The 115343-nt window shown below is 62.2% G+C and carries 89 protein-coding genes and 2 pseudogenes; 45 read left to right on the top strand and 46 right to left on the bottom strand.

Going from position 1 to position 115343, the window contains the following annotated elements; genetic code table 11:
* Positions 1-36: 36 nt before the first annotated feature.
* The 12 genes from BC1002_RS31175 to BC1002_RS31120 all read right to left on the bottom strand — a co-directional run bounded on the left by BC1002_RS31175 (position 37) and on the right by BC1002_RS31120 (position 16050).
* Entirely contained in the window at positions 37-1479 is a 1443-nt protein-coding gene (locus BC1002_RS31175; RefSeq protein WP_013093960.1) for an aldehyde dehydrogenase family protein, read from the bottom strand.
* Positions 1480-1518: 39 nt separating this feature from the next.
* Positions 1519-2706: a fumarylacetoacetate hydrolase family protein gene (locus tag BC1002_RS31170; RefSeq protein WP_013093959.1), complete on the bottom strand. Its 1188-nt coding sequence runs from the start codon at positions 2704-2706 to the stop codon at positions 1519-1521.
* Between the two features lie 82 nt (positions 2707-2788).
* Positions 2789-4573 (bottom strand): IlvD/Edd family dehydratase, encoded by a 1785-nt coding sequence (locus BC1002_RS31165; protein WP_013093958.1) that lies wholly within the window; start codon positions 4571-4573, stop codon positions 2789-2791.
* A gap of 42 nt (positions 4574-4615) precedes the next feature.
* Positions 4616-6022, bottom strand: a complete 1407-nt coding sequence (locus tag BC1002_RS31160) for an MFS transporter (protein WP_013093957.1) — start codon at positions 6020-6022, stop codon at positions 4616-4618.
* A gap of 224 nt (positions 6023-6246) precedes the next feature.
* A complete protein-coding gene (locus BC1002_RS31155) occupies positions 6247-7242 on the bottom strand; it encodes a LacI family DNA-binding transcriptional regulator (protein ID WP_041735704.1) in 996 nt (331 codons plus the stop codon).
* Positions 7243-7398: 156 nt separating this feature from the next.
* Positions 7399-8283 (bottom strand): SMP-30/gluconolactonase/LRE family protein, encoded by an 885-nt coding sequence (locus BC1002_RS31150; RefSeq protein WP_041735703.1) that lies wholly within the window; start codon positions 8281-8283, stop codon positions 7399-7401.
* Complete coding sequence (xylB, locus tag BC1002_RS31145) at positions 8280-9047, bottom strand: D-xylose 1-dehydrogenase (RefSeq protein WP_013093954.1); 768 nt, start codon at positions 9045-9047, stop codon at positions 8280-8282. Before xylB ends, BC1002_RS31150 begins: the two co-directional genes overlap by 4 nt.
* 65 nt (positions 9048-9112) lie before the next feature.
* Positions 9113-11518, bottom strand: a complete 2406-nt coding sequence (locus tag BC1002_RS31140; protein WP_013093953.1) for a glycoside hydrolase family 3 N-terminal domain-containing protein — start codon at positions 11516-11518, stop codon at positions 9113-9115.
* Positions 11519-11802: 284 nt separating this feature from the next.
* A complete protein-coding gene (locus tag BC1002_RS31135; RefSeq protein ID WP_013093952.1) occupies positions 11803-12933 on the bottom strand; it encodes an ABC transporter ATP-binding protein in 1131 nt (376 codons plus the stop codon).
* Positions 12934-13002: 69 nt separating this feature from the next.
* Positions 13003-13833 carry a carbohydrate ABC transporter permease gene (locus BC1002_RS31130; protein ID WP_013093951.1) on the bottom strand — a complete coding sequence of 277 codons (831 nt, stop codon included), beginning with the start codon at positions 13831-13833 and terminating at the stop codon, positions 13003-13005.
* Positions 13834-13836: 3 nt separating this feature from the next.
* On the bottom strand, positions 13837-14754 hold the full coding sequence (locus tag BC1002_RS31125) for a carbohydrate ABC transporter permease (RefSeq protein ID WP_026228331.1): 918 nt from the start codon (positions 14752-14754) through the stop codon (positions 13837-13839).
* 63 nt (positions 14755-14817) lie between these two features.
* On the bottom strand, positions 14818-16050 hold the full coding sequence (locus tag BC1002_RS31120) for an extracellular solute-binding protein (RefSeq protein ID WP_238538033.1): 1233 nt from the start codon (positions 16048-16050) through the stop codon (positions 14818-14820).
* A gap of 335 nt (positions 16051-16385) precedes the next feature.
* Between BC1002_RS31120 and BC1002_RS31115 the strand changes: the two genes are divergently transcribed.
* On the top strand, positions 16386-17435 hold the full coding sequence (locus BC1002_RS31115; RefSeq protein ID WP_013093948.1) for a LacI family DNA-binding transcriptional regulator: 1050 nt from the start codon (positions 16386-16388) through the stop codon (positions 17433-17435).
* On the opposite strand, the gene BC1002_RS31110 is transcribed toward BC1002_RS31115, so the two are convergent.
* The 8 genes from BC1002_RS31110 to BC1002_RS31070 all read right to left on the bottom strand — a co-directional run bounded on the left by BC1002_RS31110 (position 17414) and on the right by BC1002_RS31070 (position 25952).
* Complete coding sequence (locus tag BC1002_RS31110; protein WP_013093947.1) at positions 17414-17803, bottom strand: type II toxin-antitoxin system VapC family toxin; 390 nt, start codon at positions 17801-17803, stop codon at positions 17414-17416. The genes BC1002_RS31115 and BC1002_RS31110 overlap by 22 nt on opposite strands.
* Positions 17803-18033: a type II toxin-antitoxin system Phd/YefM family antitoxin gene (locus BC1002_RS31105; RefSeq protein WP_013093946.1), complete on the bottom strand. Its 231-nt coding sequence runs from the start codon at positions 18031-18033 to the stop codon at positions 17803-17805. The genes BC1002_RS31110 and BC1002_RS31105 overlap by 1 nt, the downstream gene beginning before the upstream one ends.
* A 760-nt stretch (positions 18034-18793) precedes the next feature.
* Positions 18794-19924, bottom strand: coding sequence for an ABC transporter ATP-binding protein (locus tag BC1002_RS31095; RefSeq protein ID WP_013093945.1), 1131 nt, complete (start codon positions 19922-19924; stop codon positions 18794-18796).
* A 112-nt stretch (positions 19925-20036) separates the two neighbouring features.
* On the bottom strand, positions 20037-21374 hold the full coding sequence (locus BC1002_RS31090; RefSeq protein ID WP_013093944.1) for a GH1 family beta-glucosidase: 1338 nt from the start codon (positions 21372-21374) through the stop codon (positions 20037-20039).
* Between the two features lie 58 nt (positions 21375-21432).
* Complete coding sequence (locus tag BC1002_RS31085; protein ID WP_013093943.1) at positions 21433-22263, bottom strand: carbohydrate ABC transporter permease; 831 nt, start codon at positions 22261-22263, stop codon at positions 21433-21435.
* The gene (locus BC1002_RS31080) at positions 22260-23294 is read right to left on the bottom strand and encodes a carbohydrate ABC transporter permease (protein ID WP_013093942.1); all 1035 of its coding nucleotides are present in this window, start codon (positions 23292-23294) and stop codon (positions 22260-22262) included. Before BC1002_RS31080 ends, BC1002_RS31085 begins: the two co-directional genes overlap by 4 nt.
* 129 nt (positions 23295-23423) lie before the next feature.
* Positions 23424-24671, bottom strand: a complete 1248-nt coding sequence (locus BC1002_RS31075; RefSeq protein ID WP_013093941.1) for an ABC transporter substrate-binding protein — start codon at positions 24669-24671, stop codon at positions 23424-23426.
* Positions 24672-24860: 189 nt separating this feature from the next.
* The gene (locus BC1002_RS31070) at positions 24861-25952 is read right to left on the bottom strand and encodes a LacI family DNA-binding transcriptional regulator (protein WP_013093940.1); all 1092 of its coding nucleotides are present in this window, start codon (positions 25950-25952) and stop codon (positions 24861-24863) included.
* Positions 25953-25973: 21 nt separating this feature from the next.
* On the opposite strand from BC1002_RS31070, the gene BC1002_RS38075 reads away from it, so the two are divergent.
* The gene (locus BC1002_RS38075) at positions 25974-26111 is read left to right on the top strand and encodes a hypothetical protein (protein WP_157874826.1); all 138 of its coding nucleotides are present in this window, start codon (positions 25974-25976) and stop codon (positions 26109-26111) included.
* A 41-nt stretch (positions 26112-26152) separates the two neighbouring features.
* Here the strand turns inward: BC1002_RS38075 and BC1002_RS31065 are convergent, their stop codons facing one another.
* Positions 26153-27307 (bottom strand): porin, encoded by a 1155-nt coding sequence (locus BC1002_RS31065; RefSeq protein ID WP_013093939.1) that lies wholly within the window; start codon positions 27305-27307, stop codon positions 26153-26155.
* An 841-nt stretch (positions 27308-28148) separates the two neighbouring features.
* Between BC1002_RS31065 and BC1002_RS31060 the strand changes: the two genes are divergently transcribed.
* Both BC1002_RS31060 and BC1002_RS31055 read left to right on the top strand, forming a co-directional pair.
* A complete protein-coding gene (locus BC1002_RS31060; RefSeq protein WP_013093938.1) occupies positions 28149-28457 on the top strand; it encodes a BON domain-containing protein in 309 nt (102 codons plus the stop codon).
* 364 nt (positions 28458-28821) lie between these two features.
* A complete protein-coding gene (locus BC1002_RS31055) occupies positions 28822-29982 on the top strand; it encodes an endo-1,4-beta-xylanase (protein ID WP_013093937.1) in 1161 nt (386 codons plus the stop codon).
* 40 nt (positions 29983-30022) lie between these two features.
* Here BC1002_RS31055 and BC1002_RS31050 read toward each other — a convergent pair whose 3' ends face one another.
* The 3 genes from BC1002_RS31050 to BC1002_RS31040 form a co-directional block, all read right to left on the bottom strand.
* Positions 30023-31588: an alpha/beta hydrolase gene (locus BC1002_RS31050; protein WP_013093936.1), complete on the bottom strand. Its 1566-nt coding sequence runs from the start codon at positions 31586-31588 to the stop codon at positions 30023-30025.
* A 385-nt stretch (positions 31589-31973) separates the two neighbouring features.
* Positions 31974-32189, bottom strand: a complete 216-nt coding sequence (locus tag BC1002_RS31045; protein WP_013093935.1) for a YMGG-like glycine zipper-containing protein — start codon at positions 32187-32189, stop codon at positions 31974-31976.
* An 11-nt stretch (positions 32190-32200) separates the two neighbouring features.
* Positions 32201-32578 (bottom strand): hypothetical protein, encoded by a 378-nt coding sequence (locus BC1002_RS31040; protein WP_013093934.1) that lies wholly within the window; start codon positions 32576-32578, stop codon positions 32201-32203.
* A gap of 383 nt (positions 32579-32961) precedes the next feature.
* Between BC1002_RS31040 and BC1002_RS31035 the strand changes: the two genes are divergently transcribed.
* The 3 genes from BC1002_RS31035 to BC1002_RS31025 all read left to right on the top strand — a co-directional run bounded on the left by BC1002_RS31035 (position 32962) and on the right by BC1002_RS31025 (position 35343).
* On the top strand, positions 32962-33312 hold the full coding sequence (locus BC1002_RS31035) for a hypothetical protein (protein ID WP_013093933.1): 351 nt from the start codon (positions 32962-32964) through the stop codon (positions 33310-33312).
* 166 nt (positions 33313-33478) lie between these two features.
* Positions 33479-34015: a helix-turn-helix transcriptional regulator gene (locus BC1002_RS31030; RefSeq protein ID WP_013093932.1), complete on the top strand. Its 537-nt coding sequence runs from the start codon at positions 33479-33481 to the stop codon at positions 34013-34015.
* 2 nt (positions 34016-34017) lie between these two features.
* Positions 34018-35343: a type II toxin-antitoxin system HipA family toxin gene (locus tag BC1002_RS31025; RefSeq protein WP_013093931.1), complete on the top strand. Its 1326-nt coding sequence runs from the start codon at positions 34018-34020 to the stop codon at positions 35341-35343.
* A 42-nt stretch (positions 35344-35385) separates the two neighbouring features.
* Here BC1002_RS31025 and BC1002_RS31020 read toward each other — a convergent pair whose 3' ends face one another.
* Positions 35386-36063, bottom strand: coding sequence for a FadR/GntR family transcriptional regulator (locus BC1002_RS31020; protein WP_013093930.1), 678 nt, complete (start codon positions 36061-36063; stop codon positions 35386-35388).
* Positions 36064-36285: 222 nt separating this feature from the next.
* On the opposite strand from BC1002_RS31020, the gene BC1002_RS31015 reads away from it, so the two are divergent.
* The 4 genes from BC1002_RS31015 (at position 36286) to BC1002_RS31000 (ending at position 41422) form a co-directional block, all read left to right on the top strand.
* On the top strand, positions 36286-38070 hold the full coding sequence (locus BC1002_RS31015) for a gamma-glutamyltransferase family protein (protein WP_013093929.1): 1785 nt from the start codon (positions 36286-36288) through the stop codon (positions 38068-38070).
* 69 nt (positions 38071-38139) lie between these two features.
* Complete coding sequence (locus tag BC1002_RS31010) at positions 38140-39567, top strand: MFS transporter (protein WP_013093928.1); 1428 nt, start codon at positions 38140-38142, stop codon at positions 39565-39567.
* 38 nt (positions 39568-39605) lie between these two features.
* Positions 39606-40169, top strand: a complete 564-nt coding sequence (locus BC1002_RS31005) for a GAF domain-containing protein (protein ID WP_013093927.1) — start codon at positions 39606-39608, stop codon at positions 40167-40169.
* Positions 40166-41422 (top strand): MFS transporter, encoded by a 1257-nt coding sequence (locus BC1002_RS31000; RefSeq protein WP_013093926.1) that lies wholly within the window; start codon positions 40166-40168, stop codon positions 41420-41422. Before BC1002_RS31005 ends, BC1002_RS31000 begins: the two co-directional genes overlap by 4 nt.
* A 100-nt stretch (positions 41423-41522) precedes the next feature.
* On the opposite strand, the gene BC1002_RS30995 is transcribed toward BC1002_RS31000, so the two are convergent.
* The 7 genes from BC1002_RS30995 to BC1002_RS30970 all read right to left on the bottom strand — a co-directional run bounded on the left by BC1002_RS30995 (position 41523) and on the right by BC1002_RS30970 (position 47881).
* The gene (locus BC1002_RS30995; RefSeq protein WP_238538032.1) at positions 41523-41921 is read right to left on the bottom strand and encodes an RcnB family protein; all 399 of its coding nucleotides are present in this window, start codon (positions 41919-41921) and stop codon (positions 41523-41525) included.
* 267 nt (positions 41922-42188) lie between these two features.
* Complete coding sequence (locus BC1002_RS30990) at positions 42189-43379, bottom strand: arginine deiminase (protein WP_375791823.1); 1191 nt, start codon at positions 43377-43379, stop codon at positions 42189-42191.
* Positions 43380-43498: 119 nt separating this feature from the next.
* The gene (locus BC1002_RS30985; RefSeq protein ID WP_013093923.1) at positions 43499-44920 is read right to left on the bottom strand and encodes a basic amino acid/polyamine antiporter; all 1422 of its coding nucleotides are present in this window, start codon (positions 44918-44920) and stop codon (positions 43499-43501) included.
* Positions 44921-45302: 382 nt separating this feature from the next.
* Positions 45303-46646 (bottom strand): ATP-binding protein, encoded by a 1344-nt coding sequence (locus BC1002_RS30980; protein ID WP_013093922.1) that lies wholly within the window; start codon positions 46644-46646, stop codon positions 45303-45305.
* Positions 46643-47383 (bottom strand): response regulator, encoded by a 741-nt coding sequence (locus BC1002_RS30975; RefSeq protein ID WP_013093921.1) that lies wholly within the window; start codon positions 47381-47383, stop codon positions 46643-46645. The genes BC1002_RS30980 and BC1002_RS30975 overlap by 4 nt, the downstream gene beginning before the upstream one ends.
* Before the next feature lie 7 nt (positions 47384-47390).
* On the bottom strand, positions 47391-47513 hold the full coding sequence (locus BC1002_RS39455; protein WP_013093920.1) for a hypothetical protein: 123 nt from the start codon (positions 47511-47513) through the stop codon (positions 47391-47393).
* The gene (locus tag BC1002_RS30970; RefSeq protein WP_013093919.1) at positions 47510-47881 is read right to left on the bottom strand and encodes a GFA family protein; all 372 of its coding nucleotides are present in this window, start codon (positions 47879-47881) and stop codon (positions 47510-47512) included. The genes BC1002_RS39455 and BC1002_RS30970 overlap by 4 nt, the downstream gene beginning before the upstream one ends.
* Before the next feature lie 555 nt (positions 47882-48436).
* On the opposite strand from BC1002_RS30970, the gene BC1002_RS30965 reads away from it, so the two are divergent.
* Positions 48437-49480, top strand: a complete 1044-nt coding sequence (locus tag BC1002_RS30965) for a patatin-like phospholipase family protein (RefSeq protein WP_013093918.1) — start codon at positions 48437-48439, stop codon at positions 49478-49480.
* A 2-nt stretch (positions 49481-49482) separates the two neighbouring features.
* Entirely contained in the window at positions 49483-50979 is a 1497-nt protein-coding gene (locus tag BC1002_RS30960) for a GntP family permease (RefSeq protein WP_013093917.1), read from the top strand.
* A gap of 125 nt (positions 50980-51104) precedes the next feature.
* Here the strand turns inward: BC1002_RS30960 and BC1002_RS30955 are convergent, their stop codons facing one another.
* Together BC1002_RS30955 and BC1002_RS38070 are read right to left on the bottom strand one after the other, a co-directional pair.
* Entirely contained in the window at positions 51105-52508 is a 1404-nt protein-coding gene (locus BC1002_RS30955) for a replication initiation protein (RefSeq protein ID WP_184141839.1), read from the bottom strand.
* A gap of 799 nt (positions 52509-53307) precedes the next feature.
* Positions 53308-53493, bottom strand: coding sequence for a hypothetical protein (locus BC1002_RS38070; protein ID WP_157874824.1), 186 nt, complete (start codon positions 53491-53493; stop codon positions 53308-53310).
* Positions 53494-53538: 45 nt separating this feature from the next.
* On the opposite strand from BC1002_RS38070, the gene BC1002_RS30950 reads away from it, so the two are divergent.
* Both BC1002_RS30950 and BC1002_RS30945 read left to right on the top strand, forming a co-directional pair.
* Complete coding sequence (locus BC1002_RS30950) at positions 53539-54750, top strand: ParA family protein (protein WP_013093915.1); 1212 nt, start codon at positions 53539-53541, stop codon at positions 54748-54750.
* The gene (locus BC1002_RS30945; RefSeq protein ID WP_013093914.1) at positions 54747-55721 is read left to right on the top strand and encodes a ParB/RepB/Spo0J family partition protein; all 975 of its coding nucleotides are present in this window, start codon (positions 54747-54749) and stop codon (positions 55719-55721) included. Before BC1002_RS30950 ends, BC1002_RS30945 begins: the two co-directional genes overlap by 4 nt.
* A gap of 2032 nt (positions 55722-57753) precedes the next feature.
* On the opposite strand, the gene BC1002_RS30940 is transcribed toward BC1002_RS30945, so the two are convergent.
* Both BC1002_RS30940 and BC1002_RS30935 read right to left on the bottom strand, forming a co-directional pair.
* On the bottom strand, positions 57754-58272 hold the full coding sequence (locus tag BC1002_RS30940; protein WP_041735689.1) for a hypothetical protein: 519 nt from the start codon (positions 58270-58272) through the stop codon (positions 57754-57756).
* Positions 58273-58794: 522 nt separating this feature from the next.
* Entirely contained in the window at positions 58795-59172 is a 378-nt protein-coding gene (locus BC1002_RS30935; protein ID WP_041735687.1) for a hypothetical protein, read from the bottom strand.
* 858 nt (positions 59173-60030) lie between these two features.
* Between BC1002_RS30935 and BC1002_RS30930 the strand changes: the two genes are divergently transcribed.
* The 22 genes and pseudogenes from BC1002_RS30930 to BC1002_RS30820 all read left to right on the top strand — a co-directional run bounded on the left by BC1002_RS30930 (position 60031) and on the right by BC1002_RS30820 (position 94163).
* Entirely contained in the window at positions 60031-61005 is a 975-nt protein-coding gene (locus BC1002_RS30930; RefSeq protein ID WP_041735962.1) for an efflux RND transporter periplasmic adaptor subunit, read from the top strand.
* The gene (locus BC1002_RS30925) at positions 61002-64061 is read left to right on the top strand and encodes an efflux RND transporter permease subunit (RefSeq protein WP_013093912.1); all 3060 of its coding nucleotides are present in this window, start codon (positions 61002-61004) and stop codon (positions 64059-64061) included. The genes BC1002_RS30930 and BC1002_RS30925 overlap by 4 nt, the downstream gene beginning before the upstream one ends.
* Positions 64058-65560, top strand: a complete 1503-nt coding sequence (locus BC1002_RS30920) for an efflux transporter outer membrane subunit (protein ID WP_013093911.1) — start codon at positions 64058-64060, stop codon at positions 65558-65560. The genes BC1002_RS30925 and BC1002_RS30920 overlap by 4 nt, the downstream gene beginning before the upstream one ends.
* A gap of 178 nt (positions 65561-65738) precedes the next feature.
* Positions 65739-67175: a basic amino acid/polyamine antiporter gene (locus BC1002_RS30915; protein WP_013093910.1), complete on the top strand. Its 1437-nt coding sequence runs from the start codon at positions 65739-65741 to the stop codon at positions 67173-67175.
* A gap of 68 nt (positions 67176-67243) precedes the next feature.
* Entirely contained in the window at positions 67244-68671 is a 1428-nt protein-coding gene (locus BC1002_RS30910; RefSeq protein WP_013093909.1) for a basic amino acid/polyamine antiporter, read from the top strand.
* Between the two features lie 685 nt (positions 68672-69356).
* On the top strand, positions 69357-70007 hold the full coding sequence (locus tag BC1002_RS30900; protein ID WP_013093907.1) for a response regulator: 651 nt from the start codon (positions 69357-69359) through the stop codon (positions 70005-70007).
* Between the two features lie 252 nt (positions 70008-70259).
* Entirely contained in the window at positions 70260-70808 is a 549-nt protein-coding gene (locus tag BC1002_RS30895; RefSeq protein ID WP_013093906.1) for a fimbrial protein, read from the top strand.
* Between the two features lie 90 nt (positions 70809-70898).
* The gene (locus BC1002_RS30890) at positions 70899-71672 is read left to right on the top strand and encodes a fimbria/pilus periplasmic chaperone (RefSeq protein ID WP_013093905.1); all 774 of its coding nucleotides are present in this window, start codon (positions 70899-70901) and stop codon (positions 71670-71672) included.
* Between the two features lie 261 nt (positions 71673-71933).
* Positions 71934-74525 (top strand): fimbria/pilus outer membrane usher protein, encoded by a 2592-nt coding sequence (locus tag BC1002_RS30885; RefSeq protein WP_193373062.1) that lies wholly within the window; start codon positions 71934-71936, stop codon positions 74523-74525.
* 13 nt (positions 74526-74538) lie between these two features.
* The gene (locus BC1002_RS30880; RefSeq protein ID WP_238538031.1) at positions 74539-75159 is read left to right on the top strand and encodes a fimbrial protein; all 621 of its coding nucleotides are present in this window, start codon (positions 74539-74541) and stop codon (positions 75157-75159) included.
* Positions 75160-75186: 27 nt separating this feature from the next.
* Positions 75187-75873, top strand: coding sequence for a DotU family type IV/VI secretion system protein (locus tag BC1002_RS30875; RefSeq protein WP_013093902.1), 687 nt, complete (start codon positions 75187-75189; stop codon positions 75871-75873).
* On the top strand, positions 75870-77549 hold the full coding sequence (locus BC1002_RS30870; RefSeq protein WP_013093901.1) for an OmpA family protein: 1680 nt from the start codon (positions 75870-75872) through the stop codon (positions 77547-77549). Before BC1002_RS30875 ends, BC1002_RS30870 begins: the two co-directional genes overlap by 4 nt.
* A gap of 208 nt (positions 77550-77757) precedes the next feature.
* Positions 77758-78292, top strand: a pseudogene (tssB, locus tag BC1002_RS30865) (type VI secretion system contractile sheath small subunit).
* 47 nt (positions 78293-78339) lie between these two features.
* Positions 78340-79842 carry a type VI secretion system contractile sheath large subunit gene (gene tssC, locus BC1002_RS30860; RefSeq protein ID WP_041735953.1) on the top strand — a complete coding sequence of 501 codons (1503 nt, stop codon included), beginning with the start codon at positions 78340-78342 and terminating at the stop codon, positions 79840-79842.
* A 110-nt stretch (positions 79843-79952) separates the two neighbouring features.
* Complete coding sequence (locus BC1002_RS30855; protein ID WP_013093899.1) at positions 79953-80435, top strand: Hcp family type VI secretion system effector; 483 nt, start codon at positions 79953-79955, stop codon at positions 80433-80435.
* A 141-nt stretch (positions 80436-80576) separates the two neighbouring features.
* Positions 80577-81122 carry a type VI secretion system lipoprotein TssJ gene (gene tssJ / locus BC1002_RS30850; protein WP_013093898.1) on the top strand — a complete coding sequence of 182 codons (546 nt, stop codon included), beginning with the start codon at positions 80577-80579 and terminating at the stop codon, positions 81120-81122.
* Between the two features lie 5 nt (positions 81123-81127).
* Positions 81128-82477, top strand: coding sequence for a type VI secretion system baseplate subunit TssK (tssK, locus tag BC1002_RS30845; RefSeq protein WP_013093897.1), 1350 nt, complete (start codon positions 81128-81130; stop codon positions 82475-82477).
* On the top strand, positions 82474-83808 hold the full coding sequence (gene tssL, locus BC1002_RS30840; protein ID WP_013093896.1) for a type VI secretion system protein TssL, long form: 1335 nt from the start codon (positions 82474-82476) through the stop codon (positions 83806-83808). Before tssK ends, tssL begins: the two co-directional genes overlap by 4 nt.
* Before the next feature lie 13 nt (positions 83809-83821).
* Complete coding sequence (gene tssM / locus BC1002_RS30835; protein ID WP_013093895.1) at positions 83822-87787, top strand: type VI secretion system membrane subunit TssM; 3966 nt, start codon at positions 83822-83824, stop codon at positions 87785-87787.
* A 33-nt stretch (positions 87788-87820) separates the two neighbouring features.
* A complete protein-coding gene (locus tag BC1002_RS30830; RefSeq protein WP_013093894.1) occupies positions 87821-90355 on the top strand; it encodes a type VI secretion system Vgr family protein in 2535 nt (844 codons plus the stop codon).
* Between the two features lie 90 nt (positions 90356-90445).
* Positions 90446-90712 (top strand): PAAR domain-containing protein, encoded by a 267-nt coding sequence (locus tag BC1002_RS30825; RefSeq protein ID WP_013093893.1) that lies wholly within the window; start codon positions 90446-90448, stop codon positions 90710-90712.
* A 16-nt stretch (positions 90713-90728) separates the two neighbouring features.
* The gene (locus tag BC1002_RS30820; RefSeq protein WP_013093892.1) at positions 90729-94163 is read left to right on the top strand and encodes an RHS repeat-associated core domain-containing protein; all 3435 of its coding nucleotides are present in this window, start codon (positions 90729-90731) and stop codon (positions 94161-94163) included.
* Here the strand turns inward: BC1002_RS30820 and BC1002_RS30815 are convergent.
* The 8 genes from BC1002_RS30815 to BC1002_RS30780 form a co-directional block, all read right to left on the bottom strand.
* Positions 94068-95471, bottom strand: a complete 1404-nt coding sequence (locus tag BC1002_RS30815) for a GlcNAc-transferase family protein (protein ID WP_013093891.1) — start codon at positions 95469-95471, stop codon at positions 94068-94070. The two genes, BC1002_RS30820 and BC1002_RS30815, sit on opposite strands and share 96 nt — an antisense overlap.
* A gap of 40 nt (positions 95472-95511) precedes the next feature.
* The gene (locus tag BC1002_RS30810; RefSeq protein ID WP_041735682.1) at positions 95512-96522 is read right to left on the bottom strand and encodes a fimbrial protein; all 1011 of its coding nucleotides are present in this window, start codon (positions 96520-96522) and stop codon (positions 95512-95514) included.
* A gap of 73 nt (positions 96523-96595) precedes the next feature.
* Entirely contained in the window at positions 96596-97666 is a 1071-nt protein-coding gene (locus BC1002_RS30805; protein WP_013093889.1) for a type VI secretion system protein TssA, read from the bottom strand.
* A complete protein-coding gene (gene tssG / locus BC1002_RS30800) occupies positions 97663-98730 on the bottom strand; it encodes a type VI secretion system baseplate subunit TssG (protein WP_013093888.1) in 1068 nt (355 codons plus the stop codon). The genes BC1002_RS30805 and tssG overlap by 4 nt, the downstream gene beginning before the upstream one ends.
* A gap of 2 nt (positions 98731-98732) precedes the next feature.
* On the bottom strand, positions 98733-100613 hold the full coding sequence (tssF, locus tag BC1002_RS30795) for a type VI secretion system baseplate subunit TssF (protein WP_013093887.1): 1881 nt from the start codon (positions 100611-100613) through the stop codon (positions 98733-98735).
* A 1-nt stretch (position 100614) separates the two neighbouring features.
* On the bottom strand, positions 100615-101133 hold the full coding sequence (gene tssE, locus BC1002_RS30790) for a type VI secretion system baseplate subunit TssE (RefSeq protein WP_013093886.1): 519 nt from the start codon (positions 101131-101133) through the stop codon (positions 100615-100617).
* A complete protein-coding gene (locus tag BC1002_RS30785) occupies positions 101130-101966 on the bottom strand; it encodes a type VI secretion system accessory protein TagJ (RefSeq protein ID WP_013093885.1) in 837 nt (278 codons plus the stop codon). Before BC1002_RS30785 ends, tssE begins: the two co-directional genes overlap by 4 nt.
* Positions 101935-102819 carry a TagK domain-containing protein gene (locus tag BC1002_RS30780; protein WP_238538030.1) on the bottom strand — a complete coding sequence of 295 codons (885 nt, stop codon included), beginning with the start codon at positions 102817-102819 and terminating at the stop codon, positions 101935-101937. Before BC1002_RS30780 ends, BC1002_RS30785 begins: the two co-directional genes overlap by 32 nt.
* Before the next feature lie 312 nt (positions 102820-103131).
* Here BC1002_RS30780 and tssH point away from each other — a divergent pair, with 312 nt between their 5' ends.
* The 3 genes from tssH to BC1002_RS30765 all read left to right on the top strand — a co-directional run bounded on the left by tssH (position 103132) and on the right by BC1002_RS30765 (position 107337).
* On the top strand, positions 103132-105819 hold the full coding sequence (gene tssH / locus BC1002_RS30775; protein WP_041735677.1) for a type VI secretion system ATPase TssH: 2688 nt from the start codon (positions 103132-103134) through the stop codon (positions 105817-105819).
* Positions 105820-106282: 463 nt separating this feature from the next.
* Positions 106283-106666 (top strand): PLDc N-terminal domain-containing protein, encoded by a 384-nt coding sequence (locus BC1002_RS30770; RefSeq protein WP_013093882.1) that lies wholly within the window; start codon positions 106283-106285, stop codon positions 106664-106666.
* 116 nt (positions 106667-106782) lie between these two features.
* Positions 106783-107337 carry a hypothetical protein gene (locus BC1002_RS30765; RefSeq protein ID WP_013093881.1) on the top strand — a complete coding sequence of 185 codons (555 nt, stop codon included), beginning with the start codon at positions 106783-106785 and terminating at the stop codon, positions 107335-107337.
* 8 nt (positions 107338-107345) lie between these two features.
* Here the strand turns inward: BC1002_RS30765 and BC1002_RS30760 are convergent, their stop codons facing one another.
* Positions 107346-108932 (bottom strand): phospholipase D family protein, encoded by a 1587-nt coding sequence (locus tag BC1002_RS30760; protein ID WP_013093880.1) that lies wholly within the window; start codon positions 108930-108932, stop codon positions 107346-107348.
* Positions 108933-109237: 305 nt separating this feature from the next.
* Here BC1002_RS30760 and BC1002_RS30755 point away from each other — a divergent pair, with 305 nt between their 5' ends.
* Positions 109238-110026 carry a hypothetical protein gene (locus tag BC1002_RS30755; RefSeq protein WP_013093879.1) on the top strand — a complete coding sequence of 263 codons (789 nt, stop codon included), beginning with the start codon at positions 109238-109240 and terminating at the stop codon, positions 110024-110026.
* 39 nt (positions 110027-110065) lie between these two features.
* Here the strand turns inward: BC1002_RS30755 and BC1002_RS30750 are convergent, their stop codons facing one another.
* Entirely contained in the window at positions 110066-111343 is a 1278-nt protein-coding gene (locus tag BC1002_RS30750) for a hypothetical protein (RefSeq protein WP_013093878.1), read from the bottom strand.
* A gap of 457 nt (positions 111344-111800) precedes the next feature.
* Between BC1002_RS30750 and BC1002_RS30745 the strand changes: the two genes are divergently transcribed.
* The 4 genes and pseudogenes from BC1002_RS30745 (at position 111801) to BC1002_RS39870 (ending at position 115092) form a co-directional block, all read left to right on the top strand.
* Positions 111801-112874 carry an AI-2E family transporter gene (locus BC1002_RS30745; protein WP_013093877.1) on the top strand — a complete coding sequence of 358 codons (1074 nt, stop codon included), beginning with the start codon at positions 111801-111803 and terminating at the stop codon, positions 112872-112874.
* A gap of 8 nt (positions 112875-112882) precedes the next feature.
* Entirely contained in the window at positions 112883-113038 is a 156-nt protein-coding gene (locus BC1002_RS38065) for a hypothetical protein (protein ID WP_157874822.1), read from the top strand.
* Between the two features lie 9 nt (positions 113039-113047).
* Complete coding sequence (locus BC1002_RS30740) at positions 113048-113581, top strand: helix-turn-helix domain-containing protein (protein WP_013093876.1); 534 nt, start codon at positions 113048-113050, stop codon at positions 113579-113581.
* Positions 113582-113725: 144 nt separating this feature from the next.
* Positions 113726-115092, top strand: a pseudogene (locus BC1002_RS39870) (MFS transporter).
* The last annotated feature ends 251 nt before the right edge of the window (positions 115093-115343 follow it).

Raw genomic sequence — 115343 nt, 5'->3', positions numbered from 1 at the left:
GCCAGTTCCGTTTTGGGGAGCCCGGCTAGTGTCGCGTCAGACCGCGCCCGGGTTGATATACGCGGTCTTCACCGACGTGTAGAACTCGCGGGCGTAGGCGCCCTGCTCGCGCGGACCGTAGCTCGATCCCTTCCTGCCACCGAACGGCACGTGATAATCGACTCCAGCCGTCGCGGTGTTGACCATCACCATGCCCGCCTGCACATGGCGGCGGAAATGACTCGCGTACTTCAGCGACGTCGTGCAGATGCCGGCCGACAGACCGAACTCGGTGTCGTTAGCGACCGCGAGCGCTTCCTGGTAGTCCTTGACCTTGATTACCGACGCGACCGGCCCGAACACCTCTTCGCGGTTGATGCGCATCGCCGAGGTCGTCTCCGTGACCAGCGCAGGCGCGAGGAAGTTGCCCGGCGTCACGCCTTGGACGCGCTCGCCGCCGAACACCGTGCCGCCCTCTTCGCGCGCGATGGCCAGATAGCGCTCGTCCTGCTCGAGCTGTTTGTCGTCGACGACCGGGCCGATCTGCGTGCCGTCCGCGAGCGCATCGCCGACCTTCAGCGCACGCATACGCGCCTTCATGCCGTCGATGAAGCGGTCATAGATCCCTGCGGTCACGATCAGCCGGCTCGATGCCGTGCAACGCTGACCCGTCGAGTAGAACGCGCCGTTGATGCAGGCTTCGATCGCGACGTCGAGATCGGCGTCGTCGAGCACGACCATCGGGTTCTTGCCGCCCATTTCGAGCTGGAATTTCTTGCCCGACTCGAAGCACTTCGCGCCGATCGCGCGGCCCGTCGAGACGGAACCGGTAAAGCTGATCGCATCCACATGCGGCGACGACACCAGCGCCTCGCCGACCACCGAGCCGCGGCCCATCACGAGGTTGATCACGCCCGCCGGCGCACCTGCCTCGGCGATGATCTTGACCAGCTCCCACGTACTGCCCGGCACCAGATCGGCCGGCTTGATGACGACCGTGTTGCCGTACGCGAGCGCCGGCGCGATCTTCCACGCCGGAATCGCGATCGGAAAATTCCACGGCGTAATCAGGCCGACCACGCCGACCGGTTCGCGCGTCATTTCGACCGTCATGCCCGGCCGCACCGACGGCACGATTTCACCGCCGACGCGCAGCGCTTCGCCGGCGAAGAACTTGAAGATCTGGCCGGCACGGCCGACTTCGCCGATCGCCTCGGGCAGCGTCTTGCCTTCTTCACGCGCGAGCAGCTTGCCGAGTTCCGCCTTGCGCGCGAGGATCGCGCTGCCCGCCTGGTCGAGCACGTCGAAGCGCTGCTGCGGCGTGGACAGCGACCACGTCGCGAAGGCCTTGCGCGCGGCGCTGATCGCGCGATGCGTCTGCTCCGCGTCCGCTTGCGCGAATTCACCGATCACGTCGTCCAGATTCGACGGGTTGACGTTGCGCGACACGCTCGCGCCGTCGACCCACTGTCCGTCGATGTAGTTTGCAAATTGACTCATGTCCTGATTCTCCTTTCGAAAGTTGCAGCGACAATCCGGTTACTCAGCAACCAGAAGGCCACGAGCCGCGAGGTTGCGATACAGCGCGCGCACGCCGAACGTCCACGGTTCGATTTCGGTGGACAGGCGCACCGTGTTGGTCAGCGCGCCGAGCTGCGGCGTCGAAATCGTCACACGGTCACCGAGGTGGTGCGTGAAACCGGCGCCGGGCGCGTCGCGGTCCTTGATCGGCGAGAACATCGTGCCGAGGAACAGCATGAAGCCGTCCGGATACTGATGGTGGCGGCCGCAGGTCTGCGCGACGAGGTCGGCCGGATCGCGGCTGATCTCGCTCATGTGGCTCACGCCGTCGAGCACGAAGTCGTCGTCGGAGCCTTCGACGCGCAGCGACACGCTCGCGCTGCGCACCGAGTCGAGCGAGAACGTGTCGTCGAACAGCCGCACGAACGGGCCGATCGCGCACGAGCCGTTGTTGTCCTTGCACTTGCCGAGCAGCAGCGCCGAGCGGCCTTCGATGTCGCGCAGGTTCACGTCGTTGCCGAGCGTCGCGCCGACGATGTTGCCGCGGCTATTCACGGCGAGCACGATCTCCGGCTCCGGGTTGTTCCACACCGACGCGGCGAGCAGACCGACGTCCGCGCCGAAGCCGACCGCCGACATCGGCTGCGATTTCGAAAACACTTCAGCGTCCGGGCCAATGCCGACTTCCATGTATTGCGACCACGCATCGCGCCGTTCGAGCTCGGCCTTCAGCTTCATCGCGGCCTCCGAGCCCGGCTTGATCTTCGACAGATCGGTGCCGATCGTCGAGGCGATCGTCTCGCGCACTTCCTTCGCCTTCGCCGGATCGCCGCCGGCCTGCTCCTCGATCACGCGCTCGATCAGGCTCACCGCGAACGTGACGCCGCAGGCCTTGATCGCCTGCACGTCGCACGGCGCGAGCAGGCGCACGGCGGGGGCGCTCGCGCCCGGCAGGTTTGCGTCGATCAGTTGCGCGACCGGCCCGAGCGGCACGCCCGGCGCGCTGCGCGCAAATTGCGCGGCATCGTCGCGTTCAAATAGATCGGCAGTGGTCGGCACGGTCGCGGTGATGTCGAACACCTCGCCGCCGCGCACGACGACCACGCACGGTCCTTCATGCTGCTCGGTCTTGCGCCACACGCGGCCGATCAGCAGCGCGTCGTTCAGATCGCCGGGAAGAAAGCTGGAGGAGGAAGTTGCGGACATGGGATGGGCTCTTTCGGATAAGTGGAGAAACGGGCAAGGCCGGGCGTCGCGTTGTGCGAAGCCCGGCCTTGTCACCTGCAGGTCAATGCGAATGCCGTGGATTGCCGCGCTCGGCAATCACCTTCAGATAAAGCGTCGCCGGTTCCAGACAGCCGCCGGTCGAAAGCTGGCCGACCGTCTTGCGGTACAGCTCCTGCCACGGCGTTTGCGCGGGCGGAATCTCGAACTGCACGGTTTCGCGGCGTCGCGCGAGTTCGGCTTCGTCGACCAGCACGTTGACACTGCGCGAATTCAGATCGACGCGGATGCGGTCATTCGTGCGCAACAGCGCGAGGCCGCCACCCACGGCCGCTTCCGGCGACATGTTCAGAATCGACGGGCTCGCGGACGTGCCGCTCTGGCGGCCGTCACCCAGTGTAGGCAGCGAAGTGATGCCCTGGCGCACAAGCGCCGCCGGCGGCGCCATGTTGACGACCTCGGCGCTGCCCGGATAGCCGACCGTGCCCGTGCCGCGAATCACGAGAATGCAATGCTCGTCGATTTCGAGCGCCGGATCGTTGATGCGCGCGTGATAGTCCTCGGGGCCGTCGAACACGATCGCACGTGCTTCGAAGGTGTTTTCCGCACCTGGCTCGCTCAGATAGGTCTTGCGGAACGCCTCGCCCACCACCGACATCTTCATGATCGCGCTGTCGAAGAAGTTGCCCGACAGCACCATGAAGCCCGCGCCGTGCTTCAGCGGATCGTCGGTCGTCTTGATCACCTCGCGATCCGGCGCCGGCGCGGCGGCCGCGATTTCGCCCATCGTGCGACCGGACACCGTCAGACATTCCTCGTGCACGAGGCCGGCTTTCGCGAGCTCGTGCATCACGGCCGGCACGCCGCCCGCGCGATGGAAGCTCTCGCCGAGATACTCGCCCGCGGGCATGCAGTTGACGATCAGCGGCACCTGCTCGCCGACGCGCTGCCAGTCGTCGAGGCTCAGCTCGACGCCCATGTGCCGCGCGATCGCGATCAGATGCGGCGGGCAGTTGGTCGATGCGCCGAGCGCCGATGCGACGACGATCGCGTTTTCGAACGCTTCTTTCGTCATGATCTTCGACGGCCGCACGTCGTCGCGCACGAGGTCGACGATGCGCTTGCCGGTCGCGTAGGCCATCTGGCCGCGCTCGCGGTAAGCGGCCGGAATGCTGGCGCAGCCGGGCAGCGACATGCCGAGCGCTTCGGCGAGGCTGTTCATCGACAGCGCGGTGCCCATCGTGTTGCAGTGACCGATCGACGGCGACGATGCGGTGGTCAACTCCATGAAGCCTTCGTAGTCGATCTCGCCGGCCGCGAGCAGATTGCGCGCATGCCAGATCACGGTGCCCGAGCCGACGCGCTTGCCGTCGTGCCAACCGTCGAGCATCGGGCCACCGGACAGCACGATCGCCGGCATGTCGACGGTGGCCGCGGCCATCAGGCACGCGGGCGTGGTCTTGTCGCAGCCGGTGGTCAGCACGACGCCGTCGAGCGGAAAGCCGTGCAGGATTTCGACGAGCCCCAGATACGCGAGGTTACGGTCGAGCGCGGCGGTCGGCCGGCGGCTCTGCTCGGCGAGCGGATGCACCGGAAACTCCATCGGAATGCCACCCGCGTCGCGAATGCCTGCTTTCGTGCGCGCGGCGAGCTCGATGTGATGCCGGTTGCACGGCGCGAGATCGCTGCCCGTCTGCGCGATGCCGATGATCGGCCGGCCCGACTGCAGCTCTTCGCGCGTCAGACCGTAGTTCATGAAACGCTCGACGTACAGTGCCGTCATATCCGCATGCGAGGGATCGTCGAACCATTCCTGGCTGCGCAGCCGGCGCGGGGTGGATGCTGACATGATGCGTGTCTCTCTGTCTGGGTGAGGGTTGCTTATCCGTGCTTACGCGTGCTCTGCGTGTTTCTGCGCTCGCGCCGTCTCGCGGCCCGGCGCGCTGTCTTCATTCGGCTTGGCCCGCGTCAACATCGAGCGCGGCACGAGCAGGATCAGCACGCAGCTGACCAGCAGACACGCACCGAGTGCGTAGGTGCCGTTGTTGATGTCGCCGGTCAGATTTTTGGCCACGGCGGTGATCATCGAACCGGTAAAGCCGGACAGATTGCCGATCGCGTTGATCATCGCGATGCCGGCCGCCGCGGCGGCGCCCGACAGCAACTGCCCCGGGAACGTCCAGTAAATCGGCATCAACGCGAGGATGCCGGCGGTGGCGATCGTCAGAAACGTGATCGCCCACACCACATGATGCGCCAAAGCCGCGCTCATGATCAGACCGACTCCGCCGATCAGCGCCGGAATCGCCGCATGCAGGCGCCGCTCGCCGGTCTTCTTCGAATGCGCGGCGTTCGCGAGCGTCGCGATGATCGCCACGCCATACGGAATCGCGGTCAACAGACCGATATGCAGCGGGTCCTGCACGCCGGTCGCCTTGATGATCGACGGCAGCCAGAACGCGAGGCCGTAGAAGCCGGTATTGAACGTGAGCAAGATTGCGACCAGCAGCCAGACGCGCGGATCGCGCACCGCCGAGCCGAAGCGCGCGGTCTTGTGCGCGCTTTCGCGCTGCAGATTCGCCGCGAGGAGGCTCTTTTCCTGCGGCGTGAGCCAGCGAGCGCGCTCAATGCGGTCGTCGAGCGAAAAGTACACGACGAACGCGGTCAGCAGCGACGGCACGCCCTCGATCAGCAGCATCCATTGCCAGCCCTGATAGCCGAGCAGGCCCGCCGTATGTTCCATCAGCCAGCCCGACACGACGCCGCCGAGCATCAGACTGACCGGCATCGCGATCAGAAAGCCCGACATCACGCGGCTTTGGCGCTGCGCGGGAAACCAGAAGTTCAGGTACAGAATCACGCCGGGGAAGAAGCCGGCCTCGCAGAGCCCGAGCAGGAAACGCAGGATGTAGAACATCGTCGCGGTTTCGACGTGCGCGATGCGCGCGAGCGGCGCGACGAACGCGAGCGCCATCGACACGAGGCCCCATGTGAACATGATCCGCGCGATCCAGAAGCGCGCGCCGTAGCGATGCAGGAACACGTTGCTGGGCACTTCGAAGATGAAATATCCCCAGAAGAACACGCTCGCGCCGATCGCATACATCGTGTCGGACAGGCCGAGGTCGTCGAGCATCTGCAGCTTCGCGAAGCCGACGTTCACGCGATCCAGATACGCCACCACATAGCACAGCAACAGCACCGGCAGCAGCCGGCGCACGACCTTGCGATAGGTCCTTTCCTCGAACTCGTCGACGCGCGCGGCGGGCGCGGTGACGGCGGACGGTACAGCGCTCATTCGTTTCTCCATCAGCTTGTTTTTGCAGGGAAATGCCGATGCTTCGCGGCTCCAGCGATTCGAGCCGGCGAGACTCGCCGTCAAGTTACCGGTAACATTTCTGGCTGTGGATGTTACGCCCGGCTTACCGTCCGGACAACCAAGGGATATCCCTGATCTGCTTAATTACGGGTAGTTCGGGGAATTCGAGGGGTTCGCTGTTTGCGAATTCGAGGACGCGCCCTCTACGCGCTATCGCGGGCTATTACCGTAAAATCGATCTTCACCGCTTTCCTGCGATGCACCTCGCCGGTTTCGCGATCGGCGAGCGCCGCGAGCAGCGTTTCGCCAGCGCGCAAGCCGATACCGTACGCGTCGACCGATACCGTCGTGATGCTCGGCTGGCAGCACCACGACACCTCGAAATTGCCGAAGCCGGCAACCGCGATGTCGCCCGGCACCGACAGCCCGCGCCGATGACACTCCATGATCGCGCCGAACGCCGACATGTCGCTCACGCACATCACGGCTTCGGTATCGGGCCACGTGTCGAGCAACGCGCTGATCGCCGGCGCACCGTGGCTCATCGTGATAGGCGAATCGCCGAGCCGGATCACGCGCGGCTCGCCGAGGCCCAGCGCCTTGACTTCCGCGACGTAGCCGCGCATCCGGTCGTGCCCGCGCCGGTCGCGCTCGCTGGCGCCCGCGATAAAGCCGATCCGCCGATAACCGCGCTCGTGCAGATGCCGGACCATCGCGCGCGCCGCCGCCGAGTTCGAAAAGCCGACGACCGTATCGATCGGATCGCTGGGCAGATCCCACATTTCGACGACCGGAATGCCTGCGCGCTTCAGCAGCATGCGCGTCGCCTCGGTGTGCCGGCCGCCCGTCAATGCGACGCAGCGCGGCTGGTGGCGCAGCATCGAGCGCACCAGCAGTTCTTCCTGCTCCAGCAGGTAGTCCGTATCGCCAAGCAGCAGTTGCAAACCGTGCGGATTCAGTGCGGCATTCAGGCCGCGCACGGTGTCGGAGAAGTTCGAGCTCGACAGCGACGGCACCAGCACCGCGACGAACTCCGAGCGTCCCGACGACAGCGCCCCCGCCGCCGCATCCGCGACGTAGCCGAGTTCGTCGATGACCTTCTGCACGCGTTCGCGGGTCGCCTGCGACACGTTGCGGCCCGCGAGCACGCGCGACACGGTCATCTTCGAGACGCCCGCACGTTCGGCAACATCGGACATGCGGGGCGGGACTGGCGGCCTGGACGTCATGATAGGAATCGGGGCGAATGCGCGAAAGTCATGGAACGCACATGATAGCGGGCCGCTCCTTGCGGAGCGACCAGGCAACGTCAGGGTTGCGTTTTGCGGCTTGTCCTGTCGCTGTGTTTTTGTCGTTTACCGCTCGAAGCCCACGGTGCAGCGTGCCTGAGCCTGCCCCGTCACCGGCGCGCGGAACGAGAACAGCCCGCCCGCCTGCGGCTGATGCTGCCGCTCGACGGCAGTCAGCCCCTTCCATGCGGTCGACACATAGACGGTTTGCAGATCGTCGCCGCCGAACGCGAGCTTCGTCACGTTCGCGCAAGGCAGCGGCACCTGATCGACCAGTTCGCCCGCCGGCGAGTAGCGCTCGATCCGCCAGCCGCCGAACAGCGCGATCCACACGAAGCCGTCGGCATCGACCGCCATGCCGTCGGGATGGCCGTCGCCCGAGATCGCGGCGAAGATGCGCTTGCCCGACAGCGTGCCGTCCGCGGCGACGTCGAACGCATAGACCACGCGCCGCATCGTGTCGTTGTGATACAGCGTGCGGCCGTCCGGGCTCATCGCCGGGCCGTTCGTGATCACGTAGTCGTCGTCCTGCGCGACGGCCGCGCCTTGCTCGTTCACACGATACAGCGAGCCGCTCGGCGCCTCTTCCGCATCGTCCATCGAGCCGAACCACAGGCGACCCCGGGCATCGACGAAACCGTCGTTCAGGCGGTTGCCCGGCAGATGCGGTTCGACGTCGACGAGCTTGCGGAACTCTCCGCTCGCCGGATCGAAGCGATGCAGGCCGCCTGGCAGCCCGCATACGAACGTGCCGTTAGCGAACGGCGCCAGAAAACCGGGCTGGTCGGGCGCCTGCCACGTCCGCTGCTCGCCGGTCGCGACGGACAGCCGATGAATCCGGCGCCCCTTGATATCGACGAAATACACGGCGTTTTCTGCGGCCTGCCACAGCGGTCCTTCGGCCAGCTCGGCGCCGACCGCCCATACGCACACAGGTACCGGCATGCTCATTCTCCGTACCACCCTGCGTCGACGAAGTAATCACGGCCGGAGCAGCGCGACGCGTCGTCGGACGCGAGGAACAGCGCCATGCGCGCGACGTGCTCGGGCTCGATGCGCAATTGCAGACACTGACTCGCGACCACCTTCGCTTCGCTCTCCGCCGACTGCCACAATTGCATCTGCCGCGGTGTCTTCACCGCACCCGGGATAATGCAGTTCACGCGGATGCCCGCGTTGCCGAGATCGCGCGCGAGACCGCGCGTGAGCCCTTCGATGCCGGCCTTGGCCGTCATATAGATCGCGAGGTTCGGCAGCGCGACGTGCCACGACACCGAGCCCAGATTCAGGATCACGCCGCGCCCCGCGCGACGCATGCCGTTCGCGGCGGCCTGCGCACAGAAGAACTGGTGGCGCAGATTCACGGCGATACGGTCGTCCCAGTAGCTCGCGGTCAACTCGCCGATTTCGTGCCGGTCGTCGTTGCCGGCGTTGTTGACGAGCACGTCGATCGGGCCCGCCGCTTCGACGATGGCCGCGAACGTGGTTTCGATCGCGTCGACATTTTTCAGGTCGCAACGGCGGAACAGCGGCGGATGCTTCGCGTGGCGAAGCGTTTCCTGCAGCGCGAGCGAATCGTGTTCGGCGACGTCGAGGAAGAACACGCGCGCGCCTTGCTGCGCGAAAGCCTCGACGATCGCGGCGCCGATCCCGCTGCCGCCGCCGGTTACGACGATGGTTTTGTCCGCCAGGCTTGGATAGGTTGCGTACGACATCAGATTTTCCACTTGTAACGAGTAGGACCACACACAGGGCGGCACTCGCCGCCCCGACCCGCCGCTTAGGCCACGATCTCGACTTCGCTCAGCATGCGCCAGTTGCGTTCGAGCGTTCTCGTCGCGGCGCCCGCGACCGCGACCGTGCCGCTCAGATGAATATCGCGGCTCGAGCTGCCGACCAGCAGATCGAAGTCACCGGGCTCGACGATACGCTCGCCGCGCGCGTCGGTGAAGTTCAGCATGTCGACCGGCAGCTTGACGCGCACTCGCGCCGATGCACCAGCCGCGAGCGGCACGCGCGCGAACGCTTTCAGCTCGCGCACCGGCCGCGCGACCGACGCGTGACGGTCACGCACGTAGATCTGCACGATCTCGGTGCCGTCGCGCGCGCCGATGTTGTCGAGCGTGAAGCTCAGCTCGATCGTACCGTCTTCGATCGGCACTTCGCTGTGCGCGAGCGCGAGATCGCCGTAACGGAACTGCGTATAGCCGAGACCGAAACCGAACGGATAGCGGCAACCGAAATGGTATGCAATTGGCGTTCCGGCGCTTTTCAGACGATGGTTATACACGTACGGCACGGCGCCCGCACTCTTCGGCACCGACAGCGGCAGACGGCCGCTGAAATCGGCGCGGCCCACCAGCAGATCGGCCAGCGCTTCGGCGCCGCGCTCGCCCGGCGCAAACGCCATGATCTGCGCGGCGATGCGCTCTTCGAGGCCGCCGAGATTGTACGGGCGGCCGCCCGTCATCACGACGACCGTCGGCGTGCCGCTGTCGACCACCGCCTGCAGCAACGCCTGCTGCACGCCCGGCAGGTCGAGGCTGTCCGTATCGGACCCTTCGCCGACCGTGCCGGACTGGAACAGACCCGCCAGATCGCCGACGAACACCAGCGCGACGCCCGCTTGCCGCGCGGCCTCGACCGCGGCGGCGATGCCGTCGGTATCCTTGCTGATCAGCTCGTCGCAATGCGCGTCGCCGGTCAGATCGAGCGACACGTCGCCCGGGAACACCGGCGCGCCGGCGCGGCGTTCCTTGATGATGTCGCAACCCTGCGCGTGAATCACCCGCTCGTTGCCGAGCAACGCGCGCAGCGAACGCAGCGGCGTCGCGATCGAAGCAGTGGACTGCTCGCCGCTGTTGATCAGATGCACCGGGAAGCTGTAGCCGGCCAGCAGCGCGAGCGGATCGTCGGCGGTCGGGCCGATCACCGCGATTTTGTCGGCGCCGTTCGCGTCGAGCGGCAGCACGTCGCCTTGATTGCGCAGCAGCACCGCCGATTCGAGCGCGACCTGATACGCGGTATCGCCCGCGGCCGCGCTCTTCACGTCGACGCGTTCCGGATCGACGTACGGATTCTCGAACAGGCCGAGCTGGAATTTCACGCGCAGCACGCGCGAGACGGCGGTGTCGATCGTCGCTTCGGTGATCTCGTTGCGCTCCAGCGCTTCCTTCAGATGCACCGCGCACTCATGGCCCGGCAACTCGACGTCGAGGCCGGAGTTGAATGCGAGGGCCGCGGCCGACGCGCTGTCGCGCGCCACCGCATGGTGGCTGTAAAGCAGGTCCACGCCCGCGTAATCCGCGACGACGAGACCGTCGAAGCCCCACTTCTCGCGCAGCGTGTCGTGCAGCAGTGCGCGATCGCCATGACAGGGCACGCCGTCGACGTCGTGATACGCCGGCATCACCGAGCCCGCGTTCGCGAGCTTCACGGCCATTTCGAACGGCAGCATGAACACGTCGTTGAGTTCACGGGGACCGACATGCACCGGCGCATGATTGCGGCCGCCTTCGCTCGCCGAATGACCGACGAAATGCTTGAGCGTCGCGAGCAGATCGCGCTGTTCGCCTTGCAGGCCCTTCACGTAGTGGCATGCGAGCACGCCGACCAGATACGGGTCTTCGCCGAGCGTCTCCTCGGTGCGGCCCCAGCGCGGATCGCGCGACACGTCGAGCACCGGCGCGAGCCCCTGGTGACAGCCGATCGAACGCGCCTGTTCGCCGATGATCGTGCCCACTTCGCCGACCAGCCGCGGATTCCACGTCGCCGCATAGTTCAACGGCGACGGGAACAGCGTCGCGTCCTTGATCATCAGGCCGACGAGGCACTCCTCGTGCGCCATCACCGGAATGCCGAGGCGCGTGTCTTCGACCATCTTGCGCTGCAGCTCGTTGAGCGCGCGCACGCCTTCCTTCGGATCGACCGTATGCGTGCCGAGCGGACGCGTGATCTGGCCGAGGCCATACTGCAAGATCTCATCGACGGTGATCTGGTTGGCACTCTGCGCGAAATCGATGCTACGCGCCTTGTGATTGCCATCGGCCGACAGCTTCAGCCACGCGGCATGAAGCTGCGCGATCTTTTCGTCGAGTGTCATGCGCGCGAGCAGATCGGCCACGCGCTCTTCCACGGCTGCGGCGGCATTGCGGTAGAGCGGCACCTCACTTTGGCGAAGCAACATCGAAAACTCCTTTTATTTATCCTGGTGTACGAAGCGCATTGAGCGCCGACAAATTCGTTGTTCCTGACAAGCGTGCGGCAGGGCGTTGCTCCGGGCCGGATGCCGTCCCGTTAAATTTCAGATACCTTTCTGCGCTTCGCAGTCCTGCTGATCGATCGAACGCAGCCGCAACTCGAGATTCGCCGTGTTCGATCGACTGCGGGTCGTTCGGTGCGTCTAGCGACGCGGTGCAGTGAAACCGCGCTTGCCTGCGTCGTGCAAGCAACGCGATCGCAGCAAGTGGATCAGTGCAGACGCGGCAGCGCGAAATCCTTGTCGTCGAACACGTGGCATGCGTGCGGTGCGAACGCCAGCTCGACGCGTTCGTCGTGATCGACGCCACCGTCGCCGGGCAGTTTGGCGATCAACGTGTTGCCCTCGCGCACGCCGCCGTCCACGTGCACGTAGCTGTGCTCGCCCATCCGTTCGACCAGACGCACGGCGCAGCGGATCGTCTGCACGCCGGGCTGCGCCGACGGCAGCGCAAGGTGCTCCGGCCGGATGCCGAGCGTGACCTGCGAACCGACGCGCTGCCTGCGGCCGTCGACCTCGGCGCGCACGCGCTCGCCCGTGGTCAGCTCGACCTGAATGCCCTTTTCGTCGACCGCGAGGACCGTGGCCGGCATGAAGTTCATCTTCGGCGAACCGATGAAGCCCGCGACGAAGCGGCTCTTCGGCCGGTGATACAGATCGAGCGGTGCGCCGATCTGCGCGATGCTGCCGTGTTTTTCCATGTCCGCGCCGGCGTGCAGCAGCACGATCTTGTCAGCGAGCGCCATCGCTTCGATCTGGTCGTGCGTGACGTACACCGCGCTCGCGCGGTTGAACTCGCGATGCAAACGGGCGATTTCGGTACGCGTCTGCACGCGCAGCGCGGCGTCGAGGTTCGACAGCGGCTCGTCGAACAGGAACACGCCCGGCTCGCGAACGATCGCGCGGCCGATCGCCACGCGCTGGCGCTGGCCGCCTGACAGCGCAGCGGGGCGGCGTTCGAGATAGCTGTCGAGTTGCAGTGCTGCAGCGGCGCTGCGCACCTTCTTGTCGATGATCGCCTTATCGACTTTCGCCTGGCGCAGACCGAATGCCATGTTCTCGTACACGCTCATATGCGGATAGAGCGCGTAGTTCTGGAACACCATTGCGACCTGGCGCTTCGCGGGTTCGACGTTGTTCATCAGTTCACCGTCGATGCGCAGTTCGCCGTCGGTGATCGATTCGAGACCGGCGATCATGCGCAGCAGCGTGGACTTGCCGCAGCCCGACGGTCCGAGGAACACGCAGAATTCATCCTTGCCGACTTCGAGGTTGGCGTCGCGGATCACCGAGTTACCGCTCGTATAGGATTTCTGTACGTTAGTGAGAGAGATGCTTGCCATGTCGTTTTTGCGAAGTTCGGTGTGCGGGCCATTCCAGCCCACACGATTCGAGGTGGTGTGCGATGCGGATCAGCCCTTGAGCGAGCCAGCCATCATCCCCTTGATCACGCGCTCCTGACCGAACGCGTAGGCAACGATCAGCGGCAACGAGGTGAGCACGAGAACGGACAGCATCGAAGGAATGTTCGACGCGTATTGCCCCATGAAGTCCCAAATCGCGAGCGGCAGCGTGCGGTGCTCGGCCGTCGACGTCAGCATGTACGCGAAGATGAACTCGTTCCACAGACCAATGCCGTTGAAGATCGTCACAGTAGCGAGCCCGGGTGCCGAAAGCGGGAAGAAAATCCGCCAGAAGATGCGGAACGGACTGCAGCCGTCGAGCTGCGCCGCTTCTTCGAGCTCGCGCGGAATCTGGCGCATGAACTCGGTCAGGATGAAGATCGATACCGGCAGACTGAGCGCCACATACGGGCCGAGCAGCGCGAACGCGGTGTCGTAGAGACCGAGGTTGCGCGTGAGCAGATAGATCGGCACGAGCGTCGCATGCAGAGGCACGATCATGCCGGCGACCACCAGACCGAACAGCGTCTTGTTCAGCGAGAAGCGCAAGCGCGCAAACACGTAGGCCGCCATCGCGCTGATGACGACGATCAGCAGCACCGACACGCCCACCGTGAACACACTGTTACGCAAATAAGTGAAGAACGGCCCGTGCAGCACAGCCGCGTAATTGCCCCAATACAGGTGACTCGGCGGCGCCCACACGGACGTCGCGAAGGTCTCTTCCTGGCTCTTGAAGCTCGACGCGAGCATGAAGAGAAACGGAATCGTCGTGACGGCCAGCCAGATCAGTGCCAGCAGAGGAATCCCCACGCGGGGGAAGCGTAGTTTCTTGTTCATGGTTCAGACCTCGGTTGCATAACGGCGGGTGAAGTACATCGACACCGCCGCCACCGTGATGACGATAAGGAACATCGCCGAGCCGATGGTGCTGCCGTAGCCGAGTTGGAACGAACTAAACACCGTGCGATACATGTAGGTGGCCATCACCTCGGACGAGCCTTCGGGGCCGCCACCGGTCATGACGAAGACGAGATCGAAGTAACGCAGCGAGCCGAGCACCGAAAGCAGCACAGCGGTACGCACCGTGCCTTGCAGGTGCGGCAGCTTGATGCGCCAGAAAATGGTCCACTCGGATGCGCCGTCTAACAACGCTGCCTCGTTGACCTCGGCGGGCATCGACGAGAGTCCGGCGAGGAACAGAATCATGTAGAAGGGCGCGTTCTGCCAGATGATCACGGCAATCGTCGCACCCAGCGAAAAATGCGGGTCGCCCAGCCAGTCTTTCGCGAGGCCATCAAGCCCGAATGCCTGCAGCGCGACGTTGACCGGACCAAAATTCGGATCGTAGATTTGCTTGAACAGCACGCCGATCGCCACGCTCGACATCAATAGAGGAAGGAAATACAGAACCTTCAGCAAGCGCGAGCCACGGCCGGCCTTTTCCAGCAGCACGGCAAGCGCGAGCGCGATCGGAAGCTGGATGACGATCGACGCGACGGCAAGAATCACGTTGTTCCGCAGCGATTGCCAGAACACCGTGTCGTGCGCGAGCCGCTCCCAGTTCGCGAGCCCGATATAACGGGCAGTGTTGCCGAGGCCGTTCCAGTCGAGCAGCGACAGCCGCAGGCTGGAGACGAGCGGATAAAGCAGGAACACGGCCAGCAGCAGCAGCGACGGTGCAAGAAACACAACCGTGACGAGCGTTTGCGATGAGAACCTCAGCCGGCGTTCGGGAGTAGCGGAAAGTGCAATATTCACGGGCTTGTATGCCGACCGGCACCTCGCGGTGCCAGTCGGACTTTTCTTTAAGACTGGAGAAGATCAACCGCCCTTCTTCGAAGCGGCTTCCATTTGCTGCGCAGCAGCTTCAGGCGTCAGCGACAGGCCGAACAGTGCCTGCGTCGTGTCCTTGTGCATTTCACCGAGAGCCGGCGGCAGTGCCTGGTCGTACCAGAGCTGCACGCTCGGAGCCGCGGCGAGCAGTTTCTGCAGACGCTGCGTGAACGGATCGTCGATCTTGACGTTATTGACCGGCGGAAGCTTGTGGTCATCCGACGCGCGAGCCTGCATCGCCTGTTCGTCGGTCAATGCCTGGATCAACTTGAACGCTGCGTCCGGCGTCTTGCACTCGGCCGAGATGCTGAGGAAGCCATCGCCGACCGTGCCGATCAGGTCGCGCGGATCGCCCTTGCCACCCGGCACGCTCGGGAACGGGAAGAAGTCGAGATCCTTCGAGAACGCCGGATTCTCGTTGGCGATCGTCGAAGCTTCCCAGGCGCCCATCAGCTCCATGGCAGCCTTGCCCGTGTACAGCAGACGGCGCGAAGCGCCCGAGTCGTAATCAAGACCGTTGATGCCCGGTGCGAACGCGCCAGCTTTCACGAGTTCCTGAATGCGCTTGCCGGCTTCGACGAACGCCGGATCTTCGAAGCCCTTGCCCTTGCCTGCGATCGCGTCCTTCACGACTTGCGGACCACCGATACGGTCGACGAGGTACATGTAGTACATCGAGCCGGTCCACTTGTTTTTGTTCGCGAGCGAGAACGCTGCAACGTTGTGCTGCTTCAGCACGTCGACGACGTGCATCAGTTCATCCCACGTCTTCGGCGGCGTGATGCCGTACTTCTTGAAGACTTCCTTGTTGTAGAAGATCACCGCGGCCGCTGCGTTTTCGGCAGCAACGCCGTAGGTCTTGCCGTCGAACGTCGTGACATCCCACGACGATTGCATGAAGCGGCTGCGATACGCCGGATCCTTGGTCAGGTACGGCGTCAGGTCGGCGATCTGGCCGGACTTCACGTATTCATGCAGGCCGCCGCCACCCCAGTTCTCGAACACGCACGGCGGCTGGTTCGCACCGAAAGCGACCTTCAGCTTCGTCTTGTACGCTTCGTTCAGGACGTGCGAATTCTCGACCTTGTAGCCCGGAACCGCCTTTTCGAATCGATCCGCGGCATCGCGAATGATCTTGCTCGACGACGCATTGGTCTGCTGGTCCCATACCGTGATCGTCTTGGAGTCCGCCGCTACGGCGTTCGAAACAACTGCAGACAACGAAAACAGCAGCGCCGTCGCGCCGATAATGGACCGCGCTTTAAACAAAGCCGGGTACGCCATTGTGTGTCCCCTCTTCTGGATTTTTAAGAAACCGCCGAAACGTTAACGTTAGCCCTAACGTTAGTGAATGTTAGGTCGATGCGAGAAGTAAGGCTATGCGGGATTTTACCTGGTCTGGCCAGGGCTGCGACGCAACACCTGTATAAGATTGATTGATTGTGAGAAAGCGGAAATATAAAGGGTTCTGCTAGAATAGCCACTACATAAACGGTATCGCTAACGCGATTAGCGAGTCGACCCATCCAATGACCTCTCGCACACCTCCGACCCGCATGGCAAGACAAACCCCCACGCTCGAGCATGTCGCCAAGCTGGCCGGGGTGTCCCAGATGACCGCATCGCGCGCTCTGAACGGCCGTCCCGGCGTGTCGCGCGAAACTCGCGACGAAGTATTGAGAATCGCGTCGGACATCGGTTACGTCGTCAACCGCACCGCGCAGAAACTGTCGGGTGGCCGCAATGGCATCATCGGCATCATCACGCCGACGCTCGACACGCAATTCTCCAGCGAACTGATTCTCGGCGCGGGCCGCGCGGCCCGTGGCGCGGGTTGCGAGATGCTGGTCTACACGGTGTTCGACGAAGATCGTCATACGCATCACGACCTGCTCGGGCTGATCCAGCAATTCTCCGACGGTATCCTCGCCATTCTTCCGCGCGAGTCGCTGTGCCTCGAGGCGCTCGCCACCGCGAAGGTGCCGGTCGTCGTCGTCGATCAGCGCGGCACGCTGACAGGCTTCCCGTCGGTGTCGGTCGACAACTACGGCGGCGCATGTCTCGCGGTCGAACACCTGGCGGAGCTGGGTCACAAGCGCATCGCATTTCTGGCCGGTGACGAAACGATCGAAGGTGTGCGCGACCGGCAACGCGGCTATCACGACACGCTGGCTCGCCTCGGCCTGCCGCGCGAAGACGCGCTGGTCGCCGCGGGCGACCTGTCGCAAATGATGGCGTTCGACGTCACGTTCGACCTGTTGAACCTCGCCGAGCCGCCCACCGCGATCTTCACGGCCAACGACCAGAGCGCGTTCGGTGTGATCGCCGCAATTCGCGAAGCCGGCCTGCGCGTGCCGGACGACATCTCGGTGATCGGTTTCGACGACATCCCAATGTCCGAGCAGTTTCACCCGGCTCTCACCACGATCCGTCAACCTTTCCAGCAAATGGCGCGCTCGGCGGTCAACACGCTGCTCGCGCAAATCGCCGGGATCGACGCCGCTTCGCAGCGCATCACGCTGCCGGCGGAACTGGTGGTGCGCGATTCCACCGGCCCAGTCCGCACCAAGCAGCGCCGCGGCCGTCACCAGATCGTTTCGACGTAAGTCGACGCGCGCACCTTCGCATCCGAAGTCACGAGCGCGCCGCCATGCGTGCGCGCGGTCGCGACGATCAGGCGTTGATGCAAGCTGAGCGAAGGCGGCAACGTGGCCGCGCGAAACGCGATCTCGGTGTCGACCGGAATCATCCGCACACCGTCTAGCGACAGAAACGTCGACATCCAGCTGCGCGCGTCCATCGACAGCCCGAGACTGCCGACCTTCACGAACTCCGCGATTTCGAACGCGCTGATCGCCGAGATCAGGATCTCGCCGCCGGCGAGCTCCCGATCGATCGCATCGTGCGCTGCCCGGCTCAGCGCTTTCTGCCTGCCGAGCCAGCACACGAGCGCAAGCGTGTCGAGCGTGATCATTACTCTTCCTGGTCGGCTGTGACCGGTTGCAACGCGTGCTTCAGATTGAAATGCGTAATCGACGCGCGCAGCAGCTCGAGCGGATTCTCCTGCTTGCTGCGATACGGCCGGATTTCGATGGTGGGTTGCCCGCGGTCGGTGACGACCACGGTTTCGCCCAATGCCTCGACCTGGCGGAACAGCTCGCAGGCCCGGGACTTGAAGATGGCTTTAGATACTCGCTTTTCCATGACGCTCTCCACCCAGCAAAATTCCAACGGTTATTTTTTGTGTCGGGCCGCGCGCCCGCATGCGAACGACCGCGATGCGTGGCCCGACATTCTTTATCAACCTTGCTCTCAGGCACTACTTCCCAACCTACTGCCAGGAGCTCCCTCGAACTCCCGTCCAACTCGCGGCGACGATTGCCGGAACCGCGACACAACTCGCACCGGTAGGCGCGTCTCGGGTTTCAATGTTTTGCTTCGCGTTTGAGCTCTTCGAATAGATGCAAACATCTTGAACGTTACCCCTAACGTTAGCGGATGTTAATGGCCCCCACTCGCCGCCGCCATGCGGAGTTAACCTAGGCCCCAAACTACTATCCGAACCGTCCGATCCAACCCTCGAAGCCAAGCCCAGCAAGGGGAAGCTCCCTGCAAGGCATCGACAGCAAAACGTAATATTTAATGCGAGCCAGCTAACGTCGTTCGAGCTTGCGTCACTTTTCGTCGTCCGATGCTGGGGGCCTCGATGAAGGCTCCGCATCGAAATGTACGATCCACGAATGCAGCGATTCGCGCGGCTTCTTCAACCTGCCTCGCTGCTGCGGCCCTCGTGCGATAGCCGATTGCCCGCGGTCCGCGGCAGCCGCCGTTTCACCAGGCGTCTGAGCATACCGCTGCCCGGACGGGCCGCTAGCCGCGGCCTCGCCATCGTCCTTCACTACATTTTTCTCCATCGCGCTATCCGCCATCGGTGTGCTGGTGCCCGCTCGTCGGCATCGGCCTGTCAAACAACGGCGCCGACGTCTTCGCCGACCTCGGGTCGCGCGAGGCTCACCGCGGCGCCGTTCGCATCGAACAGCGTGACCGACGACGACGCCACCTTGATCCCTACGCGCGCGCCGACCGAATGCTGCGCGTCCTTCTTGTCGAGCTTCAGCGTGATCGCGTGCGCCATGCCATCGAGTCGCGCGTGCAGCAGCGATACGTCGCCGAGATGCTCGACCAGTTCGACACGCGCGGCGAGACCTTCGTCGAGCGAGCCGACGCCCAGGTGCTCGGCACGCACCCCGAGCGTCAGTTCGCCGTTCAGCGACTGCGACGACCGGCCGGGCAGCACGATGCGCTGGCTCGCGCCGGCGAGCGCCACGACGGTTTCCGTATTGCTTTGCGACACCAGCGTCGCGGCCAGCATGTTCATCTGCGGCGAGCCGATGAAGCCGCCGACGAAGCGGTTCGCCGGTCGCTCATACAACTCGAGCGGCGCGCCGGTCTGCTCGATGTGGCCTTTGTTGAACACGACGATCTGCTGGCCGAGCGTCATCGCCTCGACCTGATCGTGCGTGACGTAGATCATCGTCGTGCCGAGTTCGCGATGCAGCTTCGCGAGTTCGATACGCATCTGTACGCGCAGCGCCGCGTCGAGATTCGACAGCGGTTCGTCGAACAGGAACACGCGCGGCTTGCGCACGATCGCCCGTCCGATCGCGACGCGCTGGCGCTGGCCGCCCGACAGTGCTTTGGGTTTGCGCTCCAGCAGATGCGTGATCTGCAGGATCTCGGCGGCACGGCCCACCGCCTCGCGCACTTCATTTTTCGACTTTCCCGACAGCTTCAGCGAAAAGCCCATGTTTTCCGCGACCGTCATGTGCGGGTAGAGGGCGTAGCTCTGAAACACCATCGAGATGCCGCGGTCCGTCGGCTGCAGATCGTTGACACGTACGCCGTCGATCAGAATGTCGCCGCCGGTTACCGACTCGAGCCCCGCGATCATGCGCAGCATCGTCGACTTGCCGCAGCCCGACGGTCCCACGAAAACCGTGAACTGGCCGTCCGGGATGTGCAGATCGATGCCCTGAATCACCTGCGGTCCTTCGCCATACGTCTTCGAGACTTTGCGCAATACGAGTTCGCCCATTTGATGCCTCCTCCTCAGTCCTTGTACTTGCAGACCCCGCGTGACGCTATCCCACTGCCCCACTACTGTCGCGCCACGCGAGGTTCGGTGCGCCCGCCGCCGGGCGTGCGCGTCAGCGCACGGCCGCGACGCCGGCGTGTTGTGCGATCACGTCGCGATACCACAACGCGCTGTCCTTCAGCGTGCGCTCCTGGCTCGCATAGTCGACGTAGACCATGCCGAAGCGCTTGTCGTAGCCCGACGCCCATTCGAAGTTGTCCATCAGGCTCCATGCGAAATAGCCGGCCACGTCGACGCCCTGTTTCACCGCGTCCGACAACGCTGCCAGATGCAGGTCGTAGAAGCGCACGCGCTCGGCGTCATGAACGCGGCCGTTAGCCAGCACGTCCTTCGCCGCGCAGCCGTTCTCGGTGATGTAGATCGGCGGCAGTTTGTAGTCGGCGTTGATGCGGGTCAGCAATTCGGTCAGGCCTTGCGGATAGACTTCCCAATCCATATCGGTAAAGCCGAGCACGCCCGGCGGCCGCTTCTCGCCCGATGCGCTCGCGAAGATGCGCGTGTAGTAGTTGATGCCGAGGAAGTCCATCGGCGTGCCGATCACGTCGAAATCGCCGCTCAAGATCGCCTCTTGCGGCCCGTTTGCGCCATACCATTCCAGCGCCTCGGCCGGATACTCGCCCTTGAACAGCGGGTCCATGTACCAGCGCACGAATTTCGCGTATTCGAGCGACGCGGCGGCCTGGTCTTCAGGCGAATCCGTTGCGCCGTGCGCCGGCGACTGGTTCAGCACGATGCCGAGCGGCGCCTTCACGCCATCGGCGCGCAGTGCCTGCAACGCGAGACCGTGCGACAGCAGCAGATGGTGCGCGACGTGCGCGGCTTTCTTCAGATCGGCGTTGCCCGGCGCGAAATAGCCGGTTGCGTTGCCGAGCCATGCGGTGCACCACGGCTCGTTGTGCGTCGCGATCGATGCAACGCGATCGCCGAGCACGCTGCCGATCTTGCGCGCGTAGTCCGCGAAGCGATAGGCGGTGTCGCGGCTTTCCCAGCCGTTTTGCGTATGCTGCAGCGACAACGGCAGGTCCCAGTGATACAGCGTCGCGAACGGCTGGATATCGCGCTCGAGCAAGCCGTCGACGAGACGATCGTAAAACGCGAGACCCTTGTCGTTGAATGCGCCGCGGCCGGTCGGCTGCACGCGCGGCCACGCGATCGAAAAGCGGTAAGCATTGACGCCTAGTTCAGCCAGCAGATCGAGGTCTTCCTCGAGGAGGTGATAGTGATCGCACGCGACATCGCCGTTCTCGCCGTTCACGACCTTGCCCGGCACCTTGCAGAACGCATCCCAGATCGACGGGCCACGGCCGTCCTCATGCGCTGCGCCTTCGATCTGGTAGGAACTGGTGGCCACGCCCCAGACGAAGTCTTCGTTGAATCGATACGTCGACATAAATGTTGTTATCCCGAATGGTCATGCCCGCCAGGGCGTGAAGATGAAAGGAAAAATCTCAGGCCTTGACCGCGCCGGTCGTCAGACCGTCGATCAAACGCCGCGAGGTGAACGCGAACAGCACCAGCAACGGCAGCACCGCGACTGCGGAGCCCGCCATCACCGCGCCCCAATCCGAATTGGTCGGGCTTTGCAGAATGCGCAGCGCGAGCGGCAGCGTGTACATCGAAGGCGAACGCAGCACGACGAGCGCCGACAGAAAGTTGTTCCATGCCTGAATGAAGCTGATCAGCCCGAGCGTGCCCAGCGCCGGCCCCAACAGAGGCATCACGATGCTCCAGTAGATGCGGAATTCACCGCAGCCGTCGATGCGCGCCGCCTCGATCAGCTCGGACGGAATCGCCGACGCGACGTACTGGCGCATCAGGAACACGCCGAGCGCGGCGGCCGCGCCTGGCACGTACAGCGCGCGCGGCTGATCGATCCAGCCGAGCAGGTTCATCGTCATGAAGGTCGGAATCATGCTGAGGAACGGGGGCACCAGCATCGCGGTCAGCGCGATCGCGAACAGCGTCTTCTTGAAGCGGAACTCGTACATCGCGAACGCGTAGCCGGCCATCGACGTGACCAGCAGTGTCAGCACGGTTTGCATCGCGGCCGTATAGAAGCTCCAGCCGAGATTGCGCCAGAACGGAATGTGCCGCATCAGCGAGGCCATGTTGTCGAGAAACGCACTGCCGAACCACAGCGGGGGCGGCATCGAGAAAATCTCGGAGCTCGTGTGCGTCGCGAACACGAACATGAAGTAGAACGGCGAGAACATCAGCAGCCCGCCGGCCACCACGATCGCATAGCCGACATAGCGGCCCTTGTTGTTCGACGATTTCATCGCTGGTTCTCCTCGTTCATGCCGCTGCGGTGAAAGATCCGCGTGTTCAACCACATCAACGCACCGATCGAAATGAACAGCAGCCATGCGATCGAACTCGCGGTGCCGAAATCGCCGTCGTGGAATGCGGTGCGATACATATAGACGGCCGTCGTCAGGCCGGACTGGCTGGTACCCATGCCTTCGTTCGGCAGCAGAATGAACGGCTCTTCGAACAGTTGCAGCCCACCGATGATCGATAGCGTGACGGCGAAGAAAATCATCGGCTTGATCAGCGGAATCGTGATGCGGGTGAACTGTTGCCAGCCATTCGCGCCGTCGATGCGCGCGGCCTCGTACAGGTCCTTCGGAATGGTTTGCAGCGCCGACAGATACAGCACCGTGTTCCAGCCGACATAGCGCCAGAAGATCACCACCGACACCGCCGGCTTGACGTTCTTCGGGTTATACAGCCACTCGATCGGATGGGCGGGGACGATCCAGTGCAGGCCGGGCAGCTTGCCGAGCTCGGCGATCGCGAGGTTGATCATGCCGAAGTCGGTCGAATACAGCGACGAGAAGATCAGCGCGATCGCGACGCTCGACGTGATGAACGGCAGGAAGTACAGGCCGACCATCAGGTTGCGCCAGCGGCGAAACGCGGTTTGCAGAAAGAACGCCAGCGGCAGCGCCACCAGATGCTGCGGCACGCCGGACATGATCGCCATCGACGCGGTGTTGTACAGCGACTTCCAGTACCACGGGTCGGTCAGCGTGAACGTGAAGTTCGACAGACCCACCCACTTCATGCTCGCGAGCCCTGCCGTCGCGTCCCAGCTCTGGAACGACAGGTACAGCGAAAACAGCAGCGGGAACGCCATGAACAGCGCGAACAACAGGAAAAACGGGGCGAGAAACAGGTAGGGTGCGACCTTCACCGGATCGAGCCGCGAAGTTTTGCGCGGCGCGGCGAACGGCGTGGGCGAGCTCAGCACATCGCTCACGCGTGCATCGCGGGCGACCTCTTCGGTCGTGGGCAGCGGAGTGTTCATCAATAGTTCCGTCCAGTCGGGCGTGGGTTGGGTCGATGCCCGGCCACGCTGTTTGCAGCAGAGTTGCAACGCACTGCGACACGCTTCGGCCGCGGCATGCAGCGTGCCGCGACCTGGCATCAATACCGCTTAACGGCGGACCCGATGGGCGATCTGGTCCTGCGCTTCCTGCAGCGCGGTATGCACGTCCGCGCCGTCGTCGACGACCTTGTCGAGTGCCGAATGCACCGCCTCTTCAGCGACCTGGTCGTACTTGCTGCGCTGGATCGCCGGAATGTGCGATGCCGCATCACGCCAGATCAGACGTGCCTTCTCGTCGCCGAGGAATGACACCGGCTCGGCGAAGAACGAATCGGTCTGCGCGGAGAGCAGCGACGGGAAGGCGTCGATCGAACGGAACGAGGCGAGCTGCGTTTCCTTGCGGGTCGTCAGGAACTTGATGAATTCCCACGACATCGGCTTTTGCGTCGCTTTCACCGGAATCGACCAGAACGTGCCGCCGAACGATGCGTATGCGTTATTCGGCAGATTGGCCGCGCGCCACAGACCCTTCGTGTCCGGTGCGATCCACGACGACAGGTGGCCACCGAGCCATGCGCCCATCATCTGCGTCGCGACGGTGCCGCGCTTGAAGCTTTCGGCCCATTCGTTCGACCACGGCGTGATCTTCGCGTCGAGACCGAGGTCGCGCGCTTTCTTCGCGAGTTCGAACGCCTTCACGAAACGCGGCGACGTGACGATCGGATTGCCGGCCTTGTCGAAGTACACGCCGTCGCCTTCCTTCAGGTCGGCGCGAATGTAGATGTCTTCGATATCGCGCGACGATGCCATCAGGTATGCACCGGTCGCCTTCTTGATCTTCACGCCGGCCGCCAGATACGAGTCCCACGACTTCGTCAGATCGGCTTCGGTGACGCCTGCCTTGTCGAGGATGTCCTTGCGATAGAACAGCGTGCCCGGACCGATGTCGGCCGGCATGCCGACGATCGCGCCGTCCTGCGTGGTCGCCTGCGCGAACGTGTAGTTGATGAACTGGCTCTTGTACTGGCCCGCGCTATACGGCGCCTTCGACAGATCTTCGAGACCGCCGCCCGCCGCAAAGCGGCCGATGAAGCCGACCTCGACCGCCATCACGTCGGGCAGATTCGAGCTCGTCGCGAGCGCGGTGGTCATTGCGTTGTGGTGATCGGCGATCTGGAGCGACGACACCTTGACGTCGACGTCCGGATGCAGCTTCTTCCACGCCGGCAGAGCGTCTTTGATTTCCTGATCCAGCTTCGGAAAGACCGCGACCGTCAACGTGGTATTGGCATGCGCGCCGACTGCGGCCAGGCTGAGCAGAACGGCGGCGGCAGAGCCTGAAAAGCGGAATTTCATTACTCGTCTCCTAAAGAACCCTGTTTGAACTGCATTTGATGAATACCCGGTTGCTGCGACCTACTTCCCCTGTTGTCTTTGTTGCTGCTTTGCTTGGTGCTGCCTTGCTTGGTGCTGAATGTGTTGCTGAATCTCTGCTTGACTGCCGATGCCTGAAAGCGCTTTCACGTCGAGGCGAAAAAAAAGCCGCTACGTACACGTATCCTCACGCTTTACCGGCGGCGTGATCCGTCGCGTGGTTTCACGCGTCACGAGCGTGAGCGGAATCGGGCTGAGCGCGATCGACTGCTTGCGGATCATCTGCACGATGCCCTGCGCGGCGAGTCGGCCGATTTCGTAAGTCGGCTGGCGAACCGTCGTCAGAGGCGGCGTCATGTACGACGAAGTCGGCAGGTCGTCGAAGCCGACCAGCGAGACGTCGTCCGGCACCCGCACGCCGCGGCGGAACATCGCGAGGCGCGCGCCGTACGCGGTCTGATCGTTTGCGCAGAACACCGCGCTGAACGACGGATGGCGCGCCATCAGCCGCTCCATCGCGGCGACGCCGCCCGTTTCGAGGTAATCGCCCTGCTCGACGAGGTCGGCATCGAAGCCGATGCCCGCTTCCTCGAGCGCGGTCCGGTAGCCGACGAGGCGCTCGATCGCATCCTCGTGACTGGCCGGCCCGGCGATGAAGGCGATCTCGCGATGGCCTTGCTCGATCAGATGGTGGGTCGCGTCGCGAGCGCCCTGCATGTTGTCGATCGGCAGGCCCGCGAGCGTCGCGCTGTTCCGCACCGAGCGGCCCAATACGAGCATCGGTGCGTGCCGCGAGTAGTCGGTCAACGTCGACTCATCGAGTTGCGCGTGCAGCAGGATGATTCCATCGACGCGCCGCGCGATGAACTGTTCGAGGCGCGCCTTTTCGTCGGCGATGTTCCAGCGGCTGCTCACGAAGATCGGCGTAAAGCCCGGCTCGGACAGCGACTCTTCGATGCCGCGCAGCCATTCTGCGTAAAACGGGCTCGACACCGCTTGCGTCAGTACGCCGATCGTTTCGGTCCGGCCGCTCGCGAGACTGCGCGCGAGCACGTTCGGCCGATAGTTGAAACGCGCGATCGCCTCCTCAACCGCCTGCTGCTTGGCGGGAAGCACGCGCGCAGAACCGTTCAGGATCCGCGATACGGTGCTCGGGGAAACACCGGCCGCGCGCGCGATGGCCTCGAGCGTCACGTTGGGCGCGAGGGGTACGTTGGGTACCTTTGGCGCGCCGGGGTTGTCGTTTGAGCCGTCGTGGGTCATGAGTTCTGCCTGAATCCTGTGATGAAAGCGCTTTCAGATATGAAGAAACGCAGTCCGTCCGATGATGAAATCGAAAAAAAAGAAAAAGCAGCCGATGCGACGAGGGTGGAGGAGGCGTCGCACCGGCCTCTCTATGAAAGAGAAATAAACAGTCCTTGAAACAAAGAGATCGCTACGATTGCCGGTCAGGCAACTTCAACTCAGAACGAATGCATGATCCCGGCGAAGACGCCAGTCTGGCTGTGACCATAGTTCGGGTTGCTGTTCGACGACGTGCCCGTCACCGGATTGAAGTTGTTGTTGCCGTACGGCCCGTTGCCGAGGTTCAGGTTCGACGTCGAGCTGTTGTGCACATAGCCGGCTTCCGTGTACAGGAACGTGCGCTTCGACAGCGCGTACGTACCGGCGAGCGTGAACAGCGTCGCGTTGCCGTTGCCGTTGTTCGCGTTCGCGTGGTAGACCGCGGCCGTCAACAGCGTGGGCGCCGTGACCTGCCATGCGGCGCCGAACCATTCGTGGTTCACACTGGTCGGCGCGCTCACGCCGAGCGGCTGCGACGCATCGGTCACACCGACGCTCGCGTTGGTCGCGTCAGGCGCGCTCAGATGCTGATAGCCCGCGTACAGCTTGACCGGACCGATCACGTAACTACCGCCGACGAGAATGTCGCGCGAAGCGGAGTACACGTTGTTGAACGAGCCGTTGGCGCCGCGCACTTCGTCGTAGATCACCCGGAAGTCGCCCGAGCCCCACGTGTAGACGCCCTCAACCGCGTTCGTACGACCCTGGCCGGTCGGCACGCCCGCCGCGTTGACCGGCGCCGAGTTCCAGCTCGTGTTGTTGGTCAGCGAATACTGGCCCTTCAGCACGAGGCCGCCGAACAGCACCGGCGAGTTGTACTCCGCGCCGTTGCTTGTGCTCGTCCAGTTACGGCCGCGCACCAGGGTCGAGATCGCGTAGCGCTGCATCACCTGCGGGTCGGTGCCCCAGCTGTCTTGCGCCAGTTCGCCGGCGCCGAGGTTACCGATCTTGAACAGACCCCAGCTGTCGTTCGTAAAGCCCACCGTTGCGTGGCGGCCGAACAGATTGCCCGCCGATGCACCAGTCATCGTATTGAGTTGACCCTCCAACTGGAAGATCGTCTTCGTGCCGCCGCCGAGATCTTCGGAGCCGATGAGGCCGAACCACGAGCAACCCCAGTCGCCGCTTTGAGCTGACCACGCGTGACCGCCCGGAAGGCCGGTTTCAAACTGGATGCCGTTGTCGATACGGCCGTACAGGGTGACGCTGCTCTGCGCATGAGCCACCGTCGTCGCGGCTGCCATCACAGCCACAGCAATAAGCTTCTTCTTCATTTAGATATCCTATATATATTTTGGCGTCTCCAAGCCGCACAGGACGCACGCGTTCTCACACGTTTCCCCTCTTGCCGAAATGTTCGCTTCGTATTCGCATCACATTTCGAGGCGATTATAGGGACGACCTCGCCCCGCGCATCGAACTAACCGCTCAGGGAAAACGCTGTTATCGATAACAGTTGCGCGCCGCCCAATCCCGCAGTAGCACCCTGCTTTGTGACCATTACGTGATGGTCACAAGCGTCGGAAATCCGTTTGGGTTCACGAACCGAAACAATGCGCAAATGCGCCTCGCACGTCGCTCAGCGCTCGCTTAACAAGGAAAATGAAATCAAATGCAAGAAAAATTTCGCGTCTGTTGTTGCGAAGATGCAACGACCCCGCTCGCCTGCATTGCCGGTTGGGCTTGACGAACCCGCGTCGGAGCAGTCAGCAGCGGCGGACATTACCGACTATCATCAATGCATACGATGCCGGGCAACGAGCCGGGCTCAGCCGCATAGCCGGCTGAGTGCGGGATTGTCAGCGCATCTGTCTGGCTCTCGCGCTCCATCACGAACGCTCCAACCAGCCCTATCCCTCGGCTCTCGCTGTTCCCCGCCACGCCGCACCTGCGACGTCCCGCTCGAACACGCTGCCCTTGCGAACTTTTCTGCGGGCGACGGCTTGACCGCCGAACGCCCCGACTGGCCAAACCTCGACGCACAACCGCGTTAACCGCGACAAAGCAATGAAAGAGGATTTTGTCCAATGCACTTCCGTGGCCTCGCATTGAGTCCGACCGGAAGATTTGCCGGGTGAATTTGCCGGCACACCTTGGCATTAATAAGGAGGTATCGTGAAAACAACCCTTGTTTCTACGCTCGCGTTGCTCATTTCAGGCGCAATCGCGCCGATGGCCCATGCTCAGGATTCGCAAGCCACCGACCAACAACTCGCCCATAGCGTGCGGGTCGCGGAGGCACGCAGCGGCGTCGGGATGTCGCATGTGTTCGTCTTTGCCCACTCTGGCCAGATCATGCTGCTCGGATTTGTGCCCGAGCGGGACCATGTCGCGCGTGCCGAACGGGCTGCGATGTCGGTACCCGGTGTCACCTCGGTGGACAACCGACTCTCGCCCGACGCCGGCTCGTTGAACGGGCATTGAAATCGAACTGAATCCACGCGCGGACGACGATCGAAGTAGACCCGCGCGTTGAAGGGATTCGGTTTTCCTGATCCGCCAGTTGAGATTGAGTGACTGGCGCCCTGTTTCGCACGGTCAGCCGCGCGGCCGGTCTGTGCAGCCACTACCTGAAAGCGCTTTCATCCCGCGCCGGCTCACAACCGTCGACTCGGCGCTGATTCGTCCTCCGCCATCTCGTTGGTATGTCGGGTGAATCCCTCATAGCGGGGCTCACGGCCGCTGCTTAACATCACGATTGTTACCGATAACGTTACAAGTAGTTAGAAAGACATCCGAACCGGAATTTCCTCACAGGAGACCAGGAGTGCGTCCTTTAAGGACCTCGATGCGCATGCTCCGCGCAGCGGCCATTTGTACACTCGCATGGACCGCGGGCTGCACGCTCAGCCAGGCGGCTGCCGCTCATGACGGCCCGCCGCTCGCCGCGGCGCCCGCTGAAGCGCTGCCGCCACTGCGCAGTGTGATGGCCGCGCACTTCAAGGTCGGCGCGGCGATCGAACCCGATTCGATCGACAGTCCCGCCGACGCGACGCTGATCGCCGCTCAGTTCTCGAGCCTCACCGCGGAGAACAAGATGAAGCCGGGCACGATCGGCGTCGCAGAAGGCAAGTACAACTTCGAGCCGGCCGACAAGATCATCGCGTTCGCTCAAGCGCACGGCATTGCAGTGCGCGGCCATACGCTCGTGTGGCACTTCAAGGCCGGCGACTGGACTGAGGCGCCGGCCTGGTTCTTCGCCGGTGATCCGAAAGATCCGCACTATCACGACATCGTCGCGAAGCGGCTCAATCGATATGTAACCGACGTCGTCACACACTTCCGAGGCAAGGTCTATGCGTGGGACGTGGTCAACGAGGTGATTAGCGACGATCCGCGTCAGGTGTATCGCGAAGACAGTCCGTGGTATCGAGCGCTCGGCAAGGACTACATTGCGATCGCTTTCCGCGCGGCGCACGCGGCGGACCCGGACGTGAAGCTCTATATCAACGAGTACAACACCGACGATCCGCGCAAGCGCGCAAAGCTGCTTGCGGTGATCCGCGATTTGCGCGCGCAGGGCGTGCCGATCGACGGTGTCGGGCATCAGATGCACATCAGCGTGAACTGGCCGCCACTGCCGAACGTCAGGCAGGCATTCGACGACGTCGCCGCGCTAGGCCTCGAAAACCAGGTGACCGAGCTCGACGTGAGCCTATATACCGATCCGGGAGAATGCTGGAGCAATCCACATGCATGTCTGCCGGACCTCGGCCATCCGGTTCCGAACGACATCATGCGCGCGCAGGCGGAGCGTTACCGCGCGGTGTTCGCTCTGTTCGAGCAGGAGCCGAGCATCAGGGCGGTGACGTTCTGGGGCTACTCGGACAAGCACACGTGGTTGACGTCGACGCCCGTGCCGCGCAACAACCTGCCGCTGCCGTTCGATGCGAACCTGAACCCGAAAGCGGCGCTGTGGACGATCGTCGATTCGTCGTATCAGCCGTAACGTCGATCTTCGTGCGGAAAAGCAGTTGGCGGTCCGCACCTCAAGGCTCGTCCGAGCCGAGTTCCCCGAGCGCGTTCAGGTCCGCCGCGAAATCGTCGACCGGACCGCCCGCCGTTTCATGCGTGCGCGGCGGTGACTTGACCACCGGCGGCGGCATCTTGCCGATGCCTTCATCGATCCGCTCCAGCAGATACGGGAAGAACGGATTCGACGCGATGCGAAACATCGAATCGAGCGTCAGAATCAGCGTGCCGCGTTCGCCGCGCGGCGCGAGCGTGCCGAGGTTCTCGTTGAAGTTCTCCGAATCGTCCGGCGCGATGCCATACAGCGCGTCGGTGATCGGGAAAGGAATCGCGACGTGCGACAACGAGAAAATATCCTGCGGATAGTCGATGCCCAGCGGCTTGATGCGCGTTTGCACTTCACCCGCGTAAACGCTGCGCTCGACGGTATGCGCCGAATCTGACGACACGTTGGCGATCACGGTCGTGCGATAGTTCTGCGGACCGATCCGCAGCAGTCGCGAGAGCGCCGTGTACGACGCGTTGCGTAGAAAGGACCTGAAGCGCACGCTGCGGTTCACGTCGAACAGCACGACTTCGCTGCCGTTCTCAGGCAGCTTGTCGTAGAGCAACGACATCACCGCAGGCGTGCTGACCGTGAAATCCGTCACCGACTGGAACGTCAGAATCGGCGGCAACGAATCGAGGCGGTTCTCGCGCTCGAGCCGCGCAATCTGTTCCTGAATCACGCTCGTGAGGAGATAGGACTGCCGCGCGCCATTCACAGGAAACGAGTTGTACTTGAACGGGTTGAACTCGGGCACGATGCCGAGCCACGCGGCGCGCGCGAAGGCCGGCAGCACCGCGGGCAATCCGGCGAGACCGGCAAAGCGCGCGTAGCGTGTGACGCCGATCATCGGCGAGATCAGGACGACGCGCGTCGGACGCGCGAGCGCGGGATTTTCGATCGCGTCGAGCGCATATTGCAGTGCGAGCGCGCCGCCGTTCGAAAACCCCACCAGCTCGATCGGCTTGTCCGGCCCCACGCGACGTCGCGCTTCGCGTGCCGCGAGCCGCGTGGCCGCGGTCCAGTCCTTCCAGTGCACGTCGGTGAGCCCCGCCGGCACCGTGCCATGCCCCGGCAAGCGGATGCCGATCGCGACGAAACCGCGATCGCGATATCGACGCGCGATATGCCGCATGCTGTACGGCGCATCCGTCATGCCGTGGAGCAGCACGACCGCGCCGACCGGTGGTCCCGATGGTTCGAGAATGTACGAGCGATTCCAGTTTTCGGCGAAATGCCACGGAAAAATCGGCGAGCCCTCGAAATAACGGTTCGCCGGAATGCGCTCGGACGGCCGGATCTTATCGACGACATTAACGCGCACGTCCTCGAAAATCCGATTTTCCGCCTTGATGTACGCGTTCCAGTCGGCGGTGTTCATTTCCTCGACGGTCATTTCGCGCGGCACATAGGTGTGCCATACCGACAGCTCCGGCCCGCGCTGCGAATACCATGCGCGTAGCCCGAACGCGAGCACCGCCAGCAGCACCAGAACCCATGCACTTATCTTTATTACCTTCAGCGACGTGCGCAGCATTCGTGTTCTCTTGATGAGATGAAGGTTGCACCGCGCGCAGGCTGCTCTCTGCGTGGTGTGCGCATGCCGTCATCGCGACGGCTTCCGGTGTGGATATCCTAAGGGCTTTTAATCACCGGTTCAAACTTTGTCGTCCGGCGCGACGCGACGCGGCATCGACGAAGGGCGTGTATGACCGGATGATTGGCATGGCATGCTGGAGAGGCAAGATATGCCAGACGCGAATGATTGCAGGAACAGTCCTTCAGCGACGCTTCCGAGGTCGCTTCGCCCGGTGCCTATGGGCTGCCCATCGAGGCCAAATCGTCGGGGCGTGCGCTTCAATAACGAATAGCCGGGACGCGACCCACGTCGCGCCCCGGCCTTGCCTGCTCGCTGGCAACGACTAACGGCCGCGGATATTGCCGGCCACGCCGCCCGCCGCGCCGCCGATGATCGCGCCCGTCCACGCGTCGCCGCCGGAGATCGCCGCGATGCCCGCACCGGCGCCCGCGCCGAGTGCCGCACCGCCTACCGTTCCCTGCGTCCGCGGGCTCATGTCCGTGCAACCGATCATCGCAGCCAGCGCGCCAATACTGACGATCCACCCAAGTCGTTTCATGATCGTTCTCCTTACGGATTTTTCTTGAGGCCGGGCACGACCATCTGGAACCAGAGGGTCTCGATCACCGGGTGCTGGATCATCGTGGGATTGGCCGCGTAGTAGCTGTCGAGGCCTTGACGCACGCTGTCGAGCGTCTGGCCTTGCATTCCCTTGCCGAAGCGCTGCGCGATGTCATTGCTGTTCGCAGTGTTGCCCGCATAGGCACGCTCGATGTCGATCACGTTCGAGATACCGACCAGATACGCCTTCTTCTGCTCATCGGTCGACTGCATCCATTGCTGGCCCGTGACGATTGGAATGTTCTCCGCACGCGCGACGTTGCCGATCATTGCCAGCGACAGAAAAATCACAGATAACAGCGTTCGCCATTGTGGTTTGCTTACCATCACATACTCCAGGGAAGATATGTTCTCCAGCGGCCCGCCGGCGACCGCATCCGGCGGTGTCGATCGCGCTATTTGGAAGAATGGTCTGTGTGTCTCGTCGATTCTCCTTTCAGGTTCACCGGTCGGCGTGGGTCGCCGGTTTAGGTTCTATTAGCGTTGAGTCGTATCAGCGAATAGACACCTTGATGGTAGAAAATCTCGTGGCGGGTTGGAGTGATTTTCATACATGCTGTGTGCGCGCAACGATTCGAATGGTGTTGGCATCGCCGCGTAACACACGCTATAGAGTCTACAGCCTTTTCTGTAATTTCCAAGCCAATTTCCGCTCGAGGGACGCCCCGTGAAATTTGTGTCAAATTTCATTCGACGAGCGAAAGGGTGTGATGCAATGCGCGTCAACACTGATCGGTTATCCTGCGCTCGATTGGGCGCTGGTGCTATTGCTGACGATTTTTATCGACAGCTATTCAGTGTTCTATCCACGCTATCCGAACGCGGTTGCTTCTGGCTTAATGTTCGGCTTCCTGATTAGGTCATTAATTGAAAACAATGTGAATCTGTCGATTTACGTTCGAGACGCTTCTTCTGGCATTGCATTCGTTTTTTTATTGATGCGTTTGACCATCATCTTTATCTCACACCGTCGTCTGCCGGCCAACGGGCTCCGGTCGATCACACCTTGCCTGCGGTGGACTGGCTGCGCAGCAGCGAAGGGGTTGGCGGTGCGCGGTTGACCGTTAGTTGCGTGATGACTCGGGGCGAATGGAGAGCGTTTCAAATAAGTCCATGCTCGACATTAACAGTCTTTAGCTTGTATTTGCTAAATACAGGGTATAGACTGTATCCACAATTTACAGGTTTTGGCCTGTTACGCCGTCGCAGCCGAACCGGAGATCGACCGTGGACTACGCCATCAAGACACTGAGCCAACTCAGACCGATCCTGCAGGGCTTCAGGAAGGCCGCCGGACTCACTCAAACCGCGATGGCCGCGCATCTCGGTGTCACCCAACAGACCTACGCGCAACTCGAAGCTAATCCGGCGGCCGTCAGTGTCGAACGGCTCTTCAGGGTATTGCGGATCTTGCAGGTCGATCTGAAGCTCACGCAGAGCGGATCGACGCAAAGCGTGGCCATGGAAGCCGCCCCGCCCGCACCGCACCGCTCGCCCTCCCGCCGCGCCGGGAGCGCAGCGCCGGCCGCCGGAGCGCCAGTCGCGACAAAAGGCAACGCCAAACGCGCCACGCGCGCGCAAGCTCCGGCGCAGCGCGCGGCGGCGACATCGCCCGGCGAGGCCAACGACCGCGCCGCAGCCCAGGTATCGGCCACCGGGGCCAAACCGGCTAAATCCGCCGGCACCGCCCAAAAGCCCAAAGCGCTCACACCCGCCAAGGCAACCAAAACGGCCAGCGCCAGCAAGAAACGGGAGGACTGGTAAGCATGGCGCGCAGCACATCGAACCGCCTGAACCTTTGGATGAACGGCCTGCGGGTCGGCGCCTGGGAAACGACCCGCGGCGGCGAACGTCTGACCTATGCCGACGAATGGATCGATGATCCGCAAGGACGCCCGCTATCGCTGTCGCTGCCGTTCACACCGGGCAATCAGCCGTATCGCGGCCAGATCGTCGCCGACTATTTCGACAACCTGTTGCCCGACAGCGAACCGATCCGACGCCGCATCGCCGCGCGCTACCGGACCGGCAGCACCGCGCCGTTTGCGTTGCTCACCACGCTCGGGCGCGACTGCGTCGGCGCCTTGCAACTGCTGCCGCCGGACGAAGAGCCGAGCGATCTGACGAGCATCCACGGCCGCGAACTCAGCGACAGCAACATCGCCGCGCTGCTGCGCGGCACGACGTCGGCGGCGCCGCTCGGGCAGCACGATGCGCTAGAGGACCTGCGTCTGTCGATCGCGGGCGCGCAGGAAAAAACCGCGCTGCTCCGTCATCGCAACCGCTGGCTGCTGCCCGAAGGCAGCACGCCGACCACGCACATCTTCAAGCTGCCGCTCGGTCTCGTCGGCAACATGCGCGCCGATATGCGCACGTCGGTGGAAAACGAATGGCTGTGCTCGCAGATCGTCGCGGCCTATGGGCTCCCCGTCGCGCGTTGCGAAATCGCGCGATTCGACGAGCAGAAGGTATTGATCGTCGAGCGCTTCGATCGCCGTTTGTCGAGCGACGCCACGTGGATCGTGCGTCTGCCGCAAGAGGACATGTGCCAGGCCACTGGCACGTCGGCGCTGCACAAGTACGAGTCCGACGGCGGCCCGGGCATCGAGGCGATCATGGAGATACTCGCGGGGTCCGCCCGTGCAACGACCGACCGCCGCAACTTCTTCGCGACGCAGCTGGTTTTCTGGCTGCTCGCCGCGACCGATGGCCACGCGAAGAACTTCAGCATTGCGCATCTGCCCGGCAATCGCTACGAATCCACACCCCTTTACGACGTGCTGTCCGCGCATCCGATCATCGGCAGCGGTGCGGGACGCCTCGCGGCGCAAAAAGTGAAGCTGGCGATGGCGGTTCGCGGCAAGAACGTCCACTACCTGCTCAACCAGATCCAGCGCCGGCATTGGGTGGCAGAAGGACAGCGCGTGGGTTTCTCCTCCTCCGATGTCGATACGCTGATCGATCAATTGACCGCGCAAACGGAGACGGTGATCGACGCCGTGTCGTCGCAACTGCCCGCCGACTTTCCGCTGGACGTGGCCGATGCGGTCTTCGACGGCATGCGCCGGTTGAACCGGAAGCTTGCCCTGTAAAGCTCCGCCGCTACCTGATTGAGGCGCGGCACCACGGCAACCTCACGCGCGCCGCGCCGCCGCTGCATCGGTCTTCGCCGACGCACGCCACTGCACGCTCAGCAGATGCTCGCGCATGCATTGCGCGGCCGCGTCCGCATCGCGCGCTTTCAGCGCATTGACGACCGCCTGATGCTGTTGTGCGAAAAACAGCCGCGTCTCCTGCGCGGACGTTTTCTCGCGAACCTCAGGCTTCACCCGCATACCGTTGATCACCTCCATCAAAGCGATCAACGCGGGATTACGCGTGGCATGTCCGATCAGCAAATGAAAGCGATGATCCCATTGCTGCCACTCTTCGTCGTTTTTCGCAGCGGCATTTTTGCGTGCGCACTTCTCCAGCTCCTGCAGGTCGTCGCCACTCGCTTTCGTAGCGGCCAGCGCGGCCAGCGCCGGCTCGAACAGCAGCCGCATTTCGGCGATATCCGCGGGACTGGTGCCCACGCGCAAGCCGCGCAGCGTCGGCGCAAACTTCAGCGGCCGCGCGCCCAAATAGGTGCCGCGGCCGACGCCGCGCCACACCCGCCCCGACGCCTCGAGTGAAGCCAGCGCCGCGCGCAACTCGCGGCGGCTCACGTCCAGTTCTTCGGCGAGCTTTCGTTCGGGCGGCAGCACGTCACCGTCCTTCAACTGATGGTCGGCGATGTATTCGAGCAGCGCATCCAGTATCGGTTTTTCCATGTCGCCCACTGAACCAAGTTGTATTGGTTTCAACGATACCAGAATAGCGCCGACTTGACACGAGAGCATCCGGCGATTTTTGATTCGCTATACTGCATCGCATGTTTGATGGTTAACACCGGGTGCAACCCGGCTTCGTTAGACTTACGCTTTCATTTTCCACGGTCGAACCATTACGTATTGGTTCGTCGATTCGGACCCGTCGTCGCAAAGGAGCCACGCATGTCGTTTACAACCCGTCCAGAACTGATCGGCACGTTCGGCATGGTGGCCTCGACGCACTGGCTCGCGAGCGCATCGGCGATGGCGGTCCTCGAAAAAGGCGGCAATGCGTTCGACGCCGCCGCTGCCGCCGGCTTCGTGCTGCAGATCGTCGAGCCGCATCTGAACGGTCCGGGTGGCGAGCTGCCGGTGGTGTTCTACAGCGCGCGCGAAGAACGCGTGCGCGTGCTGTGCGGACAGGGCGTGACGCCCGCGCGCATGACGATCGAACGGATGCGCAAGATGGGGCTCGACGTGGTACCGGGCACGGGCCTGCTGCCCGCAGTCGTGCCGGGCGCGTTCGGCGCATGGATGGCGCTGCTGCGCGACTATGGCCAACTGCCGCTGGAAGACGTGCTGAGCTATGCGATCGGTTACGCGGAAAACGGCTATCCGGTGCTGCCGCGCATGGCATCGTCGATTCTCGCGATTCAGGACTTCTTCCGCACCGAATGGACGACCTCGGCCGAGCAATGGCTGCGCAACGGCGAGGCGCCGATGCCGAACCAGTTGTTCGCGAATCCCGCGATCGCCGAGACCTACAAGCGCATCCTGCGCGAGGCGAACACGCGCAGCGATCGCGCCGAGCAGTGCGAACGCGCGCGCGATGCCTTCTATCGCGGCTTCGTCGCCGACGCGATCGACCAGTACTTCCGTTCGACCGCCGTGCTCGACACCTCGGGCCTGCGCAACAGCGGCCTGCTCGATGCTGGCGATCTCGCGCGCTGGGAGCCGACCTACGAAGACCCGGTGTCGTACGACTACGCGGGCATGCGCGTGCACAAAACCGGCCCATGGGGCCAGGGCCCGATGTTTCTGCAACAGCTCGCGCTGCTGAAGGGCTTCGACCTCGGCGCGATGGACCCCCTTGGGCCCGATTTCGTACACACGGTGATCGAGTGCTCGAAGCTCGCGTTCGCCGATCGCGAAGTGTTCTACGGCGACCCGGCATTTTCCCATGTGCCGATGGACATGCTGCTCAGCGACGCATACAACGACGAGCGGCGCCGCCTCATCGATCCGCGCCGCGCGTCGTTCGAATTCCGCCCCGGGGTGCTCGGCGACAGCGAGCAACGCGCCGCGCGCATCGTCGCGAATGCCGGGCGCGAGCAGGCCGGCGGCTTCGGCCAGGGTGAACCGACCTTCGCGCCGCTGCCCGAATTGCGCGGCGATACCGTGCATCTAGACGTGGTCGACCGCTGGGGCAACATGGTGTCGGCTACGCCGTCGGGCGGCTGGCTGCAGGCGTCGCCAGCGGTGCCGGGTCTCGGCTTCAACGTGACCACGCGCGCGCAGATGTTCTGGATGGAAGAAGGCCTGCCTTCGTCACTCGGCCCGGGCCGCCGCCCGCGCACCACGCTGTCGCCGACGCTCGTCACGCGCGACGGCAAGCCGTACGCCGCTTTCGGCACGCCGGGCGGCGACCAGCAGGATCAGTGGTCGCTGCAGCTGTTTCTCAAGCACGTGCATGGCGGCATGAACTTCCAGGCCGCCGCCGATGCGCCGTCGTTCCAGACCGCGCACTTCCCCGGCTCGTTCTATCCGCGCGCGATGCAGCTCGGCAAGATGTCCGCGGAGTCGCGCTTTCCGGACAGCACGCTCGCCGAACTGCGCGCCCGCGGCCACGATCTCATCGTCGCGGAGCCGTGGGCGCTCGGCCGGGTCTGCGCGGTCGCGATCCGCAACGGTTTGATGCGAGGCGCGGCCACGCCGCGTCAGATGCAGGCTTACGCGATCGGCCGATAAGCGGCCCGAAGCAGCCATCAGCGCAGAATGCGCGGCCTCGCCGCGCCATTTCCTCCAGGAGAAGTTGCCGTGTCCGCCGTCGCCGCCCGTCTTGAAAGACTTCCCATATCGAGCTTTCACCGCAGACTGCTGCTGATCGGCGGGCTCGGGTACATGTTCGACGGACTCGATTCGTCGTCGCTCGCGTTCCTGCTGCCGGTCGTCAGCAAGCTGTGGCAATTGACGAGCGCGCAGACCGGGCTGGTCGCGAGCAGCACTTATATCGGCTACTTTTTCGGCGCATTCCTGTCGGGTGTGCTCGCCGACGTGATCGGCCGGCGCCGCATCATGATGAGCGCGCTCGCCATCTATTGCGTCGCGTCGCTCGCGAGCGCAACCGCGCAAGACTGGCACACGTTCTTCGCATTGCGCGTCGTCGCGGGCTTCGGTTCGGGCGCGGAGACCGTCGTGATCGCACCGTTCCTCGCCGAGTTCGTGCCGCGCCGTTATCGCGGCATGTTCTGCGGCGCGCTGGTCGGCTTCATGTCGTTCGGCTATCTGACCTCGTCGATTCTCGGCTTCGCGGTAGTGCGCAATTTCGCCGACGGCTGGCGCTATCTGGCGGTAATCACGTCGCTGCCCGTCGTGATGCTGCTGTGGTGGCGCCGGACGCTACCCGAATCGCCGCGCTGGCTCGAAAGCCAGGGTCGTGCGGACGAGGCGAACGGCATCGTCGGTCGCATCGAAGCGGCGTTCGTCGAGCGCGGCATTGCGCTTGCTCCCGCGACCGCTAGCAACGCACTTCACGCGATGCCCACTCCGGCCTCAGCGCCGGGACGCGCCAACGCATGGCGCAACGTGGTCGCGCTGTGGTCGAAGCGACTCGCACGGACGACCGCGGTCAGCTGGCTGATGTGGTTCTCGGTCGCGTTCGCGTACTACTCGTTCTTCTCGTGGATCCCGAGTCTGCTCGTCAAGGAAGGACTGACGATGACGAAGAGCTTCGGCTATTCGATCGCGATCTATGGCGCGCAGATTCCCGGCTACTTCTCGGCCGCGTGGCTCAACGAGAAGATCGGCCGTAAGGCGGTGGTCGCTTCCTACATGCTGCTCGGCGGCATCGCGGCGATCACGCTCGCTTTTTCTCACACCGGCATACAGATCATGACCGCAGGCATCGCGCTGTCGTTCTTCATGAACGGCGCATTCGCCGGCGTCTACGCTTACACGCCGGAAGTGTTTCCGACCGCGGTGCGCACGACGGGCACGGGCTCGTCGTCATCGTTCGGCCGCATCGGCTCGGTCAGCGCGCCGATCCTCGTCGGCCTCGTTTATCCGCTGTTCGGCTTCCTCGGTGTGTTCGCGATGACCACGACGGTTCTGGTGATCGGCGCATGCGTGGTGTTCTTCCTCGGCATCGAAACGCGCAACCGCTCGCTCGAAGATATCGAAGCGAGCGAACTCGAACCGGCACGCGACACGCGAGGCCAACTGAACTCCAGCGGCATGCACGGCTGAACGCACTGCGACTCTTCACACTTCCCGATCCGAACGCGATGCAAACGATGCAAGACAACCTGACCGACCCCGCACCGCACGATGCGCAGATGCTGGAAATCGCGGACCTCGAACGTCTCGCGCTGGCGATGCGCTTGAAAGACCAACCGCTCGAGCTGTTCCGCGCGGTTCACGCGGTGGCGGCAAAGGCGATAGGCCTGAGCCTGATCACGATCATGTCCTACGATGCGCGGCGTCACGAGGTCGAACGGGTCTACACGAACATGCCGGACGTCTACCCACTGGGCGGCCGCAAAAAGAAGCAAGGCACCCCGTGGGCGCGACAGATACTCAAGGATCTGAAGCCGTTTCGCGCTGCCACGTCGCAAGGCATTCGCGAGGCCTTCGACGATCATGCGGTGATGACAGGGATGGGTCTCGGTTCGATCCTGAACATTCCGATCGCCTATGACGGCGTGTGCATCGGTACGATGAACCTGACGCACGAGGAAGGCTGGTACACCAGCCGTCATGAAAGTATCGGCCTGCTGATCGGCGCCTTCCTTGCCCCCGCTCTGCTCAGGCAGAGTACGCAATCCCCCGCTTGCGCCGCCCGTCCATGAAAACACCATCCGATCTGCAACACTATCAAGCCGCGACCCGACCGGCGGTCTCGCAAGGCCGCTGGGTGCTGGTCTTCGTGCTCGGCTACCTCGCGCTGATCGCCGATGGCGCCGACGTAATGATGTACGGCCTGACGCTGTCGCGCATCAAGGACGACTTCGGGCTGACCAACGTCGAAGCCGGCGCGCTCGGTAGTCTGACCTTGCTCGGCATGGCGATCGGCGGCATTGCCGGCGGTTGGGCGAGCGATCGTCTGGGCCGCGTGCGCGTCGTCGCGTGGGCGCTCGCGCTGTTCTCGCTCGGCGCGGGAATGCTCGGGTTCACGCACAGCTTCGTCGAATTCGCGGCGGTGCGCTTTATCAGTTCGCTCGGCATTGGCTGCATGGTGCTGGTCACTACACTGGTGGCCGAATACGTGCCGACCGAGCGGCGCTCGCTGGTACTCGGCATGCTGCAAACCGGCATTTCGGCCGGCTATATCGTCGTCATCGCACTCAGCAACTGGATTCTGCCGCAGTACGGCTGGCGCACGCTGTACTACGTGTCGGCCGTGCCGGTGCTGCTCGCATTCGCGATCAAGTTCGCGGTTCCCGAACCGGCGGCATGGCTCGCGAGCCGCGCCGCCGACCGCGCGAGCAAGACGCGACTCGTCGACAATCGCTACGCGCAGATTTTCGGTGACCGCCAGGCACGCACGATGTTCATCCTGTGGACCTTCGCATCGATCTTCGTGCTGTCAGGCTTTTACGGCCTTAACAACTGGCTGCCGACGTACCTCGAAAAAGAACTGCACATCAAGTTCAGCTCGCTGACCGGCTATATGATCGGCACGTACGTGGTCGCCTTCATCGGTAAGATCTTTGCAGGCTGGCTCGGTGATCGCTGGAGCCGGCGCGGCGTGTACGTGCTCGGCTGCATCGGTGCGGCGCTGTTTCTGCCTGTGATCATTTTCTGGCACACGCGCGACAACATTTCCACGCTGATGCTTTTCTTCGGCTTTCTGTATGGCGTGCCGCTCGGCACGATCGGCACGTTCATGTCGGAAAGCTTCGCGACGTCGGTGCGCGGCACCGCAGTGGGCGGTTCGTATAATCTCGGGCGCTTCTGTTCGGGGGCGGCGCCGATCGTCATTGGTTTTATCGCGACGCAATTCTCGATCGGACTCGGCTTTCTCGTGGTCGGCGCGGTGTTCTTTTTGAGCGGCGTGACTGCATTGTTCGTTCCTGATCGGCTATACGATACGCAGCATTAAATCTATAGCGTCCACGTCGGGATCGTCTCTTGTCAAAGAATTGCCCAGGGTCCGGCGCTAAAGCTCAGTCACCGGATAACCTGGGCACCACGATGAAGCATTACTCGTTACCGGCGACGATGTTGGAAATAGTCCAATTGTTCGTCGATACGAGCACATAATCGCCATTGACGCCTAGCCATTTATGCCCGCGCGGCGGCGCATTGAGTCCGTGTCCGCGCCAGTCGTCCATCATGAAATTGTAATTACGGTATTCAGCCGGCACACGTTGGCCTTTATGCCAGTCACGATGCGGAATCGACGGCATCACCTGCTGTCGGCCCGTACCGGCCATCTGGCCGCCCTCGTCCTGCGGCGGCGGTCCAGCCGCGATCGCGAACGCCGACACACCGGCAAACGACAAGGCGACGAGTTGCGCAACAAAGCGATTATTCATGTTCGAACCTCCGTGCGGTGGAAGAAAGCTCCGGGCATTCACGTGATGAACGTGAAAAGTCATCGTCCAGCTACTCGCAGATTCATTAACTCGAACTTCATTGCAGCGATCGCTGGTCTATCGAATGTAATCTTTGCAAATCGCGAGATGTCAAATTCGATATTTCAGGCCTGACTCTAAGTCGTTAAAAAGTATAGTAAAAGGAAGTTCGACTTCAAGCCGGACCGCTTGGCGGCAGCAAAGGCGAGCGTGGCGCTGTCGCCCGCTCGCCACTTCAGCGAGCGGGACGGCACGTCACCAATCACCCGTCAAATTGATCCGCCTGGCTGATCAATAGTCGACCGCATCGCGGATAATCGGGCAGGTCATGCAGTGACCGCCGCCACGTCCACGGCCCAGCTCCGCACCGACGATCGTAATCACCTCGATGCCCTGCTTACGCAACAGCGTGTTCGTGTACGTGTTGCGGTCGTATGCATAGACAACGCCCGGCGACGCGCACACGAGGTTCGCACCGCTATCCCACTGCGTGCGCTCGCGCTGATAGTCGCTACCGCCCGCTTCGACCACGCGTAGCTGCTTGAGGCCGAGCGCCTCGGCGACGACATCGGTGAACGGCTTGTTTTCCGCGTGCAATTCGACGCCGCTCGGATGGCTGCTCGGCCGATAAGAATAGGTGCGCGTCTTTGCCATGAAGTCCGGGGCCACCAGCACGCAATCTCGATCGGCGAACGTGAACACGGTATCGAGGTGCATCGCCGCGCGAATCTTCGGCATCGCCGCGACGATCACGCGCTCGGCCGCGCCTTTCTGGAACAGCGTTGCCGCCAGTTGACTGATGGCCTGCCGCGAGGTGCGCTCGCTCATGCCGATCAGCACGACGCCCTTGCCGATCGGCATCACGTCGCCGCCTTCCAGCGTGGCAAGACCGTGATCCTGGGTCGGGTCGCCCCACCAGACATTGACCTTGCCCGCGAAGTCGGGGTGGAACCTGTAGATCGCCGTGGTCAGGATCGTCTCTTCGTGGCGGGCCGGCCAGTACAGCGCATTCAGCGTGACGCCGCCATAGATCCAGCAGGTCGTGTCGCGCGTGTACAGTGTGTTCGGCAACGGCGGCAGCAGATATTCGGTGCCGCCCGCCGCTTCCTTCGCGACCTCCAGCGCCTTGCCGCCGTGCGCTTCCGGGAAGTCGTGCGTCGATAAGCCGCCAATCAGCGTTTCGGCCAGCTTGCGATTGTCGAGCCCTTCCAGATAGCTTCTCAATTCATCGATAAAGCCGAGGCCAACCTGATTCGGCACCACCTGGTTGTCGAGAATCCACTTCTTGCCCTCTTGCACCGCGACCGTTTCGGCGAGCAGATTGTGCATCTCCACCACTTCGACGCCACGGTCGCGCATCTTCGTGACGAAGTCGAAGTGGTCGCGCTTCGCGTTCTCGACCCACAGCACGTCGTCGAACAGCAGTTCATCGCAATTGCTCGGGGTAAGACGCTGATGCGCGAGCCCCGGTGCGCAGACCATCACTTTGCGCAGCTGCCCGACTTCCGAGTAGACACCCAAACCACCCGCTTTCGCGTCCGTGTTCGCCATGATGACCTCCTGAATATCAGTGGTGACCCGCTCTGTTCAATCTGATGTCGTTAGATTGTGATCCTTCCGGTTACGAGGGCGTAGACGCCGATGATCGCGCCAATGACGATGACGGTAAAGATGAACCAGTCGGAAGTGATGAAAACGTTCTTGCTCTGCTCTCGTCGTGCCCAAAAGTAAAGCGCTGTGCCGGGCGCGTACAGCACTGCGGCAAGCAGAATGAATTTCAGGCCGCCCGCAAAGATCATGAATGCGGTATAGATCACGGCGATTGCGGCCATGATCAGGTCGCGCCGGCGCTCGTCGGCGCGCAGGTCGTAACCGTCGCCGCGATTCGCGTTCATGCATCCGAACACCGCGACGAGCAGGTACGGAATCAACGACATCGCGCTCGTCAGATTCAACATCAACGCGAATGCATCGCGCGAGAAGTACGTGCTGATGACGAGCAGCTGCACCACGATGTTGGTCAACCACAATGCATTAGCCGGCGTCTTGTTGACGTTTTCCTTGCCGAAGATCGCAGGCATGTCTTCGGTCCTCGCCGCCGAGAACAACACTTCGGCGCAGATCAACGACCAGGCCAGATAAGCGCCAAGCACCGAAATCAGCAGACCTATGCTGACGAAAACGGCACCCCAGTGACCGACCACCGCTTCGAGCACCGCAGACATCGACGGCTGCCGCATCGCCGCAATGTCCACGCGCTCGAGCACCGCATAAGGCAGCATCGTCACGAGCACCATCAGTGACGTTACGACGACGAATCCGAGTATCGTCGAATGCCCGACGTCCGAGCGCTTCTTTGCATAACGGGAATAAACGCTCGCCCCTTCGATACCGATGAACACGAACACCGTGACCAGCATGGTGGCCCGGACCTGCTCGAAGATATTGCCTTCGAGACCGCCGCCGTAAAGGTTGGCCTGGAACAGGTCCATTCGAAAGCCGAACAACAGGATCAGGATGAACACCAGAATCGGGATGATCTTGGCGACCGTGACGATACCGTTGATGAAGGCCGCCTGCTGCACGCCCTTCAGGATCATGTAATGAAATAGCCAGATGCCGATCGATGCAACGACGATCGCGACGACCGTATTACCGTCGCCAAATACGGGAAAGAATGCGCCGAGTGTCGACTTGATCAGCACCCAGTAAGAAACATTGCCGATACAACTGCTGATCCAGTAGCCAAATGCGGAGAGAAAGCCCGGGTAGTCGCCAAAGCCCGCTTTCGCATACGCAAACACGCCGGCGTCCAGTTCGGGCTTTCGTTCGGCCAGCGTCTGAAATACGCGCGCCAGCATAAACATGCCCGTGCCCGCAATCAGCCACGCAATCAGGGCGCCCAACGGACCCGTGGCATCGGCAAAGGTACGCGGTAGGGAAAATATTCCGGCTCCGACCATGCCGCCCACGACCATTCCGGTGAGTTGCATTTTTGACAGCTTCTGTGGAGTGGACGCCATTCCGATTCCTTTTTAGTTACCTTTTTAACAAGGATCTGTAATCAGATTCGAACGAAACGTGTCTCTCGGCCAATCTTGCTGTTGATCAGCCGCGTTACTCTGCAACCACCACACGAAAAGAATGGTCTGTCCGTTGACGTTTGTCAATTTATCGCCGCGAGCATCGATAAGTCGCATTCACTGTCGATGATTTAACAATGATGCGACGTATCGCATCATCAACGCGGTTTTCTCAAAATGATGGGGAATCGCTGAAGCGAGCTGAAAATATGGTCGCTCAGAACTACTGATATGCAGCTGAGCGACAGCTCGAAATGACGCGCGAAAGTCATCGATGGTCCAAGCCTGATGACGATTTCGCAGTGGCGGGCTTGGGGTCCAACTATGACTCGCGCAACTTCCTCAACGTCAGCCGCGCTTCGAGACCGCCGCCAACGCGGTTGTGCAGCGTGAGCGTCGCGTCCATCGCGAGCGCGAGTTGCCGCGCGATCGCGAGCCCCAGCCCCGTGCCGCCCGTTTGACGATTGCGCGACCCTTCGAGTCGCACGAACGGCTCGAACACCGTCTCCAGCGACTCGGCGGGAATGCCGGGACCGCGATCGAGCACCGACACGGTAGCCTCGCCATCGTGCAACGCGCCGATATCGATCTGCGCGGCGCCGGCGTACCTCAGTGCGTTATCGACCAGATTGCCGACGATGCGCTTCAACGCCTGCGGACGCATCGTCAGCGACTGGCCGAACTGGCCTTGCAGCGACACTTGCTGACCGGCGTCGACGTAATCGCAGACGAGGCTATCGAACAGCGCGTCGGGATCGATGCGTCGCGGCACCTCGGTCGTGCCATGCATCGTGCGCGCGTACGTGACCCCTTCCTTGACCAGCGCCTCCATTTCCTGCAGATCCTGGCGCAGCTTCGCGGCCTCACTGTCGTCGTCCAGCGTGTCGACGCGCAGGCGCATGCGCGTGATCGGGGTTTGCAAGTCGTGCGAAATCGCCGCGAGAATCTGCATGCGCTCGGTCATGTACGTGGCGATCCGATCCTGCATCGCGTTGAACGCGCGCGCGGCGCGCGCCACTTCGGACGGACCGGCTTCAGGCAGGCGCTCGGCCTTCAGGTCGGGGCCAAGCGTGTCGGCCGCGACTGCGAGTTGATTGAGCGGGCGCGTCGCGAGCCGCACCGCCAGCCAGCAGCAAGCGGCGAGCACGAGCAGCTGCAGCGTCAGCACGAGCGGCAGCCAGCGCGACAACGGCGCGCCGGGCATCGGCCGCAGGTCGATGGTGAGCGGCGTGCCGTCGCTCAGTTTCAGGTGCACCTGCAGACGCTCATGATCGCCGGGCACCGCGTTGACGGTCAGCGGGTAACGCGTGCCGATGCCGTCGCCGATCGATTGCGCGACGCGCGCCGACAGGCTCGCGTCGACCGGAGTGCCGGACACCCCCGGGCCGAGCACGAACTCATAGCTGCGCCGCGCGAGCCGCGGCAGCCACTGGGCGCGCTCGTCGGGCGGCAGATGATCGAGCAGCGCGACCGAGCTCGCCACTTCGCGCTCGATGTAGCCCATCATGATGCCGGTCATCGTCTGGTCGCGCTCGGTCATCGTGAGCCAGAACGACAGCGCTTGCGCGAGCGCGAGTCCAATGAACAGAATCACCGCGAGCCGCGCGAACAGCGTGCGCGGCCAATGCGGCCAGCGCAGCAACGACGGTGAGGCAGAAGCGTTCATTGCGGATCTCCGATCGCAGTCACGACCGCCGAAAACACATAGCCCTCGCTGCGCAGCGTCTTGATGTAGCGCGGCTCGCGTGCGCCGTCGCGCAGGCGTTGCCGCAGGCGGCTCACCATCAGATCGATCGAGCGGTCGAACGGATCGGCCTGGCGTCCTTGGGTCAGGTTCAGCAGCTGGTCGCGCGTGAGCACGCGCTGCGGGTGATCGAGAAACACGCGCAACAGACGATACTCCGCGCCGCTCAGCGCCACTTCGGTGCCGTCCGCGTCGAGCAGATGGCGTGCGGTCGTGTCGAGTCGCCAGTCGCCGAAGCACAGCATCGGCGCCGACTCCGTCACCTCCATACCGGGCGGCAGCATGCGCGCGCGGCGCAGCACCGAGCGGATTCGCGCGAGCAGCTCGCGCGCGGCGAACGGTTTGGTCAGGTAATCGTCGGCGCCCATTTCGAGGCCGACGATCCGGTCCGCTTCCTCGCTGCGGGCCGTCAGCATCAGGATCGGCACCGCGCGGAACTTGCCCGCGCGCAACTCACGGCAAAGCACGAGGCCGTCTTCGCCGGGCAGCATCAGGTCGAGCACGATCAGGTCGGGCGCGCCGTTCTCGAGCGTCGCGCGCATCTGGCGGCCATTGGCCGCGAGCGAGACGCGCACGCCGTTTTTCTCGAGGTATCCCGCGAGCAGTTCGCGGATACCGCGATCGTCATCGACGATCAGTACGTGGTCGGAGGTTTCCATTGACGGATTATCTGCCGCGGCGTTTGAGTTGCACGCCTCTCGATTGGATCAATGAACACTGCAACGGATGCGCGAGTTCGGCCGCGAAACCACCCGCGATGAACACGGCGATGGCAAACAGGCGTTTCATGCGTCCTCCAGCACGGAAAGACTCGCGCCGTCGGCCACGCTGGCTTCGAGCGCATAAGGATCGACCCCGTCCAGGCAGCCAATATTGACGCGCCATTGCTGCGGATCCTTGCGCGTCTGATGAAAAGGATAGATGCCGCAATGCTTGCAGAAGTAGTGTTTCGCGACCTTCGTGTTGAACTGGTACAGCGTGAGCGAATCCTCGCCGCTCAGAATCGTCAGTTGACTGGCGGGAAAGAGCGGAGTCATCAGCGCGCCCTTGCGGCGGCACAGGCTGCAGTTGCAGCGCCCGGCCGGAGCGATTTCGGTGCGAACTTCGAACTTGACGGCCCCGCAGTGACACGACCCTTGCAGCAATTCGGCGCTCATGGTGATCTCCGTGATTTGACGATGCCTGCTTTATAGCCTGGTTCATCAGTCGAATTATGTCGTAATGTATCCGGCCGCCGAGACGATACATTACATTGCAATAAGCCGTGGCAATTATCGCGAGGCGAAACAGCGAAGATTAAGCGCGCGAATTGGCATTTAAGCGGCACGCGCAAAACGGATAACGCGGGTTGCTACATTGCTGCCGCATCGTCATGCTCCCCGTGCAAAGATACTCCGCTTATCCATGATTAGGTGAGCAGCACGGCGCGCCAGCCTGCCTCCTTACACGCTGTTTTTGACCTCGGCATGACCAACCGGTATTCCATGTCCCGCTTGACTGGCAGGCATTGCCGAGCACAATCGCGCGGAGCCTTGAATGCGCTTGACTTTTAATCACTAGCCACTTCCAATACCGATGGTGCAGTGCGATGCTTCACTTCTGAAACACGCCTCACATCATTCGGTAATTCAAAGCATTGGCCAGCTGTTCATTCGTCCGCCGTGCATGCGGCGTCAGCTCGAACTGGAGCACTCCTCATCACGGGAGTCGTCTTGGCTGCAAGAAAAAACCAACCCGCTCGCCGCGAACCCGCCCTTATCGATCTCGCATTGCAGGGTGGCGGTTCACACGGTGCTTTTACATGGGGCGTCCTCGACCGTTTGCTCGAAGAGTCGTGGCTGCAGATCGAAGGGATATCGGGTACGTCGGCTGGCGCGATGAACGCCGCGGTGCTGGTGAGCGGCTATCAGGTGGGCGGCGCGGCCGGCGCGCGCGCCGCGCTCGAAGCGTTCTGGCGACGAGTATTCGAAGCATCGGTGTACAGCCCGTTTCGCCGCAGCCCGTTCGACGTGTTGATGGGCCGCTGGACGCTCGACTACTCGCCACTCTTCATCGCGATGGACCTCGCGGCGCGCGTGTTTTCTCCATACGACCTGAACCCGCGCGGCGTACACCCGCTGGCGAAGATTCTGCAGGACTCGATCGATTTCGCGCATCTGCGCGACGCGCCGATCAAGCTGTTCATCACCGCCACCCGCGTGCGCACGGGCCAGGCGCGTGTGTTTCGCAACGGCGATCTGACGCCTGACGTGCTACTGGCCTCCGGCTGCCTGCCCACTCTGTTCCAGGCCGTGCAGATCGACGGTGAAGACTACTGGGACGGCGGCTACGCCGGGAATCCGACCATCACGCCGCTGGTGCGCGAATGCACGTCGAGCGATACGCTGCTGGTCCAGGTCAATCCCGTCGTGCGGGATCAAACACCGCGCACCGCGCGCGACATCATCAGCCGCCTGAACGAAGTCGCCTTCAACGCGCCGCTGCTGAAAGAGCTGCGCATGATCGCGCTGCTGCGCCGCGCGGCGGACGCCGGCAGCGACGAAGGCCGCCATTGGGCGGAGATGCGCATCCATCGGATCTCGAGCGAGCTGATGACCGAACTCGGCTACTCGTCGAAGCTGAACGCCGAGTGGAGCTTTCTGACGATGCTGCGCGACGAAGGCCGGCGCGCCGCGGACGCGTTCCTCTCCGGGCACGCCGATTCGATCGGGGTGCGCTCGTCGCTGGATCTCGACGCGTTGCTCGACGGAGTCTGACCATGGAAGTCATCACGCTGTCCCCGCTCGCGATTGGTCTCGGACTCTTTGGGATGCTCGCGAGTCTCGCGCTGCTGATTGCCCTCGCATACCGCGGCTGGACCGTGCTGTTGCTCGCGCCGTTCGCCGCGATGCTGGCCGCCGCGATTTCGGGCGAACCGATTCTCGCGCACTGGACCCAGACCTTCATGCTCAGCGCCGCGCGCTTTCTCGCGCAGTTCTTTCCGTTGTTCCTGCTCGGCGCGCTGTTCGGCAAGCTGATGGAAGACAGCGGCTCCGTGAAGGCGATCGCCAGATACATGACGGAGAAGCTTGGCGCGCATCGGGCGATTCTCGCCGTCGTGATCGGTGGCGCACTCGTCACCTATGGCGGCGTCAGCCTCTTCGTCGCGTTCTTCGTGCTCGCGCCGATGGCCTCGGCCCTGTTCCAGGCCGCCAATATCCCGCGGCGTCTGATGCCGGCCGCGATCGCGCTCGGCACGCAGACGTTCACGATGTCCGCGCTGCCCGGCACACCGGCCATCCAGAACGCGATCCCAATGCCCTTCTTTGGTACGACGCCGTTTGCGGCGCCAGGGCTCGGCATCGTCGCGAGTATCGTGATGGTGGCGTTCGGGCTGTGGTGGTTGTCGTTGCAGCAATCGCGCGCGAAGGCGGCCAACGAGGGATTCGACGGACTCAACGCGGCGGTGAAATCCACCACGGCGCCGGCGAGCGACAACCTCGTGCGCGAACGCGCGAGCGTCTCCCAGAGTTTCGATCCGGAGGAAGCGAAGCGCGGGCACGTCAGCGAGGATCTGCCGTCGTTCGGCGTCGCGCTCGCGCCGCTCGTGCTCGTCGTGCTGACGAACTTTGTGATGAACGTGATCGTGCTGCCACGCATCGACGCGGACTATCTGGCCGAGGTCCGTTGGGGCGAGACGTCGCTTTCGGCTGTCGCCGGTGTGTGGGGCGTGTGCGTGGCGCTCGTCGTCGCGATCGTGGTGCTCGTGCTGCTCAATCGGCGGCGCCTGCCGGCGCTGCGCGAGACGATCGACGCGGGCGCGAATGCATCGGTCCTACCGGTGCTCAACGTGGGCAGTCTGGTCGGCTATGGCGCGGTGATTGCCGCGCTGCCCGCGTTCGCACTCGTTCGCGAATGGGTGCTCGGCGTCGGCGGTGGTCCGCTCGTATCGCTGGCGGTCGCCACGAACCTGCTCGCGGGGTTGACCGGCTCGGCTTCAGGCGGTCTGACGATCGCGCTCGACGCGCTCGGCGGCACCTATCTGCAACTGGCCGCACAACATGGCATCGACCCGGCGCTGTTGCATCGGGTCGCCGTGATGTCCTCCGGGACACTAGACAGCCTGCCGCATAACGGCGCGGTCGTCACGCTGCTCGCCGTGTGCGGCTCGAACCATCGCGAGAGCTATCGCGACATCGTGATGGTCGCGATTCTCGGCGCGTTGCTCGCGCTGGTGGTCGTGATCGTGCTGGGCTCGCTGCTCGGTACGTTCTAAAGGTTTTCTGCGTTCTGAAGCATCAAGGGGTCTTGCGTCGACGTTGCTGTTCGTCAGTGCAAGACCCCTTTCTCGTTGCTGCTCGGCCGAGTTTGGACTGCTGTCCAGCCGACTGCCGGCTCACTTCACGCGGCCGCGCGCGCCGCATTCATCCGGCCGAACACGAACTGCCCCAGATACCACACCAGCTCCGTATTCGCGAGGATCGCATCTTCGGTGACCGTCGACGGTTCGAGCTTCATCCGGCGCAGCATCAGCTTGCCTTCGCGCGATGTTGTCCACGCATGCATCAGCTCCTTGCGCGTCTTCGCATCGGAGGCGCTGAAATGGTCGCGGCCCTTGCGCGAATCCTCGTTCATGCGCGCGCGCACTTCTTCTTCGCGCGTCGCGATACTGTTCGCCACGGTCTTTCTCGTTTCGGTCTTGACCGCCTGTTCCTGTGCTTCGTCGGCGAGCAGTTTGGCTTGCACGTCGACCATCGTGCGCTCGGCGTCGGAGATCTTCCAGTTGTCGCGTAGCGCGCGCATCAGATAGCCCGCTGGACTCTTCTTGACCTGGCCGCGCTTGATTCTGAAGCGCGTGTACTCGACGGCCTGCTGAATGCGTTCGTCGGTCCAGAGTTCGCGGTTCTCCGAAATCTCGCTGAATTGCTTGGTCGACAGCCCGAATTCGTCGGTGAGAATCTTGTACAGATGGCTCGCGTCGGCGAGGCTCGCGAGTACCGCGTCGGCTGTGTCCTTGCGCTTGAGCAGGAAGCGGATGCGGTCGATTTTCTTCGACGTCGTGGATGCAGTGCGCGTCTCGTAGGACATCTCGACGTCCGACACTTCGTTGATCTCGCGCACCGCCGGCTCGAGCCAATCGCGCTTGAAGTATTTGAAGATGGCGGCGTTCGCGCCCATCTTGCCGGGCCAGTTGCGCATTTCCTCGAGCTGGATCCAGTCGGTACGTCCCGCGGGCACGTTGGGCAAAACCTTGTCGTAGATCGCGCGCGCGAGACTGCGCGTGAACGCGGTGGAGATGCGCAAGCTTAGCCAGTGCGATTTCTGCGGATCGCGGATATGCGGCACGAGCCGTGGATGGACGTCGAAACGCATACGTCCGCGATGAAAGCCGACCATGCCGATCAGCTGAACCTGCACCCACAGGTCGTCTTCATTGGGATCGCGGTCCGCGGGCGTATTCGTCACGCGGACTTTCGCGTTCTGAGCTTCGTCGGCGATCGTGCGCAAATGCTTCAGGTTGCGGCTGTCGTAACGCATCAGCCACTTGAAGTAGTTGAGTTCGACGTCGTACTGATCGCGTTGCTCGGGTTCCTGCGCGACGATGAAGTACGCGGCATCGAGAAAACGCCGCGCCGGCAGTCCCATGTTGACGATTTCGGTGAAGAAATCGTTGCGCTGATAACCGATCTCGCGATTGGCCTCGTTGATGCGCAATCCCTGATCGAACATGTCTTCGAACAGCGCGAGCGCCATCTGGCGTGATGTCGCTTTCGACTTGCCCTCTTCCGGATTGTCCGTAGCCATGTTCTTCATCCACTTTTTAGCTCCCGGGACTGTAAGCATGCAGTGGTGAGCTGTCAACACACAGAACCTCACCATCAGCACGGCCTCGGAGGTGGCCATTTCGTGGTCCATTCCGCGATTCGACACACAGAACCTCACCATCTACACAAGCAACCTCACCTTGCTAGACGGGCTTCCGCGCGGCGAAGCCTCATGGGACGGCCCATCCGGCCTTCATTTCCTGCAGATGCACAACGCACCTCACCTCTGAGATTCGACGCATAGTCAAACACATGGAACCGCACCTTGGTGGGGAATTGGTCTCACCTTGCTGCACAACCAACCGCACCTCTGGGCACAGCGAACCTCACCTTGGACACAACACACCTCACCTTTCGGGACTTAAGTGTTTGAATAAATTGAATATCGTTTGGTTGTGTGTGTTTGTTGGTTTGTTCTCGATTTAAAAAAAAACCTACCAACTGGACTCTCATAAAGTAAATGGACGCGAGGATTGCGCAATGCAGCATGGTGAGGTTGATTGTGCGATACCTGATCCGTGATCGGGACGCGTGCATGGCGAAGGTGAGGTTGGTTGTGCTTTCTGGATGATCTGCGGGCGTTGGTGATTTGTGTCGCTCGGACTGACCGTCCGTCGCGGGCGGAAATCAGCGGTGGTAGGTGAGGTTGATTGTGCAGTTACGCTCCAAGAGGGGGTAACGCTCGCCGGAAGGTGGCGGAAACTTGATAATGGTGAGGTCCGTTGTGCTGGAGCTCGCCGCATTGGGCTTCGCTGAAATGAGAAAGTGCACAAATAACCTCACCCCGTGCTTAAGTTTTGGGCAACTGTGCCGGCTCCGCCCACCGTGTTGCGAATGAAGGTGAGGTCATTTGTGCCTTCGAGTGTGCGGTGTTTCCAGGCGCGCCAGCGAAAACGGTGTAAAAATAGAAAAACTTTCAGAAAAACCACATAAAAACAGTAATTTAAAAAGCTATTTTCAAGCATTTCCTGTATTCTGAGGTTTCCGGAATTTTATGGATAAACCTCAGAATGGTCAGAACGAGCCAACTTCCTGCCGTAGACCGAACCGTTCACTTTGAGCAGATCAGTGAGTTCGCAGAAAAGGTCACCATTTTCACTAATGAGCTGCGTGACACGATTCTGGCTCCGCGTCCTCGAAAAACGGCTCCCGTTTTCAAGACCGGCGAGATTGCGGAGATGTGCAACGTCTCTCACTCCCAGGTGCAGTATCTCGCGACAAAAGGCGACGGAGAACTGCCTTCGGGCACCGCCGCCGGCACGGGCCGTACCCGGACCTTCACGCTGGAGGAAGCACGAATCTGGGTGCAGAAGATTTCCGACATCTACCAAACACCACTGGTCACGCGCCTGAAGGAACCAGACGGGAAGATCATTATCACTGCGCAGCTCAAAGGTGGCTCCGCAAAGACGACGACGACGATGTGCCTCGCCCAAGGGCTGTCGTTGCGGGGCCGCAAGGTGTTGGTGGTCGATCTCGATCCGCAGGCGTCGCTTTCGGAACTGTGCGGACTGTACGCGGAAAAGGACGTGACGCCTGAAGATACGGTATTGCCGTACGTCTACGATCAGGACATTGAAGGCGGCCTCGAGGGGCGGATCCAGTCGACGTACTGGGATGGAATCGATGTGATTCCTGCGCACACGGAATTGATCGGGGCGGAGTTCCATCTGCCGGCGATGCAAAAGATTCGTCCGGGTTTTCGTTTCTGGACCGTGCTTCGTCAAGGGCTCGAGCCGCTGCGCAAGAAGTACGACTACATTCTCATGGATACGTCGCCGTCGCTTTCATACCTCAACCTGAACGCGCTGATGGCAGCGGATGCCATGGTGATGCCGATGGTGCCGGAGAACCTGGATTTCATCAGCTCGCTGTCGTTCTGGCGGCTCTTCTCGGACGTGTCCAAAAGCTTCATCAAATTCGAGAAAGAAAAGAAATACGACTTTGTGTCGCTGGTGTTATCGCGGGTCGATTATGGGCGGAACTCTTCGGCGCCCATCGTGCGCGCATGGGCGCAAAGCGCGTACGAAAACTGGCTGCATTCGATTGAGGTGCCGGCGAGCTCGGTGATGAGCACCGGGGCGTTGGCGTTCTCGACCGTCTTCGACATTAGCAGCAATCACAGCGCGGCAAAGTCGCTGCAACGCGTGCGGCAGCCTCTCGTCGATTACTGTCGCTGGATCGACGAGATCTATTCGGAAAAGTGGAGGAACGCGCAATGAGCAATATGCGAGAACAGTTGCTGGCCAAGACGTCCGGCATTCGCAAAACTTCGTCGATCAACGAGGACGAGGTGAAGCGCAGCAACCGCACGCAAACGGCGCCCGGCCTCGCCGGTGCGCTGGCCGTTGCGCAGCTTCGCGTGCAGGAATTGGAATCGACCGGCGTCGCATCGCAATTGTCGGTCGCGGGCATCTTGCCGAACCCGTGGCAGCCACGCCGTGTGTTCAACGAAGCAAAGTTGGCCGAGCTTGCGGAGTCGATCCGGGAAGTTGGGTTGATGCAGCCGATCGTGGTCCGTCGTGTCGCGGACGACTATCAGATCGTCGCCGGCGAACGGCGCTGGCGTGCGCACAAGATGTTGGGGATGGACACGATCAAAGCAGTGGTCGCGGATTGCTCTGACTCGGATATGGCCGTGCTGGCGATGGTCGAAAACATCAGCCGTGACGACCTTGCCGACTATGAAATCGGCGTTGCGATCCGTCGGTCAGAAGCGGAGTTTCCGAATCGCAAGCGGCTGGCAGAGGCGATGGGATTGTCGCGGGCGGGTCTGTATCAATTCCTTTCGTTCGATAATCTGCCGGACTTCATTAAGAAAGATCTCGATATTCAGCCGCGACTATTGGGCGGGACTGCGGCGCAAGCAATTGGCGCGGCGATCAAGAAGCACGGCGAGGATGGGGTTAAAGCAGCTCGCGAAATTTGGCCGCTGTTGGTGAGAGGCGAAATGGATCAAGGGAAGGTCGCGGCAGCAATCACCGCCTTGGCGACCCGACAGACGACGTCGGCCGGTACTGGCGGACGCAGCATCGAAAAGTTTTTCGCGGGACGAGAGCACGCTGGAAGCATCACGAAGGATGTCAGCAACTTCACGATCAAGATCAAGACCGGCGTGATTACCGAGGCGCAAGAAGTTCAGATACGTCAGCTGATCGGCCAAATGTTCCAATCGCAGCCGAAAACGAGCTGATTTGACCTTTGGTTTGTAGTGTGGAAAGGCCCGCCAAGCGCGGGCTTTTTTTCGGCCAGCTCAAATGGGGGGGCTGAGAGAGTGTCTAGAGTCTAGACACTCTCCAGGAGGCACCTCAGCGTTCGTCCGCGTGTCTAGACTCTAGACACTCTTGTCGGCAAAAGCCGACTCCAATATAAAAGCACCGTGACGGTGAGTACGAGCATTCCTTGCGCCTTATCCGGTCGCGGGGACTTTCGCGTAGTAAGTGCATTCGCAAAGAAAGCTTGCCGGTGCTTCGGGGCCTTTGCCCGACATAGTCGAGCCCCCCACTGGCTTGGAATTTGTGAACCTGTCTGTAAGCTGGCTTCTGCCCACTTGCTGACGGGTCATATCGTCAGGGCGCAGCCCAACGTGTTCGATGGTCACCTGACGGCGGGAATGGTAGGTTCCCTCCCTTTGAAAGAGAATGCTCTCCGACAGCCATCCACGGTGATTCTCAACCCTTTATCACAAACGGGCGACTCATCCTCGTACCATCGCTTGGCCCTTCGATGGCCCGCTCCTGCGACGAGAAAAATTGGTGCGCTAGATATCGAGGCACTGCGCACCAAATGCCTGCCACGCGCTTGCACGCAGCCGCGTTGAAACATCCCGGGATGCTCTGAACCGGTTTTCCATAAAGCCCCGAGTTCAGGGTGACGCTGACGGTCGCAGCACTTTGTGAAAATCGCCAACGTCTCTCACGGCCGATCCAATGTTCGGGAGCACCTAGGCCACAGACGCGCGCGGTGCTCAGGCCAACGCGTATGGACCCCAGTCAGCCGCTCTTCTGCCGGGAAATCCGTCCCGTACGATCACCGACAAATCCGGATCTGGTGGACGGAAGCGCGAAGGACGGCTGTGAATCTGGTTTGTCTCAGCGCACAGAACGAATAATTCAAGCTGTGTCGGGAGCCAGCCAATACTCGAGTGTCGCGTTAAGGGATGCCAAACCTGCTAGTGCGATCCTTCTCGGCCGATGCCGAACGAGCTGCCGCAAGCGGTGTACGCCTCTCCTTTCGATCGTCGCAAGCCTGCCCCCCCGAATCACATCCCGTTGCAGATCCAGACAGTCGGCCGACGGCCAGAAAGTCAACCCGGACCGCCTGCCGCCGCTGCGTAATCGGCGGTACGCGCGTTAAGCAATCCCACAACGTCGGCAGTAAGAAGCCACTCTCGGACAATTAACCGGGGGCGGCAGGTCGTCCGATCGACTTGCCCACATCACGACATACGCGGCTCCACGACCCGAACCGATCTTCCCGTTCTGGTCCCGTAAGTCGCGCTACTGGTTGAGCCTGCGCCAGCCGCTGCGGTCGCGCGAAATTGACAACGCTGCTCCCGGCGCATCGGAAATCAACCCGCTGGACGATCGTTCGCAGTATCGGCGAGGGCAAATGCGCAAATCGTCGTCAACGTGAAGAGTCGTCGTCCGGCTCACTCTTCTCACATCGATGAGCGAGACAATTGCGCCCCGCAAGCTCCACAAACGCAGCGCCACCGTCCATCACTGAGCGCGACGCCAACTCCAGCTTCCATGAGTCGACCACGAGCAAAATCCCATAACATACGGGGCGCGGAACGCGAGGCCGACTATTACGAACTAAATATCGAAAAACGAGCGAGTATTAGCCAATCCGAGCGCGAACCCGCGATTCTTCGGCCGATCTCGCCAATTGGCCCCTCGTGAAACATTGGTAAATGTCTTTCGCATATCATAACTTATTGTTTTAAAACAGATTTTTCAATTCAACGAGCCATTGTTTCACGCGAATCAGCCTAATTGGTGCACGATACCCCGTCACTCCGACCAAGTGGGGATCGCGCGCAAGATTGCACTCACGCCTTCTAGCATTCGTAACATTTAATACGTAATTTGTAGCGAATAAATTCCCAGGGGTTGCCGCTGACTGCCACGCCCACGGCCGTCGTGAAAGGACGCCTGGCCGCTCCGCCGTCACTTCCCAAACCCGGCCTCCGGCGTCTCCCGCACACTGCGCCCGGCAACAAATCACCTTCTCCGACAGCGCGCCCGCGAGAGGCGCGCTGCGATAAGGGACGACGCCATCGTGGAATCTTCGAGCGGCCCTCTTTCGCGGCGCCACGCAATGATCAAATGGAAGCGAACCTGACGGCTGATCGGCAACTGCGACGTCGCGCGAATCACCGTATCGGCTTCGCGCAGCGGCTCGATGCTGTTCGGGTGGAACGTCTGACCTTCCAGTCCGACGTTCGTCCCCGTTCCCATCACTTCCGCGATTTCGTTTTGTAGGGCGAGCGGCACACGCACGAGGTTGGCCGTCCAGCGCGACAGCCGGTTGGTCGCGAACGGTGTGCCTTGGTGGGGTGCCGCGATCAATATGGCGTGCTCCACTTGCCGCATCGGTGTGAAGTTCAGTAGCCGATTGAGCCGCTCGTCCTCACGATCGATGTCGGTCCCTTCGGGCACGCAGTTGTCTTTCAACGTCTCCCGAAGCGCGTCGCGGAAAGTCGACAAAGCACCATCCGATGCGACGCCGGCGTCGCGCATCGCCGTGAATATCACTGGCGACGTTGACCCACGCCTCGGGGCCGCTCGCGAGGCCATGCAACATCAGAATGATCCGTCGACTGGGATCGAAAGGTTCGAAGGGTTGCATCATGTAGATGCCCGGCGCATCGATACGGCGTGCGCAACGATTGCTCGGCGAAACCCGAGCGCGCGAGCCAGATGCCATCGCCCGCGCTGAAGGGTGCCGAAAGTGGCACAGCCCGCCCCGTGTCGCTCGACACTGTCTTCGCGATACGGATCGTAGACGGACAGCACGACATCATGTGAGGCAAGCACCTACTCGAGCGCGCCCTGGCTGAACCAGATCAACGTCGTGACGTTCGGCGACGGCATCTCACTGAAATAGCGCGATGCCGACCTCGGCCGTCCTGCGGCCCGTGACGAGACACCGGTATCGGTCTCGGCGTTGCTACTCTTTCGTCATCGGCATCGCCGCCCGCATCGGCGTCGTCTTCAGCCGGCGGCACCTTCATCATCGCAACGAGTTCGGCGCCCAAATCATCACGTCGATAAATGCCACGTATCCCGGCGAACGACAGCCGCGACGCCGGAATGACTTCGCGCGGTTCGCGCCGCCTTCGGGTAGCCGGACAGATCGAATTGCGCATCGCTCCATTCACTCGCGTTGGCTGGCGTGTTCGTGATGGTCTTCCGCAACGACAGTTCGGCGAGGCTCGACAATCGCCAGTCGGTATCGATTCCGCCGGCGGTCGAGATCGGATTGATGCAATCGAGCGGCTCGCGTTGGCAGGTGTTTCCATCGGTTGCCGCGATTTGCAGCGTGTCTGGCGTCGCGGCGCTCAGACGGCCGGTCGACAGAATATCGCCGTGGCGCATCGCGATGTACTCCCCGGGGCCTTGCGAGTTGACGGTCATCATCGCGCAGCGGGACAGAAGACTGCTGACGACCAGATGGAGTGCTGCGCACCGCGATATCCGCGATGCGAGCGAGCATGTCATGACGCGTCGCGCCGGTCGGACTCTACGCCCGGCAAGTCGCTGGTGCGACCAATGCCATTCGCCATGGTGCGCATTGGCTCCAATGAGAATGAATCCCGATTTAACAAACACGGCTGCTCCATCGGCAAAGACAGAATAGCCATGCTTATATTTCGACAACAGAAGTTGAAGCAACCATGGGACCAAGTCTGGGTGCCCGCAGTAAGTTGCGAATCGATTGACGGCAAACGCATTGATCGGCCATGATGCCTGTGACGAACTGTGAGCGGGGACAATGATGCGCGCATGACACGGGCAGACCACTACTGAACTGCGCAAAGTCATGAATGGCGGACTTGTCAATTTCCTTAGTCTTTCTTCGGCGTGGTGAAGCAGGTTGGCGGTTAGACAGGATGCCCGATAAACGGAGCCTGAATGACGACGCATGACATTGCCGGTCCGACAGACGCGATGCCGCTGTTCCCCGGCCGTGGAAGTCGCAGCGAATGCACTCATCGGTCCACTGCTATGGACCCCTATGAATTCATGAGCAACCTGTAGAGCACCGTATCCGCCGGCCCGCGAGCTACGTTGCCATCGGGTGAACGACACGGGTTGCGCCAGCAGTCAGCCGAGGACATCATGAACGCAAACCGCTCCGATGCACCGCGCCCTCGCCGAACAGCCAGCGTCCTGTTGACCGGTGTATTGTCATGCGCGTTGACCTGTGCGCTCGCCGTTTCACAGTCGGGCTGCCAACGGCAGACCGAAACACAGACTGGCGATACGAGGCCAGCCGTGCAGCTCACCAGGGTCGAACCGGCCGACGCCTTCGTCATTCGCATTTTTACCGGGCGAGTCGAGCAGACCAGCATCTCGCCGCTCGCCTTCGAAGTATCGGGCCGCGTCGTGCAGATCGCGGTGCTCGAAGGCGCATCCGTGAAACGCGGGCAGGTGATCGCGCGTATCGATGAAGAACCCTACAAGCTGCAACTGCAACGCGCGAACGCGCAGTATCAGCAGCTGAGCGACAACCTGAAGCGCCAGGCGGTGCTGCGCAAGGACGGGATTCTGTCGCAGGCTGCCTATGAGCAGCTGTCGGCTGCCACGGATGCCGCACGCGCGGCACGCGACATGGCGAGCCGCGACCTGCGCAATACCCGGCTCGTCGCGCCATTCGACGGCCGGATCGCTCGCCGCAACATCGAAATCCAGCAGGTCGTGCAGGCTGGCGCACCCGCGTTCAATCTGGAAAACGTCGGCCGTGTCGATGTCGGCGTCGATCTGCCTCAGAGCATTGCCGAACGGCTGTTCGTCGATAAGACGCTGAGAGCCGAGGCGTGGCTGCCCGAACGGCCGCAGAACCGCTTCGCGCTAGTGTTCCGCGAACGGACCACGCAGACCTCGCCGACTTCGGCCGCCTACCGGCTCGTGTTCTCCATCGAAGGACCGCAAAGCGCCATGCTGTTACCCGGCATGGCATTGCGCGTACAGATGTCCGACACGGCCCGGCAAGTCGCGCAAAGCGACAACCTCGGCTACTTCGCGATTCCGATCGCGGCGGTGTCGATCGGCGCGGACGGTCAGCGCAGTCTGTGGCGCTACGATGCGGCCTCCGGCCGTGTGCATGCGGTGCCGGTCAGCGTGCGCGAAATTCGCAATGACGACGTGGTCGTCGCGGGTGCGGTCGCGGAGGGCGACCGCGTGGTGGCCGGCGGCTCGCAGTTCATGAAAGAGGGAATGGCGGTCCGCCCAATGGATGCACCTCAATGAATCTCGCGCGCCCCCTGATCGAAAAGCCGCTGATCGCGTGGGTTCTGGCGCTGATCTCGCTGTTGGGCGGCCTTTTTGCGTACTACAACATCGGGCGGCTCGAAGACCCGAAGTTCACGATCAAGACCGCGGTCGTCGTGACGCTGTATTTGGGCGCGAGTGCGCACGAGGTCGAGCAGGAGGTGACGGACCGGCTCGAAAGCGCGATCCAGCAGATGCCGCAGGTCGAGAAGCTGACCTCGCGTTCAATGCCTGGCTACTCTGAAATCCGCGTCCAGATTCGCGACCAGTACACGTCGGCGCAATTGCCGCAAGTGTGGGACGAATTGCGCAATTCTGTGTCGGATGCACAGGTCCGGCTGCCACCGGGGGCTGGGCCGACACTCGTGCTCGACCGTTTCGGCGACGTCTACGGGATGTTCTACGCGCTGACCGGCGCGGGATACACGCAGGCGCAACTCTATGCGTACGCGCGCGAACTGCGCCGCCAACTGCTGACGCTCGACGACGTGTCCGACATCGTGATCGCCGGTCAGCAGCAGGAGGAGATCTCGGTCGACGTCGACCAGTCGAAACTGATCGCCAACAATCTTTCCACCGACGATCTCGCGCAGACGCTGTTCCTGCAGAACGAGGTTCGGCCCGCGGGCCGCGAACGCGTCGGCGACTTGTCGTTGCGGATCGCGCCGACCGGCTCGCTCGATTCGCTGCAGGCCATCCGATCGCTGCCCGTCAACAATACGCCCGGCACGCTGCTGCTCGGCGATATCGCTCGCGTGAGCCATGGCTATGCGACGATTCCGAACCATGTCATTCACTACAACGCCCAGCCCGCGATCACGATCGGTATCAGCGCGCGACCGCGCGTCAACGTGGTCAGAGTCGGCGAGAGGATCAAGGCGAAGCTCGCCGTACTCGAGCGCGACCGCCCGATCGGTATCAAGCTGTACTCGCTTTACGATCAGCCGCAGGTCGTCGACGAGAGCGTGCGCGGTTTTATCTTCGACGTGTTCCTGTCCGTGTCGATCGTCGGCGTTGCGCTCGGCATCGGGCTTGGCTGGCGCGCGGGGGTCGTGCTCGGTATCGAGCTGTTCCTGTCGATTCTCGGCACGCTGCTCGTCATGTACGCGGCTGGGATCGAGCTTCAGCGGATATCGCTCGGCGCGCTGATCATCGTGATGGGCATGCTGACCGACAACAGCATCGTGGTGGTCGAGGGCATGCTCGTGAGGGTGCAGCGAGGCAAGTCGCATCTCGAGGCGGCGACAGAGATCCTCAAACAAAGCCAATGGATTTTGCTCGCGTCGACCATCGTGGGGATTCTGGCTTTTTCGGGAATCGGCCTGTCACCGGATGCGGTCGGCGAATTCTGCGCGTCCCTGTTCGCCGTCGCTGCGATTTCGCTGCTATTTAGCTGGGTAATCGCCATTGCGCTGACACCGCTGTTCGGCACCTATCTTTTCAAGCCCGCGGACATCATCGATGAAGACCCGTTCAAGGCGAAGCTATACAGGCGTTATGGCGAGTTGTTGTCATGGGTCACCCGACGGCGCGTGCTGGTGGTCATCGGCCTCGTTGCGCTGACGGTGCTGGCGGGCTGGGCGTTCCGTTTCGTCGAGCAGAGCTTCTTCCCGGCGTCGACGACGCCGATCTTCTATGTCGATATGCGTTTGCCGCGCGGCGCCGACATTCGCGCGGTCGTCGAAAAGAGTCGCGAAGTCGAGAAGGTGCTGCTCGAGCATGCGGACGTCACCAACGTGCAGACGTATATCGGTTCGGGCGCGACGCGCTTCTTCCTTGTCTACGATCCGGAGACGCGCGATCCGTCGTACGCGCAGTTCATCGTCGGCGCGAAGGATCAGCGCCTGATCGACGTCATGCTTCCGAACATCGAAGCAGATCTGAAGAAGCGCTTCCCAGAGCAGCACTGGACGGTGACGCGGCCGAACTTCGGGCCCGGCGGAGGCGCGGCGATTCAGGCGCGCTTCTCCGGTCCCGATCCGGCCGTGCTGCGTCGCTTGTCGCAGGAAGCGCAGGACGTGCTGAAGGCCGACGGCCGTATCATCGCGATCCGCGACGACTGGGAGAACCCGATCAGCATCGTGCGGCCGGATTTCGACGAGTCGCGCGCGCGCTCGCTCGGTGTGACGCGCCGGCAGGTCACCGACACCATGGCTTATGCAACCGAAGGCCTGCGCGCGGGCATCTATCGGGAGCGCGATCAATTGCTGCCGATCGTGCTGCGCTCGCCCGACTACACACGCGGCGTCGCGGGCCTGCAGGACCTGCAGGTGTTCAGCGCGGGTCTGCGCCGTTACGTGCCGCTCGGCGACGTGGTCAACGGCTTCACGGTCGGGACCGAGGAAGGTCAGATCGCGCGCGAGGACCGGATTCGCACGATCACGGTATCGGCGAACCCTATCTATGGGCAGAACAGCGTCGACGCCTTCAACCGCATACGCTCGGGCATCGAGAACATCAAGCTGCCTTCGGGTTACCGCTTCGAATGGGGCGGCGAGCACGAATCGTCGACGCGCGCGCAGCAGAGCCTGTTCCGACAACTGCCGCTCGGCTTCATCGCGATGGCATTGCTGGTGCTGATGATGTTCGGGCGCCTGAAGCCCGCGCTCGTCGTGCTGCTCGTCGTGCCGATGTCGATCTGCGGCGTGACGCTCGGACTGCTGCTGTTTCGTGGCGCGTTCGGTTTCATGGCATTGCTCGGTCTATTGAGCCTGATCGGCATGCTGATCAAGAACGGCGTCGTGCTCGTCGAAGAAATGGATGCGCAAATCGCCGCCGGCGTGCCGCGTATGCAGGCGGTGACGCACGGCGCGATGAGCCGTCTGCGTCCGGTAATGCTGTCGGCCGGTACGACGGCGCTCGGTATGGCGCCCCTGTTGTGGGACCCGTTCTTCAAGGACATGGCGATTACGATCATGTCGGGCCTTGCTTTCGCCACCATACTGACGATGGTCGCCGTGCCGGCGCTGTACTCGATGCTGTTTGCGATCAAGCGGGCGGAATGGGAGCCGGGCCGACACCCGGAAGCAAAATGATCCGCGCGCGCCCTTGTCTTCTCGCCATCGCGGCGCTGCTGCTCGAAGCAGGTTGTTCGGGTTCGTTGCAACTGGAAAAGCCCGCCGCGTTTCCGCCGCAGTATTCGGAGGCGCAACAGGGCGCGGCGACACCGATGTCCGCGCAGGATCTCGCGGCATGGTGGACCCAGTACAACGATCCGACGCTGAACAAACTGATCGAAGTCGCGCTCGCGCACAACTTCGACATCGCTACCGCTTATGCACGCGTCGATCAGGTGCAGGCCGGGATCCGGCTGGCTCGCTCGCAACTGTTGCCGTCGGTCGGTGCGAGCGTCAGCGGCGCTAAGTTCCACGGCGGCGAGACTCAGCTCGAGTTCGCGCAGTTCCTCGGCATCACCAATACCGATGCGCAGTTCTGGCGAGTCGGGTTGCAGGCGCAATGGGAGATCGATCTGTTCGGCCAGGGACGCTCGCGGCTCTCGGCGGCACGTGAGCAGGTACGCGCGGCCGCGGGCGATGCGCAGGCGGTGCGCCTGAGCGTGGTGTCGGGTGTCGCGAATCTGTATGTCACGTATCGCGGGCTGCTGCGTCAGCGCACGATCCTGCTGCAGAGCCGCGCAATCGCGGACGACTTCGTCGACATTGCCGAAAAGAGCTTTACCGCGGGCCTCGTGATGAGTACGGACATCGAAGCGGCGCGCGCTGGCCGCGCCCAGGTCGATGCGCGTATGCAGGACCTGGAGAACGGCATCGCACAGGCGCGGTTGAATTTGCAAAATCTTTGCGGCGTGCAGCCAGCGGACTTCGCCGGAGTCCTGGATGAAAGCGACACGCTGATGACCGCACTGCCGCACATCGAGCCCGGCCAACCCGTCGATCTGCTGATGCGGCGCCCGGATCTGATCGCGGCGCAGGCGCGCGTGAATGCGGCGGTCAGACAGTCGGATGTCGCGCGGCTCAACTACTGGCCGACCATATCGCTAAGCGGCATGCTAGCGCGCAATGGGTGGGAGTTCGCGGGTCAAAACCTCGGGGCCAGCACGTTCTGGCTATTCGGCGCGGCGATGGCGATGCCGCTGATCGACTTCGGCGCGCGGCGCTCGCAGGTGGAGTCGTCGGATGCGCAGGCGCAGCAGGCGATGTTCAATTACGAAAAGACCGCGCTCGGCGCGTTCTATGACGTCGACCGTGCGCTGGCGCGTTTGAACCGGCAGGATGAGTTGTTCAAGGCGCGCAATGAAGAAGTCACGCGTCGTGCCGCGCAGCTGAGCCAGGTGCGACGTCGCTACGAACTCGGCGATACCGGCCGCGTCGATATCGATCAGGTGCGGGTTGCGCTGCTCGAAAGCCAGTCGTCGCAGGCGAGGGAAGAGGTCGGCAAGCTGCAGGCACAGTTCGCGTTGTTCAGGGCGATGGGGGGCGGCTGGTTGGCCAATCCGCCAGTGGCCTCGAATCAACCAGCATCGATGGCGCCCGCGCCCGCCACCGCGAACGCACCGGCGCCGGCTTCACAGTGAGAACGATCGGGTGAATAGCTTCACATCGCATGCGCGATGAATTGCATCAACGCGTAGCAAGCGTACTCGCAGGCCGTTGGCTTCAGTCGGGAGGACTAACAGGAGATGCGCGGCGTACGCGCACCGGCTCCGCGTCAGTCCCTTTCTGGAAGAAATCAGCTTCTCTGAAGGGTGAACGATGACAACCCAGGTCGAGACGAAACTGTCGTTACCCGCATTGACCGCGATGGTCGTTGGCTCAATGGTGGGCGCCGGGATTTTCTCGTTGCCGCGCAATTTCGCGCGTGCGACCGGACCATTCGGCGCGGTCATTGCATGGTGCGTGGCGGGCATCGGCATGTATGCGCTGGCGCGCGTGTTCCAGGCGCTCGCACAGCGACGGCCCGAGCTCGATGCCGGTGTGTTCGCGTATGCGCGCGCGGGCTTCGGCGATTATGCGGGCTTTCTATCCGCATTCGGCTACTGGATGGCCGGCTGCTTCGGCAACGTGTCGTACTGGGTGCTGATCAAATCGACGCTCGGCGCTTTCGTCCCCGTCTTCGGTGAGGGCAATACGGCGACCGCGATCATCGTGTCGTCGGTGGGCATCTGGCTGTTTCATCTGGTGATGCTGCGCGGCGTTCAGCAGGCCACGATGATCAACACGATCGTGACGGTGGCTAAGGTGATTCCGATCGTGCTGTTCATCGTGATACTGATCGCGCTGTTTCGCGCCGACATGTTTCACGCAAATCTGCGGGAAGGCAACGATCAGCTCGGCAACGGCCTGTTCTCGCAGGTTCGCGCGACGATGCTCGTCACCGTCTTCGTGTTCGTCGGCATCGAAGGTGCAAGCGTGTACTCGCGCTACGCGAAAAAGCGCTCGGATGTCGGCGCCGCGACGATCACCGGCTTCGTGGCCGTACTGTGTCTGCTGGTGCTGGTGACGCTGCTGCCTTACGCGACCTTGCCGCGCGCCGATCTCGCGGTGATGCGCCAGCCGTCGATGGCCGCGGTACTCGGCGCGCTGCTCGGCCCATTCGGCGTCGTGTTCATCAGCGCGGGTTTGATCATTTCGATCCTCGGTGCGTATCTCGCGTGGTCGCTTATCTGTGCCGAGGTGCTGTTCGCCGCCGCGCGCCTCGAGACGATGCCGCGCCTCTTCGCTCGACAAAACGAGCGCAAGCTGCCGGTCGCCGCGATCTGGCTCACGAGTACCGTGGTGCAGTGTTTCGTCATCAGCACGTACTGGTCGACCGATGCGTTTGCGCTGATGCTCAATCTGACGAGCTCGATGGCGCTGATTCCTTATTTCCTCGTGGCCGCATACGGCATCAAGGCCGCGCGTTACGACAGTGGACAGAATGGCGGCACCTTGAGCGGAGCGTTGCGCACCGAGTATTTCGTCGCGATGTTCGCGACGTTCTATACGGCCTTTCTGCTGTTCGCGGGTGGTCTGAAGTTCCTGATGCTATCGGCGCTGCTTTATGCGCCCGGTACGGTGCTGTATGTGGTGGCCAAACGCGAGCGCGGCCTGCGGGTGTTTTCGAAAGTCGAGTGGGTCATCTTTGCCGTTGCGGCTTGCGGCGCGATCGCCGCGCTGATCGGCCTCGCGAGCGGCACGATCGTCATCTGAGCGGTCGATCATCGTAGTCGCGCGAGCGCGGCTCGGTCGGAACGTGTTCGCGGGAGAGCGATCGCAGCATGGACAAGCGCGTCAGACTTTCAGCGCCGGGCCTGATGGCGATGGTGATCGGCTCGATGGTCGGGGTCGGCGTCTTTTCGTTGCCGCAGGCGCTCGGCAAATACACCGGCGTCGTCGGTTCGTTGATCAGCTGGACCATCGCCGGCTCCGGCATGCTGATACTCGCGCTGATCTTTCAACGGCTCGCATGGCGCAAGCCGGAACTCGACGTCGGCGTCTATACGTATGCGCGCGTCGGGTTCGGACGCTATACGGGATTTCTGTCGGTGTTCGGCTACTGGTGCGCCAGCTGTCTCGGCAACGTGGCTTATCTCGTGCTGATCAAGTCGGCGCTAGCGATCGTCGTGCCCTCGTTCGGCGCCGGCAATACGTTTAGCGCGATCGTCAGTTCCTCGCTGATGATCTGGGTGTTTCACTTTCTGATTCTGCGCGGCGTGAAGGGCTCGTCGATTGCGAATGCGTCGATGACGGTCGCCAAGCTGCTCGCGCTCGGACTGTTCGCGGTGCTGGTGCTATCGAGCGTCGAACGGCAGATGTTCATCGCGAATCTGTGGACCCATCCCAAGCCGTCGGCGATGGGGCTGTTCGATGAGGTGCGCAAGACGATGTTGGGGACGGTCTTCGTGTTTCTCGGCGTCGAAGGCGCGAGCGTTTATTCACGGCATGCGCGCGAACGGCGCGACGTCGGCGTCGCGACCGTGCTCGGCTTTCTGTGCGTGCTTGCGTTGATGGTCATGGTCACGTTGTTGTCGTATGGCGTGATGCCGCTCGGGCAGTTGGGCACGCTGAAAAATCCGTCGATGGCTGGCGTGCTGAGCGCCGCGGTCGGCGCGTGGGGCGCGATCGTGGTCAAGCTCGGCCTGTTGATATCGGTACTCGGCTCCTATCTCGCATGGACGCTGCTCGCCGCCGAAATTCTGCACGCGGCGGGCAAGAGCCGTACGATGCCCGCGTTTCTCGGCCGAGAAAACCGCAACCACGTACCGGTCGCCGCGCTATGGATGACGAGCCTCGTGATCCAGGCGTTTCTGATCGTGACGCTGTTTTCGAAAGAAGCGTTCACGCTGGCCAAGGAGTTCACGACGTCGATGAGCCTGATTCCATATCTGTTCGTCGCCGGCTATGGCTTGAAGCTGGCGGCGAGCGGCGAATCGTATGCGGGGCAGCCGTGGTCACGGCGCGTCGATTTCGTGCTCGCGCTGATCGGCTGCGTCTATGCGCTCCTTCTCGTGTACGCGGGCGGTCTGCATTATTTGTTGATGTCGACCGTGCTTTACACGGCGGCGACCGCGTGGTTTTACCTCGCCGAGCGTCGCAAGGGGAAGCGGCCTGTGTTTACGCTGCCGGAACGCTGGCTGTTCATCGTGGTTCTGCTTACCGCGCTGGTCGCGTTCGCCGATCTCATGCGCAATCACTTCGGGGTTTAAGGTTCCCTTAAGGCGTGCCCCACACTTAATCTCGCCTGTCGCCGTTCGCCCTGCGAAATGGGGCAATGGCTGCCGCGAACTTTTCCTTGCATCGACCGGCAAGGGCGGGCAGGTCGCCTTCTTCCGTCCGCCCCGCGTTGCCATCACGTCCATGAACATCCACCGAATTCTGGAGTAGGCCGGTTTGTGGCCCACGTTTCCACGCGTCCTCGTGCTCGAGTTCCTTCATCAGCACCCGCGCGAGTATTTCAGTGCGGAGATTGCCGCTCTCGAGCGTGTCTGTAGACCACCTTGACCCACGGACTCCCTGTACCGGAGACGCATATAGGAATTCGCTGATTTTTTTCCCTGTTAGCGCCCCGTAGTATCCGCCTAAGTGCAAGGCGGGAATCATTGAATTCCTCGCTGCTGAGCGGGGCGCGTTGCGCTATTCCGTCTTCACGATGGTGCATGCCGGGTTGCATGCGAAAAATTGCTTTGGTTTCACCAAAGCACACCGACCTGCTCAGCGCTTTCGATTGATTTAAAAGAATAGTGGTCTGGGAACCTTCGACAAGTGGCATGCGCGAGATGTCCAGCGCCTTTCTCGTCATGTAACGGCGCGAAATGACATCGTACTTTGGTAACAAAGCATGCAGGTGTGTCGGCACGAGAAGGGTATTCACCAGCGTGGTATGGAGTCCGAGTGAGCAAAATCAGGGTGGCTATTGCCGACGATCATCCATTCATTCTGCTCGGCGTCGAGCAACTTCTTCAGCGTTGTCCGGACATGCGGGTCTGCTTCAAGAGCGAAACTATTGGGCAGCTTCTCCAACTGTTGGTGGAAGTGCCCGTCGATGTGCTCGTGTGCGACTACGAATTCGAAGGCGATCCGTATGCCGATGGTCTCAATCTTCTTGACCGGATCCGGCGTGTCGCTCCAGCCATACGCGTAGTTTTTCTGAGCACGCATTCTTCCACGCACATCATTTCGGCTGCGCTCAATGCGGGGGCGGCCGGTTTTGTCGGTAAGGGGCCGGAGGGCTTTGTCAGCCTTACCGCTGCCATTCGTGCCGCCAAAAATAAGAGCGTCTTTCTGCCTGATTCCATTGCGAGCAAGATGTTGCGCGCAAAGACGCGCGCAGCCGAAGGCGGATCTTCTCTTCATTTACTATCTAAAAATGAATCGACGGTCGTGCGAATGATCTGCGACGGAATGTCGATCGCCACAATTGCCGAGCGGCTCAATCGCAGTCCCAAGACCGTTAGCAATCAGAAGAACGCTGGCATGAAGAAGCTGGGTGCCAGAAACGACGTGGAACTCGTCACGATCGTGCGCGAGTGGTCTTGCTCGTAGCGATTGCCGAAATTCTCAGGCGAATTCAGTAGTTCTCGTAGCGCCTTTCCCTGTCGTATGGTCGCCCTGACATCGATTCAGTTCGATGAATCGACGCACCGTTTGTCGGCTGTCCAATGTGGTCTTTCATTTTGGGTATCGGCCCATTAACACTGATCTTCTTCAATGACATCATTCCTCTGCCTTGACGATCGCTGGGAGCTCCGGCGTCACAAGGGGTGTAGTTTTGAAATAGCAACAAAGAGGAATCCAATGAAGAAACAAGTGACGCAACTCATGATCGCGCTGGCTGGCCTGTCCGTCACGCCGATGGTTTTCGCTCAAGCTGTACCGGGCGCAGGTCAGGTAACGTTTAACGGCGAACTGTATGACGACACCTGTGTGATCAACTCGGGTGACGAGGACCAAACGGTCACGCTGCCTCGCGTGTCTTCGCAGACGCTGCCTGCCGCTGGCTCCGTCGGCGGCTCCACGCCGTTCAACATTTCCGTGTCGAATTGCCCGGCGACGCTGACACAGGTCGCGGCGCATTTCGAGACCACGAACATGAACCCGGTTACGCGTAATGCCGTTAACCAGGCAACCACCTCGCCGGCCGGGAACGTCGAAGTTCAATTGCTTGATCACAATCTCGCGAGTGGCAAAGCGTCGGTGCTTCCGCTGGGCAGTACGGGCGAGTTCGTTAATGTCGGGACCGACGGTACCGCAACGATGTACTACGCTGGCCAGTACTACGCAACGAACAAAGCCACGGCCGGTTACGTGACGGCTGTTGTTCGCTACACGTTGGCATACCAGTAAGCCAATCTGAGCCGAATGGCATCGGGTTGCTTTTCTACTTCGAAGGCAGCCCGACGTGGCATTCCGCTTATCTGTTGCGTGGAGGAGCGAGTGTCTCCAGTAAAGTTCCCAATATTGTTCGCCGCAGCTGTCGCCTTAACTGCGGCTTCATTTGCCGCACAAGCTGCTATCACCATTACCGGTACGCGAGTTATTTATCCGGCACAAAATCGCGAAGTCAACGTTCGTTTGAACAATGTTGACAGTCGTCCGGTCTTGGTCCAAGCGTGGCTGGACGACGGCGATGCGGCAGCTGCGCCGAATGAAATCAAGGTGCCGTTCACGTTGCTGCCGGCCGTTTTTCGGGTCGAGCCTCACAGAGGTCAGGCGTTGCGCATCATGTTCGCGGGCGGCGACATGCCGAAGGACCGTGAGTCCGTCTACTGGCTAAACGTTCTGGAAATTCCCCCCAAGCCTAAAGACGCTGATGACCGGAACATGATCCAGCTCGCGTTCCGTACGCGTATCAAGATGTTCTACCGGCCCGCATCATTGCTAGATGACCCAACGGCGGGGCGAGCTCAACTGAAGTGGCATGTTGAGTCAGATGACAAAGGTCAGACGGTCGTTCGTCTCGACAACCCGTCGCCCTACTTCGTTTCCGTCGGAACGGCAGAAGTAGAAACGGCAGGCAGCAAGGTTGCACTTTTGCCCGACATGGCACCCCCGTTCGGACACGTCGATCTCCGTCCGCAGGATGGAAAGCTGGATATCAAAGCTCCTGCCACGGTTTCCTTCACGGTTCTGAACGATTTCGGTACAGCGATCAAGGACTCGGCGGAAGTGACAAGTGCGCACAGCGCGGAAGCGCAAAAGAATCAATAATTGGAATACGGGATGTCGGGCGTGCGGAATAGTAAGACAGCAGTTGAAAAAGTATTCAGTAATGTCCCTTTCCGGTTTCATCCACTGGCGTGGGCTGCAATCGTAGCGTCGGGCTGGATCTTTTCCGCGAATTCCGCGCTCGCCGCATGTGCTCCGGATTCGGGCGGCGCGACGCCGCCCAGTGACTGCTCTGCGTCCGAGCTGCCGCAACAGGAAGTCGATGCCAACGGAGACGCCGCGCATACAGATGCGTCATCTGGCATGCCGGCATCGAATCGGCACTCTGCGGAGGTTCCGCAAGAAGTTGAGTTCAATCCCGCGTTCTTTACGGGCAACGTCGCCGATCTGTCGCGCTACACGCGGGGCAATCCCGTTACTCCAGGCATTTATCCGGTCGAACTGATCGTCAATGGTAAGAAGCGTGGACGCTTCGATGTCGTGTTTCAGGCGGTGCCGGACACGGATATCGCAACGCCCTGCTTCACGACGTCCAGCCTGGACCGGGCTGGCGTAGATACAGAGCGCGTAATCGAGCGGTTAAAGGAAGCCGGAAGGGGCGACCTCGACGATACGGATGCGTCGTCGCAATGCGTGCCGCTGGCGGAAGCCGTACCAGGATCGCTTGCGTCGTTCAACACCGCTGATCTGCAGCTCGATCTGTCGATTCCACAAATCGAACTGCGCACGGAGGCTGCCGGTTACGTCGATCCGTCCCGTTGGGATAACGGGATCAACGCAGGCTTCGTGCAATACAGTCTCGCCAGCTATACGAGTCACCAGAACAATGGTAGCGGGGATTTCAGCAGTGCCTACCTCGGCCTGCAAAGCGGATTCAACGTGAACGGCTGGCGTTTCCGGCAGTGGTCCACGGCAAGCTTGCAGAACCGGAGTCCCGACGCACATTGGCAAAGTGTCGCGCTGTTTGCGCAGCACGATGTCACGGCGCTTAAGAGTCAATTGACGATCGGCGACAGCTCGACGAGCGGTGACGTCTTCGACTCGTTCAACGTACGTGGCGTACAGCTTTCGAGCGACGACCGCATGTTGCCGGATTCCATGCGCTCCTACGCACCGGTTGTGCGTGGCGTGGCCGATACCAACGCACGCATCATCGTCCGTCAGAACGACATCATCGTGGCCGAGACCAGCGTGCCGCCGGGACCATTTGAACTGAGCGACCTGCCGGCTACCGGCTATGGCGGCGATCTTCAGGTCACTATCGCAGAATCCGACGGCCGCCAGCGGACTTTTCTGGTGCCGTTTGCGTCCGTCCCGCAGTTGCTGCGGCCTGGCGTTTCACGTTTCAATCTGACAACCGGTGTCTATCGCGATACCGTGCTGAATAACCATCCGTGGGTGGCGCAGGCGATTTATCAGCGCGGCCTGACAAACCTGTTGACCGGCTACACCGGTGCACAGTTTGCGGAAGGTTACTGGGCTGGCCTGGTGGGTGTCGCGCTCAATACCCCGCTCGGCGCATTCGCGTTTGACGTAACGGCGGCGGGAACGAATATTCCCGGCGTGTCCGGTGGTCGTTCCGGCTACAGTACCCGGATCAGCTACAGCAAGCTTGTTCCAGGGCCGAACACAAATTTTTCGGTTGCGGCCTACCGCTACTCGACCGCACGCTTCTATAGCCTTCATGACGCGATGTACGCGAGGTATGGCTCGCGAGACATCACGGGTCAGTATGACTACCGCACGCGCAGCCGGCTGCAACTAAACGTCAATCAGCCAATCGGCGAGTCGAGCTCTTTCTATATCGCCGGCAGTTCGCAGAACTACTGGGGCGCGTCGAAGGGCTACGATCTCCAATACCAGGTTGGCTTCAATAGCGCATATAAGCGGGTGTCCTACTCGCTATATGCGCAACGCACGCGCCTGCAAAACTCGAAGATCAGCACGCAGGTGGGTTTGAACCTGACGATTCCGCTCGGTAAGGTCGACTCGAACGAGCATCATATGTTCGACTACCTGACCACCAATGTTGCGCGCAGCTCGAACGGGGACAGCACGATACAGGCCACTGCGTCGGGCAACACGACCGGAGCCACGCCGATCAACTATGGTGTCAACGCATCGCGGATCGTCGCCGGCGTCAATCGGACCGTTTCCGCGGGTGGTTACGCGATGTATCGCGCGCCGTTCGGTACCTACAACGTCAATGGATCGATCAGCAATCAGACCCGTCAAGCCGCATTTAACGCCGACGGCGCGGTCGTCATTCACAGTGGCGGCGTCACGCTGAGCCCGCCACTCGGTCAGGCGTTCGCGCTCGTCGAAGCGAAAGGCGCAGAAGGTGGCCGGATCATCAATGGCCAGGGCGCGCGAATCGACGGCCACGGCTATGCGGTGGTGTCTTCGTTGACACCATACCGGGTCAACACGGTCGCACTGGATCCGAGCGACGTGCCGCTCGACGTTGAACTGGGCAACACGAGTGAGGAAGTCGTGCCGCGCGCGAATTCGCTCGTCAAGGTGAAGATTGCGACCACGCAGGGTACGCCGATTTTCGCCGAGGTCCTGGATCGGGAAGGCAAAGCCATGCCGATGGGCGCCGAGTTGTTCGATGAATCCGAGAAGTCGGTGGGCATCGTCGGTCAGGGTGGCCTCGCATACCTGCGCGGGCTCGAGCACGAAGGCAAGCTGCTGGTGCGCTGGGGCAACCGCGCAGCAGAGCAGTGCGTGATGCCCTACACGGTGCCGGACGACGACAAGGCAGACAGCAGTCATCACTCGGGGATCGTTGCGCGCATCAAGCTGAGTTGTGATCCAGCGCTCGTTTGGTCTCCGCCGGCAAAGCCCGTTGCGCGGCGTTCAGCGGACGCGGCGCTTGTCAGTTCGCTTCGTTGAAGGGCGAAGGCCCATGTCCGATCAGGTCCAGCGCTGCGGCTCAGATGATTCCGCCGACAGTGGAGGTCAGAGAATGAAAAATATTTGCAGATACTTTCGGATTGCCGGACCAATTGCCGGGTTGATCGCGGGTGCGCTGTTGGGATCAGTTTGCGTACATGCGCAAGGCTCGCCTTCGGTCACGCTCAATTTTAGGGGCACCTACAACGCGACGACGTGTTCGCTGGTCAGTTCGCCCGATATGACGGTCACGTTGCCAAGGCTTTCGACGCAATCGCTACCGAGGGCCGGAGTGGCGAATGGCTCAAAGGTCTTCACCATCACGATCCAATGCCCAAGCGGCGTGACGGCTGCGCGCGTGTATTTCGAGAGCGGTTCGTCGACCGATCCCAATACGGGAAATCTGGACCTGCAGAACGGGAGCGGCACGACATCGGCAATGAATGTACAGGTCACGCTTGCCAATGCGGATGGATCGCGGATCAAGGTCGGCGACCGATCCACGATGAAAGTCATTCCGATCACCTCTACGGACCCGACGCCGGTCGATTTCATTGCCAGCTATTACGCAACGGGCCGAGCCACGGCTGGCACTGTTAGTACATTCGCGACTTACGTCATCGAAATGCCCTGAGGGAGCCGCCGCGCCTACTTTTATATCATGTTTGATTCAATAGTCGCGCTGATGCGTGCGACAGCGTTGCATGCAGCACTGCTATCCGACGGCGCGGAGATGCCGGCCATTCCTTTTTGGCGCGCGCGTTGTAGCAACTTGGTCGAGACGCTACAGCAACAAATGCAGGATCGAAGCTTTCCGGCGACCGATATCAAGGAAGTCAGCCTCGCACAGTGCGTTCTGCTAGATGAGCTGACGTTGCATGCATTGCCTTCCAAACAGCACGAGGAATGGTTGCGTGACCCGCTGCAGAAGCGTTTTCATGGCGTGCGCGATGGCGCAGCATTGGTGTGGGAACGGATCGAAGCCGTGGTGAATGGCGGCGGCCGGGATCTCGCCTGGCTCGAGTTCTACAGCGTGTTGCTGGGGCTGGGCTTCGACGGCGGACGGGGAGACACGAACGCATATCTGAAGCGTGCGAAATCGGCGTCGAATTCGCATAGATGTGACACCGCGGTGTTGTCCATATCCGACGTACCGGATACCGCAATGACATTGTCCAATTCAATTCGGCCGTCGGACAGATCACACGTCCCACATTTACGCAGGACCGTCGCCGGGTTCATTGTTGGCGCGATTGCCGTCGCGTCACTATGGGCGGTGCTGGGCCTTAGCCGGGACGCTGCGATACCTGGTCTACCTCAATCATCGTCCCAGCAGAGTACGCAATGATTTCCCGAAACAGCTACCGAGCGGCGCTGATCTGGATCGCTGTTTTCGTTGCTGGCCTGATATGGCTGGTTTTGCCGCTTGCTCTCCAACCGCCGTGGCACGTTGTGCTTAGCCTTGTTCTGGTGACGGGGGTGGGCACGGCGGTTTTACCAGCCTACGGGCGATCGAAGCCGACCCACCGGGGCCAGCACGTTCAACTCGGGAACGTGCGTGAGTTATCGATTGTTCTTGTCGTCGGGCCGCATGCCGGTGCGTTGTTTGCACGTGATGGCCAGTCATCCACGCTGCGCCGTAACGGTGATGCGGTGTGGTTCCATGTCAGGTCCCCCGGGGCGCTGTCCAGCGTGTTGGCCACGGTGATGGAGTCGTATCAACGTTCGCCGGATGCCGTATTGATGCCCGTTGTTCCGGACGCTGAGTGCGACGACGCGGTGATTCGCCGCGAATTTTCCCGCTGGAAGCGCGAAATTGGCGCGAGCCTCGGTTTCCGGACGTTCGCCTTACCCTGCTATATCGCGATCTACGCATATCTCGGCGCGAGTGACGACCCCGCAGTGGAACCGGTCTGGTTCGGCGATGCAATTAATCCGTCGACGATGCAGCCCGCGACCGTAACCGCGCCGCAACATATGCAAGCACTCAGGCTACAGCTGGATCAAGCATGGCTCGCTGTGGCACACCCGGAACGTGCGTCGCGTGCCGGTCTGGGGTATGGAGTATTCGACTGGTTAGAAGATGCGGCGCTGCTATCGATACTTTCATCGCTTGCGAACACTGCGCCGTTCTCGCTGCGTGGCTTGCTGTTGGCCGATATCGGACACCCACCGATCCGTCCCGGCGCCTGGTCGCGATGGTTAACCGGCAAAACCACCCTGCGGCCGCCGCTGATGACGCCGAAGTCCCCGCCGAAGCCGCTGTCTCTGCCTTTACTCACGACCATTGTGCGGGACGAAAGCTTTCAGGTCTCGAAGCGCGAGCGGGGCCGGTCGTACTCCGCAATGCTGCACGCGGTGGCTGCGTCGACCGTCTTCCTGATTGTAGCGATTGGTGTGTCAGCATGGTCGAACAGCAGGTTGGTAGCGCGAGTCGCCAACGACCTTGAGGTCTCTGCGCATCTACCCACAGCCCGTGCGGATGCGAAGCGTGAGCGATTCGAATCGTTGCGCACACATTCCGCCGAGCCGGCTCGCTACGCGAGCCACGGTCTGCCGGCCGGACTCGGCTGGGGACTGTATCGGGACAAGCAGTTGCAAGTCGCGCTTGAACGCGTGACCGCCACGTCGCATTCCCCATCGATTGCCGCGCATTCGCCGCCGCTCGCTGTGACGATCGACAACTTCTTATTGTTCGACACCGGCAAGACGACGCTCAAGCCAGGTGCAGAGCCACGACTCAAAGGCGTTCTCGATCTGATTCGCGCGAATCCCGACAAGCGGATTCTCATCGCGGGTCACACTGACAACGTGGGTCCCAGCGTCGCGAATCAAAAGTTGTCCGAGGCACGCGCGCAGGCCATCCGCGATTGGTTCGTCAACACTGCTTCGCTGTCCGTCACACGTTTCGCCATTCAGGGATATGGCGATACGCGGCCGATTGCCAGCAATGAAAGTCGTCAGGGGCGCGAAATGAATCGTCGCGTCGAAATATCCCTGATTCCCGATTCAACCACGCACTAAAGGTACTCGCCGCGGGCATCCCTCCGGGGACTGCTTACGTGGCACGTCAAACCGGTCATTCGTTTTTGCAAACGAAACCGAATTTTGGGCAACCGCCCATATCGTCACGCTGCTTCGAGACATAACATCATCGGATTGCGGCATTCCTCAGTGAAAACGAGCGATGTCACGGTTTCCTATTTTATTTGAGCAATAACCTCAGAGCACTATGTCGGCTTCCACCAGTTCTCAAAAATTCATCGCACGTAATCGTGCTCCCCCGCGTCCAGATCGAATACGACGTCGAAATTTACGGTTCGGAAAAGAGAGTCGAACTCCCGTTCGTGATGGGCGTCCTCGCCGACTTGTCGGGCAAGCCGCTCGAACCGCTGCCCGCCGTCGGCGATCGTAAGTTCTTCAATATCGACATCGAGAACTTCGATGAGCGAATGAAGGCCATGAAACCGCGTGTCGCGTTCGCGGTGCCCAACACGCTGACGAACGAAGGTCACCTGATGGTCGATATCACGTTCGAAAGCATGGACGATTTCTCGCCCGCAGCCGTCGCGAAGAAGGTTGACGCGCTCGCGCAACTGCTCGAGGCGCGTACGCAACTCGCCAATCTGCAAACGTATATGGATGGCAAGAGTGGCGCGGAAAACCTGGTCAGCAAGGTGTTGAGAGACCCTGCGTTGCTCGAAGCGCTCGCCAAGGCGCCGAAACCGGAAGCGGCTTCCACCGGCGAGCCGTTGACCAACGAATGAATTTAGCTTTCGGCACGAAAGCACAGCCTGAAACGATGGGGGAAATGATGGCCGAACTTCAAGCGAATACGCGCACCAAGGCAACGGCGAGCGTGACCAATCAGTCCGATTTCAACGCACTCCTGTCGCGCGAATTCAAGCCCAAAACGGAGCGCGCGCGCGAAGCTGTCGAGGGAGCTGTCCGGACGCTCGCTCAGCAGGCGCTGCTTACCTCGGCAACGGTGTCCGACGACGCATATAAAAACATAGAGTCGATTATTGGGGAGATCGATCGCAAATTATCCGAACAGATCAATCTGATTCTCCACCATGAAGACTTTCAGAGTCTTGAAAGCGCGTGGCGTGGACTTCATCACCTCGTCGCGAACACGGAAACGGATGAGAAGCTGAAGATCCGCTTCATGGATGTGTCGAAAGACGACCTGCGGCGCACAATGAAGCGCTATAAAGGGATTGCGTGGGACCAGAGCCCGTTCTTCAAGCAAATCTACGAGGAAGAGTACGGGCAGTTGGGTGGCGAGCCGTATGGCTGTCTCGTCGCCGACTACTACTTCGATCACACACCCGCCGATGTCGACCTGCTGGGCTCGATTGCCAAGGTGGCGGCAGCATCGCATGCGCCGTTCATTACCGGCGCAGCGCCGTCCGTGCTGCAGATGGACTCGTGGCAGGAACTCGCGAACCCGCGCGACCTGACGAAGATCTTTACGCAAAACCTCGAGTACGCGCCTTGGAACTCGCTGCGTAGTTCCGAAGACGCGCGCTATATCGGCCTTGCGATGCCGCGTTTCCTTGCGCGTCTGCCGTATGGCGTCAAGACGAATCCAGTCGACGAATTCAATTTCGAAGAGGCGACCGACGGCGCGGATCATCAATGCTATGTATGGTCCAACGCCGCGTACGCGATGGCGGTCAACATCAACCGTTCGTTCAAGAACTACGGCTGGTGCACGCTGATTCGCGGCGTGGAAAGCGGTGGTGTAGTCGAAAACCTGCCGTGTCACACGTTCCCAACGGATGACGGCGGCATCGACATCAAGTGCCCGACGGAAATCGCGATCTCAGACCGCCGTGAAGCGGAATTGTCCAAGAGTGGCTTCATACCGCTCATTCACCGCAAGAATACGGACTACGCGGCGTTCATCGGTGCGCAATCGTTGCAGAAACCGGTCGAGTACCACGATCCGGACGCAACGGCGAACGCGAATCTATCGGCGCGTCTTCCGTATCTGTTCGCGTGCTCGCGCTTCGCGCATTACCTGAAGTGCATCGTGCGCGACAAGGTCGGCGCATTCAAGGAGCGCGACGAAATGCAGCAGTGGCTCAATGAATGGGTCATGAACTACGTCGACGCTGATCCCGCGAATTCGTCCCAGGAAACCAAGGCACGTCGACCGCTGGCCGCCGCCGAAGTGGTCGTCGAGGACGTCGAGGGAAATCCGGGATATTACCAGGCGAAATTCTTCCTGCGTCCGCATTTCCAGCTCGAAGGTCTGACGGTTTCTTTGCGTCTCGTTGCGAAGCTGCCGCTCGTGAAGGAAGCCGCCTGATCTGGCGTCCACCGCTTATGCGGTGATTGAGCGACGGACAGGCGCTCACTAAATATGCCTGACTTTCATTGAGCAACTTTTAAAACTAACGTGTACCAAGGAGTACTTTTATGGCGCAAGACATCTTTCTCAAGATTAACGGGATTGATGGTGAGTCGGCGGACGCTAGCCACAAGGACGAAATCGATGTTCTGAGCTGGGGGTGGGGCGTTACGCAGCAATCGAATATGCACGTTGGTTCCGGCGGCGGCGCCGGCCGAGCAACGGTCGAAGACTTCACCTTCGAGCATTTCATCGATCGTGCAACGCCCAATCTGACGCAATACTGCCTGACCGGTAAGCACATCGACGAAGCGAAGCTGGTCGTGCGTAAGGCCGGGGGTAATCCGCTCGAGTACATCAAATTCACGATGCACGACGTGCTGGTTACCTCGGTGCATCCCTCCGGTGTCAGCGACAGCGAATCGCGTCCGCGCGAATCAGTGCGTCTGTCCTTTGCTCGTCTGAAGCAGGAGTATGTGGTGCAGAACGCGCAAGGCGGTAGCGGTGGTGCGATCACGGCGACCTTCGATATCAAGAAGAACACAGCCTAAAGTCGCACATTTTCCTGAATCCTGGCACCACCACTCTGTTGTCCGGTGAACTGTGTCAAGGCTGTTAGCCGGGATGCCGGGCTGGATGCAGGCATCCTGGTTGATTCAGGGCGAAGTGCGAGATCACCTTGATACCGTCAGATGGTTTCGATCTTTTTTTCCCGCTTCGCGATATGGCTGCGTATCGGGGGCTGGCTAGCCCTGAGTGGGGCAAGCGCATGGCTGTCCGGGTGCGCTAGCGCGCCGGCTCCTGTTATCAAGGAGCGAACGACCCTCCGGCTTCAGATCGCGGCAAACGAGAACGTCAACCCGAACGAGTGGGGAACGGCGGCGCCGATCCTCGTGCGGGTTTACGAACTGAAGTCGCCGACGGCGTTTCAAACCGCCGACTTTTTCACGCTGCAAAGCGACGACAAAAAAATCCTTGGCGACGACGCGCTGGTCGTCGACGAATTCATTCTGCGTCCCGGCGACACACGCGAGATCGTCCGCAAGTCGAACCCCGTCACTACCGCAATTGGCGTGCTGGCCGGCTACCGGGATCTCGGGAAATCAGTCTGGCGCGCGGTGTACCGGTTGCCAGTCGCGCCCGACGCCGCATGGTACAGGATGGCTCTTCCAGACAAGGAACAGAAGCTGACGATCCAGCTTGACCAGCGCACTGTTTCGATTTCAAAGTCAGACTAATTTCGATGAGTTGGTATAGCAAAGTTGTTTGGAGCGAAGGACTATTCCTGCGCCCGCAATTGTTTCAGCAGCAGGAACGGTATTTCGAGTCGTTCGCGCATCGCCGCAGTGCGCCGCTGAGCCCGTTTTTCTGGGGCTTCAGCCGTTATGAAATCGATCAGGAATCGCTCGGATTCGGCAAGCTGGTATTCAAGAGCGGGCTGGGCGTATTTCCAGACGGCACGCCGTTCGAGGTGCCGGGTCTGACGCAGCCTCCGCCCCCACTGACGATCGGCGCGGAACATCAGGAGCAGGTGATCTACCTGGCGATCCCGCTGCGCTTGCCCAATACCGAGGAAACCGCCTTCACCGAGCAAAGCGGCTCGCTCGCCCGTTACCATGCGTACGACACGGAACTGCGCGACAGCAATGCGATCGGCCAAGGTCCGAAGCCCGTCCAACTGTCGAATCTGCGCTTGCGGCTGTTGCCCGAGAAAGAGCTGACGCAGTCCTGGATCGGTGTTGCGCTGACGCGCGTGAAGGCGCTGCATGCCGACGGCGCCGTGTCGCTGCACAGCACCGACCACATTCCGCCCGTGACCGGTTACGGCGCGAATCCATTGCTGCGGGAATGGGCGATGCAACTGCACGGCCTCGCGCGACTACGTGCCGACGCGCTCGCCGCTCGTCTGTCAGGTGCCGATGGCCGTTCGGGCGCGGCGGCCGAAGCGGCCGACTTTCTGCTGCTCCAGGTGCTCAATCGCTATGAGCCGCTGCTCGAACATATTTGCCAACTCGAGGAGACGGCGCCGGTAAACCTGTATCGCGAACTCGCGCTTTTTGCCGGCGAGCTTTCGACCTTCGTGCGTCCGCAAACGCGTCGTCCGCGGCCGGCTCCAGGCTATGACCACGCGCAGCTCTACCGCAGTATCAGGCCGCTCGTCGAGGAGGTTCACTATCTGTTGAACCAGGTGTTGATTCGCAGTGCGCAGCCGATTGCACTGACGGAGCAGGCGCACGGCATCCGTACGGCCGCCACGTTGCCGAACGAACTTGCAGGCTATTCGAGCCTCGTGCTCGCGGTGGGCGCGCAGATGCCTGCCGAATTGCTGCAGCAGCAGTTTCTTGCCCAAACGAAGATCAGCCATCCGCAGCGCTTGCCGGAATTGATCCGTTCACACCTGCCGGGTTTGACAATGGCGACGCTGCCGGTTCCTCCGCGCCAGATTCCGTTCAACTCGGGCTTTATCTATTTCGAACTGTCGCGTACCGGACCGTTCTGGGAACAGATTGCACGTCACGGAGGGCTTGCCATGCATGTCGCCGGACACTTCCCGGAACTCAAGCTTGAACTGTGGGGCGTGCGTCAAAAATGAGTACCGGCGCTTACGGGGATGATGCGTTCGACTTTCTGCTGACCGCCGCCAACTCCGCTTCTGGCCAGAGCCAGCCGTCTGCGTTGCCCGCTGGGCGTCCCGCAACCGCGTCCGTCGCCGATCAGGAGACGGTCGTCGATGCGGCCGCCTTCGATCCGCCGGAAGACGTGCAGACGCGTCTAGAGCGCATGAAGACCGCGCGCAATCCGTTGCGTGAAGCCGCGCAGCCTTTGTTGCGCATGCTGGCGGACATGCCTGCTTCGCTCGATTCGTTGGCTTCGGTGGCGAGCTTGCGCTCGCTGCTGGTGCGTGAGGTCGCCGCATTCCAGAAGGTCTGCGACAAAGCGGGTTTGCCGTGGAAACACGTGGCGGCTGTTCGCTACGCGCTGTGCACCGCGCTCGACGAAGCCGCCAACCGCACGCGTTGGGGGAGCGGTGGAATCTGGGCCGCGCGGGGGCTGTTGCTGAAGTTCGAGGGAGAAGTGGACGGCGGCGAGAAGTTCTTCCTGCTGATCGGCCGCATGGCAACCGACCCGCAGGAGTACATCGACGTCCTCGAGGTGCTGTATCGCATTCTCAGCCTTGGATTCGAAGGACGCTACAGCGTTGCGGCGGACGGTCCACGTCATCTGGAGCAGATCCGGCAGCGGATGCTGACGCTCATCAGCGGCACGCGGGACACGTTGCGGCTCGAACTGTCACCGCATTGGCGCGGCGAGGAGCCGGGCAGGATGCGGTTGCTGAAAAGTGTGCCGGTTTGGGCGACTGCGGGCGTCGCTGCGCTATGTGTGTTCTCGCTGTTCGCCTGGTACGAGTATCGGCTTCTGGCGCAAGGCAATGCACTGCAAGCGAAGATTCTGGCGATCGGAGTGCCGATCAAGGTCGCGGCTCCGGTCGCTCACGAGCGCTTGCGCCTGTCGATTCTGCTGAAGGATGAGATTGCTCGGGGCCAGGTCCTGGTCGAAGAGAACGGCAGCAGCAGCCGGGTCGTGTTCCGTGGCGACTACGTGTTTCTTCCGGGGCAAAGCCGCATTCGCCCGGAACTGGACCCGGTGCTGAGCAGGGTGGCGCAGGAGGTCGCGCGGGTCGGCGGCAAAGTCACGGTGACCGGGCACACCGACAACCAGCCGATTCATACAGCGGAGTTTCCCGACAACCAGGTGTTATCGGAAAAACGCGCGGCGTTCGTCGCCGACGTAATGAAAGCGCACGGCGTGCCCGCTATTCGCATCGTTGCCATCGGCAAGGGCGATATACAACCTGTCGCCGACAACACTACAGCGGAAGGTCGTTCCCGCAATCGACGCGTGGAAGTCTTCGTCACGCATTAACGGGAAAGCCTTGATGTCTTATTTGAACCGCTTATCGAAACTTGTGCTGACGCGCCAGACGCTGATGCTCGCCGCGATCCTCGTGGCGGCTGCGGCCGTCTGGTTCGTGGGGCCTCTGATCGCATTTGGCGACTACCGGCCGCTCGACAGCGTGCTCTCGCGCACGCTGTCAGTCGTCGTGCTGTTGTTGCTGCTGCTGTTCTGGCTGCTCGGCTGGTCGCCGGGTGTCATCGGCGTCGCGTTGCTGTGTGTCGCGCTCTGGTATTTCGGACCGATACTCGCGTTCGGCGAAACGCATCCGCTCGGCACCACATGGTCCCGCGTGCTGCTGATCTCGGTGCTGCTCGCCTGCTATGCAATCTATGAGCTGTACCGCCTGTGGCGGGCAGTGCGCAGCGACGACGTGCTGCTGCAGCGCGTCCTGAATCCGTTCACGAAGAAGTCGGCAGCGACCCCTGTTGCACGAGACGAAATCCGCGCGCTTCACGCGATCGTCGCGAAGGCCATCGACAAGCTCAAACGCATGCGCGGCGGGTCGGCGGGGCTGCGTCGCCTGCTCGAAAGCCAGCGCTATCTGTACGAACTTCCGTGGTACATGGTCGTGGGCTCGCCGGGTGCGGGCAAGACGACGTTGATCCTGAATTCGGGTCTGGATTTTCCGGAGGCGGAGCAGATGGCCGCGGCGTCGCTTGGAAGCCGCATCGAAACGGAGAATTGCGACTGGTGGTTCGCGAACGAGGCGGTGCTGATCGATACCGCTGGCCGTTATATGGTTCAGGACGCAGCATCGCATGACGCCGCGCAGGTCGACGTCAAACCGGAAGACCTGAAGAGCGCGAACGAGGCCGAATGGCGCGGCTTTCTCGGGCTGCTTCGCAAGCGGCGACCGCGCGCGCCGATCAACGGTGCGTTGCTGGCCGTTTCGGTCGAAGAGTTGTTGACGCGCCCAGCGTCCGAACGAAAGGCGCTCGCCGCGTCGATGCGCGCGCGGCTTGGCGAGTTGCGCCAGCAGTTGGGGATTCGATTCCCGGTTTACGTAGTCGTCACGAAGCTCGATCTGCTGCCCGGCTTCGGGGAGTATTTCCAGTCGTTGACGGCGGAAAGTCGCGCGCAGATTTTCGGCTTTACACTGCCCTATCAGGAAGAGCCGGAACAACACGGCCGCGACACACTGCGCCTGACCTGCGCGGCCGAGATGCGTGAGCTGGAGCAGGGACTCGAAGACGGCATCAACACCAGGCTGCAAGAGGTGTACGAGGTCGATCTGCGCAAGAAGCTTTATGCGCTGCCGGCCGAGTTTCGCAGCCTGTGCGCGGAACTCAATGAATTGCTCGCGCTGGTGTTTCTCGATTCGAAATACGACGACACGCAGTTGAACAGCACATTGCGCGGCGTCTATTTCACGAGCGCGGCGCAGACTCACGAGGCCGTGTCCGCCGACAGCACCACACTGTTGCAGCGGCTGCGCCGCGGGCTCGCGGGTTTGTTCGGCGCCGCGCCGAAAACCGTCTCGCCGTCGTCCGGCGACGCTACGCCTACCGCCTATCGCGGCTACTTCTTGCGCAATCTGTTTCAGCGCGTGATCCTGGCCGAAGCGCATCTGGTGCGGCCGAACCTGTACTGGGAAATCCGCTTCCGCGCGTTGCGTCTGGTCGGGCATCTGCTCGCGATCATCATCGTGGTGTGGCTGATGGGTGCGCTGGTCGTGAGCTTCGGCAATAACCGCGAGTATCTTGCTGCGATCGACGGCAAGGCCAATGGGCTCGCCGCTCGGGTCTCGTCGCAACGCAAGGCGCCGCGGGCCGGGGCGATGGGGTCGATACTTTCAGCGTCGCGTGACCTGCCGCAGTTCGACGGCATCGACCTCGACAGTCCCGGTCTCGCATGGCGCTACGGGCTGTACACGGTGCCCGCCATCAGCGCCGCCGCCGGCGAGACCTACGACGGTCTGCTGAAGCAGATGCTGCTGCCGCAAGTCATCGGCCGGCTCGAAACGGTGCTCGATACGCAAATCGGCGCACAGGCCGCGGACGGCGTTTATCGCACGCTGACGGTCTACCTGATGCTGTTCGATCGCTCGCAATACGACGCGAAAGCAATCAAGGCATGGGTGCTCGGCGACTGGGAGCACAACAACAGCGTCGCACCGCTCGGCGAGCGCAGCGTGATGGCGCGACACCTCGACGCGCTGCTCGGAGAAGGGGTCCCCGCGGTGCCGGCAAAACCGGTGAATGCGCAGCTGGTGCGTCGCGCGCGCGAGTTCCTTGGCCGCAATCCGGCGTCCGGACGGCTCTACGAACGTGCGATGAACGCCATGGCGCCGGAGGCGCCCGAGAACGTCACGCTGCTGAGCGCCGCGGGTCCGCAGGCCACTACCGTGTTCATGCTGGCCGACGGCTCGACGCTTGCGCGAGGCATCCCCGGTCTCTATACCTACGACGGCTATCACGCGGTATTCAACCAGCGCCTGCCCGAATTTCTCGAGCGGGCGCGCAAACAGGACGCGTGGGTGATGGGCGAGGCCGATGCATCGGCGCGGTGGCGGCAGATGGCCAACGGCAACGCACTGCGCAAGGACAGGCTCGCCGACGATATCCGTCGCCAGTACCTGACCGACTATGCCAACTACTGGAGCCAGTTTCTCGACGACGTGAGGCCGGTGTCCGGCAGCGACGGCACGCTGGCGCCCGATCTGCAGACGCTGCGCACACTGGCCGCGCCGGATTCGCCATTGGCGAGACTCGCGCGAACGGCCGCGCGCGAGACGTCGCTGTCAGTCGCTGACGGCGCGGACGAGCCGTCGGCCGCGGGGAGTGCCATCAACGTGATCACCCGTCGCTCGCAGGTAGCGCGCGCCGCGAGCGCCGTGGCGGCAACCGCTACCATCGGTCAGCTTGCGCAGCGGAAGATGGAACGTGAACTGGTCGACAGACGCTTTGCCGCGCTGCGCGAAGTCGTGACCGGCCAGGCCGATAGCGGCAGCGCGCTGCCTGGCGGCAGCGGCGTGCTGCAGCTGGGCGGCGTCATCGGGCTGATCAACGAGCAGTACACGCGATTGATGACGGCCGGCGACGTGCTCGCCACCAACAGCATGCCGCCCACGGACGACCTCGGCTCCACGATGCAGTTCGAGGCGCAGAAGCTTCCGCCGCCGTTTCGGGCCGTGCTCGTGGGCCTCGCGTCGCAGTCGATACGCAAGGTGGACCGCAACGTCGGCTCGCTGCTGACGATGCAGGTCGAATCGAGCGTTGGCGCGCAATGCCGCCGCGCTGTCGAAGGCAAATATCCGTTCGTCGCGAGCGTCCAGGAAGTCGACATCGACGATTTCAACCGCGTGTTCGCGGCAGGCGGCCTGCTCGACGACTTCTTCCACAAGACGCTCGCGAGCCGTGTCGATACGAGCATACGGCCGTGGCGCTATAAGCCGGTCAGCCCCGGCATGCCGCCCATGCAGGGACCGAGCCTCGATCCGTTCGAGCGCGCCGCGGCGATCCGCCAGACATTTTTCCGCGATCCGAGCGCAACCCGGATGTCGTGGAACGCGGGCCTGAAGGTCGTGTCGTTGGACCCAGAGATTACCGATCTGCTCATCGACGTCGACGGGCAAAACCTGCGCTATGCGCACGGGCCGGTCGCGACATTCCCGATCACATGGCCGGGGCCGCGCGGTGGCTCGATGGCCGGCCTCACCGCGAATCCGCGCGTGCGTCCGGACACGTCGACCGTGATGACCGCAGGTCCGTGGGCGCTGTTCCGTCTGATCGACCGGGGGCTTGTGACGTCGACGTTGTCGTCGAGCCGCTCGGCAGTGGACTTCAATTTCGACGACCGGCACGCGGTGATCGAACTGACGTCGGGCGGACAGTCGGGACCGCAACTGACGGCGTTGCTGCGGGGTTTTCGTTGTCCTGGCAGTGGAAGCGCGCTGGCAAGGCGAGCGGAAGCGTCGTCAGGCTCCGCATCCGCCGACGAGCTGTAGCGCCTTTTCGATAAAGAGAACTCAGAGGAGTGCATGTCAAGTAATCCCTTGAACGCGATAAGTGTGCAACGCCGCGCAGTGACCGTATCCAGCGCGGCGATACCGCGGTGGCCGGCTCAGAGCGCGGACGGACTGACGCAGCCGGCGCTGCAGTTCATGTCTCTGGAGGGCGACGAGTCTCTCGGCAAGCTGTTCGAATACGAGCTGCTGTTGCGCACGCCCGACGATTACACGGTGCCGCTTGCCGTCAGTGCCAACCTCGACCTGAAGGCGCTGCTGGGCAAGGAAATGACCGTCGCGATCGACCTCGAGCCGAGTGCCGATCCCGAAGCGGCTCAGCGTGAAATCACCGGACTCGTCGCCGCCGCGCAATATCTGCGTCGGGAAGGCCGCTACAACGTCTATCGTGTCGTGCTGAAGCCCTGGCTGTGGCTGGCCACCCTGACGACCGACTACAAGATTTTCCAGAACAAGACGGTCATCGAGATCATCGACGAAGTTCTGAAAGACTATCCGTACCCGGTCGAAAAGCGCGTCGACGTGAGCCGCTATGCGCTCGACGGTGAGAGTCCGACCAACGAGCCACGCGCGTTCCAGGTCCAGTACGGCGAGACCGACTATCACTTCATTCAACGTCTGATGGAGGAGTGGGGCATCTACTGGTTTTTCGAGCATGCCGACGGCAAGCACCGGCTCGTGCTGTGCGATCACATTGGCGCGCACCGTCAGTCGCCGAACTCCGCATACCGGACGCTCGCGTTCCAGCCGCAGAACGGCAAGACCGACACCGAATACATCAGCGCATTTTCGACGGCCGAAGTTTTGTGCACCGGTCACTACGTGACGAGCGACTTCGACTTCACGCGTTCGCGCGCCGACATGCGAGCGATCAATCAGCAGCCGCGCGACACAAGCTGGAACCTGCTCGAGCGCTACGACTGGCCGGGCGACTACACCGACAGCAGCCACGGGGAACTGCTCGCGCGTACGCGCATGGAAGAGCTGCGCGCGACGGGCACGCGAGCGCAAGGCAAAGGTAACGTGCGTGGACTCGCGTGCGGGCAGACGTTCGTGCTGACCCACTACGACTATACGGCCGCGAACTGCGAATACCTGGTGATCGGTACGGAACTGCACCTGAGCGGCACGCCGGATGAATCGGGAAGCGGCTACGAGTACACATGCAGCAACAAGTTCGACGTGCAGCCGACAAGCGAAGTGTTCAGACTGCCACGGGAGACGTCGAAGCCGATCGTCAGCGGGCCTCAGTCGGCTGTCGTCGTGGGGCCAGAGGGCAAGGAATTGTGGACCGACGAATTCGGACGCGTGAAGGTCCGCTTCGCCTGGGACCGCTACGGCCGCAATGTCGAAACCGACTCCTGCTGGGTCCGTGTGAGCCAGGCGTGGGCCGGTCAGGGTTTCGGTGGCATCTACATTCCGCGCATCGGCCAGGAAGTCATCGTCGATTTCTGGAACGGCGACCCGGATCGTCCGCTGATCACCGGGAGCCTGTACAACACGGTCACGCGTCCGCCTTATGCGTTGCCTGGCAACGCGACGCAAAGCGGTTTCATGAGCCGGTCGATGGAAGGGGGCTTGCAGAACTACAACAGCATTCGCTTCGAGGACAAAGCGGGTGCCGAGGAATTCACGGTGCAGGCGGAGCGGGACATGAACCGCCTGACGAAGCTCAACGAATCGCACGTGGTCGGTGCCGACTACACGATCGGCGTGGCCGCGGCGCACAGCATGAACGTTGGGGCAGCTTCCAGTACGGTCGTTGGCGGCAAGTATTCGGTGAGGGTGAAGGATGTTGCCTCCTATTCCGTGGGTCTTGGACAGTTCGTCTCGATCGGCGGGCTCGAGGAGACTGCGGTCGGGGGTGCCTCGACTCTGACGGTAGGCGGGGCACGTACGGTCACGGTCGGTGGCGCGTCGACGCACGCGGTAGGCGGGGCCTATTCGCTGTCGGCTGGAGGGGTGTTGTCTATCGTGTGCGGCAAGTCGTCTCTGACGATGAACAAGGATGGCGAGATCAAGCTCATCGGCAAGTCGATCCGCATCCAGGGTGACACCCGTGTCGTGGTGCAAGGCACGCCGCTGGACCTCAACCCCGGTGACATGGAATGCGGTAGCGCAGTGACAGTGCCGGTTCCGGTAGTGGTGCTTGATGCGCTGGACGTTCCAATTATTCCGCCGCCGCCTTCGGAGGAACCACTTCCGACGGTAGATCCGCTTCCGACGGTAGATCCGCTTCCGACGGAGGAGCCACTGCCATCGGAGGAGCCGCTGCCATCGGAAGAACCGCCGCCTTCGGAAGAACCGCCGCCCTCGGAAGAGCCGCCGCCCTCGGAAGAGCCGCCGCCTTCGGAAGAGCCGCTGCCATCGGAGGAGCCGCTGCCGTCGGAGGAGCCGCTGCCGTCGGAAGAGCCACCCCCGTCGGAAGAGCCACCGCCGTCGGAAGAGCCACCGCCTTCGGAGGAGCCACCACCTTCGGAAGAACCGCCTCCGTCGGAAGAACCGCCGCCGCCGACTGAAACACCGCCGGTAACCGGCACAGACGCGTAACAGCGTATTTCGCGATACCGTTCAGCCGGCGAATGCCTTCGCGCATCGCCCTGCACGGTCTTTCAGTTTTCCATGAGGAGAAAATCGATCATGTTTCCAGCGGCTCGCAAAGGCGATGCGATCGGACATGGCGGTTCGATCGCTGGGGGTTCCCCGACGGTCTTCATCAATCGATTGCCTGCGGCGCTCGTCGGTATCAGCTCTGCCGTTTGCGCGCTGCACCCGGGTTCGCAAGCTGTGGTCGCGGGTTCGGGGACGGTGTTGATCAACAACGTGCCGGCGACATTGGTTGGCGGCAAGGTCTCGTGTGGCGCGCCGTGTTCCGCTGGCTCCCCAGACGTGCGCATCGGTTCATGATGACGATGGTGGCCATGTGACGACGGGACTCGCGGGCATCGGCGGCGAGCTGGTCGGACTGCCTGGCGTCGTATTGCCCGTCGCCGGTGTCGGACCGTTGCTCGATCGCTGTGAGCGGCTCGGCGAGCTGGTCGACCGCTTTCGGATGCGTCGTGCGTTATCGGGCATTCTGTGCGGCTCGGTCGATGTGATCAGCGGCAGCAAAATCTGCCTGCCTGCCGACGAAACCGACTTCAGTCTGCGAGGCCGTCTTCCGCTCGCATGGTCGCGTTGTTATTCGAGCGCGCAGTACGCGCTCGGGCTGCTCGGCGTCGGTTGGCGCACGAACTGGGAAGTCACGCTGCATAAGCGGGACGATCAACTGCTCTACACGGACGAATACGGCAGCACGCTCAGCGTGCCGTTTCCCGAGCACGGGACGCAGGTGATTGCGGCGGCGGCGCAATTGCACATCGCGCATCTGAGCGACGGACGCCTCGTCGTTGCGGATCTGACGCCGCATTACCGCGTGTTCGGCGATTTCGACGCGAACGGAATCGCTCGGCTCAAATATGTCGAGGATCTGCGTCAGCAGCGGATCGGCTTGATCTGGGACTCCGACGGGCGCTTGCTGCGCATGCGCGGGACCTGTGGCCATGAGCTGCGCATGCACTACGAAGCGCGGATGGGACCGCGTTTGAGCGCTGTCGAGTGTGTCGACGGCGGTCCTACCGGCGCGCTGGTCCAGTACGGCTACAGCCAGCATGGCGAACTCACCGAGGTGCGCAACCGGGTCGGCGAAATCGTGCGTCGCTTTACATACCGCGATGGGCGGATCGTCGAAGAAGCAGACGCGCTCGGCATGGTGACGCGCTACGTATGGCAGACGATCGGCGGCGCCGCGCGCGTGGCTCGACGACTCACGTCGGAAGGCGCGCGTGAGCGCTTCGCCTACGACTTCGATAGCAAGGCCAGTGAGGTCAGCGATGTCTTCGGCAACGCGGCGCATTGGCAATACGACGAGCAGGGCCGCGTGCTGTCGCACACGGACTTCGACGGCCGACGCTACCGGTTCGGCTACGGCGCCGCCGTCGCGCCGCTCACCCTGCAACTGCCCGGCGAGCGGGTGGTTCGCGTCGAATACGACGCGCTCGGACGGGTCGCGTGCGAGACGGACCTGCAGGGCGCCACCCGCTCGACGCAGTATGCGTTTGCGTCACGTGAGCCTGTGTCGGTCGCGCTAAGCGATGGCCGGGCGTGGATGTGGGCACGCAACGATCGCCTGCAGCCATTGCACTATCAAACCCCGTCGGGAGAATTGACGCGTTTCGAATATGGCGACGATGGCGATGTCGTGCGCTCGACGGATGCGCAGGGGGGCGCCACGACCTTCGCCCATAACGCGTGTGGGCAGGTGACACATCGCACAGGCATCGGCGGGAGTACGACGCGCTATGAGTACGACGTCAATGGTTACGTCGTCAGCGTGACCGACGCGCTCGGCGCCGTGACGCGAATCGAGCGCGATGGCCTCGGCCGGCCGTTGACCATCACGCGTCCGGACGGACAGGCGGAGCGTCATGTGTGGAATGCTGCTGGCCAGCGCACGTCGTTCGTTGGCCCGAGCGGCCGAAGCCGGCATTGGTATCGAGACCGGCGCGGCAATGTCGTACGCGCGGTCGACGAAGAGGGGCACGTGATCGTGCGTCGGTACGATGCGCATGGGCGTCCGGTTCGAATCGAAAGCGCGAACGGCGCGGTGCAGGTGCTTCGGTGGAATGCGAGCAGTTGCCTGTCGATCACGGACGCCGATGGCGTGGAACGTAGCTTCGAGTATGCAGCTAGTGGGCAGGTCAGTTGTCTCACGTGGAAGGCGGCCGGGCAACAGCGTTGCGAAACCTTCGACTATGACCGTGCGGGCCGTCTGATTCAGCGTGATACCGCGCATAACCGCTATATGTATCACTACGGGCCACGCGGATTGCTCGACTGCGTGAGTCGCGAGCCGACACCGGAAGGCGAGCTACTCGGTATCGGAGCGGATGAGATCCGCTTCGAACACGACGCCGGTGGCCGTCTGATCGCCGAGCACGGCGCAAACGGCACACTGCGTTACACGTACGACGCCGCTGGCCGTGTTGTCGCGATCCAGCTGCCGCAGGGGCAGGAGTTGCGTATGCGCCGCTTCGAAACCGGCGACATCGCGTTCATCGAACTGGACGAACGGCAGATTGCGCGTTTCTGGTATGACGCGATGAGGCGTCCGGTTGCGCGCACGCAAGGTCGCTTGCGCACGCATACGGGCTTTTCGCCGCTCGGCTTGCCGGTGTGGTGGCGCTCGGTGACGGGACCCGACGTGGATACGCCGGGCTTCGCGACAGAACCTGTCACCGAATTGTGGCGCGAAGCCGATTACAGTCCCGCTGACCTGATCGCCAGGACGGCCGGCGAGGGCGAAGGTCAGACGTGGTACGACTACGACCGGCGTGGCTGTCTGTTGCGCTCGGTGTCGGAGAAGGGGGACATCGAATATTTCACGTGGGATGCCGCTGGCAATCTGCTCGATACGCCTGGCGGAAGCTGGTTCCCCGCCGTATATCCGGACCACCGGTTACGGGAAAGCCGCGGACATCGTTACGACCATGATGTGTGGGGACAATTGGTGCGTAGAAGTGGCCGCGACCATGCGCTATCGCTTGATTGGGATGCGGAGGGGCGCATCATCGCCGCGCATCGCCAGGGCTATACCGTGCGCTATCAGTACGACGCAATCGGTCGGCGTATCGCCAAGCGTGTCGAATCCACTGTGCCACGGAGTGCGCAGCAGTTATCGATGCCGGAGCGCGACGAGGTCACGCGCTTCTTGTGGCAAGGACACAGACTGATCCAGCAGCACCGCGCGATGGAACTGCGCACCTACCTATATCAACCAGAACCCGACGGCTCAACCGGCTTCGCGCCGCTCGCCTGCGTGGACCAGACTCTCGCCCCTGATGGCGCGATCAAAAGCACGCAGGTCTATCACTATCACACTGACGTCGCCGGTACGGCCGTCGCGCTCACGGACGAGACTGGCCGGGTCGTATGGCGTAGGCGTTATCGTGCGTGGGGCAGTCTCGTGACGCCGGAGTGGCAAAGCAGCGACGCGTTTGCGCAGCCACTTCGCTATGCCGGCCAATATGCGGACGATGAAACCAAACTGTATTACAACGGTGCGCGCTTCTATGATCCTCACGCGGGCCGCTACATCAGCCCCGATCGCAACGGCGAAGCTGGAGCCAGTCCGTATTGCTACGCGCCGAATCCGCTGATGTGGTGCAATCCTCTTGGCCGCGCGACGCCGGAAGCGTCTCCTTGCGTCGTCGTCGCGGACGCGTCATGCGTCGATGGCGCGTCGGACTCGGCTCAATACGTTGCCGGCGTCGTCGAACAACTCCACGACGTAACTGGCTGGGACCCGGCCAAGTTCTGATTCGAAAGTCACATGGAAGTCGAGCCAGTCGTTTTTCCGGTATCGGGAAAGACCGCTGGCGTCGACGGTTTCGCGGCGTAGCTCCGTCTCGCCGTTATCGTAGATCACGACGGCGACCGAGGCCGCGGCCGGCAACGCGTGCTCGACGCCGGGCGTGCCCACATGCCTGTCGAATCCATTCCGATGTACGCACACGCGGACGTCGTTTGCACGTAGCAGAGAGGCTTTCCATGTCGCTTCGTCAGGACGCTGAGAGCCCGGGGCGGGTGGATCGTCATTCAATACCGACTGTCGAACTCCGCGCCACTTGAAGCTGATGCCCGCGTAGGCCTCGTAGTCGGCGAGCGTGCGTTCGGCTCCTAGTCCGTACTTGCCGAACTCGACGTCAGCCAGAGCTTGTCCGTCGATACCGAGCAGCGCACGATTGCGCTGCAATGAGCGTTCGTTGCGCTCGTGCCAAGGCTCGTCGATTTCACCCCGTTCCTTGGCCTCGTGACTGTGGTCGTTCCACATCTTGACGCGGTAGGAACGCAGATATTCGTGCCACCCGATCAGCCTGTGCGGACTATACAGGTCATAGCCGTGGGTGAACGCTCGGACGGCAAGCGAAATCTCCTCGCCATGAAAGAAATAGTCCGGATCGTGCTGGACCACTTCGGCAAAGTGACCGTCGGCAAATGCGAAGTGCGCGCTGAAGAAGCGCGAACGGACGGGGCGAACTCGGGTTCTCCAGTTGGAAAGTGTCTTCGAGCGGAACAGGACGACCCCTTCCTTGGAAAACCTCGCATAAGCCAATATCCTCGGCTCGTCGCTCGATCGAGCATCGTCGTTTTCGGGGTCGTACATTGGAAGGTAAGCGGTCAGAACCGGCTTCGGGCTTTCATCGCGTAGCGACTCCAGCATCTCGATTGCGAGCGTGTCCCATCCGTCGACGAAGCGGTGGTGCGAGTCGAGTTGCAGCGTGTAGCGCTCACCACCGTATCGCTGCTGGACCAGATTGCGGGCCCAGCATGCGCCCTGCGTCATCATGTGGGGGACGTCGATCAATTCGATCTTCGCTTCACGATGACCGAGATGGTGAACGGTCCAGTTGCCGGTCTGCTCGGCTCGCCAATTGCCAAAGCCCCGCTGCCAGAACTGGATCATCGTTTCGTCGTGCGCATGCTGCCAGCAGACGATGATCCGCAACAGATCCGGCCTTCTAGCTTTGTCGATCAAATCCAGCAGGGTGGGGATCAACTGCGGGTCGCGATAGCTCGCGATTTGCACGAAGATCGAGTTCGGCGGTGCGACGGGTATCTTGGTCATGCTAGTTGCTTCTGGTAGACGTTTGCCGTTGATCGTCGGTTTAAAGAATGGTCATCGTGACTGTTGCGGTTGCCTGGATCTTGCCGGCGGTTGGCGTCGCTGTGCCGACGCGCAGCACGGTCGCCTCGAGTGCGAACGGCGATTGCATCGCGCCCCGCGGTGCGTGGACGAGGGTGCTCGACGGATCGTTGGGCCGGAAAACCGTTTTGCTTGCAACGTCCCGCAAACGAATCGCGAGATGCGTCGCGCCGGTGTTCTTCAACATGCTGCGATCTTCTGTATCGGGGGTTCCCGAAAGTGCGGCGGTAATCGAAGCCGGTGGCGTGGGACCGGTGCAGAGCACCGTAAAGTCGACTGGCTGGGTCGGCCCGCTCGTGGTCGACACATCGCTTGGGCCGAAGGTGCCGAAATCGATGTTCAGTGTGCTGGTATTGACCGAGCAACTTGGAAGAACCTTGACGTTGATGCTGCCGCCTGTGATCGTCACGACCCGACTGCCATCACCATCGGCAATGCCGGTTCCCAGGGTGTTGAACATCACGTCGACGTTGCTCGCGATGTCGCCGGTTTTGACCAGTTCGATCCGGAATTGCGAGCCAATGCCGAAGCGACCATAGATCACCTGATTGGGCTCGCCGGCTGCAAAGGATGGTGTAAACGGAAGTGGCGAATTCGTGCCGCTCGCGCGAAGGTAGGTCACACGAAAGCCGATTCCGGCAACGTTGGTGTTATAGACCCCTGGCACCATGGACGGCGTTGCATTGAAATAGTCGAATGTGACCGTGCCCCCGTTGGTGCAGTCCGTGAAGTTCGCATACGTGGCGTACGCCGGCGACAAGCCCGTGGCGATCACCGAGCCGACCGGTAAGCCCGGATCGATCGATACCGAGCTTTCCTGAAACGGTATGTTGACCGCGATTGGATGCCCCGCGATGTAGCCTTGAGACAGCAGTTCGGAAATTTGCGCAGGCTTTAACTGAGTGCAGATCGCGAACGCGAAATGGGGCATCGCGAAGCAAACAAGGATAAAAAATTGAACGAGTCTTTTCATTTGAGCTTGTTGGTTGACCGGCGGACTGTAGGGGCCGACAGCGGAGAAAGTACGCAGATGCGCGCACGTTGCCTCAACCGTCGAACTCATCCCATTTAGCGAGTAAATCCGCGGGAATGATATGGGCGAGTTCTGAAAACCGTTTGCCCACCATTCGTTCCGACTGGCGCAGCAAAACAATGACGGGACTGCTCGGTTCGTTTTGCTCGAACCACCTGCGTGTTTCCTGTATGGCTGCGAGCGCGCTCCAGCGATCCATTGGAGAGGGCGCGGTGATTGGTGGATCGGCCGGCGCGTCGGACTTCGGTAGCGTTGCCGTAGCGACGCTGGACGGCGCCGATCCACGCGCGATGTCGTTGTCCTGCTCGTTGACGGCTGGTGCGGGCGCTGGCGTTGGCGCGGACGCGCCGCCGCCGTCCACCCTATGCTGCGCGAATGGCTGCAGCGCTCGGGACAACGCGCCGAGATCGGGCGCGTCGACGCCGAGCGTCTCATCGCACCATACGGCGATGCGTTGCGTCAGACACTGCGCTTCGACTAATGCGGCAATCGCTGCGTCGCGTCGGCCCCATAATTCCTTTAGCAAGCGGGCGACGGATTCAGGGGCGAGCGCGTCCTTCTGGCGCGGCGTCGCGAATGATTTTTCGATGTCGCGCAAATGCAGTTGCAGTCCCGCCGCCCTCGGCATCGGTATGTCGCGCGCATCGGCCAGCATGCCATCGGGTTCGACGAGCCCACCGATCGCGTTGGCGAACATCGCCGCGTCTCGTTCGCCTTCGAACACGGGCAGCGGGTGGAGCGCTTCGCCATAGCATTCGAACATCGCCATTAGCAAAGCCAGGCCATCGCGCAGGCCGGCCGCGCCGTCGAGCCGGGTTCGACACCGCAGCAGGATCACCGCGAGGCGGATGTCTTTCGTCCGCAGCAGCAGCGCGCGGCAATCGCGTTCGATGTCGGCCCAATTGGCCGTTGGCGGCACGTCGACGAAGTCGCCGTACTGCGCTTCGGCGCGTGGAGCCGCGGCCGCCTGCAGCATCACGAAAGCCGGGTCGTATTCGAGATCGGGACCGCAAGGCGCGGGCGCCGACACCGGTTCGAGCAGATCGGCGTAGCGCAGCGCGACGGTGGGAGTGTTGGCGTTCATGCGAAGGAACTCCGGGGTCGGTCGTTGTACTGTTCAGGTTCGAAAACCATCCCGACGACGGGAAGGTCGCCGACGGAATCACCGAGCCATGTCGAGTAGCCGAGTCTCTGCGACGTGCCGATGCAGGCAGCCGGCGCCGCACGTGGGTTGACGAGCAGCCTGACCTCCCACGCGTATTCATGGCCGACGAAGGCCCGCACCCATTCGACGAACGTCGGCAAGTCCTCGCCGTGCGGCGTGAGGCGCAGATACTGATCGAGGTCGAGCGGACCCACGACGAGCCGGAACTTGTGTTGCCGGTCGGGAATGGCCTCGCCAAGCTGCGCGCATTCACCGATGATCGCCGCGGGCCCCGGCACCCCCAGCCTCGTATGTTCCGATGCGGACAGGTGGATCCAGTGCGGCACGAATTCTTCGATGGTCATCGGAACACCGAAGTAATGCGAGAGCGTCGCCGCGATGCCGTGCGGCGTTCGCGCCTCCCGCACGAGGTGCGCCGCCGCGCTATAGCGCGAGTGCGTGGGCAGGCAGGACTGCTTCGCCTCGGCCGGCTCGACGCCGATCAGACTGGCGACGTAGAACGAAAACGTTTCGTCGCTGGCACGGTCGAGCGACGCGGTGGCTTGCCCCGATGCCCACGCGCGATAAAACTGCGACAGCGCGCGGTGATGGAACAGATCGACGAGCCCGACGAGCGCATGATCCTGGTGGCTTTCCACCCGACTGTGAGCCAGCTCCGTCATATGCAGCGGCAGCGGCCCTTGCGGCCCCCACAGGCCGAGCCCGAACAACCGCACATCGAGCCGACCGTCTCGCGTGCCGAGCGACGCGATTTCGCGCGGCGCAAAGGCCAGTGTGGGCTGCTGACCAATCCGGAACGGCTCTTCGTGCGGCAGGCTCGCGGTGCCCGGCAACGGCATCAGCGGGTCACGCGCGGCGATCGCGCGCAGCAGGCTCAGGAAGCCGGACTGCCACGGCGTGTCGGGATCGAACCACGCGTCGAGCGATTGCGGATCGAGCGATGATCGCGTCGGCGCGACGGCGCTCGCAAAAGTCCCCTCCATGCTCATACCGCTCCGCGTCCGCCCATGCGTGGCCGCCATTGGGCGATCAGGCCACGTTGCATCGAACGAAGTTCGGTTTCGGTGAACACGTTGATCGAAACGTGGCGCGCGAGGTAGTGCTCGAGCACGAGGCCGAATAGATACGGGCTGATGCCTGAGAAGCCGGTTTCATCGACCGTCAGTTCGCAGCGCACGCCACGCCCATAGACGAGTAGTCCGTCGCCTGGCAGACGCCGCACCACCGGTTCGGTGCGTGCACCGACCAGTGCCTCGATTTGCCGTGCCTGTTCGCGCTCGCCTGGCGCGATGAAAAGGCCGAGCATGTTGCGCAACGCCTGGCCGCCGTCGCCGTGGTCGAGTTCGGCGAGCGGCATGTAGTTGAAGCTCAGCTGCCGGATCAGACGCCACGCCGTTTCACCGCTCGCGTAAGGCGCGCGCGGCGCGCTCGGTGCATGCACGAGGCGCACGCCCTCGATCGGCACGGAGTCGGACATCGTGAGATCGGTTTTGCCGTTACGCGGGATCAGGCGCGGCAGGTCGCGGTTCGTGACCCACGCTTCGACCGACAGGTAGCGGATGTCGTCACCGTACGGCGCCTCCGCCTGATCGACGAGCGACACGTAGACCTCGGTGCCGATATACGGCGTACGGGTGCCGTACCTGCGTGCGTTGGACGACAAAGCGCGCTGCTCGCGACGCACCGAGAAATAGCGGCCGTGGTTGCCCACGTCGCTATGCAGGGTCTGATAGAGCGCATTGAATTCGACTTCGAGCGATGTTTGCGCTCGCTGACCGAATACGCGCGACACCGAAAAAATCTCATAGTCGAGCGGACGGGTGCGGTCGGCGAGCAGATGAAAATCGGTTTGCGCGCGATTGATTTCAACGCGATCAGTGCGTTTGCGAAACAGGTTGACGACCGGCGTACAGAACAGCAGGAAGCGCGCTGCATCGACGTGCGCGGCCAGCTCTTCCGGCAGACGGTCGAGCAGCAGCACGATCTCGGCTTCCGTGCTATCAACGCGCGCGAGACCGGCCGCAAGCTGCGTCAGCGCGAAGAAATAGAAGCGCTGGCGGCATGCGAAGTATTCCTGCAGCAGGTTGTGGCCGTGAAACGTATTCCATGTAAGCGGCAGCAGGCACTGTTCCGCTTGCAGACCTTCAAAGTCGACGGGTGTTTTCGCGACCACGTGCCCTTCGTCTCTCGACGCACCGTACGCGCGCACGACCGAAGCGACGCTACCGGCATGGATCAGCTCGAACAGATGCGAAGCGATCCGTTCGTCGCCACCGATGTAAATGGGCAGCCGGTCGAAGTTCGTCATCTGGTTGAACTTCACTTCGCCGGTTGTGCGCAGGCGCAGCCGCAATGCGCCGTGCAATTGCATGTGCGGCAACAGATGGCGATCGGTGTCGGGGATATCCGGGGGCACGGCGGTAAGCCGGGCTTCAACGATGTCGATAGGCCATAGCATGACGTCCTGGCTGCTGCGGAATTCGCACGCGGTTTGCTCGCCGGGCGGGATCGCCGAGCGCAGCATGCTATGCCGGGGCACCTTCAGTCCTTTCGTGAAATCGCCTTCACGCAGGCTCGGACGCAACTGCGCGACGGCGATCGCCGGCGTCGGCGCGACGTAATTCGGATAGATCACTTCGAGCAGGCGCTGCGTAAAGCGCGGAAACTCGGCGTCGAGTTTGATCTGCGTGCGCGCCGACATGAAGCAGAATGCCTCGATGAGCCGCTCCACATAGGGGTCGGCAACGTCGATGCCCTCCATGCCGAGGCGGCGTGCGATTTTCGGGTGCTGCGCGGCGAACTCGCCGGCCATTTCCCGCATGTAGGTCAGTTCGCGGCTGTAGTAGTCGAGAAATTGCGGGTCCATGTCAATTTCCCTTACCGGATTGCGGGTCGAACGTGACGTGATTCATTTCGATATCGAATGCGCTCTGAATGCGAAATTCCAGTGGATAGGGCGACCAGCGCATGAGGCCATGAATCTCGAACACGAGCTGGTTGTAGCGCACCGGGTTCTTGCTATCGAGCGGCCGGATGCGCAACGACTCGGGAATCAGACGCGGCTCGAAGCGCACGATTGCGTTGCGTACCATCTTCTCGACGGTTTCCCAGTTGCGACTGGCGAGGTAGCTACCGGACAACGCGGGAATGCCGTAATTGACGACCGACTCGGCTAGCATCGGGTAGCGCGCGATGTCCAATTCGTCGTCCAGATTCGTCGTGTTGAGCAGCAGGCTCAGATCACGCTGGATGATGCGGCGCATGCCTTCGCTGTTCGGTGCATAGGTCTCTGGCCGCTCGCTGCGCCGCGCGGGCGCATCGTCGAGCAGACGGTCGATCAGCGACGGCATATAGGCTTGCCGGTGCCGCGCGTCTGACGTGGTCATACGCGCTCGTCGTAATTGAACCGGCATTCGCCGATGTCGAGCAGGCCGACGTCGCCCTTGTCGGTGCTCCAGGTTTTCTGGCCGAGCGCGATCACGCCGGTTTCCCCAACGTCTTTCCAGGTGGTTTCGCGCGAGAGCCGGGTGGCAGTGGGGCCAGTTTCGGAGCCGGGATAGCGCACCGGCAGATAGCCGCTCAGCACGGTCGCGTCCCTTAGGCCCACGACGGCCGAGCGCCAGACGAGGTCGGTCAGCGCGGTGACCGGACCGAATGTCAGCGATTTCAGCGAGTCGAACGGCACCCAGCGATAACCGCCCGCGACGGTCAGCTCACACACGGGCCCCAGCCGGCTGTCGCTATCGGTCAGCCACTCGAATTCGCCGATCTGCGTGCTTTCGCCGCGCGTGGCCGGCGCGGCGTTCAACGCGGCGCCGCGCAGTTCGTCGGCTGCGGCGAGGTTGCCCTCGCCGAGCTTGGCGTTGGCTTGCAGCAGCGTTTTCACCCACTCGGGCAACGGCTCGATCTCGCCCGGCGTGCGCTGACCCGCGAACACCTCGGCGCGGAACATCTCGCTGCGAATCAGCCCGCGATACATCTGGGCGCGAGATGTGCCTTCCGGCTCGAGCGTGGCCCACGTCTGCAGCTGCTGTAGCGCGCGGCTCCATTCGCCGTCAAGGCACAACAGCTCGAACAGCAGCCAGCGCTCGCACACGTTCGACGGATGCTTGCGAACGTTGTCGATGGTTCGCTCCTTCAGTTCGCCGTAAGTCTGCGCGTCGAGCAGGCTGCCAAGGGTTGGAGTGTCAGGGTTGGGCGGGGCAGCGGATATTCTCATCTGAAAATTCTGGCTCTTCGTATTCGATCGATTCAGGCATCGCGATGTGGCTGTCCATACTGACCAGGTGATGTTCTTCGCGCGCGAGCCGCGCGGCCCTGCTTGCACGGTGGGCCGGCATTCCGTGCGGCGCGAGCAGCGAGAGGATCTCGTGCGTTTCGTCAGCCTCGAAAATCTGCTCGGCACCGAACGAGTCAAGGCTATCGAGCAGGGTGTCGATGTTCTCCCCCTTCGTCAGCAGATCGAACACGGACGCTTCCGGATGCGACGGATCGACGAGTTCGGCGAACGGATCGGGAGGTGATCCGATGATCGACTCGCTATCAGCTTCGGGCGACGCCTTCGGCTCGGGCGCGTGGTCGCTCTTCTGGCTCAGCAGCGCGTCACGGTATTCGAGCGTGAGCGCGGCGAGCGGGTCCGCTTCGTCGATGTCGGCTGCCGGAAGCATTGCCTTACCGTCGTGGCCGCTGAGTTGCGCTGAATGCGGTTCACGCCACGAGTGCAGCGGATCGTCATCGTCATCGGCTGCTAGCGCGATCAGGTCGCTGAAGTCATCCGGCTTCATGAGCAGGGGCTCGATCCGGTCCACGGGCGGATTCACGCTCGACGGAGGTGCTGGGACGGAGGCTTCAGACGCGTTCGCTTTCTCGAGAGGCGGGTTCGGTAACAAATCGGGCATAGGCTGAAGGTCGGGATGCGTTCCCGGACCAGCGTCGGACGAACACTCCACGCCGGCGTGACGGTTTCGCGAAACGGTACGAACGTTTCCGAGAGACTGGATGGTTCGTGCGAACGTTCTTAGCGCGCCCGCTTCGAAGGGCGAATGGTCCCAGCGAGCGTGATATCCAGTCATGGCGTGGCCGGTATGCAATGGCAAATCAGGTTTGCCCGGAAAGCGCGCATTGGTAAAAGACTCTCCCGACAAGAAATAAAAGGATCACCAACTAAAAATGCGGGTTGGCGCCTGGAAGATGTGAATGCTACTTCGCGCACCTTGAGCGGAATATGGGCGACGGCCCAAATACACGCAGCGATCGACCGGCTATCCTTTGTCACTCGATCAGTGTGGCCAGCGTGCTTTCTCGGATACCTGCGCGCAGAGCGCCGGATGCCAAGGCAGGGCCACGCCGTTTCCGGAACAAACATCTTTACCTGCAACATCATCATGTCCATTTCACGCCACGCGTTGTTCGGCAAGCTCGGCGCGACGCTCTTCAGAAGCATCGAATCCGCTACGGCGTTTTCCAAGCTGCGCGGCAACCCGTATATCGAATTGGTGCACTGGCTGCACCAGTTGCTCGCGCAGTCCGATGGCGACCTGCACCGCATCGTCAGACACTGCGGCATCAGCCGCGAACTGCTCGAGCGGGACCTGCAGACGGCGCTCGCCGCGCTGCCGTCGGGCGCGAGCGTGCTCACGGATTTTTCGCATCATGTCGAGACGGCAATCGAGCGAGCGTGGGTCGTCGCGACGCTGGCATTCGGCGACGGCCGGATTCGCGGTGCGTGGCTGATGGCGGCGCTTGTCGAGACGCCGGAATTGCGGCGCTTGCTGCTGGCCATTTCGCCGGAGTTCGGCAAGCTTGCCGTCGACGGCCTTCACGATGCGTTGCCGGGCTGGATTGCCGATTCCCCCGAAGCGGAAGACACCCCGTACGACCGGAGCGACTTTTCGTCCGCGGTGCCGGGCGAGGCGTCCGGTGTGCTCGCAGCATCGGCGAAGGGCGCGACACTTGCACAGTTTTGTGCGGATCTGACCGCACGCGCGCGCGCCGGTGAAATTGATCCGGTGGTTGGCCGCGAAGTCGAGATTCGCACGATGATCGATGTGCTGTTGCGCCGGCGTCAAAACAACCCGCTTCTGACCGGCGACGCCGGGGTTGGCAAGACCGCGGTGGTCGAAGGCCTCGCGCGCGCTATCGCGGCCGGCGAAGTTCCACCGAAACTTGCCGACGTGCGGCTGTTGAGCCTCGACGTCGGTGCGCTGCTTGCCGGCGCGAGCATGAAGGGCGAGTTCGAGGCCAGGCTGAAGTCGGTACTCGAGGAGGCGGCGAAGTCGCCGGCGCCCGTCGTGCTGTTCGTCGACGAGATTCACACGCTGGTCGGCGCCGGCGGTCAGGCCGGCACCGGCGACGCGGCAAATCTGCTGAAACCGGCGCTCGCCCGTGGTACGTTGCGCACGATCGGCGCGACGACGTGGTCCGAGTACAAGCGGCACATCGAGAAGGACCCGGCGCTCACGCGGCGCTTTCAGGTGCTGCAGATCGCCGAGCCCGAGGAGCCGTCCGCGATCGATATGGTCCGCGGACTCGCGCGCACGCTCGCGAGCCATCATGGCGTCGTGGTTCTCGACGAAGCGATTCGCGCAGCCGTGACGCTATCGCATCGCTATATTCCGTCGCGTCAGTTGCCGGACAAGGCGATCAGCCTGCTCGACACCGCCTGCGCGCGGGTCGCGCTATCGCAGCATGCGCCGCCGCGCGAATTGCAGCGGATTCGCGAGCGGTTTCAAGCCGCGCGCGTCGAAGCCGAGCTGCTCGGGAACGAGGTGCGCATCGGGCTTGGCAGCGAGGCCGCGTTGGCCGACGTCAACGCGGCGATCGAAACGCTCGAGTTCGAGGAACGTGTTGTCGAAGCCGCCTGGCGGGGCCAGTCCGAGGTGGCGAAGGCGCTAGCAAGCGCGCGCGAGGTCGTGAGCGGGCGCGCCGTGGAAGGCGAACCTGAGTCCGGCGCGCGCGATAGCGCGGCGAGCGAGCTGCAGACGTTGCGCGAGCTGGAGCGGACGTTATCGAACCTGCAGGCGGAGACGCCATTCGTGTTTCCGGAAGTCGGCGAAGCGATCGTCGCCGACATCGTCTCTGACTGGACCGGTATTCCAGTCGGACGCATGATTACCGACGAAGTCAGCGCCGTTCAGATGCTGCCCGCCACGCTGGCGGCGCGCGTGATCGGCCAGCACGACGCGTTGCAGCAGATCGGCGAGCGCGTGCAGACGGCGCGCGCCGGGCTCGCGGACCCGCGCAAGCCGCTCGGCGTGTTCCTGCTCGCGGGGCCGTCCGGCGTTGGCAAGACGGAAACCGCGCTCGCATTGGCCGAAGCGCTCTACGGCGGCGAGCAGAATCTGATCACGATCAACATGAGCGAGTACCAGGAGGCGCATACGGTCTCGGGACTCAAGGGCGCGCCGCCTGGCTACGTCGGTTACGGCGAGGGCGGCGTGCTGACCGAAGCGGTGCGCCGGCGTCCGTACTCGGTCGTGCTGCTCGACGAGATTGAAAAGGCACACGGCGACGTGCACGAAATGTTCTACCAGGTGCTGGACAAGGGTTACATGGAAGACGGCGATGGTCGCTTCATCGATTTCCGCAATACGACCATCCTGATGACCAGCAACGTCGGCGCCGATCTGAGCGCGAGCCTATGCGCGGATGAAGTGCTAGCGCCGGATTTTGAAGGTCTGCGTTCCGCGCTTTCGACGGAATTCCTGAAGGCGTTTCCGGCGGCCTTCCTCGGGCGCGTGACGCTGGTGCCATATCGTCCGCTGGGCTCGGATTCGCTCGCGCGGATCGTGCGTTTGCATCTCGATCGAGTCGTTCGGCGCATGGCGGACAACAACCGCATCGCGCTGAGTTATGCGTCGGAGGTGGTGGACTACATTGTCGGTCGCTGCCTCGTGCACGAGACCGGTGCGCGTCTTTTGATCGGCTTTATCGAACTGCACGTGCTGCCGCGCCTCGCACGGCAGTGGCTCGATGCGTTTGCAGCGAAAAGCGCGCTCACGCATATGACAATCGAGGTGACCGATCCCGCTGCGGCACCTGCTGACGCGCTGGTGGTCCGCGCTGGCCGATAACGCGTGCGTCCGGATTTATTCAGAGTTGTTTCCTTTGGCATTTTTTTTGCAGGGCATTAGTGCTCGCTTTTGACATCGTTTTCACATTATGCATGTTCAATGCCATGCGGCATGGTCGCCCCATCGTCACAAATCGCCAATCGGAGGGAACCTTAAAAATTGCTCGCGCTACTTGATCGGAATAGTCTATAAAGACAAAAAGGTCCGCATCATGCATTTGCCGCGCCCGAAATGAGGAGGACAAATGAAACGCGCCGAACGGCGGGCGTGTGACTTTAAACGAGCCATTGAACCCGATGCATGTCTTTCATACAGTAGGAAATGCGCGCGCCGCATCGACATGCGGTCATGGTAGATTTTCAGCGCGCTGCCATGCTAATCGTATGCGCCATCCATAGCGGGCAACCATAGGTCGAAATCCGTTACGCCTTTCAATTGCAACCGGAATGACTGGAGAACAACAATGCTCTTCTTTAATGATGGTTTCACATTCCCGAATTTTCTGGCCGACGTTTTCTCCATCTTCATCTTTATTCTGTGGTTCTGGCTGTTGATCACGGTGTCGAGCGACCTGTTCCGCCGTCATGACGTGTCCGGATGGGGCAAGGTTCTGTGGGTGATTTTCCTGATCATCCTTCCGTATATCGGCATCTTCGCGTATCTGCTCACGCAGCATCGCGGCATGGCGGAACGCGATCAGGCGCGGGCCAAGCAGGTGCGCGAAGATCTGCGCAATGTGGTGGGCTTCAGCGTCGCCGACGAAATCGAGAAGCTCGACAAGCTGAAAGCGTCCGGTTCCATTTCCGCGGACGAGCACTCGCGTTTGCGCGCTAAGCTGGTGCAGTAAGCGTCGGTTACCTGACTGCAGCCATCGACGAGCGGGCGCACAGCCCGTGTCGCGTTGGCTTTTGCGCGCTAAGGGTTTCCAGATCGACGCGCGATCGAACGTAACGGGAGGAACCCATGCTTACCCGCCTCGCCCACGTTCGGAACACTGGTGCACGTACCGCGCGCACGCAGCTGACGTTGCGCCGCGCCGCGCTGACGTGCGTGACGGCGTTGATGCTCGCGGCTTGCGCGCAACCGTGGCAGCAATTCCAGGCCGGCCAGGATCAAGCCGCGATCATCGCCCGCATGGGTCCGCCGCGCGAAACCTATGACTTGCCCGGAGGCGGCCGCCGGCTGATGTGGCCGACCCAGCCGATGGGCTCGACAACCGTCGCCGCCGACATCGACGCTTCAGCCAAGATCGTGAGCGTGCGTCAGGTTTTGCAGTTGAGCGAATTCAATCGCGCGGAAATCGGCAAATGGACGCGCGACGATGTGCTGACCAATTTCGGCCGCCCCGTGCAGACACAGTTTTTCCGGCTCTCGCAACGCGAAGTCTGGTCATACCGCTACATCGAAAACAACATCCACCACATGCTGTTCAATTTTGCGTTCGATACCAATGGCGTGTTGCGCGCGACGCAGCGCTCGCCTGATCCATTGCGGGATCGCGATTTGCGACGATTCTGAACCGCAAGCTATAGCAACGACTCAATTGGCATAATCGACAGCATCCAGACACCGAGCCGGGCGTACCACGTCGTATTCGGTTCGGTGTCGTGGCGGGTTTCGACACCGTCGTTGGTTTCGATCCAGTGCAGCTTGCCGTTTGCGTCCAGATGCACCGCGTACGCGACCGTCGGCAGTAGCGCGAGAAACTTGCGATCGACCCGCGTCGCGAGATCGGGACTGTCGATGACGAGGCCAAGCTCGGTATTCAGATGCGCGGAGCGCGGATCGAAGTTGAACGAACCGACGAAAACCCGCTGGGAATCGACGATGAAAGTTTTCGCATGCAAGCTCGAACCGGAGCTGCCGAACGGCCCCGGCGACTGTTCTTTCTTCTGGGTGACACCCGCGACGCGCCGCAATTCGTACAGGTGCACGCCGTTTTGCAGCAACTCGACACGCCGCCTGATATAGCCCGAGTGCACGGCGGCGACATCGGTCGCTTCGAGCGCGTTCGTCAACACGCGCACATCGACGCCCTGAGCGGCGAGGCCGCTCAGATACTGTGTGCCCGTATTCGCCGGCACGAAGTAGGGCGAGACGAGGTCGAGCGACTTCGTCGGCTGGCCCATCACTTCGCGTAGCTGGTGCGAGATCAGCGCTTCCGGCGGCGCGTCGTTCAGGCCTTTCGCGGGGTCGTCGCTGATCATCTTCGTTTTGGCCCAATCGAGCGGCAGCTTGTCGTCGAGCAGGTTCTGCACGACGCGCGGGCCGCGCAGCGCTTCCTTATACTCCGCGGCGGCAGGGTCCTGTTCGATCGCCTTCGCCTCGCGCTCCAGCGTGGCCAGTTCGTCGACGCTCTCGTGCGGCAGGATCTTGTCGACCGGATACGCCGACGCGCTTGCCCAATAGCGGTCGAAATCGCGCGACACGTCGGCCGCGGCCGGTCCGATCGCGAGGACGTCGAGATCGGCGAACACGACGCCGTCGGTGGCATCGAAGTACTCGTCGCCGATGTTGCGGCCGCCGAGGATCGTCGCGGTGGCGTCGGCGGTCAGCGACTTGTTGTGCATGCGCCGATTGGCGCGTGAGAAGTCGGTCACGAAGCCGAGGAATTTCGGGTTGCGCACGACGAACGGGTTGAACAGGCGCACCTCGATGTTCGGATGCGAGTTGAGCGCCGAGAGTGTCGGGTCGAGCGCGGACGCGATGCCGAGATCGTCGAGCAGCAGGCGCACCCGCACGCCCCGGTCCGCCGCTTCGTGGATCTGTTCGAGCAGCAGCGTGCCGGTCAGATCGTCGCGCCAGATGTAGTACTGGATGTCGAGCGTGCGTTGCGCGGAACGGATCAGATCCATGCGCGCGGCAAACGCGACATGCGCATCCGCCAGCGGATAAATGCCCGCGAATCCCGCGTGCGCGGCCAGCTCGGGCGCGACCGCGCGACCGAGATCCGTGGTGGCCGCCACCGCGGGCGACAACGCATGCGACTCCTTGCGGTCCTCGAGCGACGGTAACCGCGCACAGCCGGCGAGCAGGCTTGCGCACAGCAGCGCGCACAGCGCGTCCTTCCATCGACGATGCGGGAACGACGGGTGGTGTATCTGCGCTTGCATGGAGTCCGGGTCTTCCTTTGGGTCGCGCGTTCTTGCACGCAGCTTGCATTGGTTGAGAAGAATACTATGAGCGCATGTCCATCGGTGCGCCGCCCGACGCCCTTGTTGCGCCAGGCGCTTTGTCCGATGATACGGGCAGGCTGCGCGAATTCGAACGGGGGCCAACCCGGCCGCGCATCGACCGGATAGTTTCTGTGCGCGCGAGCGTGATCCGTTTCGCGTCAGCGTAACCGGTCGTCGAGAGGTGTAAAACGTCCCGGTTCACGGCGCCTTCGAGCGTTTCGCCCACTGTGGAGTCGAGCAACGTGAAGATCTCCCGCTTGCTGCTGGCTAGCGTGCTGCTTTTCGTGGCGGGCACCGTGCTGCAGCTGATATGGCCGCTCGCGCAGCCGGCCTCCTATCACCACTTCGCCGATCAGCGCTCGCTGGGGCCGCTGCACAATGCGGCGGACGTGCTGTCGAACGTCGTCATTCTGATCGCCGGCGTGCTCTGTCTGCGCTGGGTCGGGCGTCATGCGTCGAACCAGCCGGCGCAATTTCCCGGCATGGTCGTCGCCGCGTTCGGGCTGCTCTTCACCGCGTTCGGCTCGGCTTACTACCACATGGCGCCGAACGATGCGACGCTGGTCTGGGATCGCCTGCCGATGACGATCGTGTTCGCCGGCATTCTCGCGATGCTATGGACGTCGTGGAGCGCACAGCGCGTCGGCTGGGCGCAGATGCTGATCATGGTGGTCGTGTCGCCCGCCACCGTCGGCTACTGGCTCGTGTTCAACAGCCTGTGGCCTTACGCGATTCTTCAGTTCGGCGGGCTCATGCTGATCGTCGGCATGACGCTCACGCGGAAGGTGGACGGTGTAATCGCATGGACGCTCGTGATCGTCTTCTACGGGGTCGCGAAGATTTTCGAAAGCCTCGATTGGCAGATCTGGGAGCTCACGCATCACGTGATCGCCGGTCATGCGTTGAAGCATGTGTCGAGCGGTCTCGCCGGCGCGTCGATGATTCTGGTCGCGAACGCGGCGCCGCGCTGCGTCGCGGGCATCGCGCCGGGCCGGCCGGGCGGCATCGGGCATTCGGGTACGCCGCGTTGAAGCCGCGTCACGGCGAAGTGACGCGGCCTGCGGCGGGTGTTACTGCGGCTCGTACCACGAATACGTCGCCAACGTGCTCACCGGCGGCGTGCCGATCTGCAGCGTGATGTCGCGCAACGACGTCAGTTCGATATTGCGCAAGTCGCCCATATAGCGGCGCGAGTCGCCGTTGTCGTTGATATACGCGACCACGTCGCCCATGATGCCCGCGACGTTCGTGTTCGTCAGCGGCTCGCCCCAGATATCGAAGAAGTCGCCGAGCGTATAGGTTTTCTGGTCCGGCGCTTCGATATGGATGATGCCGGTGTTGTCGTGCGTGTGCATCTCATACGTGCATTGCGACAGGATGCCGACGTTCGCCGGCAACGCGAGCCATTGCCCGTCCTTGATGATCGCGAGGTGCGCGTGCACGTGGTACAGCACACTCATGTTCGGCGCGCAGGTCAGGCCGTCGACCGGCGAGCCATTGCCGCCCGTCGACGTCGTGCCGTTCGGCCAGAACGACGAGCCGACCACGCCTCCGAAGACGAGCGTGATCGGGTTCGGGTCGAACGGCGGCGGATCGGTCCACGAATAGGTGGGCACTTGTGTGACAGGCGTGCCGACCATGATCGTGATTTCGTCGTGCGGCTTTAGCACGAGGCTCGCGGGGTCGCCCGTGTATTGCGTGAGCGTGCCGCCGTCGTTCACGTAGATCGCGATCGGCGGGGCGGTCAGGCCGGCCACGTTCGACGCACTCAGCGGCTCGCCCCAGATCGAGAAGAACTGGCCGAGCGTATAGGTCGCGCCGGTCGTCGCGTCCATATGGATCTTGCCGCTCGAATCGACCGTGTGCACCGGATACGCGCAGCCAGTCGGCGCGCTTATGGTCGGCTCGACCATGCCGATGTTGGGCGGCAGCGTCAGGAGTTGCCCGTTCTGGTAGATCGAGACGTGCGCATACGTGTACGCGGTGCTGCGCAACGCGCAGTTCAGTCCGCCGACCGGCTGACCGGTTCCGCCCGTTGACGTAGCGCCCGCGGGCCAGATGGCGGCGCCGAGTGTCGTGCCGTCGATGATCGGCGTCGCGGCGGCGAGCTTGGGCGTCGTCGCGCTCGCATCCGACGCGCTCGACGGGCTTGACGCAGGTGTTGGACTCGATGCCGGTGTCGGGCTCGACGCGGGCGCCGGACTCGATGCGGGCGTGGTCGCGCCGGCCGCTCCGTTCGAGCCGGTGCTGCCGGGTTCCGCGCCGCTGCCGCCACCACCACCGCCACAAGCGGACAATGTCCAGATCAAACCCAATGCGAAGAATCGCGAACCCAGCCGTTGCAGCATCTCGTTCTCCATGCGGTGAGGTGAGAGGGATGCGTGCAGCGGACATCACGCACAGACCTGGTGCGGACATCGCACCGCGACGCGCGGCGCGGGCTTCACTGCGTGGATTGGACCAAGCGCTACCACCGCGTGGCGCAGGCGCTCGCGTCGGATCACGTCAGGTGATTGAAACCGATTAAAACAGCGTAACAGAAGGGTTTCACCAGCGAATGCGGCTCATCACAACGTTTCGCGACATTCTGCTGGCGCATTTCGAGGTATCGGCCTGAAGCTTGCGGACGGAACGATCTGGCGCGCTTTTTATGTGAGCTGTCATCGTTCTGTGCGAAGATCAGTTCTGCCCATCGCGCGGCCCGCTGTGTAAGGGGCTCGTACGGCGGGCGCGTGCGCGGCGATCGCCTTCATCCTCGCGTTGAGCCCGGGCGCACCTGTTTGCGGATTCATGGAGCACTGACCAATGACCGACAGATTGCAAGCGTCCGTATACGTAGTGGTGCTGCTGCTGATTGTGGGCTGGGTGCTGTATATCGGGCGTGCGGTTTTCGTGCCGATCGTGTTCGGCGCGATCGCGGTGTACCTGGTGGTCGACCTCACGCGGCTGCTGCAACGCATTCCGGTGATCGGCCCGCGTCTGCCGGTGCAGTTGCGCTATGGACTGTCGATGTTCCTGATCGGCGCCGCGATCTTCTTCGCGGTCGATATGCTGGTCGCCAACTATGACGCGCTCGTCGCGCTCGCGCCGCGCTACCAGGACTCGCTCTTGCTGATGATCCACAAGATCTCGACGCTGCTGCACCTCGAAAGCGAGCCGACCTGGGAGTCACTGCGGCGGAACATACTCACACAGCTGAACATTCAGGCGATGGTCACGGGTCTGCTGGCGTCGCTGTCGTCGATGATCATCGACCTGTTCGTGATCGTGCTGTATGCGAGTTTTCTGCTGTTCGAGCGCCGGACGTTCGGCGATAAGCTCGCGAACATGACCGCCAATTCGACGAACGCGGCGCGCATTCGCGGCGTGGTCATCGACATCAACCGACGCATTGGCGCCTATCTCGCGCTGAAGACTTTTCTCGGCGTGCTGCTCGGGGGGCTCTGCTGGCTCGCGATGCGCAGCGTTGGCCTCGAGTTCGCCGGGCTGTGGGCGATACTGACCGCGCTACTGAACTATGTGCCATATATCGGCTCGGTGCTCGCGGTTGCGTTCCCTGTGCTGATGTCGGTACTGCAGTTCGGCGACCTGAATTCGATCCTGGTCGTGCTGGTTTCGCTGTCCGCGATTCACTTCGTGATCGGCAATATTCTCGATCCGTATCTGACGGGCAACTCGCTGAACCTCAGTCCGTTCGCGATCGTCGCGAGCATGGCGGTGTGGTCGGCGTTATGGGGCGTACCGGGCGCTTTTCTCGCGGTGCCGATCACTGCCAGCATGACGATCATTTTCTCCGAGTTCGAAATGACGCGGCCGGTTGCGGTGCTGCTGTCCAAAAACGGCCGACTCACTTATGGCAAGACCGAGCAGACCGCTTGAAGAATTGCGTGAACTTCGCGTCGAAAGCCGCAGAAGGTCACGATCGTTCTTTGCGCGGCGGCCGGTCGGACATCGGCGCAGGAAGAGTCACGTGGAATCGCGTGATGACGCGCTATAGCCGCGATACCGACGTAATTCTCGGCGGCATCGGCTATCGGTTCTAATGCGAACTCATGTCCCGCTCACACGACCCTGAAGTCCAGCCTCTTTCCCTCTCGGGCGGCGCCGAAGCACTCGAAGACCCTGCGCTGCTGCGCCGCCTGCTGCGTGCGAAAGACCGCATCGATGCCGCGTCGCACGAAGCCTGGCCGGTAAGGCGTCTGGCTGAAGTCAGCGGGGTGTCGGAAGCGCACTTCGCGCGCTCGTTCAAGCGGGCCTTCGGTGTGCCGCCGCATCGCTATCTGTTGACGCGGCGTATCGAGCAGGCCACCACCTTGCTGCGTGACACCGACCTCGGCATCACGGACATCGCGTTCGCGACCGGCTGGGAAAGCCTCGGCACGTTCGGCCGCGTGTTTCGCGATATCACCGGCCTGAGCCCGAGCGAGATGCGCGTGCAGTCACGCGCCAATCAGGCCGACCTCGATCGCGTGCCCGCCTGTGTGCTGAAAGCCGCTCAGCGCCCGGACCTGACGACCGCCGTTCTGGAAAAGCGCCGCCGCGCGAACGACGACGCTGCCGAGCCTCCTGCCAGCGAGAAGTCGTGAATCAGGCAGCGCTCGCGTTCGACGCGCCGTGATGCCGGAATCCGCATGTTCGGTGCGGTTTCCAACCAAGACCCGCCCATTTCGGCTTCCTATACTCGTTCGACCAAGCCCGGTGCCACGGCGCCCCCTTTCTGGAAGGAAGCTATGTCGACGATTCCCGCGCGTATAGAGCGCCTGCCGTACTCGAGCTTTCATCGCAAACTTCTTTGGATGGGAGGGCTCGGTTACGTCTTCGATGCGATGGATGCCGCGGTACTAGCCTTCATGCTGCCAGTGCTGCGCAACCAGTGGCATCTGAGTAGCGTGCAGACCGGCGTGCTCGGCAGCGGCACCTTCATTGGCTACTTCTTCGGCGCCGCGCTCGCCGGCATTCTCGGTGACGTGATCGGCCGGCGCAAAGTGATGGTGTGGGCACTGATCATCTACTGCCTCGCATCGCTCGTCAGCGCCACCGCGCAGAATTGGCCCTTCTTCATGGCGACACGCATCGTCGCCGGGCTCGGCACCGGCGCCGAAAGCGCGATCGTCGCGCCATTTCTGTCGGAGTTCTGCGCGCGCAAATATCGCGGCACTTTCACCGGCAGTCTGGCGGCGTTCTTCTCGTTCGGCTTCGTGTTTGCCGCGATACTCGGTGTCTGGTCATACCGCTCGCGCCCGACGCCTGGCGTGTCGTCTCGGTGATTACCGCATTGCCGATCGTCATGCTGCTGTGGTGGCGGCGCGCATTGCCCGAATCACCGCGCTGGCTCGACAGCCGTGGCAGAACCGCCGAAGCCGAGGTGATCGTCGAACGGATGGAAGCCGTGGTACGCGCCGCCGGCTTGCCGCTGCTGCCGGAGCAAGCGGCCGGCGCAAGCGCCCCGGCCCCCGTCGCGTCCGGTACACCACTGGCGAAACTCAAGGCGCTGTGGTCGCGACAACTCGCCGGCATCACCGCGATGGCCTGGTTGATGTGGCTGTCGATCACGTTCAGCTACTACGCGTTCTTTACGTGGATTCCCGGTCTGCTGGTGCAAAACGGCATGACGATCACGCGCAGCTTTTCGTATTCACTGGTCATGTACCTCGCGCAGATTCCCGGTTACTTCTCGGGCGCGTGGCTCAATGAAAAGATCGGCCGCCGCGCGACCATCGTCACGTACATGGCGCTCGGCGGTTTCTCAGCGTTGGGACTCGCGCTCACGCACAGCGATGCCGAAATTCTGACCTCCGGCTTTTTGCTGTCGTTCTTCATGAACGGGACTTATGCCGGCGTCTATGCGTACACGCCCGAGGTGTTCCCCACCGAAGTGCGCGCGACCGGCATGGGCGTCGCTTCGGCGATCGGCCGCCTCGGCGCGATCGCCGCGCCGATTTTGGTCGGCTTTTTGTATCCGCGTCTGGGCTTCGGCGGGGTCTTCGGCGGCACGACGCTGGTGCTGATCATCGGTGCGCTCGCCGTTCTGATCATGGGCGTGTCCACTCGCGGCCGGTCGCTCGAAGAAATTGCCGCGATGCGCCTGAACCGCTGAACCGCTGACAGGGCGCGCATCGCGCGCTCGCATCCTGCAACTCTGGGAACAACACATGGACCGCATTCTGTTCAAGAACGCCGCTTTGCTCGATCCCATTCCGCGATTTGAGTTCCCTGACGGGCCAGGGCGAGTGCATCCCGCTGGTGATGAAGGGCGGGCGCGTCGACTTCAACGAATTGCATTGAACCGGCGCGCGTGCCGGGCGCAGTTTTGGAGAAGCGCCGCCGGGTGGTCGGCGATACAGTCGA

This window comes from Paraburkholderia atlantica (assembly GCF_000092885.1).
In the GTDB taxonomy this organism is placed as follows: Bacteria; Pseudomonadota; Gammaproteobacteria; order Burkholderiales; family Burkholderiaceae; genus Paraburkholderia; species Paraburkholderia atlantica.
The sequence above is the reverse complement of the archived record's forward strand: the minus strand, read 5'-3'. Positions and strand labels throughout refer to the sequence as shown.

Bases quoted from the DNA above. Each gene is read 5' to 3' on its own strand.
- BC1002_RS31175 (WP_013093960.1), bottom strand. From the start codon at position 1,479: ATGAGTCAATTTGCAAACTACATCGACGGACAGTGGGTCGACGGCGCG.
- BC1002_RS31170 (WP_013093959.1), bottom strand. From the start codon at position 2,706: ATGTCCGCAACTTCCTCCTCCAGCTTTCTTCCCGGCGATCTGAACGAC.
- BC1002_RS31165 (WP_013093958.1), bottom strand. From the start codon at position 4,573: ATGTCAGCATCCACCCCGCGCCGGCTGCGCAGCCAGGAATGGTTCGAC.
- BC1002_RS31160 (WP_013093957.1), bottom strand. From the start codon at position 6,022: ATGAGCGCTGTACCGTCCGCCGTCACCGCGCCCGCCGCGCGCGTCGAC.
- BC1002_RS31155 (WP_041735704.1), bottom strand. From the start codon at position 7,242: ATGTCCGATGTTGCCGAACGTGCGGGCGTCTCGAAGATGACCGTGTCG.
- BC1002_RS31150 (WP_041735703.1), bottom strand. From the start codon at position 8,283: ATGAGCATGCCGGTACCTGTGTGCGTATGGGCGGTCGGCGCCGAGCTG.
- xylB (WP_013093954.1), bottom strand. From the start codon at position 9,047: ATGTCGTACGCAACCTATCCAAGCCTGGCGGACAAAACCATCGTCGTA.
- BC1002_RS31140 (WP_013093953.1), bottom strand. From the start codon at position 11,518: ATGTTGCTTCGCCAAAGTGAGGTGCCGCTCTACCGCAATGCCGCCGCA.
- BC1002_RS31135 (WP_013093952.1), bottom strand. From the start codon at position 12,933: ATGGCAAGCATCTCTCTCACTAACGTACAGAAATCCTATACGAGCGGT.
- BC1002_RS31130 (WP_013093951.1), bottom strand. From the start codon at position 13,833: ATGAACAAGAAACTACGCTTCCCCCGCGTGGGGATTCCTCTGCTGGCA.
- BC1002_RS31115 (WP_013093948.1), top strand. From the start codon at position 16,386: ATGGCAAGACAAACCCCCACGCTCGAGCATGTCGCCAAGCTGGCCGGG.
- BC1002_RS31110 (WP_013093947.1), bottom strand. From the start codon at position 17,803: ATGATCACGCTCGACACGCTTGCGCTCGTGTGCTGGCTCGGCAGGCAG.
- BC1002_RS31105 (WP_013093946.1), bottom strand. From the start codon at position 18,033: ATGGAAAAGCGAGTATCTAAAGCCATCTTCAAGTCCCGGGCCTGCGAG.
- BC1002_RS31095 (WP_013093945.1), bottom strand. From the start codon at position 19,924: ATGGGCGAACTCGTATTGCGCAAAGTCTCGAAGACGTATGGCGAAGGA.
- BC1002_RS31090 (WP_013093944.1), bottom strand. From the start codon at position 21,374: ATGTCGACGTATCGATTCAACGAAGACTTCGTCTGGGGCGTGGCCACC.
- BC1002_RS31085 (WP_013093943.1), bottom strand. From the start codon at position 22,263: ATGAAATCGTCGAACAACAAGGGCCGCTATGTCGGCTATGCGATCGTG.
- BC1002_RS31080 (WP_013093942.1), bottom strand. From the start codon at position 23,294: ATGAACACTCCGCTGCCCACGACCGAAGAGGTCGCCCGCGATGCACGC.
- BC1002_RS31075 (WP_013093941.1), bottom strand. From the start codon at position 24,671: ATGAAATTCCGCTTTTCAGGCTCTGCCGCCGCCGTTCTGCTCAGCCTG.
- BC1002_RS31070 (WP_013093940.1), bottom strand. From the start codon at position 25,952: ATGACCCACGACGGCTCAAACGACAACCCCGGCGCGCCAAAGGTACCC.
- BC1002_RS38075 (WP_157874826.1), top strand. From the start codon at position 25,974: ATGAAAGCGCTTTCAGATATGAAGAAACGCAGTCCGTCCGATGATGAA.
- BC1002_RS31065 (WP_013093939.1), bottom strand. From the start codon at position 27,307: ATGAAGAAGAAGCTTATTGCTGTGGCTGTGATGGCAGCCGCGACGACG.
- BC1002_RS31055 (WP_013093937.1), top strand. From the start codon at position 28,822: ATGCGCATGCTCCGCGCAGCGGCCATTTGTACACTCGCATGGACCGCG.
- BC1002_RS31050 (WP_013093936.1), bottom strand. From the start codon at position 31,588: ATGCTGCGCACGTCGCTGAAGGTAATAAAGATAAGTGCATGGGTTCTG.
- BC1002_RS31045 (WP_013093935.1), bottom strand. From the start codon at position 32,189: ATGAAACGACTTGGGTGGATCGTCAGTATTGGCGCGCTGGCTGCGATG.
- BC1002_RS31040 (WP_013093934.1), bottom strand. From the start codon at position 32,578: ATGGTAAGCAAACCACAATGGCGAACGCTGTTATCTGTGATTTTTCTG.
- BC1002_RS31035 (WP_013093933.1), top strand. From the start codon at position 32,962: ATGCAATGCGCGTCAACACTGATCGGTTATCCTGCGCTCGATTGGGCG.
- BC1002_RS31025 (WP_013093931.1), top strand. From the start codon at position 34,018: ATGGCGCGCAGCACATCGAACCGCCTGAACCTTTGGATGAACGGCCTG.
- BC1002_RS31020 (WP_013093930.1), bottom strand. From the start codon at position 36,063: ATGGAAAAACCGATACTGGATGCGCTGCTCGAATACATCGCCGACCAT.
- BC1002_RS31015 (WP_013093929.1), top strand. From the start codon at position 36,286: ATGTCGTTTACAACCCGTCCAGAACTGATCGGCACGTTCGGCATGGTG.
- BC1002_RS31005 (WP_013093927.1), top strand. From the start codon at position 39,606: ATGCAAACGATGCAAGACAACCTGACCGACCCCGCACCGCACGATGCG.
- BC1002_RS31000 (WP_013093926.1), top strand. From the start codon at position 40,166: ATGAAAACACCATCCGATCTGCAACACTATCAAGCCGCGACCCGACCG.
- BC1002_RS30995 (WP_238538032.1), bottom strand. From the start codon at position 41,921: ATGACTTTTCACGTTCATCACGTGAATGCCCGGAGCTTTCTTCCACCG.
- BC1002_RS30990 (WP_375791823.1), bottom strand. From the start codon at position 43,379: ATGGTCTGCGCACCGGGGCTCGCGCATCAGCGTCTTACCCCGAGCAAT.
- BC1002_RS30985 (WP_013093923.1), bottom strand. From the start codon at position 44,920: ATGGCGTCCACTCCACAGAAGCTGTCAAAAATGCAACTCACCGGAATG.
- BC1002_RS30980 (WP_013093922.1), bottom strand. From the start codon at position 46,646: ATGAACGCTTCTGCCTCACCGTCGTTGCTGCGCTGGCCGCATTGGCCG.
- BC1002_RS30975 (WP_013093921.1), bottom strand. From the start codon at position 47,383: ATGGAAACCTCCGACCACGTACTGATCGTCGATGACGATCGCGGTATC.
- BC1002_RS39455 (WP_013093920.1), bottom strand. From the start codon at position 47,513: ATGAAACGCCTGTTTGCCATCGCCGTGTTCATCGCGGGTGGTTTCGCG.
- BC1002_RS30970 (WP_013093919.1), bottom strand. From the start codon at position 47,881: ATGAGCGCCGAATTGCTGCAAGGGTCGTGTCACTGCGGGGCCGTCAAG.
- BC1002_RS30960 (WP_013093917.1), top strand. From the start codon at position 49,483: ATGGAAGTCATCACGCTGTCCCCGCTCGCGATTGGTCTCGGACTCTTT.
- BC1002_RS30955 (WP_184141839.1), bottom strand. From the start codon at position 52,508: ATGGCTACGGACAATCCGGAAGAGGGCAAGTCGAAAGCGACATCACGC.
- BC1002_RS38070 (WP_157874824.1), bottom strand. From the start codon at position 53,493: ATGCTTGAAAATAGCTTTTTAAATTACTGTTTTTATGTGGTTTTTCTG.
- BC1002_RS30950 (WP_013093915.1), top strand. From the start codon at position 53,539: ATGGTCAGAACGAGCCAACTTCCTGCCGTAGACCGAACCGTTCACTTT.
- BC1002_RS30945 (WP_013093914.1), top strand. From the start codon at position 54,747: ATGAGCAATATGCGAGAACAGTTGCTGGCCAAGACGTCCGGCATTCGC.
- BC1002_RS30940 (WP_041735689.1), bottom strand. From the start codon at position 58,272: ATGCGCGACGCCGGCGTCGCATCGGATGGTGCTTTGTCGACTTTCCGC.
- BC1002_RS30935 (WP_041735687.1), bottom strand. From the start codon at position 59,172: ATGATGACCGTCAACTCGCAAGGCCCCGGGGAGTACATCGCGATGCGC.
- BC1002_RS30925 (WP_013093912.1), top strand. From the start codon at position 61,002: ATGAATCTCGCGCGCCCCCTGATCGAAAAGCCGCTGATCGCGTGGGTT.
- BC1002_RS30920 (WP_013093911.1), top strand. From the start codon at position 64,058: ATGATCCGCGCGCGCCCTTGTCTTCTCGCCATCGCGGCGCTGCTGCTC.
- BC1002_RS30915 (WP_013093910.1), top strand. From the start codon at position 65,739: ATGACAACCCAGGTCGAGACGAAACTGTCGTTACCCGCATTGACCGCG.
- BC1002_RS30910 (WP_013093909.1), top strand. From the start codon at position 67,244: ATGGACAAGCGCGTCAGACTTTCAGCGCCGGGCCTGATGGCGATGGTG.
- BC1002_RS30895 (WP_013093906.1), top strand. From the start codon at position 70,260: ATGAAGAAACAAGTGACGCAACTCATGATCGCGCTGGCTGGCCTGTCC.
- BC1002_RS30885 (WP_193373062.1), top strand. From the start codon at position 71,934: ATGCCGGCATCGAATCGGCACTCTGCGGAGGTTCCGCAAGAAGTTGAG.
- BC1002_RS30880 (WP_238538031.1), top strand. From the start codon at position 74,539: ATGTCCGATCAGGTCCAGCGCTGCGGCTCAGATGATTCCGCCGACAGT.
- BC1002_RS30875 (WP_013093902.1), top strand. From the start codon at position 75,187: ATGTTTGATTCAATAGTCGCGCTGATGCGTGCGACAGCGTTGCATGCA.
- BC1002_RS30870 (WP_013093901.1), top strand. From the start codon at position 75,870: ATGATTTCCCGAAACAGCTACCGAGCGGCGCTGATCTGGATCGCTGTT.
- tssC (WP_041735953.1), top strand. From the start codon at position 78,340: ATGGCCGAACTTCAAGCGAATACGCGCACCAAGGCAACGGCGAGCGTG.
- BC1002_RS30855 (WP_013093899.1), top strand. From the start codon at position 79,953: ATGGCGCAAGACATCTTTCTCAAGATTAACGGGATTGATGGTGAGTCG.
- tssJ (WP_013093898.1), top strand. From the start codon at position 80,577: ATGGTTTCGATCTTTTTTTCCCGCTTCGCGATATGGCTGCGTATCGGG.
- tssK (WP_013093897.1), top strand. From the start codon at position 81,128: ATGAGTTGGTATAGCAAAGTTGTTTGGAGCGAAGGACTATTCCTGCGC.
- tssL (WP_013093896.1), top strand. From the start codon at position 82,474: ATGAGTACCGGCGCTTACGGGGATGATGCGTTCGACTTTCTGCTGACC.
- tssM (WP_013093895.1), top strand. From the start codon at position 83,822: ATGTCTTATTTGAACCGCTTATCGAAACTTGTGCTGACGCGCCAGACG.
- BC1002_RS30830 (WP_013093894.1), top strand. From the start codon at position 87,821: ATGTCAAGTAATCCCTTGAACGCGATAAGTGTGCAACGCCGCGCAGTG.
- BC1002_RS30825 (WP_013093893.1), top strand. From the start codon at position 90,446: ATGTTTCCAGCGGCTCGCAAAGGCGATGCGATCGGACATGGCGGTTCG.
- BC1002_RS30815 (WP_013093891.1), bottom strand. From the start codon at position 95,471: ATGACCAAGATACCCGTCGCACCGCCGAACTCGATCTTCGTGCAAATC.
- BC1002_RS30810 (WP_041735682.1), bottom strand. From the start codon at position 96,522: ATGAAAAGACTCGTTCAATTTTTTATCCTTGTTTGCTTCGCGATGCCC.
- BC1002_RS30805 (WP_013093889.1), bottom strand. From the start codon at position 97,666: ATGAACGCCAACACTCCCACCGTCGCGCTGCGCTACGCCGATCTGCTC.
- tssG (WP_013093888.1), bottom strand. From the start codon at position 98,730: ATGGAGGGGACTTTTGCGAGCGCCGTCGCGCCGACGCGATCATCGCTC.
- tssF (WP_013093887.1), bottom strand. From the start codon at position 100,613: ATGGACCCGCAATTTCTCGACTACTACAGCCGCGAACTGACCTACATG.
- tssE (WP_013093886.1), bottom strand. From the start codon at position 101,133: ATGACCACGTCAGACGCGCGGCACCGGCAAGCCTATATGCCGTCGCTG.
- BC1002_RS30785 (WP_013093885.1), bottom strand. From the start codon at position 101,966: ATGAGAATATCCGCTGCCCCGCCCAACCCTGACACTCCAACCCTTGGC.
- BC1002_RS30780 (WP_238538030.1), bottom strand. From the start codon at position 102,819: ATGACTGGATATCACGCTCGCTGGGACCATTCGCCCTTCGAAGCGGGC.
- tssH (WP_041735677.1), top strand. From the start codon at position 103,132: ATGTCCATTTCACGCCACGCGTTGTTCGGCAAGCTCGGCGCGACGCTC.
- BC1002_RS30770 (WP_013093882.1), top strand. From the start codon at position 106,283: ATGCTCTTCTTTAATGATGGTTTCACATTCCCGAATTTTCTGGCCGAC.
- BC1002_RS30765 (WP_013093881.1), top strand. From the start codon at position 106,783: ATGCTTACCCGCCTCGCCCACGTTCGGAACACTGGTGCACGTACCGCG.
- BC1002_RS30760 (WP_013093880.1), bottom strand. From the start codon at position 108,932: ATGCAAGCGCAGATACACCACCCGTCGTTCCCGCATCGTCGATGGAAG.
- BC1002_RS30750 (WP_013093878.1), bottom strand. From the start codon at position 111,343: ATGCTGCAACGGCTGGGTTCGCGATTCTTCGCATTGGGTTTGATCTGG.
- BC1002_RS30745 (WP_013093877.1), top strand. From the start codon at position 111,801: ATGACCGACAGATTGCAAGCGTCCGTATACGTAGTGGTGCTGCTGCTG.
- BC1002_RS30740 (WP_013093876.1), top strand. From the start codon at position 113,048: ATGTCCCGCTCACACGACCCTGAAGTCCAGCCTCTTTCCCTCTCGGGC.